Source organism: Streptomyces sp. NBC_00442, from assembly GCF_036014195.1.
Lineage (GTDB): Bacteria > Actinomycetota > Actinomycetes > Streptomycetales > Streptomycetaceae > Streptomyces.
In genome coordinates, this window is record NZ_CP107918.1 from 4,562,455 (window position 1) to 4,677,797 (window position 115,343).

The 115,343-nt window shown below is 72.0% G+C and carries 93 protein-coding genes, 1 tRNA gene and 1 riboswitch (1 of these 95 running past the window's edge); of the genes, 55 read left to right on the forward strand and 39 right to left on the reverse strand.

The window, feature by feature from the left end; all coding sequences use genetic code 11:
• The 4 genes from OG432_RS20470 to OG432_RS20485 all read left to right on the forward strand — a co-directional run.
• On the forward strand, nt 1–2,638 hold the 3' portion of the coding sequence (locus OG432_RS20470) for an SUKH-4 family immunity protein (protein ID WP_328312406.1). Its footprint begins 71 nt before the window's first position; 2,638 of the gene's 2,709 nt are visible here — the last part of the coding sequence; its start codon lies off the left edge, out of view; the stop codon is at nt 2,636–2,638.
• Between the two features lie 253 nt (nt 2,639–2,891).
• Nucleotides 2,892–3,806, forward strand: a complete 915-nt coding sequence (locus OG432_RS20475; RefSeq protein ID WP_328312407.1) for a cellulose-binding protein — start codon at nt 2,892–2,894, stop codon at nt 3,804–3,806.
• 730 nt (nt 3,807–4,536) lie between these two features.
• A complete protein-coding gene (locus tag OG432_RS20480; protein WP_328312408.1) occupies nt 4,537–5,325 on the forward strand; it encodes an ABC transporter ATP-binding protein in 789 nt (262 codons plus the stop codon).
• Entirely contained in the window at nt 5,322–7,901 is a 2,580-nt protein-coding gene (locus OG432_RS20485; RefSeq protein WP_328312409.1) for an ABC transporter permease, read from the forward strand. Before OG432_RS20480 ends, OG432_RS20485 begins: the two co-directional genes overlap by 4 nt.
• A 20-nt stretch (nt 7,902–7,921) precedes the next feature.
• Here the strand turns inward: OG432_RS20485 and OG432_RS20490 are convergent, their stop codons facing one another.
• The 3 genes from OG432_RS20490 to OG432_RS20500 all read right to left on the reverse strand — a co-directional run bounded on the left by OG432_RS20490 (nt 7,922) and on the right by OG432_RS20500 (nt 10,413).
• Nucleotides 7,922–9,193, reverse strand: coding sequence for a DUF2079 domain-containing protein (locus OG432_RS20490; protein WP_443058592.1), 1,272 nt, complete (start codon nt 9,191–9,193; stop codon nt 7,922–7,924).
• A 202-nt stretch (nt 9,194–9,395) separates the two neighbouring features.
• Entirely contained in the window at nt 9,396–9,929 is a 534-nt protein-coding gene (locus tag OG432_RS20495) for a hypothetical protein (protein ID WP_328312410.1), read from the reverse strand.
• A complete protein-coding gene (locus OG432_RS20500; RefSeq protein ID WP_328312411.1) occupies nt 9,922–10,413 on the reverse strand; it encodes a SigE family RNA polymerase sigma factor in 492 nt (163 codons plus the stop codon). The genes OG432_RS20495 and OG432_RS20500 overlap by 8 nt, the downstream gene beginning before the upstream one ends.
• A gap of 573 nt (nt 10,414–10,986) precedes the next feature.
• Between OG432_RS20500 and mfd the strand changes: the two genes are divergently transcribed.
• Both mfd and OG432_RS20510 read left to right on the forward strand, forming a co-directional pair.
• Complete coding sequence (mfd, locus tag OG432_RS20505; protein ID WP_328312412.1) at nt 10,987–14,520, forward strand: transcription-repair coupling factor; 3,534 nt, start codon at nt 10,987–10,989, stop codon at nt 14,518–14,520.
• 147 nt (nt 14,521–14,667) lie between these two features.
• Nucleotides 14,668–15,363, forward strand: coding sequence for an HNH endonuclease family protein (locus tag OG432_RS20510; RefSeq protein WP_328312413.1), 696 nt, complete (start codon nt 14,668–14,670; stop codon nt 15,361–15,363).
• A 31-nt stretch (nt 15,364–15,394) separates the two neighbouring features.
• Here the strand turns inward: OG432_RS20510 and OG432_RS20515 are convergent, their stop codons facing one another.
• A complete protein-coding gene (locus tag OG432_RS20515; protein ID WP_328312414.1) occupies nt 15,395–16,129 on the reverse strand; it encodes a hypothetical protein in 735 nt (244 codons plus the stop codon).
• A 224-nt stretch (nt 16,130–16,353) separates the two neighbouring features.
• On the opposite strand from OG432_RS20515, the gene OG432_RS20520 reads away from it, so the two are divergent.
• From OG432_RS20520 to OG432_RS20530, 3 genes are all read left to right on the forward strand, one after another.
• Complete coding sequence (locus OG432_RS20520; protein ID WP_328312415.1) at nt 16,354–18,474, forward strand: N-6 DNA methylase; 2,121 nt, start codon at nt 16,354–16,356, stop codon at nt 18,472–18,474.
• A gap of 137 nt (nt 18,475–18,611) precedes the next feature.
• Nucleotides 18,612–19,277 (forward strand): hypothetical protein, encoded by a 666-nt coding sequence (locus tag OG432_RS20525; protein ID WP_328312416.1) that lies wholly within the window; start codon nt 18,612–18,614, stop codon nt 19,275–19,277.
• Nucleotides 19,274–20,824, forward strand: coding sequence for a serine/threonine-protein kinase (locus OG432_RS20530; RefSeq protein WP_328312417.1), 1,551 nt, complete (start codon nt 19,274–19,276; stop codon nt 20,822–20,824). Before OG432_RS20525 ends, OG432_RS20530 begins: the two co-directional genes overlap by 4 nt.
• A 78-nt stretch (nt 20,825–20,902) precedes the next feature.
• Here OG432_RS20530 and OG432_RS20535 read toward each other — a convergent pair whose 3' ends face one another.
• On the reverse strand, nt 20,903–21,526 hold the full coding sequence (locus tag OG432_RS20535; protein WP_328312418.1) for an ArsR/SmtB family transcription factor: 624 nt from the start codon (nt 21,524–21,526) through the stop codon (nt 20,903–20,905).
• 122 nt (nt 21,527–21,648) lie between these two features.
• On the opposite strand from OG432_RS20535, the gene def reads away from it, so the two are divergent.
• Nucleotides 21,649–22,311 carry a peptide deformylase gene (def, locus tag OG432_RS20540; protein ID WP_328312419.1) on the forward strand — a complete coding sequence of 221 codons (663 nt, stop codon included), beginning with the start codon at nt 21,649–21,651 and terminating at the stop codon, nt 22,309–22,311.
• A 187-nt stretch (nt 22,312–22,498) separates the two neighbouring features.
• Here the strand turns inward: def and OG432_RS20545 are convergent, their stop codons facing one another.
• Nucleotides 22,499–25,063, reverse strand: coding sequence for a YfhO family protein (locus tag OG432_RS20545; RefSeq protein ID WP_443058423.1), 2,565 nt, complete (start codon nt 25,061–25,063; stop codon nt 22,499–22,501).
• A 249-nt stretch (nt 25,064–25,312) separates the two neighbouring features.
• On the opposite strand from OG432_RS20545, the gene OG432_RS20550 reads away from it, so the two are divergent.
• The 9 genes from OG432_RS20550 to OG432_RS20590 all read left to right on the forward strand — a co-directional run bounded on the left by OG432_RS20550 (nt 25,313) and on the right by OG432_RS20590 (nt 34,492).
• Nucleotides 25,313–26,032, forward strand: a complete 720-nt coding sequence (locus OG432_RS20550) for a SurA N-terminal domain-containing protein (protein WP_328312420.1) — start codon at nt 25,313–25,315, stop codon at nt 26,030–26,032.
• Between the two features lie 34 nt (nt 26,033–26,066).
• Nucleotides 26,067–27,023: a nucleoside triphosphate pyrophosphohydrolase gene (locus OG432_RS20555; RefSeq protein WP_328312421.1), complete on the forward strand. Its 957-nt coding sequence runs from the start codon at nt 26,067–26,069 to the stop codon at nt 27,021–27,023.
• Nucleotides 27,024–27,232: 209 nt separating this feature from the next.
• Nucleotides 27,233–28,507 (forward strand): cytochrome P450 family protein, encoded by a 1,275-nt coding sequence (locus tag OG432_RS20560; RefSeq protein WP_328312422.1) that lies wholly within the window; start codon nt 27,233–27,235, stop codon nt 28,505–28,507.
• 118 nt (nt 28,508–28,625) lie between these two features.
• A complete protein-coding gene (locus OG432_RS20565) occupies nt 28,626–29,675 on the forward strand; it encodes a transglycosylase family protein (protein ID WP_443058424.1) in 1,050 nt (349 codons plus the stop codon).
• A 269-nt stretch (nt 29,676–29,944) separates the two neighbouring features.
• Nucleotides 29,945–30,114, forward strand: a riboswitch (cyclic di-AMP (ydaO/yuaA leader).
• 2 nt (nt 30,115–30,116) lie between these two features.
• Nucleotides 30,117–30,812 carry a transglycosylase family protein gene (locus OG432_RS20570; protein WP_328312424.1) on the forward strand — a complete coding sequence of 232 codons (696 nt, stop codon included), beginning with the start codon at nt 30,117–30,119 and terminating at the stop codon, nt 30,810–30,812.
• Nucleotides 30,813–31,071: 259 nt separating this feature from the next.
• Nucleotides 31,072–32,358 (forward strand): phosphopyruvate hydratase, encoded by a 1,287-nt coding sequence (gene eno / locus OG432_RS20575; protein ID WP_053725044.1) that lies wholly within the window; start codon nt 31,072–31,074, stop codon nt 32,356–32,358.
• A gap of 140 nt (nt 32,359–32,498) precedes the next feature.
• Nucleotides 32,499–32,987, forward strand: coding sequence for an FtsB family cell division protein (locus tag OG432_RS20580; protein WP_328312425.1), 489 nt, complete (start codon nt 32,499–32,501; stop codon nt 32,985–32,987).
• Nucleotides 32,988–33,017: 30 nt separating this feature from the next.
• Nucleotides 33,018–33,551, forward strand: a complete 534-nt coding sequence (locus OG432_RS20585; RefSeq protein WP_328312426.1) for a DUF501 domain-containing protein — start codon at nt 33,018–33,020, stop codon at nt 33,549–33,551.
• A complete protein-coding gene (locus OG432_RS20590) occupies nt 33,548–34,492 on the forward strand; it encodes a Ppx/GppA phosphatase family protein (protein ID WP_328312427.1) in 945 nt (314 codons plus the stop codon). The genes OG432_RS20585 and OG432_RS20590 overlap by 4 nt, the downstream gene beginning before the upstream one ends.
• A 66-nt stretch (nt 34,493–34,558) precedes the next feature.
• Here OG432_RS20590 and OG432_RS20595 read toward each other — a convergent pair whose 3' ends face one another.
• Entirely contained in the window at nt 34,559–34,828 is a 270-nt protein-coding gene (locus OG432_RS20595) for a type II toxin-antitoxin system RelE family toxin (protein ID WP_328312428.1), read from the reverse strand.
• Nucleotides 34,825–35,097 carry a type II toxin-antitoxin system Phd/YefM family antitoxin gene (locus OG432_RS20600; protein WP_328312429.1) on the reverse strand — a complete coding sequence of 91 codons (273 nt, stop codon included), beginning with the start codon at nt 35,095–35,097 and terminating at the stop codon, nt 34,825–34,827. The genes OG432_RS20595 and OG432_RS20600 overlap by 4 nt, the downstream gene beginning before the upstream one ends.
• A gap of 489 nt (nt 35,098–35,586) precedes the next feature.
• On the opposite strand from OG432_RS20600, the gene OG432_RS20605 reads away from it, so the two are divergent.
• Both OG432_RS20605 and OG432_RS20610 read left to right on the forward strand, forming a co-directional pair.
• Complete coding sequence (locus OG432_RS20605; protein WP_328312430.1) at nt 35,587–36,978, forward strand: NAD(P)/FAD-dependent oxidoreductase; 1,392 nt, start codon at nt 35,587–35,589, stop codon at nt 36,976–36,978.
• 253 nt (nt 36,979–37,231) lie between these two features.
• On the forward strand, nt 37,232–38,524 hold the full coding sequence (locus OG432_RS20610) for a class I SAM-dependent methyltransferase (protein WP_328312431.1): 1,293 nt from the start codon (nt 37,232–37,234) through the stop codon (nt 38,522–38,524).
• Nucleotides 38,525–38,612: 88 nt separating this feature from the next.
• Here OG432_RS20610 and OG432_RS20615 read toward each other — a convergent pair whose 3' ends face one another.
• Nucleotides 38,613–41,144, reverse strand: coding sequence for an ABC transporter permease (locus OG432_RS20615; protein WP_328312432.1), 2,532 nt, complete (start codon nt 41,142–41,144; stop codon nt 38,613–38,615).
• Between the two features lie 245 nt (nt 41,145–41,389).
• Complete coding sequence (locus OG432_RS20620; protein WP_328312433.1) at nt 41,390–42,160, reverse strand: ABC transporter ATP-binding protein; 771 nt, start codon at nt 42,158–42,160, stop codon at nt 41,390–41,392.
• Between the two features lie 456 nt (nt 42,161–42,616).
• Between OG432_RS20620 and OG432_RS20625 the strand changes: the two genes are divergently transcribed.
• Both OG432_RS20625 and OG432_RS20630 read left to right on the forward strand, forming a co-directional pair.
• A tRNA-Leu gene (locus OG432_RS20625) sits at nt 42,617–42,698 on the forward strand.
• 154 nt (nt 42,699–42,852) lie between these two features.
• Nucleotides 42,853–43,728: a Bax inhibitor-1/YccA family protein gene (locus tag OG432_RS20630; RefSeq protein WP_328312434.1), complete on the forward strand. Its 876-nt coding sequence runs from the start codon at nt 42,853–42,855 to the stop codon at nt 43,726–43,728.
• Between the two features lie 102 nt (nt 43,729–43,830).
• Here the strand turns inward: OG432_RS20630 and OG432_RS20635 are convergent, their stop codons facing one another.
• From OG432_RS20635 to OG432_RS20645, 3 genes are all read right to left on the reverse strand, one after another.
• Nucleotides 43,831–45,036, reverse strand: coding sequence for a glycoside hydrolase family 64 protein (locus tag OG432_RS20635; RefSeq protein WP_328312435.1), 1,206 nt, complete (start codon nt 45,034–45,036; stop codon nt 43,831–43,833).
• A gap of 14 nt (nt 45,037–45,050) precedes the next feature.
• Nucleotides 45,051–46,451: a glycoside hydrolase family 16 protein gene (locus OG432_RS20640; protein ID WP_328312436.1), complete on the reverse strand. Its 1,401-nt coding sequence runs from the start codon at nt 46,449–46,451 to the stop codon at nt 45,051–45,053.
• A gap of 421 nt (nt 46,452–46,872) precedes the next feature.
• Complete coding sequence (locus tag OG432_RS20645) at nt 46,873–47,103, reverse strand: DUF4287 domain-containing protein (protein ID WP_328312437.1); 231 nt, start codon at nt 47,101–47,103, stop codon at nt 46,873–46,875.
• A 100-nt stretch (nt 47,104–47,203) separates the two neighbouring features.
• Here OG432_RS20645 and OG432_RS20650 point away from each other — a divergent pair, with 100 nt between their 5' ends.
• The gene (locus OG432_RS20650; protein WP_328312438.1) at nt 47,204–47,530 is read left to right on the forward strand and encodes a hypothetical protein; all 327 of its coding nucleotides are present in this window, start codon (nt 47,204–47,206) and stop codon (nt 47,528–47,530) included.
• 632 nt (nt 47,531–48,162) lie between these two features.
• Here the strand turns inward: OG432_RS20650 and OG432_RS20655 are convergent.
• The 3 genes from OG432_RS20655 to OG432_RS20665 all read right to left on the reverse strand — a co-directional run bounded on the left by OG432_RS20655 (nt 48,163) and on the right by OG432_RS20665 (nt 51,652).
• Complete coding sequence (locus tag OG432_RS20655; RefSeq protein ID WP_328315175.1) at nt 48,163–48,963, reverse strand: hypothetical protein; 801 nt, start codon at nt 48,961–48,963, stop codon at nt 48,163–48,165.
• 364 nt (nt 48,964–49,327) lie between these two features.
• Nucleotides 49,328–50,548: an acetyl-CoA C-acetyltransferase gene (locus OG432_RS20660; RefSeq protein ID WP_328312439.1), complete on the reverse strand. Its 1,221-nt coding sequence runs from the start codon at nt 50,546–50,548 to the stop codon at nt 49,328–49,330.
• A gap of 117 nt (nt 50,549–50,665) precedes the next feature.
• A complete protein-coding gene (locus OG432_RS20665; RefSeq protein ID WP_328315176.1) occupies nt 50,666–51,652 on the reverse strand; it encodes an SGNH/GDSL hydrolase family protein in 987 nt (328 codons plus the stop codon).
• 164 nt (nt 51,653–51,816) lie between these two features.
• Between OG432_RS20665 and OG432_RS20670 the strand changes: the two genes are divergently transcribed.
• Nucleotides 51,817–53,205 carry a cystathionine beta-synthase gene (locus OG432_RS20670; protein WP_328312440.1) on the forward strand — a complete coding sequence of 463 codons (1,389 nt, stop codon included), beginning with the start codon at nt 51,817–51,819 and terminating at the stop codon, nt 53,203–53,205.
• A gap of 619 nt (nt 53,206–53,824) precedes the next feature.
• On the opposite strand, the gene OG432_RS20675 is transcribed toward OG432_RS20670, so the two are convergent.
• Together OG432_RS20675 and OG432_RS20680 are read right to left on the reverse strand one after the other, a co-directional pair.
• Complete coding sequence (locus tag OG432_RS20675; protein WP_328312441.1) at nt 53,825–54,271, reverse strand: hypothetical protein; 447 nt, start codon at nt 54,269–54,271, stop codon at nt 53,825–53,827.
• Nucleotides 54,258–55,757 (reverse strand): purine-cytosine permease family protein, encoded by a 1,500-nt coding sequence (locus tag OG432_RS20680; protein ID WP_328312442.1) that lies wholly within the window; start codon nt 55,755–55,757, stop codon nt 54,258–54,260. Before OG432_RS20680 ends, OG432_RS20675 begins: the two co-directional genes overlap by 14 nt.
• A gap of 146 nt (nt 55,758–55,903) precedes the next feature.
• On the opposite strand from OG432_RS20680, the gene OG432_RS20685 reads away from it, so the two are divergent.
• The 3 genes from OG432_RS20685 (at nt 55,904) to OG432_RS20695 (ending at nt 59,020) form a co-directional block, all read left to right on the forward strand.
• Nucleotides 55,904–57,448: an aromatic amino acid ammonia-lyase gene (locus OG432_RS20685; RefSeq protein ID WP_328312443.1), complete on the forward strand. Its 1,545-nt coding sequence runs from the start codon at nt 55,904–55,906 to the stop codon at nt 57,446–57,448.
• An 11-nt stretch (nt 57,449–57,459) separates the two neighbouring features.
• Nucleotides 57,460–58,299 (forward strand): MurR/RpiR family transcriptional regulator, encoded by an 840-nt coding sequence (locus OG432_RS20690; RefSeq protein WP_328312444.1) that lies wholly within the window; start codon nt 57,460–57,462, stop codon nt 58,297–58,299.
• Nucleotides 58,300–58,453: 154 nt separating this feature from the next.
• The gene (locus OG432_RS20695; RefSeq protein WP_328312445.1) at nt 58,454–59,020 is read left to right on the forward strand and encodes a hypothetical protein; all 567 of its coding nucleotides are present in this window, start codon (nt 58,454–58,456) and stop codon (nt 59,018–59,020) included.
• A 21-nt stretch (nt 59,021–59,041) separates the two neighbouring features.
• Here OG432_RS20695 and OG432_RS20700 read toward each other — a convergent pair whose 3' ends face one another.
• Nucleotides 59,042–60,388 (reverse strand): diaminopimelate decarboxylase, encoded by a 1,347-nt coding sequence (locus OG432_RS20700; RefSeq protein ID WP_328312446.1) that lies wholly within the window; start codon nt 60,386–60,388, stop codon nt 59,042–59,044.
• A gap of 115 nt (nt 60,389–60,503) precedes the next feature.
• On the opposite strand from OG432_RS20700, the gene hutU reads away from it, so the two are divergent.
• The 4 genes from hutU (at nt 60,504) to hutI (ending at nt 66,303) form a co-directional block, all read left to right on the forward strand.
• Nucleotides 60,504–62,168 (forward strand): urocanate hydratase, encoded by a 1,665-nt coding sequence (gene hutU, locus OG432_RS20705; protein ID WP_328312447.1) that lies wholly within the window; start codon nt 60,504–60,506, stop codon nt 62,166–62,168.
• A gap of 332 nt (nt 62,169–62,500) precedes the next feature.
• Nucleotides 62,501–63,691, forward strand: a complete 1,191-nt coding sequence (locus OG432_RS20710; protein WP_328312448.1) for an allantoate amidohydrolase — start codon at nt 62,501–62,503, stop codon at nt 63,689–63,691.
• A complete protein-coding gene (locus tag OG432_RS20715; RefSeq protein WP_328312449.1) occupies nt 63,682–65,019 on the forward strand; it encodes a formimidoylglutamate deiminase in 1,338 nt (445 codons plus the stop codon). The genes OG432_RS20710 and OG432_RS20715 overlap by 10 nt, the downstream gene beginning before the upstream one ends.
• 117 nt (nt 65,020–65,136) lie before the next feature.
• Nucleotides 65,137–66,303, forward strand: coding sequence for an imidazolonepropionase (gene hutI / locus OG432_RS20720; protein ID WP_328312450.1), 1,167 nt, complete (start codon nt 65,137–65,139; stop codon nt 66,301–66,303).
• Between the two features lie 115 nt (nt 66,304–66,418).
• On the opposite strand, the gene OG432_RS20725 is transcribed toward hutI, so the two are convergent.
• Nucleotides 66,419–66,718: a hypothetical protein gene (locus tag OG432_RS20725; RefSeq protein WP_328312451.1), complete on the reverse strand. Its 300-nt coding sequence runs from the start codon at nt 66,716–66,718 to the stop codon at nt 66,419–66,421.
• A 242-nt stretch (nt 66,719–66,960) separates the two neighbouring features.
• Here OG432_RS20725 and OG432_RS20730 point away from each other — a divergent pair, with 242 nt between their 5' ends.
• From OG432_RS20730 to OG432_RS20750, 5 genes are all read left to right on the forward strand, one after another.
• Nucleotides 66,961–68,097, forward strand: a complete 1,137-nt coding sequence (locus tag OG432_RS20730) for a GNAT family N-acetyltransferase (protein ID WP_328312452.1) — start codon at nt 66,961–66,963, stop codon at nt 68,095–68,097.
• A 184-nt stretch (nt 68,098–68,281) separates the two neighbouring features.
• Complete coding sequence (locus OG432_RS20735) at nt 68,282–69,679, forward strand: glycosyltransferase (protein ID WP_443058425.1); 1,398 nt, start codon at nt 68,282–68,284, stop codon at nt 69,677–69,679.
• Complete coding sequence (locus tag OG432_RS20740; RefSeq protein WP_328312453.1) at nt 69,676–70,479, forward strand: polysaccharide deacetylase family protein; 804 nt, start codon at nt 69,676–69,678, stop codon at nt 70,477–70,479. The genes OG432_RS20735 and OG432_RS20740 overlap by 4 nt, the downstream gene beginning before the upstream one ends.
• A 144-nt stretch (nt 70,480–70,623) precedes the next feature.
• Nucleotides 70,624–72,594, forward strand: a complete 1,971-nt coding sequence (locus tag OG432_RS20745; RefSeq protein ID WP_328312454.1) for a hypothetical protein — start codon at nt 70,624–70,626, stop codon at nt 72,592–72,594.
• Between the two features lie 508 nt (nt 72,595–73,102).
• Nucleotides 73,103–73,486: a hypothetical protein gene (locus OG432_RS20750; RefSeq protein ID WP_328312455.1), complete on the forward strand. Its 384-nt coding sequence runs from the start codon at nt 73,103–73,105 to the stop codon at nt 73,484–73,486.
• Between the two features lie 54 nt (nt 73,487–73,540).
• Here the strand turns inward: OG432_RS20750 and OG432_RS20755 are convergent, their stop codons facing one another.
• Entirely contained in the window at nt 73,541–74,686 is a 1,146-nt protein-coding gene (locus OG432_RS20755) for a DegT/DnrJ/EryC1/StrS family aminotransferase (protein ID WP_328315178.1), read from the reverse strand.
• Between the two features lie 140 nt (nt 74,687–74,826).
• Complete coding sequence (locus tag OG432_RS20760; RefSeq protein WP_328312456.1) at nt 74,827–75,729, reverse strand: RNA polymerase sigma factor SigF; 903 nt, start codon at nt 75,727–75,729, stop codon at nt 74,827–74,829.
• A 245-nt stretch (nt 75,730–75,974) separates the two neighbouring features.
• Here OG432_RS20760 and OG432_RS20765 point away from each other — a divergent pair, with 245 nt between their 5' ends.
• From OG432_RS20765 to OG432_RS20790, 6 genes are all read left to right on the forward strand, one after another.
• Nucleotides 75,975–76,343 (forward strand): STAS domain-containing protein, encoded by a 369-nt coding sequence (locus OG432_RS20765; protein ID WP_328312457.1) that lies wholly within the window; start codon nt 75,975–75,977, stop codon nt 76,341–76,343.
• Between the two features lie 64 nt (nt 76,344–76,407).
• Nucleotides 76,408–76,917, forward strand: a complete 510-nt coding sequence (locus OG432_RS20770; protein ID WP_328312458.1) for an ATP-binding protein — start codon at nt 76,408–76,410, stop codon at nt 76,915–76,917.
• Between the two features lie 177 nt (nt 76,918–77,094).
• Nucleotides 77,095–77,760: a peptidase gene (locus OG432_RS20775; protein ID WP_328312459.1), complete on the forward strand. Its 666-nt coding sequence runs from the start codon at nt 77,095–77,097 to the stop codon at nt 77,758–77,760.
• A 53-nt stretch (nt 77,761–77,813) separates the two neighbouring features.
• On the forward strand, nt 77,814–78,758 hold the full coding sequence (locus OG432_RS20780) for a hypothetical protein (protein ID WP_328312460.1): 945 nt from the start codon (nt 77,814–77,816) through the stop codon (nt 78,756–78,758).
• Complete coding sequence (locus OG432_RS20785) at nt 78,755–79,933, forward strand: hypothetical protein (protein WP_443058426.1); 1,179 nt, start codon at nt 78,755–78,757, stop codon at nt 79,931–79,933. Before OG432_RS20780 ends, OG432_RS20785 begins: the two co-directional genes overlap by 4 nt.
• Nucleotides 79,934–79,947: 14 nt before the next feature.
• A complete protein-coding gene (locus OG432_RS20790; protein WP_328315180.1) occupies nt 79,948–81,345 on the forward strand; it encodes a hypothetical protein in 1,398 nt (465 codons plus the stop codon).
• A gap of 70 nt (nt 81,346–81,415) precedes the next feature.
• Here OG432_RS20790 and OG432_RS20795 read toward each other — a convergent pair whose 3' ends face one another.
• Entirely contained in the window at nt 81,416–82,912 is a 1,497-nt protein-coding gene (locus OG432_RS20795; RefSeq protein ID WP_328312461.1) for a peptide MFS transporter, read from the reverse strand.
• 469 nt (nt 82,913–83,381) lie between these two features.
• Here OG432_RS20795 and OG432_RS20800 point away from each other — a divergent pair, with 469 nt between their 5' ends.
• Both OG432_RS20800 and OG432_RS20805 read left to right on the forward strand, forming a co-directional pair.
• On the forward strand, nt 83,382–84,059 hold the full coding sequence (locus OG432_RS20800) for a response regulator transcription factor (RefSeq protein ID WP_328312462.1): 678 nt from the start codon (nt 83,382–83,384) through the stop codon (nt 84,057–84,059).
• 13 nt (nt 84,060–84,072) lie between these two features.
• Entirely contained in the window at nt 84,073–85,344 is a 1,272-nt protein-coding gene (locus tag OG432_RS20805) for an ATP-binding protein (protein ID WP_328312463.1), read from the forward strand.
• Between the two features lie 56 nt (nt 85,345–85,400).
• Here the strand turns inward: OG432_RS20805 and OG432_RS20810 are convergent, their stop codons facing one another.
• Entirely contained in the window at nt 85,401–85,904 is a 504-nt protein-coding gene (locus OG432_RS20810) for a GtrA family protein (protein WP_328312464.1), read from the reverse strand.
• Nucleotides 85,905–86,061: 157 nt separating this feature from the next.
• Here OG432_RS20810 and OG432_RS20815 point away from each other — a divergent pair, with 157 nt between their 5' ends.
• From OG432_RS20815 to OG432_RS20830, 4 genes are all read left to right on the forward strand, one after another.
• The gene (locus tag OG432_RS20815) at nt 86,062–87,201 is read left to right on the forward strand and encodes a 5-(carboxyamino)imidazole ribonucleotide synthase (protein ID WP_328312465.1); all 1,140 of its coding nucleotides are present in this window, start codon (nt 86,062–86,064) and stop codon (nt 87,199–87,201) included.
• Entirely contained in the window at nt 87,198–87,731 is a 534-nt protein-coding gene (gene purE, locus OG432_RS20820) for a 5-(carboxyamino)imidazole ribonucleotide mutase (RefSeq protein ID WP_328312466.1), read from the forward strand. The genes OG432_RS20815 and purE overlap by 4 nt, the downstream gene beginning before the upstream one ends.
• 5 nt (nt 87,732–87,736) lie before the next feature.
• Complete coding sequence (locus tag OG432_RS20825; protein ID WP_328312467.1) at nt 87,737–88,933, forward strand: dipeptidase; 1,197 nt, start codon at nt 87,737–87,739, stop codon at nt 88,931–88,933.
• 360 nt (nt 88,934–89,293) lie between these two features.
• Nucleotides 89,294–90,430: a dipeptidase gene (locus OG432_RS20830; protein ID WP_328312468.1), complete on the forward strand. Its 1,137-nt coding sequence runs from the start codon at nt 89,294–89,296 to the stop codon at nt 90,428–90,430.
• Nucleotides 90,431–90,467: 37 nt separating this feature from the next.
• On the opposite strand, the gene OG432_RS20835 is transcribed toward OG432_RS20830, so the two are convergent.
• Nucleotides 90,468–91,793: a UDP-glucose dehydrogenase family protein gene (locus OG432_RS20835; RefSeq protein ID WP_328312469.1), complete on the reverse strand. Its 1,326-nt coding sequence runs from the start codon at nt 91,791–91,793 to the stop codon at nt 90,468–90,470.
• 203 nt (nt 91,794–91,996) lie between these two features.
• On the opposite strand from OG432_RS20835, the gene OG432_RS20840 reads away from it, so the two are divergent.
• The gene (locus OG432_RS20840; protein ID WP_328312470.1) at nt 91,997–93,163 is read left to right on the forward strand and encodes an acyl-CoA dehydrogenase family protein; all 1,167 of its coding nucleotides are present in this window, start codon (nt 91,997–91,999) and stop codon (nt 93,161–93,163) included.
• A gap of 72 nt (nt 93,164–93,235) precedes the next feature.
• On the opposite strand, the gene OG432_RS20845 is transcribed toward OG432_RS20840, so the two are convergent.
• The 6 genes from OG432_RS20845 to OG432_RS20870 form a co-directional block, all read right to left on the reverse strand.
• Nucleotides 93,236–93,475 carry a hypothetical protein gene (locus tag OG432_RS20845; RefSeq protein ID WP_328312471.1) on the reverse strand — a complete coding sequence of 80 codons (240 nt, stop codon included), beginning with the start codon at nt 93,473–93,475 and terminating at the stop codon, nt 93,236–93,238.
• A 281-nt stretch (nt 93,476–93,756) separates the two neighbouring features.
• The gene (locus OG432_RS20850) at nt 93,757–94,614 is read right to left on the reverse strand and encodes a helix-turn-helix domain-containing protein (RefSeq protein ID WP_328312472.1); all 858 of its coding nucleotides are present in this window, start codon (nt 94,612–94,614) and stop codon (nt 93,757–93,759) included.
• The gene (locus OG432_RS20855; protein WP_328312473.1) at nt 94,598–95,128 is read right to left on the reverse strand and encodes a DUF6879 family protein; all 531 of its coding nucleotides are present in this window, start codon (nt 95,126–95,128) and stop codon (nt 94,598–94,600) included. Before OG432_RS20855 ends, OG432_RS20850 begins: the two co-directional genes overlap by 17 nt.
• Entirely contained in the window at nt 95,112–95,321 is a 210-nt protein-coding gene (locus OG432_RS20860; RefSeq protein ID WP_328312474.1) for a hypothetical protein, read from the reverse strand. The genes OG432_RS20855 and OG432_RS20860 overlap by 17 nt, the downstream gene beginning before the upstream one ends.
• 218 nt (nt 95,322–95,539) lie before the next feature.
• Nucleotides 95,540–96,805, reverse strand: a complete 1,266-nt coding sequence (locus OG432_RS20865; protein ID WP_328312475.1) for an LPXTG cell wall anchor domain-containing protein — start codon at nt 96,803–96,805, stop codon at nt 95,540–95,542.
• Nucleotides 96,806–97,113: 308 nt separating this feature from the next.
• Nucleotides 97,114–98,415, reverse strand: a complete 1,302-nt coding sequence (locus OG432_RS20870) for an LCP family protein (protein WP_328312476.1) — start codon at nt 98,413–98,415, stop codon at nt 97,114–97,116.
• A 118-nt stretch (nt 98,416–98,533) separates the two neighbouring features.
• On the opposite strand from OG432_RS20870, the gene OG432_RS20875 reads away from it, so the two are divergent.
• Complete coding sequence (locus tag OG432_RS20875; RefSeq protein WP_328312477.1) at nt 98,534–99,058, forward strand: acyl-CoA thioesterase; 525 nt, start codon at nt 98,534–98,536, stop codon at nt 99,056–99,058.
• An 18-nt stretch (nt 99,059–99,076) separates the two neighbouring features.
• Here the strand turns inward: OG432_RS20875 and OG432_RS20880 are convergent, their stop codons facing one another.
• Complete coding sequence (locus tag OG432_RS20880; RefSeq protein ID WP_443058593.1) at nt 99,077–100,621, reverse strand: LCP family protein; 1,545 nt, start codon at nt 100,619–100,621, stop codon at nt 99,077–99,079.
• A gap of 98 nt (nt 100,622–100,719) precedes the next feature.
• On the opposite strand from OG432_RS20880, the gene OG432_RS20885 reads away from it, so the two are divergent.
• A complete protein-coding gene (locus tag OG432_RS20885) occupies nt 100,720–101,736 on the forward strand; it encodes a glycosyltransferase family 2 protein (protein ID WP_328312478.1) in 1,017 nt (338 codons plus the stop codon).
• 98 nt (nt 101,737–101,834) lie between these two features.
• Here OG432_RS20885 and OG432_RS20890 read toward each other — a convergent pair whose 3' ends face one another.
• The 4 genes from OG432_RS20890 to OG432_RS20905 all read right to left on the reverse strand — a co-directional run bounded on the left by OG432_RS20890 (nt 101,835) and on the right by OG432_RS20905 (nt 108,084).
• Complete coding sequence (locus OG432_RS20890; RefSeq protein WP_328312479.1) at nt 101,835–103,604, reverse strand: LCP family protein; 1,770 nt, start codon at nt 103,602–103,604, stop codon at nt 101,835–101,837.
• 97 nt (nt 103,605–103,701) lie between these two features.
• On the reverse strand, nt 103,702–105,468 hold the full coding sequence (locus tag OG432_RS20895) for an LCP family protein (protein WP_328312480.1): 1,767 nt from the start codon (nt 105,466–105,468) through the stop codon (nt 103,702–103,704).
• Nucleotides 105,469–105,698: 230 nt separating this feature from the next.
• Entirely contained in the window at nt 105,699–107,138 is a 1,440-nt protein-coding gene (locus tag OG432_RS20900) for an LCP family glycopolymer transferase (protein ID WP_328312481.1), read from the reverse strand.
• A gap of 193 nt (nt 107,139–107,331) precedes the next feature.
• Complete coding sequence (locus OG432_RS20905) at nt 107,332–108,084, reverse strand: TIGR03089 family protein (protein WP_328312482.1); 753 nt, start codon at nt 108,082–108,084, stop codon at nt 107,332–107,334.
• A gap of 128 nt (nt 108,085–108,212) precedes the next feature.
• Between OG432_RS20905 and OG432_RS20910 the strand changes: the two genes are divergently transcribed.
• The 3 genes from OG432_RS20910 (at nt 108,213) to OG432_RS20920 (ending at nt 112,308) form a co-directional block, all read left to right on the forward strand.
• Nucleotides 108,213–109,502: a peptidoglycan recognition protein family protein gene (locus OG432_RS20910; protein ID WP_328312483.1), complete on the forward strand. Its 1,290-nt coding sequence runs from the start codon at nt 108,213–108,215 to the stop codon at nt 109,500–109,502.
• A gap of 108 nt (nt 109,503–109,610) precedes the next feature.
• Entirely contained in the window at nt 109,611–110,693 is a 1,083-nt protein-coding gene (locus OG432_RS20915; protein WP_328312484.1) for an NDP-sugar synthase, read from the forward strand.
• A 628-nt stretch (nt 110,694–111,321) separates the two neighbouring features.
• Entirely contained in the window at nt 111,322–112,308 is a 987-nt protein-coding gene (locus OG432_RS20920; RefSeq protein WP_328312485.1) for a DNA-3-methyladenine glycosylase family protein, read from the forward strand.
• A gap of 21 nt (nt 112,309–112,329) precedes the next feature.
• Here the strand turns inward: OG432_RS20920 and OG432_RS20925 are convergent, their stop codons facing one another.
• From OG432_RS20925 to OG432_RS20935, 3 genes are all read right to left on the reverse strand, one after another.
• Nucleotides 112,330–113,622, reverse strand: a complete 1,293-nt coding sequence (locus OG432_RS20925) for a coenzyme F420-0:L-glutamate ligase (protein ID WP_328312486.1) — start codon at nt 113,620–113,622, stop codon at nt 112,330–112,332.
• Nucleotides 113,619–114,575 carry a 2-phospho-L-lactate transferase gene (cofD, locus tag OG432_RS20930; protein WP_328312487.1) on the reverse strand — a complete coding sequence of 319 codons (957 nt, stop codon included), beginning with the start codon at nt 114,573–114,575 and terminating at the stop codon, nt 113,619–113,621. Before cofD ends, OG432_RS20925 begins: the two co-directional genes overlap by 4 nt.
• Before the next feature lie 157 nt (nt 114,576–114,732).
• Nucleotides 114,733–115,236, reverse strand: coding sequence for a cysteine dioxygenase (locus OG432_RS20935; protein WP_328312488.1), 504 nt, complete (start codon nt 115,234–115,236; stop codon nt 114,733–114,735).
• Nucleotides 115,237–115,343 lie beyond the last annotated feature (107 nt).

The window sequence follows — 115,343 nt, forward strand, 5'->3', positions numbered from 1 at the left end:
CCGTGAGGTGCGGGTGCGGGAGTTCGAGCTGGGCTTCGTGGTGTGGGCGGAGGACCGCGAGAACGGGCCTTCGGTCGATGGCGGCGCGCAGCGCCTGGTGATCGCCCGGGACAGCGGCGACGCCTCGCTGTGGCCGGCGTTGCCGGTGGGTGAGGTGATCCGCCGGTACGAGGAGGAGTACGGGCTGCCCGAGGCCGCCCCCGCGGCGCCGGAGCCTCCGGCTCGGATCGATCTCAACCAGACGTCGTTCCTGCTGAGCCCGCCGGAGTGGTTGCAGGAGGCGGCCGACCGGTTGGGGATCCCGGACCGGCGTGGTGACGCTGACCGTGGCGGTGGCAGTGCCACTTCGGGTGCGTCGCACGGGTCCGGCGGGTTTGCCGCCGACGAGCCCGCGCCGGCCTCGTCGCAGGGACAGGGACAGGGACAGGGACAGGGACAGGGACAGGGTTCAGGTACGGGCGTTCCCGCAGGGGCGACGCCCTGGGCGGGGACGGACACCAACGCGGGGTCGGACGACGGTTCCGTGCCGCTGCCCGCGACCGTGTTCGCGCCGGCCCTGTCCGGCTCGGACGGTGACGACGCCGCGCCGCCGAAGGTGCTGCCCGAGGCGAAGACGGCGTTGATGGCGGGAGGCAGCCAGCTGCCCCCGACCGCGCTCGCCCCTGCCTACGACCCGGACCGCGGGTCGCAGCGGAGTGCGCCGGGTGCGACGCCGCCGCCCGGTGTTCCCGCGCCGCCGACCGCGCACGCCGCCCCCTCGACTCCCGCTCCTTCCGGCGTCGCCGGGCCGGGCCGCTCCGTGCCTCCGGGCGCGGGAGACATCGCGGACGCCGCGACCAGCAAGGCGGTCGGCCCGCCTCCGGGTGCGCGGGCCTCGCGCGGCGGGGGTTCGACGACTCCGCCGCCGCCCGGTGCGCCGGGCACTCCGGGTGCCAGGCCGGGCCTTCCCACGGCGGGCCCGGTGCCGGGTTCGACTCCGCCGCCGGGTGCGCCGGCCGGTGGCTACCTGCCCACGCAGTACGTGTCACAGCTCGGGCCGGAGGGCCGGATGCCGGGTGCGCCCCAGCCGCCCCGGCCGCCCGGCGCGCCGACCCCGCCGCCCGCACGGGGCGATGTGCACCACGCCGCGACGATGTTCGCGGACCCGAGCCTCGGCGGCCAGTCGGGCCTGGCCGCGCCGATGCCGCCGGGCCCGCCTGGCGCGCCCGGTACCCCCGGCGCGCCTGTGCCTCCTGGTCCTCCGGGGGCCCCCGGTCAGCCGGGTGCCCCTGTGCCGCCCGGACCTCCCGGTGCGCAGGGGACGCCACCCGGGGGTGTGCACCACGCCGCCACGATGCTGGCCGACCCGAGCCGCATGGGCCCCGCCGGTTCCGGTGGCCCGGGTGCGCCGATGCCTCCCGGGCCGCCCGGCGTGCCGGGGGCTCCGGCCGGCCCCGGCGCGCCGATGCCGCCCGCAGCCCCTGGCGTTCCCGCCGCTCCCGGTGCTCCCGGTGCACCCGGCGGCGGTGTGCATCACGCGGCGACGATGCTTGCGGGGCCCGCGCAGATGGGCCCCGGTGGCGGTGCGCCGATGCCTCCCGGGCCGCCCGGCATGCCGCAGGGCGGCGCCGTGCCGCAGCCCCCGCCCGCGTACGGCTATCCGCAGCAGCCCCCCGCGGGGCTGCCGACGGTGGGCCCCGGTTACCAGGCGGTGCTGCGCTACCGCGCGCCCGACGGGTCCGAGCAGCAGCTCATCCGCCGTTCGGCGCCGGGCATTCCGCACCCGGAGTGGCAGATCTTCCACGAGCTGCGGACGATGAACGTGCCCGCGGACCACGTGCTGGAACTGCACACGGAGCTGGAGTCGTGCGAGCTGCCGGGCGGCTACTGCGCACGCATGATCCGCGAGCAGTGGCCGCAGGTGCGGATCACGCATGTCGCCCCGTACGGCAAGGAGCACGGCTCGCGTCGTCAGGGCGTGCAGCATCTGCTCACCCACCAGGGCGAGTTGGCGCAGGTGGCGGACGGTCCGGCGCGGCCGCAGCCGGTGCGGGCGCCGATTCCGGCGGTGCAGCCTGCGCCGCCGCTGCCGCCGGAGGGTGTCGCGCACGAGCTGGCGGGCGCGTTCGGTCCCCAGGGTGTGTTCCGCTTCGACCAGCGCGCGGTGTCGCGTCAGGGCGTGCCGGAGGTCGTCGCGGTCACGCTGGTGTGGGCGGGGCTTCCGGTGGACCTGGGGCCGTTCTTCTGGGCGCAGGCCGTGCCGGGCCAGCCGGTGCCGACGCTGGCGGAGCTCGCGCAGCAGCGCGGGGTGCAGCCGGCCGCGGACGCGGGCTCGTACCTGGTGATGGGTTCCGACTTCGGGCGGGCGATCTGCGTCCAGTACGGGACCGCGCACATCGTGGCCGTGCCGGTGGAGGCGGGGCCCGGCGGCCAGTCGGTGCCGCCGCAGTTCGTGAACTCGGGGCTGCCCGAGTTCGTACGCTCCCTCGCGCTGCTCGGCCGGATGTGGCGGCTGCGGTTCGGGCTCAACCCGGAGCAGGCGGGCCGCTGGACGGTCGACTTCCAGGCCCAGCTCGCGGCGCTCGACCCGGCGGCGCTGGCGTCGCCTGAGAGCTGGTGGTCGGTGCTTCTCGAGCAGATGTGGGACGGGTTGCTCTGACCGTTACCGGGCTCGCGGCGCCGACTGCTTCGGGGCCGTGTCGAGGCGCTCACCGCGGGATCCGCGGTGGGCGCCTCGTTCGTTCCGACCGTGGCTGGTCGTGCGGTTCTCGGCGTTCTCGCCGCTCGGGGCCCGCGCGATGTCCCTTTTTGGCGCCGGTTGACGCATCCTTGGGCGTGTCATGTGGGCGGAGTGTCGTCATATCGGCCACTTCGTTTCGATCGGCCGGGGTGCGGGAGAGAGGGCTTTGGGGATGAGCGCAGCATCGGTGCCGCCGTCGGCGCGGCCGTTCGGGACCGGCCGGGGCCGTGGCTACCGTCCCGACCAGGTCGATCCCGCCGTGGCCCGCCTCGTACGGGAGGCGGAGGCCGCGCGGGAGAAGGAGGCGCGGCTCGCGGCCCTCGCCGACGAGCTGAGCGAGCGTGCGGTGCGGCTGCGCGAGCGGGTCGCCGGGCTCGCGCCGCAGACGTACGAGGCGCTCGGCGGGCAGGCCCGTGAGCTGTTCGCGCTCTGTGCGGAAGAAGCCGGCGAGGTGCGGTCGGCCGCCGAGGAGGCGGCGGCGGAGGAAGCGCGCGCCGCGCAGGAGGCGGGACGGGCGGCGAGGGACGCGGCGCGGGGGCACAGCGAGTCGGTGCTCGCCGATGCGCAGGAGTGGGCGGAGCAGAGGCTGCTCGCGGCCGCCACCGAGGCGGAGGAACTGCGTTCCGCGGCGCGCGCGGCGGCGGAGGAGTGGCGCACGGAGGCGGCCGACGAGCTGGCCGGTGCGGTTCGGCGCTGCGAGGCGGAGCTGGCCGGGCAGGAGCGGGACCATGCGGAGACGCTCGCCGCGGACGGGCGTGAACAGGCCGCGCGCGAGGCGCAGTTGGAGTCCCGGGTCGGGGAGTTGACGCGCGCGGCGGAGGCCGCGCTCGACGCGGCGCGGCGCGGGTTCGCCGAGGCGGAGGCGGGTGCGCGGCACGCGGAGGAGGAGGCGGAGGCGCGGGCGGCGGAGCTTGTCGCGGATGCGCGGGGTTGTGAGCGGCGGGTTGTGGGGGAGGCGGAGCGGGTGGTGGGTGAGCATGATGGGGCGCGCGAGGAGATGCGGGCGCACATGGCTCATGTCCGCGATGCCCTGTCCGCGCTGACGGGCCGCCGCCCCTCGCCGGCCCCGGAGGCCCCGGGCCCCTGACCCCATTTCGTCTGCGGACCGTGCCCGCGTCTCGCGCCGTTCCCCGCGCCCCTTAAAACCCCGGTCCGCTTTCGGGCGCGGGCCCGTGCGTGGCTGGTCGCGCAGTTCCCCGCGCCCCTTAACCCCGCTTTCGTGTGCGGACCGTGCCCGCGTCTCGCGCAGTTCCCCGCGCCCCTAGTAGGGCACCGGCGCCGAGCGGTCGCGCCCACCGCGGCGGAGCCGCGCGATGTCACAGCCCCGCGCCCCTAGTAGGGCACCGGCGCCGAGCGGTCGCGCCCACCGCGGCGGAGCCGCGCAATGTCACAGCCCCGCGCCTCTTAACTGCTCGGTGCCGGCCAGCATGGACATCCTCAGCCTGTCCGGCGTTTGAGGACGAGCGCCCTTAAGGCGCGAACGGGGTCTGGGGCGGAGCCCCAGGGAGCCGCACCCTTCAGAGTTGCCGCACGGGCGGGAGGGTGGGAAAACGCGCGAACGGGGCCGGGCGGAGCCGTAGGGGTGGGGACCCCTAGGGGGTGGGCCCTACTTGGGGGCGGGGGGCTTTCGTCCCGGCGGAGGAGGTCGCACCCACCACCCCCTCCCTACCGTGGACCTACGTCGCGACGCGACAGCCGCAGGGTGGGGAAAACCCCACCCCGAAGACTGCGCCGGGCCCCAGGGCGCCAAGCCCCCCCTTGCCCGAGACTCAAGACGTACGTCAGCGACTGGCTGAAAATGACCTAGGAGAATCACCGTGACAACGGCTGTGACCATTCCCCAGCACGGGGACACCGGAAGGCGTACGGCGGTCGCGGCTCGGGCGCGCCACGTCGTGAAGGCGTACGGGTCGGGGGAGACCCGCGTGGTGGCCCTCGACCGGGTCGATGTGGACATAGCCCGGGGGCAGTTCACCGCGATCATGGGACCGTCGGGTTCCGGCAAGTCCACCCTGATGCACTGCCTGGCGGGCCTCGACACCGTGACGAGCGGCCAGATCTACCTGGACGAGACCGAGATCACCGGCCTGAAGGACAAGAAGCTCACGCAGCTGCGCCGGGACCGGATCGGGTTCATCTTCCAGGCGTTCAACCTGCTGCCGACGCTGAACGCCCTGGAGAACATCACGCTGCCGATGGACATCGCGGGCCGCAGGCCCGACGCGCAGTGGCTGGAGCGCGTGGTGGAGACGGTGGGCCTGGCGGGGCGGCTCAAGCACCGGCCGACCCAGCTCTCCGGCGGCCAGCAGCAACGGGTCGCCGTGGCACGGGCGTTGGCGGCCCGGCCGGAGATCATCTTCGGTGACGAGCCGACCGGAAACCTGGACTCGCGGGCCGGCGCCGAAGTGCTCGGCTTCCTGCGCCAGTCCGTCGACGAGCTCGGCCAGACCATCGTGATGGTCACCCACGACCCGGTGGCCGCCTCCTACGCGGACCGCGTGCTCTACCTCGCCGACGGACGCATCGTGGACGAAATGCTCCGCCCCACCGCCGAAGCGGTCCTGGACCGGATGAAGGCCTTCGACACGCGGGGGCGTACCTCATGAGCGTGCTCAAGACCTCGATGCGCAACTTCCTCGCGCACAAGGGACGGATGGCGCTGTCGGCCGTCGCGGTCCTGCTGTCGGTGGCGTTCGTGTGCGGCACGCTCGTCTTCACCGACACCATGAACACCACCTTCGACAAGCTGTTCGCGGCGACCGCGGCCGACGTCACCGTCAGCCCCAAGTCGGCCACCGCGGACGGCGCTCCCTCCCAGACCGGCAAGCCCGACGCGCTGCCCGCCTCGCTCGTCGCGAAGGTCGCCAAGGCGCCCGGCGTGCGCAAGGCCGAGGGCGCCGTCGGCAGCACCAACGTCACGGTCGTCAACGCCAAGAACGAGAACATGGGCTCCACCACCGGCGCCCCGACCATCGCCGGCAACTGGACCGACAACGACCTCAAGGCGATGGAGATCACCTCCGGCCGGGCCCCGCGCGGGCCGACCGAGACGATGGTCGACGCCGACACCGCCGACAAGCACCACCTCACGATCGGCGACGAGCTGCGCACCATCGCCGTCACCGGCGACTTCACCGCCAAGATCACGGGTATCGCCACGTTCAAGGTGACCAACCCCGGCGCGGCCATCGTCTACTTCGACACCGCGACCGCGCAGCGTGAACTGCTCGGTGGCGCCGGCCAGTTCACGCAGATCAACGTCGCCGCCGCGGACGGCGTCAGCGATCAGCGGCTCAAGCAGGACGTGGCGGCCGCGCTCGGCGGCTCGGGCCCGTACAAGCTGCAGACCGCGAAGGAAGCGGCGGACGACAGCCGCGCCAGCGTCGGCTCGTTCCTCGACGTGATGAAGTACGCGATGCTCGGCTTCGCCGGGATCGCCTTCCTCGTCGGCATCTTCCTCATCATCAACACGTTCTCGATGCTGGTCGCCCAGCGCACCCGCGAGATCGGTCTGATGCGCGCCATCGGCTCCAGCCGCAAGCAGGTCAACCGGTCCGTGCTCGTGGAGGCGCTGCTGCTCGGCGTGTTCGGCTCGATCCTCGGCGTCGGCGCGGGCGTCGGTCTCGCGGTCGGCCTGATGAAGCTGATGGGCTCCATCGGTATGGAACTGTCGACCGGTGACCTCACCGTCCGGTGGACGACGCCCGTGACCGGCCTGATCCTCGGTGTCGTGGTGACGGTCGTCGCCGCCTACACCCCGGCCCGCCGCGCAGGGAAGATCTCCCCCATGGCCGCGCTGCGCGACGCGGGCACCCCGGCCGACGGCAAGGCAGGCCGGATCCGGGCCGCCATCGGCCTGGTTTTGACCGGCGCGGGCACCGCCGCCCTGTTCGCCTCCGGCAACTCCACGCAGGCGTCGGCCGGTTCGAGCCTGCTCGGGCTCGGCGTCGTCCTCACCCTGATCGGCTTCGTCGTCATCGGGCCGCTGCTCGCGGGTGTCGTCGTGCGGGTGATCAGCGCGCTGGTGCTGCGGATGTTCGGCCCCGTGGGACGGATGGCCGAGCGCAACGCGCTGCGCAACCCGCGGCGTACGGGGGCGACCGGCGCGGCCCTGATGATCGGGCTCGCCCTCGTGGCGTGCCTGTCGGTGGTCGGCTCCTCGATGGTCGCCTCGGCCACCGACGAGCTCGACAAGTCGGTCGGCGCGGACTTCATCGTCTCCTCCGGCACCGGCCAGCCCATCGTGCCGCAGGCCGCCGACGCCCTGAGGAAGACCCCGGGCATCGCCCACGTCACCGACTACAAGGCGGTGGACGCCAAGCTGACCGCACCCGACGGCAAGGCGATCGACGACCAGGTCACCGCCGCCGACCCCACCTACCAGGAGGATCTGCGGCGCAAGACCGTCGCGGGCGACCTGGCGGCGGCGTACGGCAAGGGCGCCATGTCGGTCGGCGACACCTACGCCAAGGAACACGGTGTCACGGTCGGCGACACGATGACCGTCGCCTTCAAGGGCGGCGCCACCGCGACGCTGAAGGTCGCGGCGATCACCTCGGACGACACCAACGTCGACAAGGGCGCGATGTACACCAACATCACGACCGTCGCGCGGTACCTGCCGGCCGACAGGATGCCCAAGAACATGCTGATGTTCGCCAAGGCCGACGACGGGAGGGCCAAGGAGGCGTACGCCTCGCTGAAGCAGTCCCTGAAGGCGTATCCGCAGTACAAGGTGCAGAACCAGGCCGACTTCAAGCAGGACCTGAAGGACCAGATCGGCCAGCTCCTGAACATCGTGTACGGGCTGCTCGCCCTCGCGATCATCGTGGCGGTGCTCGGCGTGGTGAACACCCTCGCCCTGTCGGTCGTCGAGCGCACCAGGGAGATCGGCCTGATGCGGGCGATCGGCCTCTCGCGCCGCCAGCTGCGCCGGATGATCCGCCTGGAGTCGGTGGTGATCGCCCTGTTCGGCGCGCTGCTCGGCCTCGGGCTCGGCATGGGCTGGGGCACCACGGCGCAGAAGCTGCTCGCGCTGGAGGGCATGGGCGTCCTGGAGATCCCCTGGCCCACCATCGCCACCGTGTTCGTGGCCTCGGCGTTCGTGGGTCTGTTCGCCGCGCTGATCCCGGCGTTCCGGGCGGGCAGGATGAACGTCCTGAACGCGATCGCGACGGACTGACGGACCGGCGGAGCGGCCCGCTAGGACTGGAGCCGCAGCAGCACGTAACCCCCTGCCACCCCGGCGACCGTGTAACGGGCGTCGGGGTGCAGCGTCGTCGCGTACTCGACGGGGTCGCCCGCCCACCCGTCGGAGTTGTCGATCGCGATGTAGCGGGGGGTGACCGGGCGGGCGGAGCCCACCCAGAAGACGCGGCAGCGGGAGGTGAGCCGGGCGATCGGCCCGATGTCCGCCTCCACCGTCGCCCCGTCCGGAATCCGTGCCAACAGGCCTTCCGCGGCGGCCACTTGGGGACTCTTTCGATACGTTCCCGGCTCGGTCAGCGCCGCGAGGGGCAGCGAGGGGGTGAGCGCGAGGGCCGCGACCGCCGCGCACAGCGGCAGCTTGGGGGCATGGGTGCGCAGCCAGGCGTACGGGCTGTGGCGTGCGGTGGCCACCGCGTCGGTGAGCGCGAGCGCGACGACCGGCATCAGGACCGCGCTGTAGTGCCAGGCCGTGGACCAGTAGTGGTCGTCCGACGACAGGAAGCGCCAGCCCAGGGTGGGCAGCGCGGCGAGCAGCAGCGGGGAGCGCAGGGCGATCAGACCGGTGGTGGGGAGCAGGAGCCAGGCCAGGGTACGCAGCTTGAGGTGCCAGGCGGCGAACGGGCCCGCCGCGTCGGCCCCGTCCACCTTGCTCCAGTAGTCGTAGCCGCCGGTGGAGTTGAAGGCGGGGATGACGACGGTGAGGGTGACCAGCGTGGCCACCGCCCCGATGAGGGCCACGGCGAGGGCCCACCGGGCGGCGCGGGGCGAGAGGCGCCGGGCCCGCACGGCGACGACGAGGGCGAGCGCGGCCGTCGTCAGGCCCAGGTCCTCCTTCACGAGGATCAGCGGCAGCGCGTACAGGAGCGCCGCGCGCCACCGTTCGCGCAGGATCGCCTCCAGGCCGAAGGCGATCAGCGGCACGGCGAAGCAGATCTCGTGGAAGTCGAAGTCGGCGGCGCGCTGGATTCCCCAGGACAGGCCGTACGCGACACCCACCGCGAGGCCGGGGCCGCGTCCGAGCAGCCGGGCCGAGACGCGGGTCACCGCGACGGCGGCCAGCGCGAACAGGGCGGCTTGGGCGACGAGCAGGGTGACCGGGGTGGGGAAGAGCCGGTAGACGGGGGCGAGCAGGGCGGTCACCGGGCTGAAGTGGTCGCCGAGAATGTTGGTGCCGGGTCCCTTCAGGTCGGCGACGGGCGCCTGGAGGTGGGCGTAGGCGCGGACCACCTGCTCGAAGATCCCGAGGTCCCAGGAGAGGGTGTCCATGCGCCGGTAGCGCTCCACCCCGAGCACGGTGTACGCGGCGAACAGTGCGGCGGCGAGCAGGTAGGGGTCGGCTGCCCGCCGCGGGAGTATTCGCCCCCACGCGCGGCCTTGTCGCCGGTGTTCGCCGGACCCGGGCGAGCCGGCGGCGGTCCCTCGCTCGGGCAGGGTGAGCAGGACTCCGGACACGGTGGTGCTCCTTGGGTCAGCGGGCGGGGGTGGTCGGGGTGGCGGTGCCGGAGTCGTTCCGGCCGGCCCGGTCCGCGAACATCGGGGACGGCGAGCCGGAGAGCGTGCCGCGTGCGGGGAGGCCGGGGCGGGTGCCGGTCGGGGTGACGGGCGGGGTGGACGCGGACGGTGTGCCGTACGGCGGGACGGGCTGCGAGGCGTCGCCCCCCTGGGACGGTGTTCCCGTGCCCGGCACCGCGGACGGTGTTCCCCGGTCCCGCACGGGGGAGGGCGGGCCGGAGCCCTGCCCGGTGGAGGGCGTGCCGTCGGTCGGGGTGGCGGCGGGCGGCACCGGCGCGCCCTCCTGGAGCCGTGCGCCGAGCGCGGCGCCGGACCCGGCGAGCAGGCACACCGCGCAGGCGGCGAGCGCGGCGAGGTTGCGCCGGCGGCGGCGCAGTCCGCGGGCCGCGACGTGCGCGCCCGGCTCGGGGATCGTGTGCCGGGCCGCCGCGTCGGCCGCCCGCTTCAGGGCGCGAGCCAGGAACTCCTCGTCCCGGTGGACGTCAGACACCGTGTTCCTCCTCCAGGAGACGGGGCGCGAGGGCGGCCCTGGCGCGTGACAGGTGGGTCTTGACGGTCCCGGCGGAGATGCCGGTCTCGTGGGCGACCTGCTCCACGCTCAGGTCGCACACGTAGTGCAGTACGGCGACGCGGCGCTGGCGGTCGGAGAGGCCGCGCAGGGCGGCGACGAGGGCGACGGTGCCGGGGTCCGGTTCGGGGGCGGGGCCGGTGTGGGCGCGGTTGTGGCGGCGCCAGGCCTCGGCGGATCTGCGGGTGCGGCGCCAGCGGCTCACGGCCAGGCGCCAGGCCACGGTCCGCACCCAGGCGTCCGGGCCGGCGCCCGCGTCCAGCCCGTTCCGGCGGCCCCAGGCCCTGACGAAGGCCTCCTGGACCACGTCCTGGGCCTCGTGGAGGTCGCCCGTCATCAGGTACACCTGGCCCACCAGCGGTTTCACGGCGTGCGCGTAGAAGTCCTCGAACTCCTCGTCGGTCAATGCGGCTCCCGTGGCTGGATGGGTCTCACGGGGTATACGCCCCCCACCCCCTCCGCGGTTGACACCCCACCCCAACTTTCCCCCACCTCCTCCCTGGGGCTCCGCCCCGGACCCCGTATCGCGCCTCAAGGGCGCTCGTCCTCAAACTCCCCCAAGGCCTCAAGGGCCAGGGGGGACCCCCATGACGGGCTGAGGATGCCCATGCCGCCCGGCACCGGATGGCTGAGGGGCGCGGGGAACTGCGCGAGACGCGGGCACGGTCCGCACACGAAAACCGGCCTTTTAAGGGGCGTGGGGAACTGCGCGAGAAGCGGGCACGGTCCGCAGATGGCAGCGGGGTTAGGGGCGCGGGGAACTGCGCGGGACGCGGGCACGGTCCGCACACGAAAACCGGCCTTTTAAGGGGCGCGGGGAACTGCGCGGGAGGTCGTGGGGGTCCGGGGTGCGGGGGGCGCCCGGGGGTGGGGTGGGTGCGGCGGCGTGGGGGGCCGGGGCGTCGTACGCTGGAGACCCCGGCCCGTACGACGTGTCGGGCAGTTCGCGTTGCCCACCCCCCCGGGACGGATGCCCTCCATGAGCCTGCACGGTCTGCTGGACGCAGTTGTACGAGACCCCGCGCTCGCCGACGCGGTGAAGGCCGCCACCGACGGCCACCGGACGCACATTGACCTGGTCGGCCCCCCCGCCGCCCGCCCCTTCGCCGTCGCGGGCCTCGCGCGCGAGGCGGGCCGCACGGTGCTCGCCGTGACCGCCACCGGCCGCGAGGCCGAGGACCTGGCGGAGGCGCTGCGCGCGATGCTGCCCGCCGACGAGGTCGTCGAGTACCCGTCCTGGGAGACGCTGCCGCACGAACGCCTCTCGCCGCGCAGCGACACCGTGGGCCGCCGCCTCGCCGTGCTGCGCCGCCTCACCCACCCCAGCAAGGACGACCCGTCCGCGGGCCCGGTCTCCGTCGTCGTCGCACCCATCCGCTCCGTACTGCAACCGCAGGTCAAGGGGCTCGGAGACCTCGTCCCGGTCTCCCTGCGCACCGGGCAGAGCGCGGATCTCGGCGAGATCGTCGAAGGGCTCGCCGCGGCCGCGTACGCCCGGGTCGAACTCGTCGAGAAGCGCGGGGAGTTCGCGGTCCGCGGCGGCATCCTCGATGTGTTCCCGCCCACCGAGGAGCACCCGCTGCGCGTGGAGTTCTGGGGCGACGACGTCGAGGAGATCCGCTACTTCAAGGTCGCCGACCAGCGCTCCCTCGAAGTCGCCGAGCACGGCCTGTGGGCGCCGCCCTGCCGCGAGCTGCTGCTCACCGCCGATGTGCGCAGCCGCGCCGCCGTCCTTGCCGAGGAGCACCCCGAGCTCGGCGAGCTGCTCGGGAAGATCGCCGAGGGGATCGCGGTGGAGGGGATGGAGTCCCTCGCCCCGGTCCTCGTCGACGAGATGGAGCTGCTCATCGACGTGCTGCCCAAGGGTGCGATGGCCGTGGTGTGCGACCCGGAGCGGGTGCGGACCAGGGCCGCGGACCTGGTCGCGACCAGCCAGGAGTTCCTCCAGGCGTCCTGGGCGGCCAGCGCCGGCGGGGGAGAGGCACCCATCGACGTGGACGCCGCGTCGCTGTGGGGCATCGCCGACGTCCGCGACCGGGCCCGTGAGCTCGGCATGATGTGGTGGTCGGTGTCCCCGTTCGCCGCCGACGACGCGGACGTGGACGAGGAAACCCTCAAGCTGGGCATGCACGCCCCCGAGACGTACCGCGGCGACACCCAGCGCGCGCTCGCCGACACCAAGCAGTGGCTCGCCGACGGCTGGCGCACGGTGTACGTGACGGCGGGCCACGGCCCCGCGTCGCGCACCGTCGAAGTCCTCGGCGGTGAGGGCATCGCGGCCCGACTCGACGCGGAACTCGGCGAGTTGACGCCCTCCGTCGTCCAGGTGACGTGCGGCGCCATCGACTACGGGTTCATCGACCCCGCGCTCAAGCTCGCCGTTCTGACCGAGACCGACCTCACCGGCCAGCGCAGCGCCACCAAGGACCTCGGCCGGATGCCGGCCCGCCGCCGCAAGACCATCGACCCGCTCACCCTTGAGGTGGGCGACTACATCGTGCACGAGCAGCATGGCGTGGGCCGCTACATCGAGATGGTCCAGCGCACGGTGCAGAACGCGACGCGCGAGTACCTGCTCGTCGAGTACGCGCCCGCCAAGCGCGGCCAGCCCGGCGACCGGCTCTACATTCCCACCGACCAGCTGGAGCAGGTGACCAAGTACGTCGGCGGCGAGGCCCCGACGCTGCACCGGCTCGGCGGCGCCGACTGGACCAAGACCAAGGCGCGCGCCAAGAAGGCCGTCAAGGAGATCGCCGCCGACCTGATCCGGCTGTACTCGGCCCGCATGGCCGCGCCCGGTCACGCCTTCGGCCCGGACACGCCGTGGCAGCGCGAGCTGGAGGACGCGTTCCCGTACGCGGAGACCCCCGACCAGCTCTCCACGATCGCCGAGGTCAAGGAGGACATGGAGAAGACGGTCCCGATGGACCGGCTCATCTGCGGTGACGTCGGCTACGGCAAGACGGAGATCGCGGTGCGCGCCGCGTTCAAGGCCGTGCAGGACGGCAAGCAGGTCGCCGTTCTGGTCCCCACCACGCTTCTGGTGCAGCAGCACTTCGGTACGTTCAGCGAGCGGTACGCCCAATTCCCCGTCAACGTAAGGGCGTTGAGCCGGTTCCAGAGCGACACCGAGGCGAAGGCGACGCTTGAGGGGCTGAAGGACGGCTCGGTCGACCTCGTCATCGGCACGCACCGCCTGTTCTCCTCGGAGACCAAGTTCAAGGACCTGGGCCTGGTCATCGTCGACGAGGAGCAGCGTTTCGGCGTCGAGCACAAGGAGCAGCTGAAGAAGCTCCGCGCCAACGTGGACGTCCTGACGATGTCCGCCACCCCCATTCCCCGTACGCTCGAAATGGCCGTCACCGGCATCCGCGAGATGTCCACGATCACGACCCCGCCGGAGGAGCGCCACCCGGTCCTCACGTTCGTCGGGCCGTACGAGGAGAAGCAGATCGGCGCGGCCGTGCGGCGCGAGCTGCTGCGCGAGGGCCAGGTCTTCTACATCCACAACCGGGTCGAGTCCATCGACCGGGCGGCGGCCAGGCTCCGCGAGATCGTGCCGGAGGCGCGCATCCAGACCGCGCACGGGCAGATGGGCGAGAGCCAGCTGGAGCAGGTCGTGGTCGACTTCTGGGAGAAGAAGTTCGACGTGCTCGTCTCGACGACGATCGTCGAGTCCGGCATCGACATCTCCAACGCCAACACCCTCATCGTCGAGCGCGGCGACAACTTCGGCCTCTCCCAGCTGCACCAGCTGCGCGGCCGCGTCGGCCGTGGCCGCGACCGGGGCTACGCCTACTTCCTGTACCCGCCGGAGAAGCCGCTGACGGAGACCGCGCACGAGCGGCTCGCCACCATCGCCCAGCACACCGAGATGGGCGCGGGCATGTACGTGGCGATGAAGGACCTGGAGATCCGCGGCGCGGGCAACCTGCTGGGCGGCGAGCAGTCCGGGCACATCGCGGGCGTCGGCTTCGACCTGTACGTCCGCATGGTCGGCGAGGCCGTCGCCGACTACCGGGCGCAGATGGACGGCGGCGAGCTGGAGGAGGCTCCCCTCGAAGTCAAGATCGAGCTGCCGGTCGACGCGCACGTCCCGCACGACTACGCGCCGGGTGAGCGGCTGCGCCTCCAGGCGTACCGGGCGATCGCCTCGGCCAACTCCGAGGAGGACGTCAAGGCGGTGCGCGAGGAGCTCACCGACCGTTACGGCAAGCTGCCCGAGCCGGTCGAGAACCTGCTCCTGGTGGCCGGCCTGCGCATGCTGGCCCGCGCCTGCGGGGTCGGCGAGATCGTGCTCCAGGGTCCCAACATCCGCTTCGCGCCGGTGGAGTTGAGGGAGTCGCAGGAGCTGCGCCTCAAGCGGCTCTACCCGCGCACGATCATCAAGGCGCCCACCCGGCAGATCCTGGTGCCGCGCCCGACCGCCGGCAAGATCGGCGGCAAGCCGGTGGTGGGCCGGGAGCTGCTCGCGTGGACCGGCGAGTTCCTCACGACGATCCTGGGGTCGTGAGACGGCTGAGGTGAAGGGGAGCGAGGGGTGGACCGCGTGGTGCGGCCACCCCTCATTCGCGTCCGGGACCGTTGACGGGCGGGCGGCCGGGTAGGAGTACCTACGATTGCGAGGTTCCGCCAACTGCTGCCAGGATGGCCCGCTTTGATGCGTATCAACCGAATCAACCGAATCAGCCGAAACGCGCTGCCCGCGACCGCCCTCGCCGCCGCCCTCGTCGTCACCGGCTGCGGGCCCGGCACCACCGCGAAGGGCGGCGCCCCGGGTGCCAAGGGCGCCGCCGGGTCCGCGCTCGCCGCGGTCGACCAGCTCACCGTCAAGGGGCGGGCCCCGAAGACCGGTTACAGCCGCGACCAGTTCGGCAAGGGCTGGAGCGACACCGACCACAACGGCTGCGAGACCCGCGAGGACATACTGAAGCGGGACCTGAAGGACGTGAAGCTCAAGGACAAGTGCGACGTCTCGTCCGGCACGCTCGCGCACGACCCGTACACCGGGCAGTCCATCACCTTCAAGCGCGGCGCAAGCAAGATCGACATCGATCATGTTGTGGCGCTCTCGGACGCCTGGCAGAAGGGTGCGCAGCAGTGGGACAAGCAGAAGCGGACCGCGTTCGCCAATGACCCGCTCAACCTGATCGCCGTCGACGCGAGCGCGAACCGTCGCAAGAGCGACGGCGACGCGGCCACCTGGCTGCCGCCGTACAAGGCGTACCGCTGTACGTATGTGGCGGACCAGGTGGCCGTGAAGAAGAAGTACGGGGTGTGGCTGACCGATGCCGAGAGGACCGCGATGAAGTCGGTCCTGGACGGCTGCCGCGACCAGAAGCTCCCGGCGGGCTGAGGGTGCTCCCCGCCGGGGCCGGGGAGCGTCGTCAGCCCGCCGCGATCTGGGACTTCGGCGGGGCGACGGCGTGGACGGGCCGGCCGAAGTCCGAGAATTCGAGGGTTCCGGGGTCGTCGCCGCCCACGGAGACCAGCTTCAAGAGGTAGTGCTTGCCGGTGGTCGCCACGTAGGCGGTATCGCGCTCTTGGCCGTCCCGGCTGGTAAGGACGAGGGCGGGGTGCCCGTCGACCGTGGTGGTAGCGCCCTTCTTGGCGGAGGTGTCGACGGCGCGCCTGTCCGGGGTGTCGAGAAGGCCGTTCAGGTCGCAGACCTGAGCCATGCTCTTGCCGTCGGCGGTCGAGGTGGGCACCTTCGTCCAGGTGTGGGCTCCCGCGGGCCGCACATAGACGGTCTTGCCGGCCTTGATCATGGTGATGGTGTCCTTGCCCGACCGCAGGGTGCCCGTGCAGTCGCCCTTCACGTCCATGGCCGCATCCACCTGGGTCGGACCGTCCTTGGCGTCGGTGGTGTCCGCCTTGAGGCGCAGCGAAGGGGCTTTGAGGTTCTCCTCCATCGCGTCGTTGAATATCTGCCCGGCGCTACGGCCGGCGAACGGGTCCTTCGCCGTGGCCGGGGTTGCCGCGGCCGGGGTTGCCGAGGCCGGGGCCTTGGCGGCGGCCGAGTCCTTGGCCGAGCCGGAGCCCGTGCCCGACGAACAGGCCGTCAGGGCCGAGGTGGTGCAGAGGAACAGCGCGGTGGTGGTGACGATCGTGCGGCGGCGCATGGTGTGAACTCCCCCTGGGGGCGCGGTGATGCGGAGTGGTGGTGCGTGGCGTTGGCGCGGGCCGGGGCGGACTGGCAGGTGCGGCGGCCGCGGCACATCAGAGCAGAATTCCGTGAACCGAGTCAACAGCGCTACATTGATCGTTATCGTTCACGGCGTGTATGGAGTGCTGCGGCGGGCGTTCGGTAGGCTCGGCGCACAACGGCGACGAGGGGAGCGGCCAAGTGCCGGAGCACGCAGCGGAGGTGACCGCGGCCTCCATCGCCCGGCTCGCGGGGGTGGGCCGGGCGGCGGTCAGCAACTGGCGTCGCCGGCACGCCGACTTCCCCAAGCCGGTCGGCGGCACCGACACCAGCCCCTCCTTCGCGCTCGACGAAGTCGAGCAATGGCTGCGCGAGCAGGGCAAGCTCGTCGAAGTCCCGCTGCGGGAACGCATCTGGCAGCAGCTCTCGGGCCACCCGGCGGGCGCCGTCACCGCCCTCGTCCACACCGGCTGCGTCCTGCTTCTGCTGCGTCAACGGCCTGATGGATGGCGCGAGTTGGCGGATCTCCGTGACGCGGCCGTGGCCGAGCCGCTGGCAGGTCTGCTCGGCGAGGTGCTGGACGAACGGTTCGGCCGGGGCGACGCCGACGCCCCTGTTCCCGCCCGCTCTGTGAACACCCCCAGCGCCGACGAACTCGCCCCCTCCGTGCCGCTGCTGCGCGGGGCCGTCGAGCTCGCCGCCGAGACCGGGGCCCGGGACGCCTTCGAGTTCCTGCTGGGCCGCCACCTCGACGCCAACCCCCGCCAGTACACGCTCACCCCGCAGGGCCCCGCCGAGCTGATGGCCGCCCTCGCGGGCCCCGCCGCCACCGTTCTCGACCCGGCCTGCGGCACCGGTACCCTGCTGGGCGCGCTGCCCGGGGCCACCGTCCTGCACGGCCAGGACGCCGACCCCGACCTCGCCGCGCTCACCGCACTCCGGCTCGCCCTCGCGGGACCCGCCGGCATCCGTACCGCGGCCGCCGACTCGCTGCGCGCGGACGCCTTCCCCGAGTCGGCCGCCGACGCCGTGCTGTGCCACCCACCGTTCAACGAGCGGGCCTGGGGCCACGACGAACTCGCCTACGACCCGCGCTGGGAGTACGGCCTGCCGGCCCGCACCGAGTCCGAACTCGCCTGGGTGCAGCACGCGTTGGCCCGGCTGCGCGAGGGCGGCACCGCCGTGCTCCTCATGCCGCCCGCCGCCGCGTCGCGCCGCTCGGGCCGCCGCGTCCGCGCGGACCTGCTGCGACGCGGCGCCCTGCGCGCGGTCGTCGCGCTGCCCCCCGGGGCCGCGCCCCCGTACGGCATCCCGCTGCACGTGTGGGTGCTGCGCAGGCCCGGTGCCGCCACCCGCCCCGCCGCCGAACTCCTCCTCGTCGACACCGCGGGCGTCGAGGGCGCCGCCGCCGACGGCGGCCGCGACCGGCTGCCCTGGGCCGCCCTGCGCTCGGCGGTGCTCGACGCGTGGACCCCGTTCGACCGTGACGGCACGGCCGCCGAGCAGCCCGGGGTGAGCCGGTCGGTGCCCGTCATCGAACTCCTCGACGACGACGTCGACCTGGCCCCGGCCCGCCATCTGCCGCCCCCCGCAGCCAAAGGCGGCACCGCCGCGCTCGACGCCGTGCGTGAACGTCTCGACGCCACCCTGCGGCGCGCCGCCGAGCTGGCCCCGCCGCCCGCGGTGCCCGCCCCCGGCGCCCGCTGGTCCCTCACCACCGTCGGCGAACTCGCCCGAGCCGGAGCGCTGTTGCTGCGTCCCGGCGGCGCCGGAACGGTGAGCGGCGCCGGAACCGGAGGCGCCCCGCCCGCGGTCCTCACCGAGCACGACGTACTGGCCGGCGCCGAGCCCTCGGGCACCCTGCCCGAAGGCCCCGCCGAGGAGCCGGTGCTCACCCGGGCCGGCGACGTCGTGGTGCCGGTGCTCGGCGGCGGCGCGATCGCCCGGGTCGTGGACGACGCCCACGCGGGCGCCGCGCTCGGCCGCAACCTCCAGCTCCTGCGGCCCGAACCCGGCGCCCTCGACCCGTGGTTCCTCGCCGGGTTCCTGCGCGGCACGGCCAACAACCGCCGGGCCAGCAGCCACGCCACCACCGCCACCCGGCTCGACGTGCGCAGACTGCACCTGCCCCGGCTGCCCCTGGCCGACCAGCGGCGCTACGGCGAACGCTTCCGCGCGCTCGCCGCCTTCGAGGACGCGCTGCGCCTCGCGGGACGGCTCGGCGACCAGCTCGTGCGAGGGCTGCACGACGGCCTGACGGACGGCACGTTCGACCCGGCGACGGGCACCGTGCGGGAGGCCCGGCCGCCCCGTCCCCGATGACGGTTGGATACCGGCCAGGGGATCGGCGGGGCCGGTGTCGGTGACGGTGTATACGCTCTTGATACGGGCCGCGGCACGGTCCGTATCAAGAGCGCATACACCGACCAGTCCCGACCCGTCACAGTTCAGGAGCAGCGATGCACGGCCCCGGCTATGGACCGCCGCAGCCCCGCCCTTCCGGGGCGACGGCGATGGTGCTGCGCGTGCTGTTCGCGGTGGTGCCGCTGGCCAGTTGCGGCCTGCTGTCGTGGACGGCGCTGCTGCGCCTGGCGATCGTGACCCGGCGCCGGGCGCACTGGACGCTGTTCTGGGCCCAACTGGTCCTGTACATCGTGTTCTTCTCCTTCGTCGTGGCGTCGACCCGCGACGGCGACTGGCAGCAGAACGTCGGCATGAGCGGCCTGCTCTCCCTCGCCGCCGTCACCACGGCCTACTTCCTGTACGCGGACATACGCCACGCCGCGCGGCCCCCGTTCGCGCCGAGCACGTACGGCCCGGCCGTCGGGTACGGGCCGCCGCACATACCCGGGGCCACGGCCCCGCAGTTCGGTCCGTACGCCAACCCCTACGCCGAGACCCCCGTGCCGGGCGCGCCTCCCGTTCCGGCCCGCCCCGCGCCCGTGCCTCCCGCGCCCGTGCCTCCCGCGCCCGTGCCTCCCGCGCCTATGCCTCACGCTTCGGTGCCCGCGCCCGTGCCGCCGCAGCCGCGCACCCCGGCCGCGCCCAGGATCGACCAGGTCAGGGCCGAACTCGACGAACTGTCGCAGTACCTGCGCAAGGGGACCGAGGGCGAGGCCCGGTGACCGTGGGGCGCGTCATCGCCGGACGGTACGAACTGGCGGCGCTGCTCGGCCAGGGCGGCATGGGGCAGGTGTGGACGGCGTACGACCGGCGCCTGGACCGGCGGGTCGCGGTGAAGCTCCTGCGTCCCGACCGGGTCGCTGGCTCCGGCAGGGCCGACGAGGCGGAGGAGTTGCGGCGCCGCTTCGTGCGCGAATGCCGGGTGACCGCGCAGGTCGACCATCCCGGGCTCGTCACCGTCCACGACGCGGGCAGCGACGGCGACGACCTGTACCTCGTGATGCAGCACGTCGCGGGCGCCGACCTCGCCGACCACCTCGCCGAACACGGGCCCTACCCGTGGCCGTGGGCGGTGGCCGTAGCGGCCCAGCTGTGCGCGGTGCTCTCCGCCGTGCACGCGGTGCCGATCGTCCACCGCGACCTCAAGCCGCGCAACGTGATGGTGAAGCCGGACGGCACGGTGACCGTCCTCGACCTGGGCGTCGCCTCGGTCCTCGACTCCGACACCACGCGCCTCACCCACACCGGCTCACCCATCGGCTCGCCCGCCTACATGGCGCCCGAGCAGGCGATGGGCGGCGCGGTCGGCCCGTACACCGATCTGTACGCACTGGGCGTGCTGCTGCACGAACTGCTCAGCGGCGACGTCCCGTTCGCGGGATCCACCGTGCTCGGCGTACTGCACCGCCACCTGTACGAGGCGCCCGTCGCGGTACGCGGGCTGCGCCCCGAGGTGCCCGAGCCGCTCGAAGCGCTCGTGCTGCGCCTGCTCGCCAAGGACCCGCAGGACAGGCCGAGTTGCGCTCAGGAGGTGTACGAGGCGCTGGCGCCGCTGCTGCCGGAGCGGGGCGGTGCCGGTCCCGTGGGCCCGCTCGACCCCACTCGCCCCTTCCTGCGGCCGCACGCGCCCTGGCCGGACCGGGTCGCCACGCCCGCGCCGGGACCGATCACCGTGACGCCGCCCGTGCCGACGGTGCCGCCGCGGCCCGATGTGGCGGGCGCGGTCGACGAGGTCAAGCGGCTGCTCGGCGAGGGCCGCATCACCCAGGCCGTCGACATTCTCGGCTCGATCCTGCCCGCCGCGGCGGCCGAGCACGGTGAACGGTCGCCCGTGGTACGGATCCTGCGCAAGCAGTACGCGGCGACGCTGATGGACGACGGCCAGTACCGGCGGGCCCTGCCCGAGCTGCGCCGGCTCGCCGCGGACCGGGCGGCGGAGGCCGGCCCCGCCGACCCGCAGGCCCTGGACTTCCGCCACGACGTGGCGCAGTGCCTCGAACAACTCGGGGAGGCGGTGGGGGCGCTCGCCGAGTACCGGGCGGTGCTGCCGGGTCTTGAGGCGCTGTACGCCGGGGCCGACCCGTCCCGCCCCTTCGCCGTCCGGCACCGGATCGGGGACCTGTTGCTGGCGGTGGGTGAGCACGGGGCGGGGCATCGGCAGCTCCAGTCCCTCCTGTGGGACGCGGAGCGGGTGTACGGGGTGCAGCACGCCTACCCCGCCGAACTGCGCCGGGCCCTGGCCCGCCAACGAGAGGTCCGCGGGGCGTAGTCCCGCCCCCGCTGTCGTATGCGGCCCGGTGATCCGTACGGCCGTGTCCATGTGCCGAGTGGTTCGTCCGCGCCGGTCTCAGGCACGGTCCTGGCCTCCGTCGCCGGGTCCGGCGCTCTCGCCTCCCTGTGTGGGAAGCAACGGGAACAGACGACTGATGAGGGCGACCGGCCGAGCCTGAGCGGGCCGGGCGGAGGGATTTGTCTCCCTGTCCTGGTACCTCTCGAGTGTCAGGCGCAGGGCTGTGGCGAGGGTGCTCATCTCGTCGGGCGTCAGGTAGACCACGGCGCTGAACGCCTCGTCCTTGCGCCATGCGTGCGGGGCCTGGTCCCGCTGGGCCAGCCAGCGCTGGTAACTCTCGTCCTCCAAGCCGCGGGCCAGATCGCCGAACCCCTCTTGCACGGATGAAGCGTCCCCCGGATGCGCCGGCGCTTGGCGCAGGCGCCAGGGCCGCGCGCGGCCACCGGCATGCGGGACTTCTTCGATGTGCCCGTAGCGGGCGAGTTGACGCAGATGGAAGGAGCACAGCCCGGAGCTCAAGCCGAGGCGGCCGGCCGCCTGCGTTGCAGTGACCGTCCCCACCTCTGCCAGCAGGTCCAGCAATGCGCGACGCACCGCGTGCTCGGGCGGTTCTCCCTCCGTGCCGCGGGAGTTGGCGGGTGCTGTCCGCGGTCGTGGGGCGTCGGCTTCCTCTTTGGTCACTTTGCAAAGTCTGCTACTTTGCAAAGCAGTTGGTCAAGCTGCTCGGCCCAACCACTCGGCACACAGGCCCTGTTGTGGCGAACTCCCCGTCTTCCAGGATTCAGAAAAAGGTGATCTGCGCCGTGTCCGTACTTCATGACCACGCCGGCGTCCTCGACCGGCGGGTCCGCGTGCAGGGCCGGCCCATCGACTCCTACCCGGCACTGCCCCCGGAAGCTGTGCGCGGCTCGGTGCGGCGGGTCACGGTGGTCGGCGAAGAGGTCCTGCATCAGCCCTGCCAGGAGGTGACCGAGTTCCGCACTCCCGCACTGCACCGACTCATCGACGACATGTTCTTGACCATGCACGTCGCCGACGGCGCGGGACTGGCCGCCAACCAGGTCGGCATCGACCTGCGGTTGTTCGTCTACGACTGCCGGGACGAAGACGGCGTTCGGCACGTCGGCCACCTCATCAATCCGGTCCTCGACGAGCCCGATCCCGCCCGCCGCAGGCTCATCGAGGACACCGAGGGCTGCCTCTCCGTACCCGGAGCCCGCATGGACCTGCCACGTACCGACCACGCCGTGGCCCGCGGGTTCGACAAGGACGGAAACGCTCTCGTCATCCAAGGCACCGGCTACTTCGCCCGCTGCCTGCAACACGAGACCGACCACCTGAACGGCCACCTCTACCTCGACCGGCTCTCCACACGCGACCGCAAGGACGCACTGCGCCAGATGGCAGCCCGCCGCGAGCAGGTCTTCGCCGAACGCGCAGCTAAAGCAGCACAACTCGGCCACTGACCCACGGCAGCGGTCCACCACCAGGATGGTGATCGCCCCGCACGCCCCGGACTCCAGCGTCAACCCCCGAAGGATTGCGAAGCGGACCGCTCAGCTACTCGGTGCCGGGCCACAGGGGCCACCTCGGCCTGCCATGGGGGTCCCCCTGGCCCTTAAGGCCTTGGGGGAGTTTGAGGACGAGCGCCCTTCAGGAGCGATACGGGTCTGGGGCGGAGCCCCAGGGGCCCCGGCTTTCGGCGTGCGGGCCGTGGATGGCTGATCGCGCAGTTCCCCGCGCCCCTGACGGGCTCGATCGGCGGCGCAGGCGGGACCACAGCGGGATCGTCAGGAGGGCCAGGGCGGACAGACCGCCCACCGCTGCGCCCGAGCGCAGCCCCGGCGGCCGGAAGCCGCACTCCACCACCCTCGCCCCGGCGGGCAGGGGCACGGCGACCAGGCCCAGGTGGTCGGCCGCGGGGACCGCCGCCGCGCCGTTCACCCCGCAGGTCCACCCCGAGATCCGCGGCATCGCGAACACGGCCGTACCCGCCGCCCCCGCCGGCAGCTCCGCACGGACCGAGCTGTCCGAGACCGAGACCCGCGTCGCCCCCGTCGTGCGCAGCCGATCGACCGCGCGGGCCAGCGCCGCCCGGTCCAGGCACCCCAGCTCCACGGACCGGTCCGCGGAGCGCCCCGCGGGCGACAGCGTCACGTGCGAGGCGCGCCCCGGACCCGCCGACGTGCCGAACGGGATCAGCGGGGCCCGCCGGCTGGGCGCGCCGCCGCGCATCTCCACGGCCGGCCCGTCGCCGAGCCGCGCCGTGCCGAAGTGCTCCGGCGCCCACAGGAAGATGCCGGTCCCGGCGGGGCAGCCCTGCGCGAGGGTGCGGGTGGTGTAGACGCGGGCGCCCAGCAGGAGTTCCTGGTTGCGGAACGGGTCGGTGCCGTACGACGGGGCCGGCCCGGACGGGCGGAGCGTGACCAGGGGCGGGGTCGCGCCGGCCCGCACCAGGCTCGGCGCGCCGTCCTTGCCGGGCACCCGCACCCGCGCCCCCACGGAGAAGATCGCGTCGGTCACCGGATTGTCCAGGCTCTGCAACGCCCGCCCCCGCGAGGTCCAGCCGCCGCCGAGCGCGGTCATCGTACGGTTCAGGACCTCCGGGGTGAGGCTGGAGTAGTAGGCGCCGCCCTCGCCGCCCAGCAGCAGGGGGTCGTTGTTGGTGATCTGCCGCTGCCCGGGGTCGGTGCGGTACCGCGGCCAGTCGGCGGCGCCCGCTTCGAGGGCGGCCCGCTCGGTGTGGGCGGCGTCCCAGGCGGGGTAGCCGTCCATGCGGGCCGCCCGCTCCCGGTCCCCGTACGCCTGGGTGACGCCCGCCTGCGCGATCTGCGCCCCGGCGAGCAGGGTGAGCGCGGCGAGGGTGAGTCCGCGCCGGCCCCGGCGGGCCAGGAGCAGGGCGCCGGCCGCGGCGGCGACGCCCAGGGCGAGCAGGGGATACGTCCACGCGGAGATCAGTTCGCTGAAGGCCGCGCCCGCCGCGATCAGTGCGAGGACGGCGCCCCCGCCGAGCAGCGCGCGGCGTCCGGGAACGCCGTACGACAGACAGGTCCAGGCGGCGATCACGAGGATGCCGCACAGCACGAACGTCTGGCGGTAGGGGCTGCCGTTGGGGGTGACGAAGGCGTGCCAGGCCAGATGGGTGGGCTTCCACTGGAAGGAGAGCGCGACGGCGACGGCGAGGCCGGACCAGGCGTACCGCTCGCGGCGCGGCACCGCCCGGTGGAAGGCGAGGGCGCAGGCGAGGAGCAGCGCGCCGGTGCCGAGGAAGACGGCGGGGGAGGAGAAGGAGTAGGTACCGGGCAGGGTGCGGGCCAGGTAGTCGGGCCAGGACACCGGCGCGAACTCCCGTACCCAGCCCGGGTGGGCGTGTTTGGTGCCGAGGTAGACGGTGAACAGGACGGGCGCCGAGAGCCCGATGCCGATCGCGACCGAACGGGCCGCCACCAGCACCGCCCGTATGCGTTCTCGCGCGTCCGCGTCGCGGTCCACGGTCAGCAGGAGGAGCAGGACCAGCCCGGCGCCGAGGGTCGCCATGTAGGCGGTGTAGAAGTTGGCGGTCCAGGCGAGCGCCACGACCAGCGGTCCGAGCACCGGCCGCCGCCGGGCCCTCGCCCAGTGGCCGACCAGGCACAGCAGCGGGAAGGCGATCAGACCGTCGAGCCACATCGGGTTGTACGTGGACTCCAGGACCGACCAGCCGCACAGCGCGTACGAGGCGCCGAGCACCCCGGCCGCCCAGCGGTGGCGGACGGCGGGGCGCAGGGCGAGCAGCAGCACCGTCATCGCGACGGCCGCGGCGGCCGTCTTCAGGACGGTGATGACGTACACCGCGAGGTCGATCCGGTCGCGCGGGAACACGCCGACGAGGAGCGCGAACGGGCTGCTGAGATAGGTGCCGAGGTCGGGCAGGAACGAAGTGCCGTACCCGGACTGCCAGTTGAGGAGCAGCCCGCCTTCGGCGCGGCCGTGCAGCAGGTCCCACAGGTGGGCGTGGAAGGGGACGAACTGGTTGCCGAGGTCGTTGATGCTGCGGGTGTGCCGTTGCAGCGGACCCAGCGGGATCACCCCGGCGACGGCGTCCGCGCCGCAGACCGCGATCAGGGTGATCAGTGCGGACAGGGCGGCGGCCCGGGTGCGGGGGCGGCGGGCGGCCGGTGTGGGTGCCGGGGCCGCGGGCGGGGCGGGGGCGGCTTCGAGGATCGGCATGGTCGGCATCGGGGGTCCTTTGCTGTGCGCTGCCGACGAATATGCCGGACCGCGGGGCGCAACACGGCGGGCGCGGACGTCAGTTCACGCGATGGACGGCGCGGCTTCATCCCGCGTCACCCCCGCGACCGATGGGGGTCGCGAATCGTTGGGCGAATCAGTGGCCCCGGCCACGCCGACTGCCTACCATCGATCACCGCAAGGTCTTAGCAAGGTTCGTCGCCACACCGCACGTATCTGCTCCGCCGGGAGGCCCCTTTGCACCGCCGTCGTCGTACCGCGCTCTCCGTCTCCGTCGTCCTGCTCGCCGCGGGTCCGTTCCTGGCCGCGTGCGGCAGCACGGCCCATCCGGGGGCCGCGGCCGTCGTCGGGGGCGACCGGATCGAGGTCTCCGCGCTCCAGACCGAGGTCAAGGACGTACGGACGGCTCAGCGGCAGTCCCCGCAGTCCGCCCAGCTGATCAAGGACTCGGGTCAGCTCGGCAAGGTGAAGCTCAGCAACATGATCTTCGACCGGGTGCTCGCGCGCGCGGCCGAGCAGGCCGGGGTGAGCGTCAGCCGCAAGGAGACGCAGGACGCGCGGGCCGCGATGGTCCAGCAGGCCGGCGGCGAGGACCAGCTGCGCGAGCAGGCCCTCACCAACGGCGGGCTCGCCCCGGACCAGATCGACACCTACGTCCAGCGGCAGGTCACCGAGCAGAAGCTGGCCCAGGCCATCGGCGCGCGGACACAGCAGGACCTGCTGCCCGTCCTGGTCAAGGCGTCCAAGGAACTGCATGTGGACGTGAACCCCCGCTACGGCAGCTGGAACGCGAGCCAGATCCAGCTCGCCGACTACCAGGCACCGTGGATCGCCAGGGCCAAGCAGCCGGCCGCGCCCCAGGCCGCCCCCGAGGACCAGCAGGGTGCGCCGCAGGACCAGCAGGGCGCCGCCCAGGACCAGCAGGACGACCCGGGGGACTCCGCCGCGACCGGCTGAGCCGGCGGGTGGGCACGACGGGTAGGTTCGACGGGTGAACGCTGTCGAAGAAACCGGCCGAATCGTTTTGCTCACGGCGAGCCACCGGGTCGCCCCCGGGCTCCTGTCGTGGCCCGCGTGGCAGACCCTGCGCGGCGCCGACCTGGTCCTGTGCCCCGATGCCGCGCATCCGCAGCTGCCGTATCTGCGCGAGGCGGGCATCGAGGTCGAGCTCTCCGAGCCGGACGCGCAGGAACTGGTGGAGACGTGCGCCGGGGGCCGCACCGTGGTGGTGCTCCCCTCCGGGGAGGGCGACCGGCGCCTGACCGACGGACTCGCCCGCCTCGCCGGGTCCGGCCGCGTGAGCATGCCGGACCTGGAGCTGCTGCCCGGCTCCTACGACCTGCCGGGCGCGCGCCTGCTCGACCTCGTCCAGGTCATGGACCAGATCCGGCGCACATGCCCGTGGTCCTCGCGGCAGACGCACCAGGGCTTGGCCAAGTACGCCCTTGAGGAGGCGTACGAACTCGTCGAGGCGGTGGAGGCCGGCGACCGGGACGAGCTCCGCGAGGAGCTGGGGGACGTCCTGCTCCAGGTCGTCTTCCACGCGCGGATCGCCGAGGAGGACGAGGAGGAGCCGTTCTCCGTCGACGACGTGGCGGGCGGCATCGTCGAGAAACTGATCCACCGCCATCCGCACGTGTTCGGCTCGGAGACGGCCGAGACGCCGGAGGAGGTCAAGGAGCACTGGCTGCGGATGAAGGCGGTCGAGAAGCAGCGGGCGTCCGTGACGGACGGGGTGCCGCTGGGCCAGCCCGCCCTCGTCCTCGCGGCCAAGCTGTCCTCGCGGGCGCGCACGGCCGGGCTGTCCGTCCCGCTCCCCGCCGGGGAGGGAGTGGGCTACCGGCTGCTCGCCCTCGCGGTGGAGGCGGAGGCGGGCGGGGCGGATCCGGAGGCGGCGCTGCGGGCGGCGGCCCGCACCTACCGCGAGGCGATCCGCTCCGCGGAATAACCCCGCCCCGCCCCACCACTCGCGCAGTTCCCCGCGCCCCTGAACTACTCGGTGCCGGCCAGCATGGGCCACCTCAGCCCGTCCGGCGTTTGAGGACGAGCGCCTTTAAGGCGCGAAACGGGGTCTGGGGCGGAGCCCCAGGGGGCTGGGCCACGGCAATCCGCCAACCCGCGCCGGAGGCGGACGCTCACCCGGGATACCGTCAAGACGTGCCGGACAACCCCCCACCCCCCACCGCCCCGGAACTCTTCACCTGGGAGTTCGCCACCGACCCCTACCCCGCCTACGCCTGGCTCAGGTCGCACGCCCCCGTGCACCGCACCCGGCTCCCCAGCGGCGTGGAGGCCTGGCTCGTGACGCGGTACGGGGACGCCAAGCAGGCCCTCGCCGACCAGCGGCTCTCCAAGAACCCCGCCCACCACGCCGAGCCCGCCCACGCCAAGGGCAAGACGGGCATCCCCGGCGAGCGCAAGGCCGAGCTGATGACGCATCTGCTCAACATCGACCCGCCGGACCACACCCGGCTGCGCCGCCTCGTGTCGAAGGCGTTCACACCCCGTACGGTCGCCCAATTCGCGCCCCGGGTGCAGGAGTTGACCGACCAGCTCATCGACCGGTTCGTGGCGAAGGGCGAGGCGGACCTCATTCACGAGTTCGCCTTCCCGCTCCCCATCTACGCGATCTGCGACCTGCTCGGCGTCCCGCGCGAGGACCAGGACGACTTCCGGGACTGGGCCGGCATGATGATCCGGCACGGCGGCGGCCCCCGCGGCGGCGTCGCGCGCTCGGTGAAGAAGATGCGCAACTACCTCGCCGAACTCATCCACAAGAAGCGCGAGAACCCCGGTGACGACCTCATCTCGCGGCTCATCGAGGCCAGCGACCACGGCGAGCACCTGACGGAGAACGAGGCCGCCGCCATGGCCTTCATCCTGCTCTTCGCCGGGTTCGAGACGACCGTCAACCTCATCGGGAACGGGGTGTACGCGCTGTTGCGCAACCCCGAGCAGCGCGAGCGCCTCCAAGCTTCGCTCGACGCCGGGGAGGCCGCGCTCCTCGAAACCGGCGTCGAGGAACTCCTCCGCTACGACGGGCCCGTGGAGCTCGCCACCTGGCGGTTCGCCACCGAATCCCTGACGCTCGGCGGGCAGGACATCGCGGCGGGCGACCCCGTGCTCGTCGTGCTCGCCGCCGCCGACCGCGACCCGGCGCGCTTCGCCGACCCGGACACCCTCGACCTCGGCCGCCGCGACAACCAGCACCTGGGGTACGGGCACGGCATCCATTACTGCCTCGGTGCGCCGCTGGCGAGACTGGAGGGGCAGGCCGCGCTCGCGACTCTGTTGCGGCGCCTTCCTGACCTGCGTCTCGCGGTGGAACCTGACGATTTGCGCTGGCGAGGCGGGCTCATCATGCGTGGACTGCGCACCCTGCCGGTCGAGTTCACGCCGTCGGGCGACAACCGGAATCCCGGCGTCATCTGACGGACCGTCAAGACTGTGACTTTTACGTGATCGCGGTGCCATCGACTTGTGACAGGCGTTCGAGTACGGCTACGTTCACCGTTCATTCGGCTCAGCAGTCACACGGAAGGCCTTATACATGCGCTCCGGGAATGGACGGCATCGTCGACCCCGTCAGGCACCCGCCCTCGTCGTCGCGGCAGGAGTGACCGGATCCGCCCTCGCGCTTCCGCTGCTCGCCGCGACCGGCGCGAGCGCCGCGGACGCCGGCACCTGGAACCAGGTCGCCTCCTGTGAGTCCGGTGGGATGTGGAGCGCCGACTTCGGCAACGGCCTGTACGGCGGGCTGCAGATGTCCCAGGCCACCTGGGAGGCGTACGGCGGCAACGAGTACGCGCAGCGCCCCGACCTCGCCAGCCGGGCCCAGCAGATAGCCGTCGCCGAGAAGGTGCTCGCGGCCAAGGGCCCGAACGCCTTCGCCGACTGCGGCACGGGTGCCGGACTCAACAAGGGCGGCGGCTCGGCCGACGTCGACCCGGGTGTACCCGACACGGCGGACGGGACGCCGTCGTCCGCGCCGTCGGCCCCTGCCGCCCCCGCCACCGGGACGCCCGACGCGACCGCGACGCCGGGCGCCACCGCCCCGGCCGCGCCGGCTCCGGGCGCCACCGAGCCGGGCGGGTCCGCCAAGTCCCCGACGCCGTCCGCCTCCACCCCGGCCAACCCGGGCAAGCACCGCGGGACCCCCGCTCCGGAGGACGGCACGGGCGCCGCCCCCGGATCCGCCACGCCGTCGGCCCCGGCCGAAGGGACCGCGTCGAGCCCGGCCGGTGACGCGGGCACCTCCGCCGGCGACCGCGACGCGGGGCGGCACGCCTCACGGGGTGACGGAGCCTCACGTGAGGCCGGCAACGCCCCTGCCGCGAACGGCGCCTACACCGTCCGCCCCGGCGACAACCTGACCGTCATCGCCGACGCGAACAAGGTCAAGGGCGGCTGGCCCGCGCTCTACCACGCCAACGAGCGCCTGATCGGCACCGACCCCGACCTCATCCTTCCTGGCCAGAGCCTGGACCTGAAGGATGTGACGGCCGCCCCCGCCGCCCCGGCGACCCCGTCCTCGGCCCCCTCCTCGACCCCGGCCCCGACCGCGGACGCCACCGCGAACTCCACCCCGCAGCAGGGCTAGTTCACGGGTTGGTTCGCGGGTTTATGTCCGTTCTGTGCAAGTGAGACATGGGTCTCTTCGCCTCAACTGGCGTGTCCTGTCTGCCCGGTCCGTCCGCCCCGCCCCTCACCTGCGGAAACATCCCTTCTGTGGCCGCAAGTAAGGGGGATTTCTCCCCGATGTACGTCTTTGAACATTGGCGGGGCGTGTGTTTTCGTCGGACTCGCTCGTCACCACGAGCCCCGTCGACCGAGCACGCCGAATCCTGCCGTCGGCCGATGGGAACAGTCGACGCTTATGCGCCGTAGGCAGGAGCGGGGGACCCAAGGTAAGTGCCGGGCCCGACAGTTCGCAGAGCTGCCGGAACCGGCTTGGGGTGAAGACGGGCGCATCGACGCTCGGCCGGGCAGCTCACGCCCGAACCCGACAGCTCACCTCGCAGGCGTCGGTGAGGAGAACTCCATGCTGCTTTCCGGCAAGGGCAAGCACCGTCGCCCGTCCAAGGCCGTCCGTGTCGCCACGCTGGCCGGTGTCACCGGTGCCGCCGTCGCCGCTCCGCTGATGGCGGCCGGCTCCGCTTCCGCCGCCTCCGTGCAGACCTGGGACGCCGTCGCCCAGTGCGAGTCCGGCGGCAACTGGTCCATCAACACCGGCAACGGTTACTACGGTGGCCTTCAGTTCTCGAACTCCTCCTGGGCCGCCGCCGGTGGTACCCAGTACGCCTCGCGCGCCGACCTGGCCACCAAGGGCCAGCAGATAGCCGCCGCCGAGAAGCTGCTCGCCATCCAGGGTCCGGGTGCCTGGTCCTGCGCCGGCGCCGGCAACCTGACCTCCGGCGGCGCCAAGGCCGACGTGGACACCTCCGGTTCGTCCGCGAAGTCCGCCAAGCCCGCCAAGCCGAAGCAGCAGGCGCAGCCGCAGCAGAAGTCGCAGAAGTCCGAGCGCACCGAGTCCGCGCCGGCCAGCCGCGGCGCCCAGCGCAGCGAGCCGGTCAAGCAGGGCGACGGCGAGTACACCGTCAAGTCCGGCGACACCCTCGGCACCATCGCCACCGCCAACGGAGTCAAGGGCGGCTGGCAGAAGGTGTTCGACCTGAACAAGAACATCGTCAAGGACGCGAACCTGATCTTCCCGGGCCAGAAGCTGCACCTCGGCTGAGACTGACCCACCCCCAGGTCGCCCCGGCCCGGCGCGCATTCCCCCGTACGCGCCGGGCCGGGGTTTTCGCTGTTACCGGACAGTAGTCTTGTGGTCCTTTGCCCGGCAATCGGGGCCCTTGGGCCCTTTTTCGTCCCAGGAGGCGGGCACTCGGCTGGTGCGACCCCCGGAGCCGGTTAGGCTCTTGTCGCAAGGCCAACGCGACCCCGCATGTCCCTGCACCGCTTGCGTCACATCTAGCTTCACATCCCAGAAGGAGATGCTCGTGCCGTCCATCGACGTCGTCGTAGCCCGGGAAATCCTGGACTCCCGAGGCAACCCCACGGTCGAGGTCGAGGTCGGCCTCGACGACGGCAGCACCGGCCGTGCTGCAGTTCCGTCCGGCGCCTCCACCGGTGCCTTCGAGGCCATCGAGCTTCGCGACGGCGACCCCAACCGCTACGGCGGCAAGGGTGTCGAGAAGGCCGTCCTCGCCGTCATCGAGCAGATCGGCCCGGAGCTCGTCGGCTACGACGCCACCGAGCAGCGCCTGATCGACCAGGCCATGTTCGACCTGGACGCCACGGACAACAAGGGCTCGCTCGGCGCCAACGCCATCCTCGGCGTCTCGCTCGCCGTCGCGCACGCCGCCTCCGAGGCCAGCGACCTGCCGCTGTTCCGCTACCTGGGCGGCCCCAACGCGCACCTGCTGCCCGTCCCGATGATGAACATCCTCAACGGTGGGTCGCACGCCGACTCCAACGTCGACATCCAGGAGTTCATGATCGCCCCGATCGGCGCGGAGTCCTTCTCCGAGGCCCTTCGCTGGGGCGCCGAGGTCTACCACACGCTCAAGGGCGTCCTGAAGCGCAAGGGCCTCTCCACCGGCCTCGGCGACGAAGGCGGCTTCGCGCCGAACCTGGAGTCCAACCGCGCCGCCCTCGACCTCATCGTCGAGGCCATCAAGGAAGCCGGCTACGCCCCGGGCAAGGACATCGCGCTCGCGCTCGACGTCGCCGCGTCCGAGTTCTACAAGGACGGCAAGTACGAGTTCGAGGGCAAGTCCCGCTCGGCCGCCGAGATGACCGAGTACTACGAGGAGCTCGTCTCCGCGTACCCGCTGGTCTCCATCGAGGACCCGCTGTTCGAGGACGACTGGGCCGGCTGGAACACCATCACCTCGCGCCTGGGCTCCAAGGTCCAGATCGTCGGTGACGACCTGTTCGTGACCAACCCCGAGCGCCTCGCCCGCGGCATCGAGGAGGGCTCCGCCAACGCCCTGCTCGTCAAGGTCAACCAGATCGGTTCGCTGACCGAGACCCTGGACGCCGTCGAGATGGCCCAGCGCAACGGCTTCAAGTGCATGATGTCCCACCGCTCCGGCGAGACCGAGGACGTCACCATCGCCGACCTCGCCGTCGCGGTGAACTGCGGTCAGATCAAGACCGGCGCCCCGGCCCGCTCGGACCGCGTCGCCAAGTACAACCAGCTGCTGCGCATCGAGGAGATCCTCGACGACGCCGCGGTCTACGCCGGCCGCAGCGCCTTCCCGCGCTTCAAGGGCTGAGCAGGCCCATCGGCTGAGCAGGCCCCTTCGACTGAGCGGGGTGAAGGGCTGACACCCCTAGCCAGTCGTACGTACGTCCCCGGCCGCGGTCCCGTACCGTGTCCGGGGACGTACGTGTGTAACGGGGAGGCGCGAGAGCGATGGGCAACGACGCCAAGGTCAAGGACCGCGACCGGTTCTCCACCGCGGCCCGGCTCAAGGTGCTCGGCGAGCAGACCGCGGCCCGCGTCTACCGCTCGCAGAACAAGCGCCAGGCCCGCCGCTCCCGGCTCACCGGCCGAGCGGCGCTGCTCGCCCTCGTGCTGTGCTCGCTGATCGTCGCGCTCGCCTATCCGATGCGGCAGTACGTGTCGCAGCGCGCCGACATCTCCGACCAGCAGCGCAAGGCCGCCGACGCCCGGACCGCGGTCGAGCGGCTGCGCGACGAGAAGGCGCGGCTCCAGGACGACGCGTACATCGAGAAGCTGGCCCGCGAGCACCTGCACATGCAGTTCCCGGGCGAGACCGGCTTCACCGTCGTGGACCCGGACGCGGCGAACAAGCACCGCGAGGACAAGGGCGCCACCGGCCGGGCCTGGCACTCCAACCTCTGGGACGGCGTCGACAAGGCCGACCGTTCTTCCAACTGACCACCGCTAGCGATAGAGACTGACCCAGGCATGGAAACGCCCCCGCCCCAGACCGACCGCACCGAGCCCACCGACGCGGACATCGCCGCCTTCAAGCAGCAGTTGGGCCGGCCGCCGCGCGGTCTGCGCGCGATCGCGCACCGCTGCCCCTGCGGCAACCCGGACGTCGTCGAGACGGCCCCGCGCCTGGAGGACGGCACGCCGTTCCCGACGACGTACTACCTGACGTGCCCGCGGGCCGCGTCCGCCATCGGCACCCTTGAGGCCAACGGCGTCATGAAGGAGATGACGGAGCGTCTGGCCGGCGACCCCGAGCTCGCCGCGGCCTACCGCGCCGCGCACGAGGACTACATCGCGCGGCGCGACGCCATCGAGGTCCTGGAGGGCTTCCCGAGCGCCGGCGGCATGCCGGACCGGGTCAAGTGCCTGCACGTCCTGGTCGGCCACTCGCTCGCGGCCGGCCCGGGAGTCAACCCGCTGGGCGACGAGGCGATCGCTCTGTTGCCCGAGTGGTGGGCGAAGGGCCCGTGCGTGACGCCGTGCACCGAGGAGGCCGCCAAGTGACGCGCGTCGCCGCCATCGACTGCGGTACGAACTCGATCCGTCTGCTCGTCGCCGACGCGGACCCTGCCACGGGTGAGATCACCGACCTGGACCGGCGCATGACGATCGTGCGGCTCGGGCAGGACGTGGACCGCACCGGACGGCTCGCCCCCGAGGCCCTGGAGCGGACGTTCGCCGCCTGCCGCGCATACGCCGCGGTCATCAAGGAGCTCGGCGCGGAACGCATCCGCTTCGTGGCGACCTCCGCGTCGCGCGACGCCGAGAACCGGGACGACTTCGTGCGCGGGGTCCTCGACATCCTCGGCGTCGAGCCCGAGGTGATCTCCGGCGACCAGGAGGCCGCCTTCTCCTTCACCGGCGCCACCAAGGAACTGAACGGCGACGGCGACTACCTGGTCGTCGACATCGGCGGCGGCTCCACCGAGTTCGTGGTCGGTTCCACGAGCGTCGAGGCGGCCCGCTCGGTCGACATCGGCTGTGTGCGGATGACGGAGCGTCACCACCCGGGCGATCCGGCGACGCCCGGTCAGATCGACGCGATCCGCGCCGACATCGAGGCGGCCCTCGACCTCGCCGAGCGGAGCGTGCCGCTGCGCGAGCCGCGCACCCTCGTCGGCCTCGCGGGCTCGGTCACCACCGTCGCCGCGATCGCACTCGGCCTCACCCAGTACGACTCGGCCGCCATCCATCATTCACGGATCCCTTACGAGGACGTCGCCGCGGTCACCGAGCGGCTGCTCGCCTCCACGCACGAGGAGCGCACCCGCATCTCGGTCATCCACCCCGGGCGGGTGGACGTGATCGTCGCGGGAGCACTGGTCCTGCGTGCCGTCATGGAGCGCACCGGCGCCCGCGAGGTCGTGGTCAGCGAGCACGACATTCTGGACGGAATCGCGTTCGCCACCGCAGCAGAGGCCGAGACGGAGAAGCGGCAATCCTGACCCGGTGAAACGCACGACAGCGGCGTTGCGGTGAGCTCACCGCAACGCCGCTGTCGTGTTCGCTTCTCAGATGTTGCGGTAGACGTCGCGGCGGTCCCCGACCTTGACGACGAGGATGACGAGTTCGCCATCCAGGACTTGGTAGGCGACCCGGTAGTTGCCGACCCTGAGTCGGTAGAGGCCCGACGGGCCGGTGAGCTTCTTGACGTCGGCGGCCTCGCGGTACGGATCGTCGCCGAGTGAGGTCAGTGCGGCCAGGATGCGCATCGCCGCAGGGCGGTCGATGGCCCGCAGCTGCCGTTGCGCTGCGGCGGTAAACCGGAAGGCGTACTTCACGCCGAGCCTTCGCTACGCTCGGTGAACAGGTCCGCCAGCAGTTCGGCCATCGTCACGGTCGGGCCGCCCTCGGCCAGGACAGCTTCTGCCTCACGTGCCAGCAGGACATCGGCGGCTTCTTCCAGCGCGTCGAAGTCGGCGATCGGCACCACGGCTGCCACCGGCACCCCGTTGCGGGTGATCACTGTGGGCGTGCCCTGCTCGGCGCGATTGATGTGGTCCGCGAGATGCGCACGGGCTTCGCGTACGGTCACACCGCTCTCAGTCATGCATGCAGTGTACGCCGTACCGTGTACACGCGGGGGCCGTCGGCGCCCCCTTTCAGCCCTTCGTGCGCGAGCGTGACTTTGGGGCAAATGCCGGACGGAATCGCCTGGTCGATCGCGTGATCGCGGTCCGCGGGCGGCGCTCGGCGCGCGCCGCCGAAGAAAGTTCGTGAAGTTCTTCACAAGGAAAAGGGGCCTTCGGGTCGAGGAATGTGGTCCCAGGACCGCTTTCCGAGGCCCAAGGGCCCTCCGCGCAGGCATTCCAGACGGTCTCGTCCGTGTTGCGCCTGCGTTTCCTACGGCCGTGGTCCACCGCCGCAGGGACGGGGGAGGCCAGTTCAGGAGGGGTGGACAACGTGCGCACCGGCCCGGTGGTTCCCTCGTGCGGCCATGACCTCGCTCACGTGGGCCGCGCAGTGTAGCAGAGCCCCCCGCGAACCTTGTGAAGGGGCGCACGAGCAGGGGTCTCCGGGCAGGGGGATACTCGATGGCATGAGCACCACGGAGCGTCCCAGGATCCTCGTAGTAGGTGGCGGGTACGTAGGCTTGTACGCAGCGCGGCGCATTCTCAAGAAGATGCGTTACGCGGAAGCGACCGTCACGGTCGTCGACCCGCGCTCGTACATGACGTACCAGCCCTTCCTCCCCGAAGCCGCCGCAGGCAGCATCTCGCCGCGTCACGTCGTCGTCCCGCTGCGACGCGTCGTGCGTGGAGCCGAGGTGCTCACCGGCCGGGTCACCAGCATCGACCAGGACCGCAAGGTCGCCACGGTCGCGCCGCTCGTCGGCGAGGCCTACGAGCTGCCCTTCGACTACCTGGTCATCGCGATGGGTGCGGTCTCCCGCACCTTCCCGATCCCCGGTCTCGCCGAGCAGGGCATCGGCATGAAGGGCGTGGAAGAGGCCATCGGCCTGCGCAACCACGTGCTGGAGCAGCTCGACAAGGCCGACTCCACCACCGACGAGGACGTCCGCCGCAAGGCGCTCACCTTCGTCTTCGTGGGTGGCGGCTTCGCCGGCGCCGAGACCATCGGCGAGGTGGAGGACATGGCCCGCGACGCGGCCAAGTACTACACCAACGTCAAGCGCGAGGACATGCGCTTCATCCTGGTCGACGCCGCCGACAAGATCCTTCCCGAGGTCGGCCCGGAGCTCGGCCGCTGGGGCAAGGAGCACCTCGAGGGCCGCGGCGTCGAGATCTACCTCTCGACCTCCATGGACTCCTGCGTCGACGGCCACGTCGTGCTGAAGAACGGCCTGGAGGTCGACTCCAACACGATCGTGTGGACGGCCGGCGTCAAGCCCAACCCGGCGCTCTCCCGCTTCGGCCTCCCGCTCGGCCCGCGCGGCCACGTGGACGCCCAGCCGACCCTCCAGGTCACCGGCACCGACTACATCTGGGCCGCCGGCGACAACGCCCAGGTTCCCGACCTCGCCTCGCGCAAGGCCGGCGTGGAGAACGCCTGGTGCCCGCCGAACGCCCAGCACGCGCTGCGCCAGGCCAAGGTGCTCGGCGACAACGTGGTCTCCGGCATGCGGGGCTTCCCGCAGAAGGAGTACGCGCACGCCAACAAGGGTGCGGTGGCCGGTCTCGGCCTCCACAAGGGCGTCGCGATGATCGTCATGGGCAAGATGAAGATCAAGCTCAAGGGCCGTCTCGCCTGGTACATGCACCGTGGCTACCACGGTCTGGCCGTGCCGACCTGGAACCGCAAGATCCGCGTCATCGCCGACTGGACGCTCGCGATGTTCCTCAAGCGCGAGGTCGTCTCCCTGGGCGCCATGGAGACCCCGCGCGAGGAGTTCTACGAGGCGGCCAAGCCCGCTCCGGCCCCCGCGGTCAAGTCCGAGGACAAGACCGAGGCGAAGGCCAAGGCCTCCTAGCAGCACCCGCTTCATCCCCGAAGGGGCCGTCCGCCATCCGTGGTGCGGGCGGCCCCTTCGGTGTACCCGGCCGGGCGTGGGGCATGGGGGCGCGCGTGGCCGGGAACGCATGCGGAAAGGGCGATTTCCGGCCAGGAAGATGGTGTATACAGACACCCTCGTGCTCCGATGCGCGGTAGCGGGATTGCTCCGGACCCGGACACTGTTGTGCGGGGTGCTGGGAACATTTCTGCGAGGCACGGAGGTGTGCACCATGGCCGACGCGGCGCTGCGGCTGACCGCTCTAGCCGAGGAATTGCTGGGGGAGGCTTTCCCGGTTCGGATCCGCGCCTGGGACGGCAGCGAGGCGGGGCCGCCCGGCGCACCGGTCCTCGTCGTACGCCACCGCCGCGCGCTGCGCCGGCTGCTGTGGAAGCCGGGCGAACTGGGGCTCGCCCGCGCCTGGGTCGCCGGGGAGATCGACGTCGAGGGCGACCTGTACACGGTGCTCGACCGGCTGGCCGGGCTGATCTGGGAGCGCGGCGGCGAACCCAAGGACGCCGTCCACCCGGTGCGCGACCCGAGACTGCGCGCCGCGGCCAAGGCGCTGGTGAAGCTGGGCGGCGCCCTGCCCCCGCCGGCTCCGCCCGCCGAGGAGGTGCGGCGCCGCAGCGGACGCCTGCACACCAAGCGCCGCGACAAGGAGGCGATCAGCCACCACTACGACGTCGGCAACGACTTCTACGAGCTGGTGCTCGGGTCGTCGATGGTCTACTCGTGCGCGTACTGGGAGAGCCCCGGATCGACCCTGGCCGAGGCCCAGCGGGACAAACTCGACCTGGTCTGCCGCAAGTTGGCCCTCACGGAGGGCGACCGGCTGCTCGACGTCGGCTGCGGCTGGGGCTCGATGGCCATCCACGCCGCCCGCGAGTACGGCGCCCGCGTCGTCGGCATCACCCTCTCGCGCGAACAGGCCGCTTACGCCCGCAAGCGGATCGCCGAAGAGGGGCTCACCGACCGCATAGAGATCCGCGTGCAGGACTATCGGGACGTCAAGGACGGCCCGTTCGACGCGATCTCGTCGATCGGCATGGCCGAACACGTCGGCTCCGTACGGTACGCGGAGTACGCGGACATCCTGTACGGGCTGCTCAGAGACGGCGGCCGGCTGCTCAACCACCAGATCGCCCGGCGCCCCGAGCGCGACGAATCGGCGTACCGCATCGATGAGTTCATCGACGCGTACGTCTTCCCCGACGGCGAACTCGCGCCGCTCGGCCGCACTCTGGCCACCTTGGAGGAGGCCGGGTTCGAGGCCCGCGACGTCGAACCGATCAGGGAGCACTACGCCCTGACGCTGCGTCATTGGGTGGCGAACCTGGAGTCCGACTGGGCGCGCGCCGTGCGGCACACCAGCCCCGGACGGGCCCGGATCTGGCGGCTCTACATGGCGGCCTCCGCGCTCTCCTTCGAGCGCAACCGGATCGGCGTCAACCAGATCCTCGCGGTGAAGACGCCGGAGGGCGGAGCCTCGGGGATGCCGCTGCGGGCCCGCACCTGGAACTGAGGCCGGCCTGCCGACGCGGAAGGGGCCCGGGAGAAACCTCCCGGGCCCCTTCGACTTACCCTCGGCGAAGCTGAGTTGACGATCCGGCCTATTCGGTCTTGATGGCGGTCAGCATGTTGAGCCTCGCGGCGCTGCGCGCCGGCCACATCGCCGCCAGCACGCCGACCAGGCCGGCGAGGAGCAGGAAGATGCCGATCCGGCCCCACGGCATGACCAGGGCGTAGTGCGGGATCGAGCCCTTGATGGTCTGGCCGATGGCCCAGGCGAGGAAGGAGCCGAGGCCGACGCCGATCACCGCGCCGAACAGCGAGATGACGACGGCCTCCAGACGGATCATGGACTTGACGCGGCGCCGGTCCAGACCGATCGCCCGCAGCATACCGATCTCCTGCTGGCGCTCGAACACCGACATCGCGAGGGTGTTGATGACACCGAGCACCGCGATGATCAGGGCCATCGCGAGCAGGCCGTACATGATGTTGAGCAGCGTGTTGATCATGCCGCCGAACTCGTTGCGGATGTCCTGCTGGTCCATGAAGCTGATCGCCGGGTTGTCGCCGAGCGCACTGACCAGGGCCTTCTCGTTGGCGCTCGTGGCGCCGCCGTCCGTCTTGACGAAGATCTGCGAGATGTAGGGATCGGTCTCGTGCTGGTCGAGCAGGGTGGTCGGCGCGAGAACGGTGTCCAGGAACTCGTTCTCCTTGAAGATCGCGCCGATCGTCAGCTGCCCCTTCTTCTTGTCGCTGAACTCGACCGGGAGCGTGGAGCCCGGCTTCCAGCCGTGCTTGGCGGCGGTCGAGTCGTCGACGGCTATCTGGCCCTTGCCGAGGGTGGCGAGGGAGCCGGACACCGGCTCGACGTTGATGACCTTCTCGATGTCGCCCGGTGTCACACCGGCCACCGACTCGCCGACGCCGTCGAGCTGGAGGAACGAGGACTGCTTGGGGGAGACCGCCGAGACGCCGGGCGCCTTGCGCAGCGCGGTCAGGACGTCCTTGTCGAGCCCGGAACCGCCGGCCGCCATCTGGACCATGTAATCGGCCTTGATGTTGTCCGTGGTCAGCCTGTCCATGGCCGCGCCCAGCGTGACGCCGAGCACCGAGAGACCGGTGACCAGGGTGAGGCCGATGGCGAGCGCGGAGGCGGTGGCGCCGGTGCGGCGCGGGTTGCGCACCGCGTTCTGGCTGGCGAGCTTGCCGGACACGCCGAACACCTTGCTCAGGGCGGGGCGTACCAGGGCGATGACCGGGCGGGACAGGAGCGGGATCAGGATGATGATGCCGACCAGGGCCAGGAAGGCGCCGAGGGCGATGGTGTACTTGCCGTCCTTGCCGGCGGCGGCGCCGGCCACGATGGCGGCCGCGCCGCCGAGGGTGATGACGCCGCCGATGGAGTTCCGTACGACCAGGGACTTGGTGGTGGCCACGCCGTGCACGCTGTTCATCGCGGCGACCGGCGGGATCTTGGCGGCACGCCAGGCCGGCAGCAGCGCGGCGATCACGGTGACGAAGATGCCCACGGCGAGCGCGGCGATCACCGGCGTGGCCGAGATGATCAGCGGGCCCGCGGGCACCTTGGCGCCGAACATGCCGATGGCGGACTGCAGCCCGCTCGCCAGGCCCACGCCGAGCACGAACCCGACGGCGGAGGCGACGGTGCCCACCACCAGCGCCTCGGCCAGCACCGAGCGGCGGACCTGGCCGCGGGAGGCGCCGACGGCGCGCATCAGGGCGAGCTCACGGGTGCGCTGGGCGACCAGCATGGTGAACGTGTTGGAGATCAGGAAGATGCCGACGAAGAGGGCGATGCCGGCGAAGACGAGCAGCATCTGGTTCAGGCCGCTCAGCCCCTTCTCGATGTCCTTGGCCTCCTGGTCGGCGAGCGCCTTGCCGGTCTTGGCCTCGGCGTCCTTCGGCAGCAGCGGCTTGACCTCGTCGAGGATCTTCCCGGCGTCGGCGCCGGGGGCGGCGGCCACGCTCACGTTCTGGAAATAGCCCGGCTTGAGGTAGAGCTCCTGGGCGACGGCGGTGTCGAACAGGACCAGGCTGCCGCCCGCGTTGACCTGGCCGTCCTCGGTGGTGAAGATGCCGGTGAGCTTGTAGGCCCTGACCGGCCCGTTGGTGGCGACGCGCACGCTGTCGCCCACCGTGTACTCGCCCTTGTCGGCGGTGTCCTTGTCGAGGGCGATCTGGTCGTCCTTCACCGGGCCCGCGCCCTGCGCGAAGGTGTACGACGGATCCTTGCCGTCCTTGCCGGGGGCGAAGTTGCCGCCCTTGTTGGCCCAGCCCTGCCCGATCAGCTTGCCGTCGGTGCCGGCCACGCCGGCGAACCCGTCGACCCGGCCGGTGACGGAGGCGACCCCGTCGAGCTTCTCCATCTTCTGGAGCGTCTGCTTGCTGACGCCGGGCTCGCGCTCGGTGTCGTCACGGCTGCCGTACGTGCTGACGGCGACGGCCACCTTGTCGTAGCTCTTGGCCGACTGGTTGCGGAAGGCGTTGCCGAGGGTGTCGGTGAACACGAGCGTGCCGGACACGAAGGCGACGCCGAGCATGACGGCGAGCACCGTCATCAACAGCCGGGCCTTGTGCGCGAGCACGTTGCGCAGGGCGGTCTTGAACATGGGTTTTCTCAGTCCTGGTGAGGTACGACGACTTCGGCGCGGCGCCGTGAGGGCGGCGCGGTGAGGGCGGGGCGGTGAGGGCGGGGCCGGGGTGAGGGCGGGGCCGGGGTGTGGGCTCGCGCAGTTCCCCGCGCCCCTTGAAGGGGCGGAGAAGGGTCGGATTTCGGCTGCGTGCCGTGCGTGGCCGGTCGCGCAGCTCCCCGCGCCCCTGTGGGGCGCCCGGCATGGGCATACCCAGCTCGGGGTCAGCTGGTGCGGCCCTTTGCCTCGAACGCCTTCATCCGGTCGAGCACCCCGTCCGCGCTGGGCCGCAGCATCTCGTCCACGATCCGCCCGTCGGCCAGAAATATGACCCGGTCCGCGTACGAGGCGGCTACCGGGTCGTGGGTGACCATCACCACGGTCTGCCCGAGCTCGCGCACCGAGTTGCGCAGGAAGCCGAGGACCTCCGCGCCGGAGCGCGAGTCCAGGTTTCCGGTCGGCTCGTCGCCGAAGATGATCTCCGGCTGGGAGGCGAGCGCGCGGGCCACGGCGACGCGCTGCTGCTGGCCGCCGGAGAGCTGGGTGGGCCGGTGACCGAGCCGGTCGGCGAGGCCCACCATGGAGATGACCTGGTCGAGCCACTCCTTGTTGGGCTTGCGGCCCGCGATGTCCATGGGGAGCGTGATGTTCTCCAGGGCGGTGAGCGTGGGCAGCAGGTTGAACGCCTGGAAGATGAAGCCGATCTTGTCGCGGCGCAGCTGCGTGAGCTGCTTGTCCTTGAGGGAGCCCAGCTCGGTGTCGCCGATGCGGACCGCGCCGGAGCTGAAGGAGTCCAGACCCGCGACGCAGTGCATCAGCGTGGACTTGCCGGAACCCGAGGGGCCCATGATCGCGGTGAACTCGCCCTGCCGGAAGTCGACCGTGACCTGGTCGAGGGCGACCACCTGGGTCTCGCCCGTGCCGTAGACCTTCGACAGCTCGATGGCGCGGGCGGCCACCGCGGTCGCGCGGTGTGCGGTGGGGATGGTGGTCACGGAGGTACTCCTGTCGAGCGGCTTTCGGGGACGTCTCCATCCTTCCGGCCGCCGGCCGCCACATCGTCAGCCCCTGTACCCGTTCCCTGGCCCTCTTGAGTCGGACGGCGAAGACCCCTCCGTCCTCCTGAGGTATGACAGCACCCCTGAGACCCCGCCCGGAGCCGGGCCGGAGTCCAGCCGGAACCGAGCATCGCTCGACCCGGACTCCGGCGGGCCGTGCCAGCGTCTCTCACTGGGCGGAACGGGGCATCGACTTTCCGTCATTCCATCGCCGCATATCGGGGTACCCCGGACGCCCTGCCAACCGCCTCCGGCATGTGCCAACACCGCTCCGAGCTGTGCTGACGCGCCCTCAGGCGTCAATAAAATAAGACAACATCGGATGGTTGTTCCGCTGTTCGGGGGATGCGTCGGGCTAGGCTCGTCCCGCGAAACGCGGAGCCGCGCGCCCTGGCCCGGATGGTGGAACGCAGACACGGCGAGCTTAAACCTCGCTGGCCTTCGGGCCGTGCCGGTTCAAGTCCGGCTCCGGGCACTCCAGCAGGATCCGGCTTCCCGCGCGTCGGGGTGCCGGGCCCTTGCACCACCCTCCTCCCCGCGTGAAGATCCTCCCTAGGCAGTACGTGGTTTCTTTGCATGCCCATTACCCTTGACGGCAAGGCCGCGCAGGGCGGCCATGGAGGAGTGAGATGAGGAGCAGCAACCCGGTCTTCTCGCGACGGGGCTTCAGCCGCGACAATGGCTACGCCGGTTTCAACACCGCGCAGCAGCCGCAGGCCGGGGGCAACCCGTACGCGCAGGCGCCCGCCAACCCGTACGCGACGAATCCGTACGCACAGCAGGACACGCAGCTGGGCGCCCCGCAGGCGCCGGCCCGTTCCGGTGTGATGACGATCGACGACGTGGTCACGCGCACCGCGATCACGCTCGGCACCGTCGTCGCCGGCGCGGTCGTCGCCTGGCTGGCGCTGCCGGTCGACGCGGCGAACATCGGCAAGTCGTACGGCATCGCCATCGGCGCCGCGCTGATCGCGTTCGTCCTCGCGATGGTCCAGTCGTTCAAGCGCAAGCCGGTTCCGGCGCTGATCATCGGGTACGCCGCCTTCGAGGGCGTCTTCCTCGGTGTGATCAGCTCGGCCGTCACGACTCACGTGTCGGCGGGCGCGGTGCCGCAGGCGGTGCTCGGCACGATGGCGGTCTTCGCCGGGGTGCTGATCGCCTACAAGACCCGGCTGATCCGGGTCAACCGCCGCTTCACCGGCTTCGTCATGGCCGCGGCCATCGGCTTCATGATCCTCATGCTGGTCAACCTGCTGTTCGCGGCGATCGGCGGCGGCGACGGCCTCGGCTTCCGCAGCGGCGGCCTCGGCATCGTCTTCGGGATCATCGGCATCGTCCTCGGCGCCTGCTTCCTGGCGATGGACTTCAAGCAGGTCGAGGACGGCATCACCTACGGCGCTCCGCGCGAGGAGTCCTGGCTGGCCGCCTTCGGCCTCACCATGACGCTGGTGTGGATCTACCTGGAGGCGCTGCGGCTGATCTCCATCCTCCAGGGCAACGACTGACACGACGACGGACACGACGACCGACACCGCGGGCGGTGGACGTCACGAGGGGCCCCGCCCGGCACTGCTGCCGGACGGGGCCCCTCGCCGTGTGCCGGTGTCTCACCAGCCGATCGAGAGCGTCAGTTCCGTCGGCGGGTTCGCGTTGCCCAGGATCTGCACCGACGACTGGTCGTTGATGTCGTCGTAGGGGAAGCCGTACGCGCGCCCCGCGAGGCCCACGGTGTGGAAGAAGGCCGCGTAGTCGTTCTTCGGGGTCGCGCCCTGGTAGTAGGCGGACGGGGTGTGCCACAGGGAGGTGTTCTGGGCCACGCCCCGGTTGAACGCGGCGCAGAACTCCGCGCCGAGCCGCTTCTCCACGTCGCCGCCCGAGGCGAGCGCCCCCGAGCAGGCCATGACCTCGCGCGAGGTCGGCTTGTTCAGGGTGAAGGGGCCGGCTCCGTTCCTGGTGAAGGTCAGCGTGGAACCCGCGACGTGCCCGGAGAAGGTCTCGCCCGGCGCGCTCAGCGTGAAGGGATGGGAGGCGTAATAGCTCCAGGTCTGGTCGATGGTGGAGGTCAGGTAGTCGCCGGGGAAGGCGGCGGCCGAGCGCGGGGCCACGATCCGGTAGGCGGACCGGAGCGGCTTGAAGGCCGCCCCGACGCCTGCCGCGTACGCCGACATGACCTCGGCGCGGGACTTGGCGATGCCCCGGGTGGTGTCGTAGCCGCTGGAGGTCTGGCGCAGCCGGGCGGTCATCGGGAAGCCGAACTGGTCGACCTGGGTGGTGTTCCCGCCGTACGCGGCCTGCCCGTTGACGAAGGTGTACTCGTACCAGTCGTAGTAGACGTCGTTGTTGGGATCGGACGGGTTGTTGGGGTCGGGGCCGCCCCAGCCCTGGTCGTCGGGCGAGACCGGGACGTAGAGCGGCGAGCCGAGCGAGAGGTAGATGCGGCCGCCGCGGATGGAGGCGGGGGAGGGCACGCGGCCGCCCGCCTGCGTCAGGGTGAACGACATGTTCGGGTAGTTCACGCCGTGCTTGGTGAGGTGGCCCGGCGCGTTCGCGTCGAGGTGGTTGATGTGGGCGGTCGTGCCGTCGGGCTTCAGGTACGACCACTGGCCCGGGGTGATCTGGCCGAGCACGGTGACGTAGATCTGTGCGTCGGCGTACGCGCCGTGGGTGTTGTTCTGGAACACGATCGGGAAGCCGGCCGAGGCGGCGGCCCGCGGGGTTCCGATGGTCGGGCCGGCGGCCGTGGCGCCGCCCGCGCCGAGGAGCAGGAGCGCGCTGGCGGCCGCGGCCGCCAGGAGGAGCCGTACGGTCTTCATGCCCGCGCCCCTCATCAGTGGCCGAATCCGAACCAGTTGACGTTGACGAAGTCGGCGCCCTGGCCACTGGTGAAGGTCAGGTAGACGTCGTGGGTGCCGGTGACGCCGCTGATGTTCGCCGGGACGGTACGCCAGCTCTGCCAGCCGCCCGTGTTGGCCACGGCGAAGCTGCCGACGGGCGCGTTGCTCCGGCTGTCCAGGCGGACCTCCACCAGGCCGCTGACCCCGCCGGCCGCGCCGCTCGCCACCCTGGCGGAGAACTGCCTGGCCGCGGTCGTACCGAAGTTCACGCCCTTGTAGAGAGCCCAGTCGCCACTGGCGAGGGAACCGATGTCCTGGCCGCCGCCGCTGTCGGTGGTGGCCTCGTTGGACACGCCGGACTGCTGGTCGTACGACTCGGCCTGGACGGTGCCGTACGCGTCGCGGCTGCCCGACGGCGGCGGCGTGGTGGGCGGGGTGGTGCCGGAACCGCCGGCCTGCCGCACGGTGACGTAGTCGACGACCAGGGGATGGCCCGGCTGGGTGCCGGCGTCGGGGCCGCCGCCGAACGCGTCGGGGAAGCCGCCGCCCATCGCGACGTTCAGGATGACGAAGTAGCCGTGGTTGGTGGCGTTGGTCCAGGTCGCCGCGTCGACCTGGTTCTGGCTCACCGTATGGAAGTTGACGCCGTCGAGGTAGAAGCGCATCTGCTCGGTGGCGCCCGAGCGGTCCCACTCGACGGCGTACGTGTGGAAGCCGCCCTGGCAGGTGGCGCCGTCGCAGGCCTTCTGGCCGCCGATCCCGGTGGTCTCGTTGCAGGGGCCGCCGGGGCTGGTGCCGCAGTGCATCGTCGACCAGTTGTTGTTCAGGCCCTGCACGTTCTCCATGATGTCGAGCTCGCCGATGCCGGGCCAGTTCCAGTAGTTGCCGCGGAAGGGCGCGCCGAGCGCCCAGAACGCCGGCCAGTAGCCCTTGGCGGCGGCGCCCGTCACATCGGGCATCTGGAGCCGCGCCTCGATGCGGAGCTTGCCGCCGGCCGGGGGCTGGAAGTCGGTGCGCTTCGTCTCGACGCGGCCCGACGTCCAGTGGCCCGAGGCGTCGCGCTGCGGGGTGATGCGCAGGTTCCCCGCGCCGTCGAGGGCGACGTTGCTGGTGGACGAGGTCATCGTCTCGACCTCGCCGGTCCCGAAGCCCGCCGGGCCGCCGGGGTAGCTGGTGCCGGTCGTGTACTGCCAGTTGGCGGTGTTGATGCCCGAGCCGGCCGGCCCGTCGAAGTCGTCGGTGAAGACGGTGGTCCAGCCGGCGGGGGGCGGCGGGGCGGAGGCGCTCGCGGGCAGCGCGACGACGGCGGCGCTCGCCGCGGCGAGGCCGAGGGTGGCGAGCACGGCGGTCAGGGCTCGCCGCGCGGGGTTTCGTCTGTGGGGTGACGGGCGCATGGGGGGTGCCTCTCTCGGAAAGAGAGCGCTCTGAGAGCGCTCTCAGCGATGGGCTGCGCGGTCACTGTGCTCCCCGGCGTCCGGAGCGTCAAGAGGTAAAACAGTGAAAGCCCTTGTGGGGATGGGGAGTTCACCTACTGAAGGCGGGTTGTGCGGCGCGGATGCGCGGATGCGCGGGGGCGGCGCGGGGTGCGGGGTGCGACGGGTCTGGCTTGCGCGGCGGGTGCGGGCGGCGCGGCGGGTGTGGCTTGCGCGGCGGGTTTGGCTCGCGCGGCGGGTTTGGCCTGTGTGGCGGGTGCGGCTTGCGCCGGGCGGCGCGGCGCGGGCAGCACGTCGCCCCGCCGGCCGGGGCCGACGGGGCGAAGGGGCGGTGCACTTCCCGCGGAGGTGCGGAAAGCCGGACAGAACGATCCTCCCGGAACTAGAGCAGGCGTCGCGCGGCTCGCCTCAGGTCGTACTCATGGATGATCGCCTTGGCGTGCCCATAGGCGAGATCGTGCTCGCTCCGGAGCCAGCTGACCTTCTCCTCGAAACGGAAGAGGGAGGGGCCTTCCTCGACGGTGCGGAGCCAGTCGGTCACTTCACGACCGGTGCAGTGGGGGATGCGGGAGAGCAGGTTGCGGTGGGTCTCTTCGGAGAAGACTTGGGACATCGGCGCCTCCGGAGGCATTGCGCTGCGTGGTCCTTCACTGCACCGTGCCTCAGGGTTCGCGTATTGGCAACAGTGCGGGACGGGCGCGTAGGGTCGCGGCGTGCTCGATGTGAACCCCTTGATCCTGGCCGTGGACCGTTTCGCCGACCGGCTGCGCGCCGCGCCCGAGAGCCGTCTGCGCCGCGGCGCGGCGGCCGAAGCGCTCGCTCTGGCGCGGGAGTTGGCGCTCAGGGCGCAGCGCGTCGAGGATCCGGAGCGCGAGCCCCTGCGCATGCCGGACGCCGGGATGTTCAGCGTCGCCGACCAAGTCATGGTCGCCGGAAGGGATTTGGCCCAGGCCCTGCACACGACGAAGACCCCGCCGGGCGGGGAGCCGGAGGGGGCGGTGGGGCTGGTGGAGGCGGCGGAGGGGCGTGCCTTTGGCTAGCCGCCGGGGGGTGGGGGCTGGGGGTTGGGGGCTGGGCAGGGTTTTCGTGCGCGGGCCGTGCGTGGCTGGTCGCGCAGTTCCCCGCGCCCCTGAAACCCGCTTTCGTCCGCGGGCCGTGGACGGCTGGCCGCGCAGTTCCCCGCGCCCCTTGAACGGCCGGTTGTCGTGTGCGGGCCGTGCTCACGTCTCGCGCGGTTCCCTGCGCCCCTGGAGGGGCTCGGTAGAGGCGTCCTCAGCCTGTCCGGCGTTTGAGGACGAGCGCCCTTTAGGCGCGAACGGGGGTGCAGGGGGCGGAGCCCCCGCCGGGGTTGGAGGGGCGGAGCCCCTCGGGGGGTCCGGGGCGCAGCCCCGGGGAGCTGAGGCCTTCAAGTAGTCGCACGGGCGGGAGGGTGGGAAAACCCCCCGGGGTCCGGGGCGCAGACCCGGGGAGCTGAGGCCTTCAAGTAGCCGCACGGGCGGGAGGGTGGGAAAACCCCCCGGGGTCCGGGGCGCAGCCCCGGGGAGCCGCGCCTTCGGAGTTGCCGCACGGGAGGTGGGTGGGAAAACCCCCCGGGGAGCCGCGCCTTCGGAGTTGCCGCACGGGCGGGAGGGTGCGAAGACCCGTGGGGGCTGGGGCACAGCCCCGGGTGCGGTCAGAGGGAGGCGATGACCCGGTCCGCGAGGATGTACACGCTTTCCTCGCCGCACGAGAACGTCAGCGCATACGCCCCGGAGACACCGGACCCGCCGAGCAGCACCGGGGTCTGACCGTCGCGCAGGGCGGCAGCGAGGCGCTCCGAGGTCTCCCGGTGACCCGGGGTCATACAGAGCGTGGTGCCGTCGGTGAAGACGTACACGTCGAGCGTGCCGAGCGGCCCCGGCCGCACGTCCGCGAGGGCGGTACGGGACTCGGCGAGCTCCTCCAGGCGCGACACCGTCGCCTCGTGGTCGGCGACGACGGGCGTCTGGACCGGCACGAAGTCGGGGTGCGAGGGGTGGCGGCGGCGGGCCGCGGCCAGCTCGGGGGAGTCCTCGGGGAACTCCTCGACCATCTCCAGGGCTTCGGCCTCAAGGCCGGCGAAGTCCGCCTGGCGGGGCAGGAAGAGCGCGGCGTCGTCGCCGAGGCCCGCGAGCCCGCCCAGCATCGGGGAGGGCGCGTCCGCGGCGTCCCTGGCCTCCTGGGCGGCCCAGAAGGCGCGCGCCTCGGCCAGCTCGCGCTCGCGCTCCTCGGCGAGGGCCTCCGCGACGGCGGCCCGTATGTCGGCGGCCGGTGTCGCGGCGGAGCGGACCTGATGCGGCAGGCTCACGCCGTGCTCGGCACGGTTCTCGAAACGGGTGGCTGCCAGGTCTTCGCGCAGAGCCACGACCTGCTTGCGCAGCCCGTGGGCAGCGTGCAGGGCAGCGGCGCCCACGGCCGTGGCAGCGGCCGTGGTCAGCAGCAGGGCAAGAGGCATGGCGCTCACTGACGTACTCCCGGATTCAAACGATTCCCCGACTTCCTACATCAGCTTGTCGTGAGCCCGCCCCCGGTGTCAGTGCATTACGTCACGAAATGGACAGGTCTTTGGGCCTCGGGTTTACCGGCATACCGGGCCTGACCTGGGAAAATGGTCTCCGGGCAGGAGATACGTCACATCCTGGGGGAGATTCGGTCACGGTTAGGACGCGGAAGGATTGGCTGTGAGAGGCCTGTGGGACGCGAGAGCCCTGGTCAGGGGGGCAGGCGTCGCGTTCCGCGTACGACCGGTGGCGGCCGGGACGTCAACGCTGCGTCGACGAAGGGTCAACGCAGCGCTCCCGGCCGCCCGATGGCGTTTTTCAGCTGAGGCGCTCGATGACCATCGCCATGCCCTGGCCGCCGCCCACGCACATGGTCTCCAGGCCGAACTGCTTGTCGTGGAACTGGAGGCTGTTGATCAGAGTGCCGGTGATGCGGGCGCCGGTCATGCCGAAGGGGTGACCGACGGCGATGGCGCCGCCGTTGACGTTCAGCTTGTCCAGCGGGATGCCGAGGTCCTGGTAGGACGGGATCACCTGGGCGGCGAAGGCCTCGTTGATCTCGAAGAGGTCGATGTCGTCCACGGTGAGCCCGGCGCGCTTGAGCGCCTGACGGGACGCCTCGACGGGCCCGAGGCCCATGATCTCGGGCGACAGGCCCGTCACGCCGGTCGAGACGATGCGGGCCAGCGGGGTCAGGCCCAGCTCGCGCGCCTTGGTGTCGCTCATGATCACAAGGGCGGCGGCGCCGTCGTTGAGCGGACAGCAGTTGCCGGCCGTGACGAGGCCGTCGGGGCGGAAGACCGGCTTGAGGCCCGCCACGCCCTCCACGGTGACGCCGGCGCGGGGGCCGTCGTCCTTGCTGACCACGGTGCCGTCCGGGGTCGTGACGGGGGTGATCTCACGCTCCCAGAAGCCGTTCTTGATGGCTTCCTCGGCGAGGTTCTGCGAGCGCACGCCGAACTCGTCCATCTCCTGGCGCGAGATGCCCTTGAGGCGGGCGAGGTTCTCGGCGGTCTGGCCCATCGCGATGTACGCGTCCGGGACGAGGCCGTCCTCGCGCGGGTCGTGCCAGCTCGCGCCCTCGGACTGCGCGACGGAGGCGGTGCGCGCCTCGGCGTCGGCGAACAGCGGGTTGTGGGTGTCGGGCAGGCCGTCGCTGCTGCCCTTGACCGAGCGGGAGACCATCTCGACACCGGCCGAGACGAACACGTCGCCCTCCCCGGCCTTGATGGCGTGCAGGGCCATGCGGGAGGTCTGGAGCGAGGAGGAGCAGTACCGGGTGATGGTGCAGCCCGGCAGGTGGTCCATGCCCATCTGCACGGCCACGATGCGGCCGAGGTTGTGGCCCTGCTCGCCGCCGGGGAGGCCGCAGCCGAGCATCAGGTCGTCGATGTCGCGCGGGTCGAGGCCGGGCACCTTGGCGAGGGCGGCCTCGATGATCGTGGCCGTGAGGTCGTCGGGGCGGAGATCCTTGAGCGACCCCTTGAAGGCGCGGCCGATGGGGGAGCGGGCGGTCGAGACGATCACGGCTTCGGGCATCACGGCTCCAAGGGATGGGAAGGCAGGACTCCCTGGGAAGTTACCCGCACGTAGTGGATTGGTCATCCGGGGTGGCGTGTGATGCGGGACTCTTTTCTAAGCGATCGCTCAGGACCGTCACGGCCGTGTGTGCGAGCCGTCGGGGGTCGGCTCCACGGGGGCGGACAGCCGCCGTCGGCGGCGGTACTTGAGCAGCGCCCAGGGCGCCCGCACCCCCGTGACCTCCGTGCCCGCCTGCGCCGCCGCGGCCGAGGCCGCCTTCGCCACCGGCAGGATGTCCTCGTTGCGCGAGGCGTCGGGGTGGTCGGACTCGGGCCACAGGCCGAGCGAGGCGCACAGCGTGGGCAGTACCGCCATCGCCGCGGTCGCGTAGCCCTCGGCCGAGGGGTGGTAGTTGTCGGGTCCGAACAGTTCGCGCGGATTGGCCTCGAACTCGGGGCCGAGCAGATGGCCCAGCGACACCGTGCGCCCGCCCTGCTCCACCACCACGATCGTCTGCGCCGCCGCGAGCTGGCGCGAGACGCGGCGGGCCAGCCAGCGCAACGGCTGGTAGACGGGCTCGATGGTGCCGAGGTCGGGGCAGGTGCCGACGACCACTTCGGCCCCCGCGGTACGCAGCCGGCGCACCGCGGTCGAGAGGTAGCGCACCGACGAGGTGGCTGCCATCCGGGTCGTGACGTCGTTCGCGCCGATCATGATCACGCAGACGTCGGGGGTGCGGCCAGGGTCGGCGAGCAGCAGGGACACCTGGCGTTCCAGGTCGTCCGAGCGGGCGCCCGGCAGCGCCACGTTCCGCAGCGTGACCATGCGCTCGGCGACCGCCGCGAGCCCGGAGGCGAGCAGCGCGGCCGGGGTCTGGCCCGCCCGCCGCACGCCCTGGCCGGCCGCCGTGGAGTCGCCCAGCATGCCGAGCCTGAGCGGCGGCGTACCGTCGGCGAAGGCCGTCCCGTACAGTCCGTCCGCGTTCGGGGCCTGCGGGGAGCCGCCGCCCACCGTGCGTTTCGCGAGGGCGAGCTCGGCCAGCACGACACCGACCGCGGCTCCGGCCAGCAGCCCGATGCCGCCGCCGCCGAACGCCGCGCCCGTCGCGATCCGCCGTGCCACCCTCGCCCTCGACAGAGTCCCCGTCACCGCCACCTCCCAGGAGCTTGCAGTCGTACACCAGCTAACTGCCCGGTAGCGGGTGTCGCTCAATCCAGTGCAAAGGTGAACACCCCCTCGCGGTCCGCATACGCTGGCGGTACCTAATCGGAGACCCGGAGACAACGGTGCGATTCCACGACTCGATGATCAGCCTCGTAGGCAACACCCCGCTGCTGAGGCTCAACAGTGTGACCCAGGGCATTCAGGCGACCGTCCTGGCCAAGGTCGAGTACTTCAACCCGGGCGGCTCGGTGAAGGACCGGATCGCCGTCCGCATGATCGAGGCGGCCGAGCAGTCCGGCGCGCTCAAGCCCGGTGGCACCATCGTCGAGCCGACCAGCGGCAACACGGGTGTCGGCCTGGCCATCGTGGCCCAGCAGAAGGGCTACAAGTGCATTTTCGTCTGCCCTGACAAGGTCTCCACGGACAAGATCAACGTGCTGCGCGCCTACGGCGCCGAGGTCGTGGTCTGCCCGACCGCCGTCGACCCCGAGCACCCGGACTCGTACTACAACGTCTCCGACCGCCTGGTGCGCGAGACGCCGGGCGCCTGGAAGCCGGACCAGTACAGCAACCCGAACAACCCCCGTTCGCACTACGAGACCACCGGTCCCGAGCTGTGGGACCAGACGGAGGGGAAGATCACCCACTTCGTCGCGGGCGTCGGCACCGGCGGCACCATCACCGGCACCGGGCGCTACCTCAAGGAGGCCAGCGACGGGAAGGTGCGCGTGGTCGGCGCGGACCCGGAGGGCTCCGTCTACAGCGGCGGCTCCGGCCGGCCGTACCTGGTGGAGGGCGTCGGCGAGGACTTCTGGCCGACCGCCTACGACCGGACGGTCACCGACGAGATCGTCGCCGTGTCCGACAAGGACTCCTTCCAGATGACCCGCCGCCTGGCCAAGGAGGAGGGCCTCCTGGTCGGCGGTTCCTGCGGCATGGCCGTCGTGGCCGCGCTCAAGGTCGCCGAGGGCCTCGGCCCCGACGACGTCGTCGTCGTGCTGCTCCCGGACTCCGGCCGCGGCTACCTCTCGAAGATCTTCAACGACGAGTGGATGGCGGACTACGGCTTCCTGGAGGAGGGCAGCCACTCGGCGCGCGTCTCCGACGTGCTCGGCTTCAAGGAGGCCGGCCACCTGCCCTCGCTGGTGCACATGCACCCCGAGGAGACGGTCGGCCAGGCCATCGAGGTGCTGCGCGAGTACGGCGTCTCGCAGATGCCCATCGTGAAGCCGGGTGCGGGCCACCCCGACGTGATGGCCGCCGAGGTCATCGGCTCGGTCGTCGAACGCGAGCTGCTCGACGCCCTGTTCGCGCAGCGCGCCCTGCTCGACGACCCGCTGGAGAAGCACATGAGCGCGCCGCTGCCGCAGGTCGGTTCGGGCGAGCCGGTGAGCGACCTGATGTCCGTGCTGGGCAAGGCGGACGCGGCGATCGTCCTGGTCGAGGGCAAGCCGACGGGTGTGGTCAGCCGCCAGGACCTGCTGGCCTTCCTGGCCCGTACGCCGCAGTAGCCGCGCGGCGCCGTCGCGCAACCGGTACGCGCGCGACATGTGCGCGCAGCACCCGCTTAACACGGCCCGTGCACAGTGGGGGTGTCGGCGGGGGGACCCGGGCAGGGGCACTCGGCCGATGCCACCAGTGGCGTCAGGTAGGTCCGGAGCGGCTCCCGGGCTTTCCTTGCAGGCGCCCAGGACGCGGGGTTCCGGCGCAAGCCGGGCCCGTGTCCCTCGCGGGGACCGTCGTCGTCCCGGCCCCCGGGCGACCGGGGGTGCGACGGCCCCCGCGCTCGGCCCACCCCACCCCGCTTTCGTGTGCGGACCGTGCCCACTTCCCGCGCAGTTCCCCGCGCCCCTGAACCCCGTCTTCGTGTGCGGACCGTGCCCACTTCCCGCGCAGTTCCCCGCGCCCCTTAACTGCTCGGTGCCGGGCAGCATGGGCCACCTCAGCCTGTCCGGCGTTTGAGGACGAGCGCCCTTTAGGCGCGAACGGGGTCTGGGGCGGAGCCCCAGGGAGCCGCACCCTTCAGAGTTGCCGCACGGGATGGGGGTCCCCCCTGCTCATTAAGAGCTTGGGGGAGGGTGGGAAAACTCCCCGGGGTCCGGGGCGGAGCCCCAGGGGGTCGGGGGCCGCTCAGTCGGACTCGGTGCGGCGCCGCCCCATCCGCTCCCACGGCCACCGATGCGCCGCATGCACCGCGTTGACCGCGACAATCCCGCACCACGTCACCACCAGCCCCTTGAGCCCCCCATTGACCCCGCCGATCGCGGAGAGCGGGATCGCGAGGATCAGCGAGATCATGGCGAAGCCGAAGCGCTCGCCGAAGTTGCTGTCCGAGCCGCCGCGGGCCGGACGGCCGCCCCGGGCCACGACCATCTGCTGCTCGGCCAGCTGACGGCGCACCCGGCGGTCCACGGAGCCGTCGACGCGCTGCTCGACCTTCTCCAGGAAGGAGTCGACGAGCGCCGACTCGTAGTCGGGGCCGAGCTCCCTGCGGGCGTGGAGCGTGGCGTCCAGTTCCTTCTTGAGCTCGGTGTCCTTCACGAGACTGGACCGGGGCTCGGTGTCACGGGCATCCATGCGGTTCACGGTACGGAGCGGCGGCCCCGTCCACAGTGGGGGTACCCCCCGTATTCCGGTTCCGGTTCCGGCGTGCCAGCACGAAGTAGAGCGCCGCCGGCACGGCGAGCCCCACGATCCACGAGATGTCGGCGCCGCCGAGGGGGGCGACCAGCGGACCGGTGTAGAAGCTCGTCGCGAGGAACGGGAGCTGGGCGAGCACACCGGCCGCGTAGACGCACAGCGCGTCCCAGCGCCAGGCCCCGTAGCGGCCCGCAGTGTCGAAGAGGGCGGGGACGTCGTAGCGTTCGCGGGAGATCAGGTAGTAGTCGACCAGGTTGATCGCCGACCACGGCGTGAAGAAGGTCAGCAGGAACAGCAGGAAGTCCTTGAACGAGGTGAGGAACGAGTCCTTGCCCGCGAGCGCCACCGCCGTGCCGGCCAGCATGATGGCGCCGATGTAGAGGGCGCGGGCCCGCTGCCCGACCGTCCGGTGGCCCCGGAATCCGCCGATGCCGGTCACCATCGACATGAACCCGCCATAGGTGTTCAGGACGTTGATGGTGAGCTTGCCCAGCGCGATCGTGAAGTACAGGAACGAGGCGATCAGGCCGGTGCCGCCGAGCCCGACGACGTACCCCACCTGGTCGTCGAGGAACGCGCCGCCCGCGGTCGCGGCCACCAGCACGCCGAACGTCATCGACCACTGCGACCCGAGCGCCGACCCGCCCAGCGTCCACCAGAACGTGGCGCCGGCGCTGGTCGTACGGGGCAGATAGCGCGAGTAGTCCGCGACGTACGGGCCGAACGCGAGCTGCCAGGACGCGGAGAGCGACATCGCGAGCAGGAACATCGGCAGGTGGAACGCCCGGTCGTGCAGGACCGCCGTCAGGTCGATCCGGCCCAGCAGGCGGATGCCGAGGTAGACGAAGGCGAGCGCGCAGACCACGCTCGCCACCCGGCCGAGCGTGTGGATGACCCGGTAGCCGACCGCCGCGGTCACCGCGGTGACCAGGGCGAAGATCACGATGCCCGGGGTCTCGCCGAGGTGGGTGAGTTCGCCGACCGCCTGGCCGGCGAGCACCGTACCGCTGGCGAAGAACCCGACGTACATCACGATCACCAGGAGCAGCGGGACCACGGCGCCCTTCACGCCGAACTGGGCCCGCGAGGAGATCATCTGCGGCAGTCCGAGGCGCGGGCCCTGCGCCGAGTGCAGCGCCATGACGGCGCCGCCGACGAGGTTGCCGGCGACGAGGCCGATCAGCGACCAGAACGCGCCGCCGCCGAAGACCACCGCGAGGGCGCCCGTCACGACGGCGGTGATCTGGAGATTGGCGCCGAGCCACAGGGTGAACTGGCTGAAGGCGGTGCCGTGGCGCTCGGCGTCCGGGACGAAGTCGATGGAGCGGCGCTCGACGAGAAGCGCGGCTCGGCCCGCCGGTTCGGCGCGGTCGGTTCGGCCTGTTGGTTGGGCTGGTTCGGCTGGTTCGGCTGGTGCGGCCATGGGGAGGATGTGCTCCTTCGCGACGAGGAGGCGTGCGGGCTTGCCCGGCTGTATATGGTCATGCAGAGTTCTGGGTGGCTGAATAATTTGTCAATGGCTCAAGGCCGAGCCATGTGTTCCGCGTCCGGAAATGGTGGTGTTCGCGCATGTTGTCGTCCCACGTCGTGGACGCCTCGCAGGATCAGCAGTCCTCCCACACCTCCCACGCCTCGCACGCCTCGCGGGATCCGTCGGCCGATGTCGTCGTGTTCGACGGCGCGACCCTGCCCGTCGCCGACGTCGTACGTCTCGCCGACGGCGCGGCACGTCCCGAGCCCGCCGCCGAGGCGATGCTGCGGGTCGAGCGCGCCTGGCACACCGCGCGCGAACTCGCCGCGTCCGGGCGGGTGTACGGCCGCTCGACCGGCGTCGGCGCCAACCGCAACGAGGCCGTGCCGACCGAGGCCGCAGCCGGGCACGGCCTGCGGTTGCTGCGCAGTCACGCAGGCGCGATCGGCGATCCGCTGCCCGACCGCGAGGTCCGCGCGATGCTCGCGGTGCGGGCCAACCAGCTGCTCGCGGGCGGCGCGGGACTTCGCCCCAGCGTCGTCACCGCGCTGTGCGAGGCGCTGGGGGCCGGGGCGCAGCCGGTGGTCAACGAGTTCGGCTCGGTCGGCACCGGCGACATCGCCGCCCTCGCCCAGGTCGGCCTCGCGCTCGCCGGTGAGCACCCCTGGCAGGGCGGCCCCGAGCCCGAGGCGCAGCCCCTCGACAACAACGACGCCCTCGCGCTGATCAGCTCCAACGCGCTCACGCTCGGCCAGGCCACGCTCGCCCTTGACGAGCTGCGCCGCCTGATCGCGGCCACCGAGATCGTCGGCGCCTTCTCGCTGCTCGCGGTCGACGGCTCCTACGAGGCGTACGCGGAGCCGGTGCACGTGGCCCGCCCGCACCCCGGGTCTCGCGCGACGGCCGCCCGCATGCGCGCGCTGCTCGGCGCCCCCGCCCGGCCCACCCCGCCGCTCGGCCGCATCCAGGACCCGTACGGCTTCCGCTGTCTGCCGCAGATCCACGGGCCCGCGCGCGACGCGGCCGATGCCCTGGAGCGCGTCCTCGCGATCGAGATCAACGCGGCCGCGGAGAACCCGCTGATCTCCCCCGACGACCTCGCCGCCTACCACCACGGCGGCTTCTACATGGCCCAACTCGCCCTGGCCCTGGACCACTTCAGGCTGTCCGTCACCCAGGTCGCCCGGCTCTCCACCTCCCGGCTCTCCGCGCTCAACGAACCCGCCTACACCCGCCTCAAGCCCTTCCTCGCCGACGCCGAGGCCGCCTCGTCGGGCGTGATGATCCTGGAGTACGCGGCCGGCGCCGCCCTGGGTGATCTGCGGGCCTTCGCCGCCCCGGCCTCGCTCGGCCACGCTGTACTCTCTCGGGGCGTCGAGGAGCAGGCCAGCTTCGCCTCGCTCGCGGCCCGCCAGACACTGCGGCTCGGCGGGGCGCTGCGGCTGGTGGTGGGGTGCGAACTCGTCGCGGCGGTACGGGCGTTGCGCCAGCGCGGGCTGCGCCCCGACCCGGAACTCCCGGTCGGGCGGGCGTACGCGCTCGCCGAGTCGGTGCTCGACGAGGATGTCACCGACCGGCCGCTGACCGACGACGTCGACCGGGCGGCCGCACTGCTCGACCGGTTCAAGGACGTGGACGTATGAAGGGGGACGGCATGAGCGAAGGCCCTGCCGCACGGCTGCAACAGCTCTTCGAGGGGCGCCGGCTGACCCCGACCCAGCGGCGCATCGCCCACTGCATGGTGCGCCAGGCCGCCGACGTGCCGTTCCTGTCCAGCGTCGAACTCGCCGAACTCGCGGGTGTCAGCCAGCCGTCGGTGACCCGGTTCGCGGTCGCCCTCGGCTTCGACGGCTACCCGGCGCTCCGCCGCCACCTGCGCGAGGTGGCTCCGGCGCCGGCCGACTCGGTGGCCGAGACCTCGTACAACGAGTACCAGCAGGCGGTGCGGGCCGAGATCGAGAACCTCCAGCACCTGGCCGGGCTGCTCGCCGACCCCGCCCCGGTCGAGAACGCGGGCCGGCTGCTCGCGGCGTCCCGGCCGCTGCCCGTGCTGGGTCTGCGGGCCGCCTCCTCGCAGGCCCGCGGCTTCGCCTACTTCGCGGCCAAGGTCCACCCCGATGTGCGCCTCCTCGACGAGGGCGGCACGATGCTGGCCGACCGGATCGACGCGGCGGTGCGGGCCGGGGCCTCTGCGCTGCTGTGCTTCGCGCTGCCGCGCCATCCCAGGGAGGTCGTGGAGACGCTCGCGTACGCGCGCTCCGCCGGGCTCACCGTGGTCACCGTCGCCGACTCGGCGTTCGCGCCGGTCGCCAAGCACAGCGACCTCCTGATCCCGGCGGCCGTCGGGACCGGGCTCGCCTTCGACACGGCGTGCGCGCCGATGCTGCTGGGGCGGGTTCTGCTGGAGGCGATGTGCGACGGCCTGCCGGATGCGCAGGCCCGCCTGGAGGAGTTCGACGCGAAGGCCGCGGCGCGAAACCTGTTCGTCGACTGACCCGCTGACCAACCCGCCGGGGATGTCCATGCCGCCCGGCATCAGTACCGCCAGAGCGCGGGGAACTGCGCGATCGGACCGTGCGGGCTCTCACGAACCGCTCAGATTGCCCCGCTAACCTCCGCGCCAGTATGCGAACGCATGGAGGTGGGACGTGAGTCGCGGAGGGCATGCGCTGGCGCGCGTGGCGGTGGTCGTACGGGCCGGGGCGGCCCCGATGTGGTGGCTTGGCCTGCTGGCCGCGGGCCTCGGGGCGATGCTCCCCGTGAGCCTCACCGGACGCCGGATCGGGCTGCTCGCGGGCGCCGCGCTGTTCGTCGTGGCGGCGGCCGTGACGTCCCTGGCCCGGAGCCGCCGCTACACCCACTTCGCCGAGGCCGCGTCGCGCGCCGCCAAGGCGGACTTCCTCCAGGACCGCGCCGTCACCGTACGCACCTGGCGGCGGGCGTGGCGCTGGTGGCTGCTGCTCGCCTTCCTCGCCGCGGCCGGCTCCTCCTTCGCGCTGCCCGGCGCCGCCGGACTCCTGATGGCGGGCGCGGGTGCCGGTCTCCGGCTCAAGGCCGGCCGGCTCGGGCGTCTCGAGCGTGCGGCCGACGCGCTGATCTGGGTCCGTACGGACTGGGTGCCCAAGGGCGCGCCGGCCGGCAAGCGCGTACGGGGCTTCCGGACGACCGGGCTCGGCGCCGGGGACGCGACGCCGGGCGGGGGCCGCCGCCGCTGAGCGCGGCGGCTCGCACAGCGCTCAGAGCAGTGCGTCCGCGTGCGCGCCGCCCGACTCCGCGACCAGGTCCTCGACGGGCTGCGGGCTGCGCACCGTGGCGAACCGCACGCCGTCCGGGGCTGCGGTGAAGCCGTAAATGCCGGGCCGGGCAAGGGAGTTGTAGGAGTAGTGGTGGGCGAAGTAGTACGCCCCGGTGTCGAGCACCGCCGTGTAGTCGCCCTGTTCGAGCAGCGGCAGCGGACGGTTCTCGGCGAGCAGGTCACCGGCGAAGCAGGCGGGCCCGGCGATGTCCTGCGCGACGGCCGGCCCCGGCTTGGGGCGGCCCTTCGCGTCGTACGCCTCGATCCGCAGCGGCCAGGAGGCCGGCGCGTACACGGTGCGGGCGGCGATCTGCACGCCCGCGTGGGTGACCGCGATGGGCCGGCCCCCCGAGCTCTTCGCGTACTCGACCCGGGCGAGCACCGTGCCGTGCTTGGCCAGTAGTGAGCGGCCGAACTCCGTCACCAGCGCGTACCGCCCGTCGAACAGGCCGGGCACCGTCTCCTTGAGGACGCGCGCGTAGGTCGCGTACGTCGGTGTCTCCTCGTCCGAGCCGAAGTTGACCGGGAGTCCGCCGCCGATGTCGAGGGTGTCGACCTGCTGGCGGCCCACCGCCGCGTTGATCTCCTCGGCGAGCTCGTAGGCGGCCCGGACCCCTTGCGCCATGAGGGGGAGCGCCACCCCCTGCGAGCCGGTGTGCGTGTGCAGCCGGGTCAGCCAGGGGCGCTCCGCGTATGCCCTGACGACCCAGTCCCGGGCGCCGTCGTCCAGGAGCGCCACCCCGAACTTCGATGTCGCCGTCGCCGTGGACAGGGCGTCGATGGACCCCGCGCCCACCTGCGGGTTGACGCGGAGCCCGAGCGGCGACGCGGTCCCCGCCGACTCCACGAGCGCGTCCAGGCGGGCCAGCTCCTGGGGGTTGTCCGCGTTGACGGCGATGCCCAGGGCGAGGGCCTCGCGCAGCTCGGCCGGGGTCTTGGCGGGGGAGTCGAGCACCGTGTCGGCGGGCGCGAGCCCGGCGGCCCGCGCGAGGGCCAGCTCGCCGGGGCTCGCGACCTCGGCGCCCAGGCCCGCGTCCCGCAGCAGCCGCAGGACCGGCACCAGGGGGCACGCCTTCACGGCGAAGGCGTGCAGCACGGGCGCGTCGGTGACGTCGGCGAAGGCGGCGCGCAGGGCGGCCGCGCTCGCACGGATGCCGGTGGTGTCGAGGAGGGCCACGATGGGGGCGTCGGGCCCGGCGATGCCCTGTTCCACCGCGGCCCGCACGGCCTGTTCGCGCCGTTCGGCCGCCGCGGCCCCGGCCGTGGGGGACGTTGCCTGGGAAGTCATGCGATCAAGCCAATCACCGGGCGGGCCGGAGCGCAGGGGCGCGTTACGTATTGACTAGTTCTATTCAGTGACCCAGGATGTGAATATCTGGATCAGGTCACGAGGAGGCATCGCCATGTCAGGACCCCGCCCCGTACGGGCACCGCGCGGTACGGAACTGAGCGCCCTGGGATGGCAGCAGGAAGCCGCGCTGCGCATGCTCCAGAACAACCTCGACCCCGAGGTCGCCGAACACCCCGACCAGCTCGTCGTCTACGGCGGCACCGGCAAGGCCGCCCGCGACTGGCGCTCCTTCGACGCCATGGTGCGTACGCTGCGCACCCTCAAGCAGGACGAGACGATGCTGGTCCAGTCCGGCCGTCCCGTCGGCGTCATGCAGACGCACGAGTGGGCGCCGCGCGTCCTGATCGCCAACTCCAACCTGGTCGGCGACTGGGCGAACTGGGAGGAGTTCCGCCGCCTGGAGGCCCTCGGCCTCACCATGTACGGGCAGATGACGGCCGGCTCGTGGATCTACATCGGCACGCAGGGCATCCTCCAGGGCACGTACGAGACGTTCGCCGCGGTCGCCGCCAAGAAGTTCAACGGCACGCTCGCCGGGACGATCACCCTGACCGCCGGGCTCGGCGGCATGGGCGGCGCCCAGCCCCTCGCCGTGACGATGAACGACGGCGTCGCGATCTGTATCGACGTCGACCCGCGCGCCATCGAGCGCCGCATCGAGCACCGCTACCTGGACGTGAAGGCCGACTCCCTGGAGCACGCGCTCCAGCTGGCCGTCGAGGCGCGCGACGCCCGCCGTCCGCTCTCCATCGGCCTGCTCGGCAACGCGGCGGAACTCCTTCCGCGGATGCTCGCCGAAGGCGCCCCGATCGACATCGTGACCGACCAGACGTCGGCCCACGACCCCCTCGCCTACCTTCCCGTCGGCGTCGCCTTCGACGACATGGCGGCGTACGCGGCGAAGGACCCGGCGGGGTTCACCACCCGCGCCCGTGAGTCCATGGCGAAGCACGTCGAGGCGATGGTCGGCTTCATGGACGCGGGCGCCGAGGTCTTCGACTACGGCAACTCCATCCGCGGTGAGGCCCAACTGGCGGGCTACGAGCGGGCGTTCGCCTTCCCCGGCTTCGTGCCGGCCTACATCCGTCCGCTCTTCTGCGAGGGCAAGGGGCCCTTCCGCTGGGCGGCGCTCTCGGGCGAGGCGTCCGACATCCACAAGACGGACAAGGCGCTGCTGGAGCTGTTCCCGGAGAACGAATCGCTGCACCGCTGGATCAAGATGGCCGGCGAGCGGGTCCACTTCCAGGGTCTTCCCGCGCGGATCTGCTGGCTCGGCCAGGGCGAGCGGGACAAGGCCGGCGACATGTTCAACGACATGGTCGGCAACGGCACGCTGGCCGCGCCCCTCGCGATCGGCCGCGACCACCTGGACTGCGGGTCGGTCGCCTCCCCGTACCGCGAGACCGAGGCGATGCTCGACGGCTCGGACGCGATCGCCGACTGGCCGCTCCTGAACGCCATGGTCAACGTGGCGTCCGGCGCGTCCTGGGTCTCCATCCACCACGGCGGCGGGGTCGGCATGGGCCGCTCCATCCACGCGGGTCAGGTGTCCGTGGCGGACGGCACGAAGCTGGCCGGCGAGAAGATCCGCCGGGTCCTCACCAATGACCCCGGGATGGGTGTCATCCGACACGTCGACGCGGGGTACGACATCGCGGAGCGGGTGGCCGCGGAGAAGGGCGTCCGCGTCCCCATGCGGGAGGGTGAGAGCGAGTGACCTCTCCCTCCGAAACCCCGCCCACGCCTGAACGGCGCTCGTCCTCAAGCGCCGGACGGGCTAAGGATGCCGCCGCACCCGGCCCGGTAAGGGGCGCGGGGAACTGCGCGAGCAACCAGCCACGGTCCGCGGCCGAATCCGAGGCCCCTGGGGCTCCGCCCCAGACCCCGTTCGCGCCTGAAGGGCGCTCGTCCTCAAACGCCGGACGGGCTGAAAACGCCGCCGCACTCGACCCCGTCAGGGGCGCGGGGAACTGCGCGAGCAACCCCGTACGGTCCGCAGACGAATCCAAGGCCCCCGAGGACTCGAAGCGCGGAGCCGGCTTTCAGGAGATGTGGCGCGAGCTCGCCCCCATCGGCCGCGACAGCCAAACCCGCGGGTACCGCCGGCACGCCTGGACCGCGGCCGACGCCGACTGCCGGGAGTGGTTCCGGTCGCAGGCCGAGGCCCGCGGGCTCACCTATGAGCTCGACCGCAACGGCAACCAGTGGGCCTGGGCCGGTGACCCGGAGGCCGGCGATGCCGTCGTCACGGGCTCGCACCTGGACTCCGTCCCGGACGGCGGTGCCTTCGACGGCCCCCTCGGCGTCGTCTCGTCCTTCGCCGCGCTCGATGAACTGCGCAGGAGGGGCTCGGAGTTGATCCGGCCCCTCGCCATCACCAACTTCGGTGACGAGGAAGGGGCCCGGTTCGGCCTCGCCTGCGTCGGCTCCCGGCTGACCGCCGGACAGCTCACCGTCGAGGCCGCGCACCGCCTGCGCGACCAGGACGGGGTGAGCCTCCCGCAGGCCATGGAGCGGGCCGGGTACGACCCGGACACCATCGGCCCCGACCCCGAACGCCTGGCCCGCATCGGCGCGTTCGTGGAGCTGCACGTCGAACAGGGCCGCGCCCTCGACCTCAGCGGCGACGCCGTCGGCATCGCCTCCGCCATCTGGCCGCACGGCCGCTGGCGGTTCGACTTCGCGGGCGAGGCGAACCACGCCGGCACCACCCGGCTCGTCGACCGTCGCGACCCGATGCTGACGTACGCCGAGACCGTCCTGGCCGCCCGTCGCGAGGCCGAACTCGCGGGCGCGGTCGCCACGTTCGGCAAGATCTCCTGCGAGCCCAACGGCGTCAACGCCATCCCGTCGATGGTGCGCGGCTGGCTCGACTCGCGCGCCGCCGACCAGTCCACCCTGGACACGGTCGTCGCCGCGATCGAGCGGGCCGCCAAGGAGCGCGCCGACCGCGACGGCGTGGACCTCACCGTCGTACGGGAGTCGTTCACGCCCGTGGTGGAGTTCGAGCACGCGCTGCGGGACGAGATCGCCAAGATTCTCGGCGGCGGCGCCCCGGTCCTGGGAACGGGCGCCGGACACGACGCGGGGATCCTGTCCGGCTCGGTCCCGACCGCCATGCTGTTCGTACGCAACCCGACCGGCGTCTCGCACTCGCCGGCCGAGCACGCCGGCGAGGACGACTGCGTCGCCGGGGTGCTCGCACTCGCCGACGTACTGGAGGGCCTCGCGTGCAGGTGACGTACTGGCTGGAACACGCCTGGCTCGACCCCGGGGTCGAACCGGGCGTGGTCGTGGAGGTCGCCGACGACGGGCGGATCTCCGCGGTCCGCAGGGGAGTCGAGGTCTCCCCGCCCGGCGCCGTCGTGCTGCGCGGCTTCACCGTGCCCGGCCTCGCGAACGCCCACTCGCACGCCTTCCACCGCGCGCTGCGCTCCACCGTGCAGGTCGGCTCGGGCACGTTCTGGACCTGGCGCGAGACCATGTACCAGGTCGCGTCCCGGCTCACCCCGGACTCCTACCATGCGCTCGCCCGCGCGGTGTACGCGGAGATGGCGCTCGCCGGGATCACCGCCGTCGGCGAGTTCCACTATCTGCACCACGCGCCGGGCGGCACACCGTACGACGACCCCAACGCGATGGGCGAGGCGCTGATCGCCGCGGCCGCCGACGCGGGCATCCGCATCACCCTGCTCGACACCGCCTACCTCTCCTCCGGCTTCGGGGCCGCCCCCAACCGGCACCAGCTGCGGTTCAGCGACGGCACCGCCGACGCGTGGGCCGAGCGCTGCTCGGCGCTCAAGGAGCGGACCCACGCGCGGATCGGCGCGGCCATCCACTCCGTGCGGGCCGTCCCCGCAGGGGAGTTGGGCACGGTCGCCCAGTGGGCTGGTGAGCGTCGCGCCCCGCTCCACGTCCACCTCTCCGAGCAGACCGCGGAGAACGACGCCTGCCTCGACGCGTACGGGATGACGCCCACGCGGCTGCTCTCCGAGCACGGGGTCCTCGGCGCGCGGACCACGGGCGTGCACAACACCCACCTCACCGACGGGGACATCGCGCTCCTCGGCTCCACCGCCACCGGCACCTGCATGTGCCCCACCACGGAACGCGACCTCGCCGACGGCATCGGTCCCGCGCTCGCCCTCCAGCGGGCCGGATCCCCGCTCTCGCTCGGCAGCGACAGCCACGCCGTGATCGACCTCCTCGAAGAGGCGCGGGCGATGGAGCTCGACGAGCGCCTCCGTACGCGGACGCGTGGCCACTGGACGGCGGCGGCGCTGCTGCGGGCGGCGACGGTCGACGGGCATGCGGCGCTCGGCTGGAGCGAAGCGGGCCGGATCGAGCCGGGCGCGCTCGCCGACTTCGCCACGATCGCGCTGGACTCCGTCCGTACGGCGGGGGCGGTGCCGCGGCTCGCCGCGGAGACGGCGGTGTTCGCGGCGACGGCGTCCGACGTGCGGCACGTCGTGGTCGGCGGCCGCGCGGTCGTACGGGACGGCGTCCACGCCCTGCTCCCCGACGTCCCGGCAGCCCTGTCCGCGGCCGTCGCCGCCCTGAGGACGTAGCCCCGCCCCCAACCCCCAGCACCACCGGACGGGCTGCGATGCCCCGCACTCGCCGCTGTCAAGGGGCGCGGGGAACCGCGCGACCAGCCATCCACGGCCCGCAGCCGAAAGGAACCCATGCGTACCACCCTCGTGCGGAACATCGCCACCCTCGTCACCAACGACCCCGAGAGGGGGGACGGACCCCTCGGGCTCGTCGAGGACGCCGCCCTCGTCATCGAGGGCGAGCGCATCGCCTGGGCCGGCCGCACCGCCGACGCCCCCGCCGCCGACGACGCGGTCGACGCACAGCGCCGAGCCGTCATCCCCGGCTTCGTCGACTCCCACTCCCACCTCGTCTTCGCGGGCGACCGGACGCAGGAGTTCAACGCCCGCATGAGCGGACAGCCGTACAAGGCGGGCGGCATCCGCACCACCGTCGCCGCCACCCGCGCCGCGAGCGACGAGGAGCTGGGCGCCAACGTCGCCCGCTATCTCGCCGAGGCGCTGCGGCAGGGCACCACCACCCAGGAGACCAAGTCCGGATACGGCCTCACCGCCGACGACGAGGCCCGCGCGCTGCGCATCGCCGCCGAGCACACCGACGAGGTCACCTACCTCGGCGCGCACATCGTGGCCCCGGAGTACGCCGACGACCCCGCCGGATACGTAGCCCTGGTGACCGGCGCGATGCTGGACGCCTGCGCCCCGTACGCCCGTTGGGTCGACGTGTTCTGCGAGAAGGGCGCCTTCGACGGGGACCAGGCGCGGGCGATCCTCACCGCGGGCAAGGCCAGGGGGCTGCTGCCGCGCGTGCACGCCAACCAGCTCACCTACGGGCCCGGCGTACAGCTCGCCGTGGAGCTGGAGGCCGCGTCCGCCGACCACTGCACCCACCTCACCGACGCCGACGTCGACGCGCTCGCCAACAGCGCCACCGTCGCGACCCTGCTGCCCGGCGCCGAGTTCTCCACCCGGGCTCAATGGCCGGACGCACGACGGCTGTTGGACGCGGGGGCGACCGTGGCGCTGTCCACGGACTGCAACCCGGGCTCGTCGTTCACGTCCTCGATGCCGTTCTGTATCGCGCTCGCCGTGCGCGACATGAAGATGACCCCGGACGAGGCGCTCTGGTCGGCGACCGCCGGTGGCGCCGCCGCGCTGCGCCGCACCGACATCGGGCGCCTGGCCCCCGGCGCCCGCGCCGACCTGGCGTTCCTCGACGCGCCCTCGCACGTCCACCTCGCCTACCGGCCCGGTGTGCCGCTGGTGAGCGAGGTCTGGCGGGCGGGCCGCAGGGTCTGAGCGGGCCCCGGTCCGCGTTCGGTGGCGCGTCCGGTCGGCGAGGGGCCCGGCCGGTGCCGTGGAAGGGCCGGGCCCCGGCACGGGCGAGGCCCGGGAGGCCGAGGAGGGCCAGGGTTCAGGAGCCGGCGAGGCGCTCGATCTCCGCGGTGTCACCGGCCGCGAGCAGCTTGAGCAGGCGCAGCACCTCGTCCTTGGAGACACCGGAGATCTGGCGCGGGGGCGCGTCCGGGTCGTCCAGGTTCTCCCACAGGAGCCAGATCAGCTCGCCGCTGGGGAAGGCGCTGAGGGACCAGCCGCTCGCGTGGGTGAGGGAGACGTCCGGGTGCTCGTCGTCGGCGTCGGCGAGGCCGTCGAGGATCGTGCGCATCGTCGCGTCGTCCGGCGCCTCGACGGAGGTGCCCGACAGGTCGGTCATGAAGTAGCTCATACCGTGCATTAGCTCACGCGCGTTCCCCCGGCGCGCCTCCGGCCCCGCCCGCCCCGCCGGTTCCGCCGGGTCCGGCCGGTCGGCTGGCCCCAGGAAGGGGCCGAACGACCGGCGGCGTACCCGGCATCACCATGTGGTCACGAACCGCGGGAGGGCACCTACCGTCGGACCACATCGACCGGTACGGTCCGGGGGCATCGGGTGCTCGGCGGGAGACCGGAGGGTCAGGGGTGGGCGGTCCGCGCGGGAGCGGCGGCGGCGCGGGCGCGCCGGGCCGGATACGAGTGGTGCGGCCCGGTGACCTGAGCTCCGGCGACCTCCGGATCTGGCGGGCGCTGCGGGCGGCGTCGCGTGCGCCGGAGAACCCCTTCATGGAGCCGGAGTTCACGCTGGCCGTCGGCCGCGTGCGCTCGTCGGCGCGGGTGGCCGTGGTGCGCGGGGAAGAGGAGGGGAGTGCGCCGGTGGCGTTCTTCCCTTATCAGAAGGGCAGGTTGGGGCAGGGGCGTGCCATCGGGTTCGGGGTCTCGGACTGTCAGGGCCTGGTCGCCGCCCCCGAACCTGCCCTGGACCGCGTGGAGTTGCTGCGCGCGTGCGGAGTGTCGTCCTGGGAGTTCGACAACCTGGAGGCGGGCCAGTCGCTGTTCGTCCCGGACGCGTCCGCCGCGTACACCTCCTTCGTGATCGACGTGGGGGCCGGTTACGAGGCGTACGAGGCCACCCTGCGCCGACGGTCGCCGAAGTTCTTCAAGACCACCACCGCCAAGGAGCGCAGGCTGGGGCGGCGGGCGGGAGAGGTCCGGTTCGTCTTCGACGAACGGGACCCGGCGATGCTCGCCCGGCTCATGGAGTGGAAGTCCGCGCAGTACCGCCGCACCGGGCGGCGCGACCGGTTCGCCCGGGAGTGGATCGGCGCCCTGGTCCGTCAGCTCGCCCACACCCGCGCGCCCGGCTGCTCGGGGGTGCTCTCCGTCCTGTACGCGGGCGACGAGCCGGTCGCCGCGCACTTCGGGCTGCGCTCGCGCACCATGCTGGCCTGCTGGTTCCCCGCGTACGACCCGGAGTTCGCGACGTACTCGCCGGGCCTCGTGCTGCACCTGCGCATGGCGGAGGCCGCGGCGGCCGCGGGCATCGGGACGCTGGACCTCGGGCGGGGCGCGGCCGAGTACAAGGACGCCCTGAAAACCGGCGGGATACCGGTCTACGAGGGGGCCGCCACCCGGTTCGGCGCGGGCGCGGCGCTGCACTGGATCGGCCGCGAGCCCTCGCGCCGGGCGCACGGATTCGTCCGGAGCAGGCCGCGACTGGCGGAGGTGGCACGGCGCGGACTCCGGCAGGCCGGGCGGACGCGCGGCGGCGCCGGACAGTAGCCCCGAGGGAAGACCCGGAGCACGGGAGAACGCAATGTCGGACAGGTCGGCACGCGCATCGCGCACATCGGGAGCGACACGCGTATCGAGCGTATCGGGCGCATCGGGCGCATCGGGCGCACCCAGCACGTCGGACCCGTCGCGCGGTCCGCGGACGGCGGATCTGACGGGTTCGGTGGGTCCGGTGGGTCCGGTGGGTCCGGTGGGTCCGGTGGGGCGGGACGGTGTCGCGTCCGGCATCGGCGTGGGGGAGCTGGACCTCGACGGCCTCGGCGGGGACGTCCTGTCCCTGACCCCCGCGCCGGGCGGGCCGCCGCTCCGCCCCGGCGAGGTGTACGTCCTGGTCAGGCTGCGGGGCCGGCCCGTCGGCACCGTGCTGGGACGGGTCGGCGAGGACGCGGACATGGCGCAGGCCCTCGCGGCGGCGGCCCGCGAACAGCTCGCCGGATTCCTGTCCGGCGCACCACCCGGGCCCGTCCGGGCGCGGGCGGACAAGGAGGCGGCGGGCGGCGGCGCGGTGCGGCCCGGGGCGGACACGGAGGGGCCGGCGTGCGGCGGCGGGAGCGGAGCCGGGGTGCCGCGGGTCAGCGTCGTGGTCGCCACGCGCGAGCGGACCGGCCAACTCGCCCGCGCGCTCGACTCGTTGCTCGGTCAGGACCACCCCGGCCACGAGATCCTCGTCGTCGACAACAACCCCGCCACCGACCGGACCCGCGCCCTCGTCGAACGGCGCTACGCCTCGCACGGCGTGCGCTACGTCGTCGAACCCGTCCCTGGCCTCGCCGCCGCCCGCAACCGGGGCGTGGCCGCCGCGCGCGGCGAGATCCTCGCGTTCACCGACGACGACGTGATCGCCGACCGGCGCTGGCTGACCTCGCTGGTCGCGCCCTTCGCCGACGACCCCCGGCTCGGCTGCGTCACCGGCCTGATCCTGCCCGCCCGCCTCGCCACCCCCGCCCAGATCCTCCTGGAGAGCCACGGCGGCTTCACCAAGGGCTTCGCGCCCCGCCACTTCGACCCGCACCGGCCCCCGCCCGGCGAGCCGCTGTTCCCGTTCACCGCGGGCCGCTTCGGCTCCGGCGCCAACATGGCCTTCCGGGCCGACGCCCTGCGCGCGGTCGGCGGCTTCGACCCGGCCACCGGCACCGGGACCCCGGCGCGGGGCGGCGACGACCTGTACGCCTTCGCCCGCGTCGTCGTCGCCGGCCACCGCCTCCGCTACACCCCCGAGGCCCTGGTGTGGCACCACCACCGCGAAAGCTGGCGGGACCTGGAGGAGCAGGCGTACGGATACGGTGCCGGGCTCACCGCCTACCTCGCCGCGCTCATCGGCCGTCGCCCGGCGCTGGTGCCCGCGCTGCTCGCCCGGGTGCCGCACGGCCTCGCGCACGCGCTCGCCATCAGCGCACACCGCACCGCCGGGGAGCAGGCCGTGCCGGGCGAACACGGCGCCCGCACCCACCCGTGGCCGCGCTCCCTGTCCCGTCTGGAGCGCCGGGGCATGCTGTACGGGCCGCTGGGCTATCTCCGCGCCCGGCGCCTGGTGCGCGGGCACCGGCCGCCGTGGGAGGCGGCCCGATGAGCGCCGACGCGCACCCCGTCCCGGTGCTGCTCTACCACGCGGTGATGGACGACCCGCCCGCCTGGATCGCCGAATTCACCGTCACGCCGCGGCAGTTCGAGGCGCAGCTCGACGCGGTCCGCGACAGCGGACGGACACCCGTGACCATCGGCACGCTCGCCGCCCATTTCGCCGGGCGGGCCCCGCTGCCGCCGAGGCCCGTCGCGCTCACCTTCGACGACGGCTTCGCCGACCTGCCGGGCCCCACCGCCGAGGCCCTGGCGCGACGATCCCTGCCCGCCACCGCCTACCTCACCACCGGCGCGATCGTGCCCGGCGGCGCCAGCCTGCTGCCGCCCGCTCCGATGATGACCCTCGCCCAGGCGAGGGTCCTTGAGGAGTACGGGATGGAGGTCGGCGGCCACACCGTCTCGCACCCCCAGCTCGACACCCTCACGCGGCCCGCGCTGCATCGCGAACTTGCCCTGTCCAAAGCGGTGTTGGAGGACGCCCTCGGTCACCGGGTCGTCCACCTCGCCTATCCCCACGGATACAACAGCCGTGCCGTGCGCCGGGCCGCGCGGGCCGAGGGATACGAGACGGCCGTCGCGGTACGGCACGCGTTCAGTTCGGAGCGCGACGAGGCGTACCGCGTCGCCCGGCTCGTCGTGCGCCGCGGCCACACGGCCGCCGACGTCGAGACGTGGATGCGCGGCGAGGGTGCACGCGTCGCGCCGTACAACGACGCTCCCAGGACGATGGGTTGGCGGTTCTTCCGCCGGGCCGTGGCGGCCGTGAAGGGGCCCGTTTTCGCCGGGTGACGGGAGCGGGGGAGGTGTGCGTGGTAGCCACACGGACGCGAAGGGTGTTCCTATACTTCTGTTTCGCTCAACGGGACAGCCTCGAACAACAGCCAGGGGACGGCGGCGTGACGGCCGCGACCACACTGTGGGGGGAGTCGTACTGTGCGCCAACGTGTGCCCACGCCGGTCCAGGGGAGTGCGCGGCAGCCCCCACGGGACGCGGTGGACGACCGGGCGGCGGACGAGCGGGTGAAGGGCGCCCGTCCGGCGAAGGGCAGACGTCGACGGCTGCCCCCGTCGTGGCCCTCGTCGTCGCGTTCCTCGTCATCGGTGCGCGACATGATGGTCCCTCAAGTGCTGTTCAGCTGGCTGCCGTTGCTCGTCGCCACCGCGCTGTGGGTGTACGCGCTGCCCGGCATCGACTACCGGCACATGGGCGACTGGGGCCTGATCGACAAGCTGCCCGCCGCGTTCTACCTCTCCCTCGCCGTCCTCACCGGCGGATTCGTGGTCAGCCTGCGGCGGGCGGGCACCGCACCCTGGTGGCCCGGCCTCTACAGCGTCGCCCTGCTCTTCGCCCTGAAGGCGCCCACCGCGATCCTCTACAACGCGGTGCGCTACCCCTGGGCGTCCAAGCACGACGCGGTCGTCAACCACCTGCTCGCCAACCAGGAGTTGCGGCCCGGCGTGCCCCTGTCCGGCAACATGGCGGCGTACGACCAGTGGCCGGGTTTCTTCACGCTCAACGCCGGGCTCGTGCGGGCCTTCGGCGTGGACACCGCGGCCTCGTACCTCAACTGGGCGCCGCTCTTCTACGGCGTCGTCCTCATCCCCGTCCTCGTCCTGATCTACCGCACCTTCGCCGAGGACTGGCGGCTGGTGTGGACCGGCGTGTGGATCTTCGAGGTCGCCAACTGGGTCGGGCAGGACTACTTCTCGCCCCAGGGCATGGCACTGATCCTGCACCTGGCCGTGCTCGCCGTGGTGTTCCGGCACTTCGTGCGCCCCGGAGCCGCGGGGGCGCTGCGCTCGCGGGCCAACCTCGACCCGGCGGCGGCCGGTGTACCGCCGCCGACCACCGGGCGTCAGCGCGCCGTGTGCGTGGCGATCCTGGCCCCGCTGATCGCCGCCATCAACTTCACCCACCAGCTGACCCCGGTGATGCTGTGCGTCGCCCTCGTCGCCCTCAACCTGACCCGGCGCCACCGCAACCCCGGGCTGCTCGCCGTGACCGCCCTGATCATGCTGATCTGGGACCTCACCATGGGGCGGCCGCTCTTCATGGAGACGCTGGGCTCCCTCAAGGAGTCCGTGGGCAACCTCCTCAACAACTCGCGCGCCGGGTACGCGGGTGAACTCACCGGTCCCGGGCCGGTGTTGCAGGGCCGCGCCGACATCGTCATGGTCCTGGTGGTGGCCGGGCTCGCGGCGACCGCCGTCGTCCTGCGGCGCAAACTGGTCAAGAGCGCGCTGCCGCTCCTTCTGGTGTCCGTGGCGCCGGTTCCGCTGTTCGCCGTCAACGACTACGGCGGCGAAATGCTCTTCCGGGTCTATCTGTTCGGGCTGCCCGGTGCGGCGTTCTTCGCGGCGGCGGCGCTGGTGCCCGCGGCGGCGGGGCAGGGAGAGGGGCGGATCCGCCCCGAGGTGCGCCGACGGGTCGCGGCCGTCGCGCTGCCGGCCGTCCTGGTGCTGCTCGTGGCGGGGTTCGTCCCCGCGTACTACGGCAAGGAGCGGATGTACTACACGCCGCCCGCCGAGACGGCGCTGGTGACCAGGGTGCTCGACGCCGCACCCAAGGGCTCGCTGATCCTCGCCGTCTCCGGGTCCTTCCCGCAGGCGCTGCGCCGCTACGACCAGCTGGAGCACTGGTTCGTGGCCGAGCAGGAGGAGCCGCAGAACGCGATCATGCTGCGGGATCCGGTGGGGTATCTGGATCCGCAGCTTCCGAAGGACGGGCGGCCGGTGTTCTTCATCCTCACGCGGACGCAGGACATCTACTCGGCGGGGGAGGGGCTGCTTCCCGCGGGGGGCTTTCAGGAGCTGAAGAGCAAGCTTGAGGGGTCGGGGAGGTTTCGGGTGATCGATGCGAATGCCTACGGCACGGTGCTCCAATACGCCCCACCCCGCCCATAACCGTGCGGCCCCCTGGGGCTCCGCCCCAGCCCCCGACGCGTTTTCCCACCCACCCGCCCGTGCGGCGAGTTGAGAGGCTCGGCTCCCTGGGGGCTCCGCCCCCAGACCCCCGTTCGCGCCTTAAGGGCGCTCGTCCTCAATCGCCGGACGGGCTGAGGATGCCCATGCTGCCCGGCACCGAGTAGTTAAGGGGCGCGGGGAACTGCGCGAGAAGCGGGCACGGTCCGCACACGAAGGCGGTTTTAGGGGCGCGGGGAACTGCGCGAGAGGCGGGCACGGTCCGCACACGAAAGCGGGTTTCAGGGGCGCGGGGAACTGCGCGGGAAGCGGGCACGGTCCGCACACGAAGGCGGGTTTTGGGGGCGCGGGGAACTGCGCGGGACGGGGGCACGGTCGGCACACGAAAGGGGGTTGAGGGGCGCGGGGAACTGCGTGAGCGGGTCGGTGTGATCCGTGGACGAAATCCGTGGACGAAGAGGACAGCAAGACCCACCCGAGAGGAACCCCCGTGCGCGTCACCCACCCCCACATCCGCCTCACCACCGCCCTCTCCGGCTGGCTGGCCCTCGCCGCCACCCAGCTCCCCGCAGGGACCCCGCTGCGATGGATCCCGGTGTTGCTCTTCGTCTCGTTCGGCCCCGGCTTCGCGTTGCTCCATCCGCAGCCGGCCCCCCTGCGCCCCGGAGCCCGCATGGAGGCGCTCGCGCTCGCCGCGCCGCTCAGCCTGTCGTTCGGGGCGCTCGTGTCGACCTGTCTGTTTCTCGTGCACGGGTTCTCGGCGACCGCCCTCCTCGTCTGTCTGGCCGGCTTCTCGACCCTCGCCTGCGCCTTCCCCGGACTGCCCCTGCCCGCGGCCACCCCGGGCGCCGCCGAACGGGCGAGGCGGGACTGAGGCCGGGTGAGGGTCTTCTCGGGCGGACGCCGGTCCGCCCCGGATCCGGCCGTGTCAGACACCGGCGGGGCCGCCCCTCGCGGGCCGGATGCCCGCCGCGCGCAGCACCTCGATGGTGCGTCCGGCCTTCAACGGGTCGGCGGGCAGGGCGTGTCGGGCGAACCAGCGGGCGGCCTCGGGTGCGGGCGACGGATCGGTGAAGGCCGCGCCCGCGTAGTCGTCGAGCGGCGGGGCGTACAGATGGCCGACCGTGATCCGCTCCCGTGCGAGCGCCGCGCGGGCCGCGTCGCGGTCCTCGACGAGCAGCGGCACCCGGAACAGTGGCTGGACGGGGCCCGGTTTCGGCCGGGCCCACTCGGTGGCGAGCAGCGTGCGGGTGCCCGCGCGGTGGGCGTCCAGGACGGCGTCGAGGCCGCCCAGCTTCCGTTCGATGCGGGCGAGCCGGCCGCGGCCGGGGGTCGCCCGGTAGTCGTGCAGGTCGACCCGGGCCCAGGAGTGGAAGGCCGACAGGGCGGGCGCGGCCGCGAGGGCGCGGCTCAGCTCGTCGGGGCGCAGCGGCATCCGGATGTCGTCGCGTTCCTGGCGTCCGAGCAGGCGCAGGGCCGCCCGCGCGGCGGGGGCCAGGCGCAGACCGCGTACGGCGGCCTCCGCGTACGGGCGCGCCCGGTAGGCGAGTTCGGCGCGGGTGCGGCGGGGGGCCAGGAGTTCGTCCCTGGTCTTGGCGAGGGCCTCGCGCAGACCGGGGTCGGCGATCGTGAGGAAGCCGCCCGCCTTGGCCGCGGTGTGTTTGGAGAGGCTGAAGACGGAGGCCTGGCCGAAGGTGCCGACGGCGCGCCCGGCGCTCTCGCTGCCGATGGCGTGGGCCGCGTCCTCGATGAGAGGGATGGCCAACCGGGCGCACCGCGCGGCCAGTTCGGGTGCGGGGTCGGGGTTGCCGTACAGGTTGGTGGTGAGGACGGCGCTCAGCCGCGGCCAGAGCGCGTCCGGCACGGCGGACACGTCGAGAGTGCCGTCGTGCGGATCGAGCGGCGCCTGCACCGGGCGCAGGCCTGCCGCGAGGACCACGAAGAAGATGACGTCGTCGTTGACGGGCGACATCAGGATGCGGCCGCCGGGCGGGCACCAGTGCCGGAGCGCCACGTACAGGCCGAGCCGGCACGACGGCACGTAGAGGCACGCGCGCCCGAGCCGTCGGCGCATCGGTCCTTCGAGCTCTTCGTACGCCATGAAGTCCCCCCGGCCCTCGCCGTCGCGGCCCAATGTGGCCCGGTGCGGCCGCCGCGTCAACAACGCGGAAGAGCCCGTTCCTCGACGGAACGGGCCCTTCGGACGGCTGTACGTCACTCTTCGACGGTCAGCCCCTTGCGGAGCTTGCGCAGGGTGCGCGAGAGCAGCCGGGAGACGTGCATCTGCGAGATGCCGAGCTCCTCGCCGATCTCGGACTGCGTCATGTTGGCGACGAAGCGCAGCGAAAGGATCTTCCGGTCCCGCGCGGGAAGCGAGGCGATCATCGGCTTCAGCGACTCGACGTACTCGACGCCTTCGAGGTCGTGGTCCTCGTAGCCGATGCGGTCGCTCAGGGCGCCTTCGGAGTCGTCCTCCTCGGGCTGTGCGTCCAGCGAGCTCGCGGTGTACGCGTTGCTCGCCGCCATGCCTTCGACGACTTCTTCCTTGGTGATGCCCAGGCGTTCGGCGAGCTCGCCCACCGTGGCCGAGCGGTCAAGCTGCTGGGCGAGTTCGTCGCCCGCCTTGGCGAGGTCCAGACGGAGTTCCTGGAGCCGGCGCGGAACCCGCACGGACCAGGAGGTGTCGCGGAAGAAGCGCTTGATCTCACCGACGATGGTCGGCATGGCGAAGGTGGGGAACTCGACGCCGCGGTCGAACTCGAAGCGGTCGATCGCCTTGATCAGGCCGATGGTGCCGACCTGGATGATGTCTTCCATCGGTTCGCTGCGGGAGCGGAAGCGCGATGCGGCGAACTTGACCAGGGCAAGGTTCAGTTCGACCAGGGTGTTGCGTACGTACGCGTGCTCCTGCGTGCCCTCTTCGAGCGCGTCGAGGCGGGCGAAGAGCGTCTTGGACAGGGCCCGCGCGTCGACGGGGCCGACGTCGGCGAAGGACGGGATCTCGGGAAGTCCCTCAAGTCCCTCCGGTGCGTACGGTCGTGCCTGTGGGGGGCGGATGTCCTGCGGTTCCTGCTTGATCGACGTATCCGCTTGCGATTCGTCGAGCCGGGGTGACATGGGTCTCCTCCATCGTTCTCGGCATATGGCTGCCGATGCCCATACGTGTTGTCCGCGGTGTGCGGCGCCTCCGTGGCCGGTCGTGTTGAATAACTGTCGCTACTACCCCTACCCGCTTTGAGTGGGCTCTCGCAAGGCTTCTTTATCCTCATATGTCCGCTTTGCGGGGTTGTTTGGCTTTCAGATGTCGCAGGGAAGGCGTAGTGTTCTTGAGAAGTTACGACGAATCGGCGAAGAGGGACGGCATGGACCGCGGCACGGTCGGCAGCACGAATCGGGGCCGGCTCCGGGTCGGAGTCCGTACCGAAGGCGGCACTGAGGTCCTGACTCCGGCGGGTGAGCTGGATCACCACACGGCGGAGCTGCTCAGGGAACCCCTGGAGGCGGCCATCGCCCAGGGGCGCATCAGGCTGGTCGTCGATTGCTCACAACTGGAGTTCTGCGACTCCACCGGACTGAACGTGCTGCTCGGCGCCCGCCTCAAGGCGGAGGAGCTGGGGGGTGCGGTTCACCTGGTGGCGATGCAGCCGGTGGTTGCGAGAGTTTTTGAGATCACAGGGGCGGAGGCGGTCTTCACCGTGCATGATTCGCTCGATACCGCTCTGCGTGACTGACCCCGATTCGTCCGGGCAGGAGAGCAAATCCAAGACATTGGCGAATCGGTGAGGTGAAGCGCTGATGAGCACCACCCGGGAGCAAGCTCCGGGCGACCGTGGGCCAGAGCCCCATGGGGCCCGGCCCGGCGCCGTGCCGTCGGAATCCGACGGTGCGGACTCCGTTACGTCCGCGCGCGTGCTCGCGCTCACTGGGGCGAGCGGAATCGTCCCCATGGCACGGGACTTCACCAGGCAGGCCCTCTACGACTGGGGCTGGCTTCCGGCGGCGACGGCCGAGGGCCGCGCCGCCGCCGAAGACGTCCTGCTCGTGGTCTCCGAGCTCGTGACCAACGCGTGCCTGCACGCGGAGGGGCCCGAGGGGCTGAAGGTGTCGCGCACCGGGAAGGTCCTGCGTCTTGAGGTCAGTGACCTCGGCTCGGGCCAGCCGGCGCCCCGCACCCCGCACCGCGCGGGCCGGCCGGGAGGACACGGCATGTTCATCGTGGAGCGGCTGTGCCTGGACTGGGGCGTGGTGCGCACGCCCGGCGTCACCGGCAAGACGGTCTGGGCGGAACTCGCGGCACCCGCGTAACTCCCGTTGACGGTTACCGGCGGTTCGGCCCCGCCGGTGCACTGGCATGTCCACACCTCGATCCGCTCTGTTCTTTGTCTTCCCTCGACAAGGCCCCCGGCGTACCTTGACGCCCTATCTGATGCGCCGTCAGGAACGTGGCGCCCTCCGGCAGGACCGGCATAAGGGGAATTCGAGGTGTCGTACCCGAAGCGAACAGCTCTCGCGCTGGCGACGGCGGCAGCGGGCTCGGTGGTGCTGATCGCCGCCCCGGCGGCCCAGGCATCCGTCATCGACGTCAACTACAACTGCAAGACGCCGATCGGTGCCAAGAGCGCCGTGTCGCCCATCGACATCAAGGCGGTGCCGAGCGGCACTTCCTACAAAGTCACCATGTCCTTCCAGAAAGGCGTCTCGTCGAGCCCGGTCGCCCTGGGCGCCGGCGCGATGAACCCGAGCGCCACGATCACGCTCGGCGGCGCCGACAAGGGCACGGTCGCCGTCACGGGACCCGCCAACTCCGCGGAGATCCCCGCCAACTCGCCCATCAAAATAAGCGACTTGTCGGGCACCTACGTCCCGAAGGCCAACGGCAAGGTCACGCTCACCGCGGGCGTCCTCACCATCAAGGCGCTCGGCACCGTCACGACCTGCACCGCGAGCAACAGCCCCGGCCCCTCCCTCGAACTCGACGTCACCGGGGCGAGTGGCTCGACCGGCGGCTCGACCGGCGCGGCCCCCGCGGCGCTGCCCAAGACCGGCCCCCTCGACTCGGCCGTCGCGCTCGGCACCCTCGGCGGCACGGTCGTCCTGGTCGGCGCCGGCGGAGTGCTCTGGCTGACCCGGCGCGACCAGCGGGCCTGACCCCTCGATCCAGCGCCCCGCAAGGGGACCCCCTCGCACCCGAGGAGCCGCCGATGCGTCCGATCCGCCCGGCCCTGCCGGCCCTGGTCCTGCTGCTGTGCGCGTGCGCCGCGCCCACCGCGCAGGCCGCACCGCCGGCGAGCGGGGAGTGGACCGCCGCGCCCGCATCCGGCGGCGGGACCCGACCGAGCGCCGACGGGAGGCCCTACTTCTACCTGGAGGGCGCCCCCGGCACCGTCCTGGAGGACACGGTCTCGCTGAGCAACCCGTCCGGCGCCCCGCTCACCCTGAGCCTGCGCGGCGCCGCCGCCTACAACACCGCCGACGGATCGATCGCCGTGCGCGCGACCCCCGATCCGTGGATCACGCCCGCCGCGCCCGACGTGAGCATCCCGCCGCACACCCGCGCCGACGTGCCGTTCTCGGTCACCGTCCCGGCGGGCGCGCAGCCGGGCGACCACCCCGCGGCGCTCGTCGCCGCGGCGGGCGGACGCGCTGTGGGGATCCGCCTCCACGTGCGGGTGGCGGGACCGACGCTGAGCGCGCTCACCGTCGAGTCCGTACGCGTCGACAAGGACCGCCGCCTCATCCGGTACGCCCTGGTCAACCGGGGCAACATCGCCCTCACCCCGAGCCTCGCGGTGCGCGCCGACGGCATGTTCGGCCGCGCGCTGCGCCGCGCCGCCCGGCCGTTGCCGGTCGAACTCCTGCCGGGCCGGCGCGTCGAGCTGACCGAACCCTGGCCGCATCCGCCCGCCCTCGACCACGTCGACGTCCGCCTCGACGTCACCGCCGAAGGAGGCGCCCACGCGAGCGCCGCGGCCGACGTCTCCTTCGTGCCGTGGGGCGCCGTCGCCGGAGCGGGCCTCGTGCTGCTCGGTGGCGCGGCCACCGCCGCGCGGCTCGCCGTGCGCCGACGCCGGGCGGTCGGAGCTGCCGGGACGGAAGAACCACCCGTGGAGGAACGCGAGTTGGCGCAGACAGGAGCTCTTCAGTGAAGCCACGCCCGAGGGACGGAGCTCTCGTTCCGCCGTTCTCCCTCCTCGCCCTCCGCGCCCTCCTCGGTCTCTGCGCCCTCTTCGGCCTGGCGATCCTGCCGGCGGCCGCACCCTCGTACGCCGACGACGCCAAGCCGGCGGTCACGCTGTCCACGGCCGAGGCCGCCAAGGGCGCCGACGTCACCGTCACCGGCAGCGGCTGGCGGCCCGGCGCGCTGCTCATGCTCCTCGTCTGCGGGCAGTCCGACCCTGCCCGGGGCGTCATCGGCGGCACCAACTCCTGCTCCAACGCGGACGGTCAGGCCGTCACCACCGACGCCAAGGGCTCCTTCACCAAGGCGCTCCCGGCGGCCCCGCCGCCCAAGCCGTGCCCCTGCGTCGTCCATGTCGCCACCGTTCAGGGCGAACCCGCCCTGGTGGACACCGAGTTGAAGATCACGGGGCATCCGGTGGCGCCGCTGCCCGACCAAAGCGGCGACGGCAGGCTCGCGGTGCTCGCCGAGCCGCGCCTCGACGGCAGCAGCTCCCTGCTGACCTGGTTCGGCGCGCCGCCCGCGCGCACCCTGGTCTTCACCGTCGGCAACCTGGGCTCGGCGCCCGTCAAGGACCCCGTATTCCAACTCGGCACCTCCCACGGCGTGTTCGCGCCGCAGTGGGAGGACCGCCAGTGGAAGGGCACCATCGCGCCCGGCCGGAAAGCCGAGATCAAGCTGGACTTCGAGCTGTCTGCGGGCGCCCACGGCGACTACCAGGTCTCGCTCCGGTACGCGAAGAAGCTGCTCGCCACGGAGCCCTGGGGGGTGGACCGTCCCTGGGGCGTCACCGTCTTCTGGATCCTGCTCTGTCTGGTGGTGCCCGCCGCCGTCTTCCGTATCGGCATGGCCGTCGTCGACCGGCTGCGCCCGCGCGACCCGCGGCGGGCGCACACGCCCCGGCACCGCGGCATGCGCCTGACCGACGTGACCGTACGCCTGCCCGGGGCCGGCCGGGGGCGCGGCGAACGCATGGCGCCGCCCGCCGGTCCGGATCCGGATGCGGACCCCGGCCGGCGCCCCGGACCGGACGGCGCCGCGCACGGCACCACGGCCCCGCTGCCGTGGTTCACCCCCGACTCCGCACCGTCAGAGAACCCCCCGGGCCGTGCGAACGGCCCCACGACGAAGGGAAATCCGTGACCACGCAACGGAGGATGAGCGCGGCCGGTATCGCGCTGATGCTCGGCGGCGCGGGGATCATGCTCGCCGCAGGTCCCGCACAAGCAGCCGAGGTCTCGTACTCCACCGAGTGCATACCGCCGTCCATCTCCGGCCTGCCGCCGGTCGAGGGGACGACGAAGGTGCAGATCACCGCGCCCGCCACGGCCAAGGTGGGCGACGAGGTGGACGTCGTCTGGAAGTTCACCCAGGCCGCGTCGAACAATCCCAACGTCCTCGACCTCAACAAGGACGTCGTCCAGCCCACCGGCACCCTGAAGGCGGCGGGTGCGCAGACCGCGGACATCGCCATGAAGGGCCCCCGGCAGAACCCGCCCATCCCCAAGAACAGCCCGATGGTCCTCTCGGACATGACAGCCAAGCTGAAGCTGACCAAGGCCGGCGACGTCACCCTGACGCCCGACGCGTACAACATCAACGTCAACCAGATCATGTCGACGGACACCAAGTGCACACCGAAGGAGGCGGTCGGCGTCGGCGCGACGATCAAGGTCACCGACGCGGGCGGCACGAGCGGAGGCACCACCACGGGCGGCTCGACCGGCGCCACGACCTCCGGCGGCACTACCGGGGCGACGACATCGGGCGGCACCACCGGGTCCACGACCTCCGGCGGCACGACCGCTTCGGGCGGCACCACGGGGGCCACCACCTCCGGCGGCACCACGACGTCCGGCGGCAGCAGCGGGGCGACCACCGGCGGCAGCGGAGGCCAGAGCGACTTCCCCGGCAAGGAAGTCGCCGTCACCTTCGCCTGCACCGCGCCGGGCCCGGCCAGCATCCAGGGCAAGGCGACCATCAACGCCAAGAAGAACGGCGGTAGTTACGGCCTCACCGTCACCATGGCCAAGGGCGTCATGAACAGCCCCGCCGACCTTCCGGCGGGCGCGCTCAAGCCGACCATGCAGGTCACCGTCGGCGGCGCCGACAAGGGCTCGGTGACCGTCACGGGCCCCGCCAACCCCGACCCCATCAAGTCGGGCGCCCCGGTGAACCTCACCGACATGACCGGCACCTACAAGCCGGGCGCCTCCGGCAAGTCCACGCTGAGTCCGGGCGACCTGTCCATCGACGTGACCCTGGGCGGCTCCCCGATCCACATCCCGTGCAAGGTGTCCGGCTCGGCACCGGTCTCCCTCGAACTGGACACCGCCGCCCAGCCCGGCGGGGCGGCCGGCGGCAGCGGCTCGGCGGGCGGTGCGGCGGCGGGCGGCTCCAGTGCCTCCGCCGCGGGCTCCGGCGGCCTGGCCCAGACCGGCGCGAGCGGCACCGGCGCCCTGCGCGCGCTCGGCCTGGTCGCGGGCACGGTGATCCTGCTCGGCGGCGCGATCTTCACCTTCACCCCCTGGCGGCGGCTGCGCGGCACGCGCTGACGTCCTGGCAAACGTGAAGGGCCGCCGCACCTCTTCGGTGCGGCGGCCCTTCACAGGCGTACGAAGCGCGTCAGTTGACGCTGCCCATCAGCCGCTTGACCTTGTTGCGGTACATCCAGATGCCGATGCCCGCCACGACCGCCACGATCGCCTCGACGGTGACCGCGCCGACCGTGTTCAGGTTGACGTTGAGCTGCGGCGAGGTGAGCAGACCGGCCAGCGAGTCACCGGCGGTGACCGCGAGGAACCAGACGCCCATCATCTGCGAGCTGTACTTCGCCGGAGCCATCTTCGTGGTGACGGAGAGGCCGACCGGGGACAGGCACAGCTCGCCGACGGTCTGGACGAAGTAGATGGCCACCAGCCACATCGGGCTGACCCGGCCGCCGTTGTTGGCGGTGTCGACCAGCGGGATGAGGAAGACGACGAAGGAGATGCCGATCAGCGCGAGGCTGGAGGCGAACTTCACCGCCGTGCTCGGCTCCTTGCCGCGCTTGTTCAGCCACAGCCAGCCCGAGGCCACGAGCGGGGCCAGCGCCATGATGAACACCGGGTTCAGCGACTGGTACCAGGACGTCGGGAAGTGGAAGCCGAGCAGGTCGTTGGTGGTCGAGTTCTCGCCGAAGATCGACAGCGTCGAGCCGTTCTGGTCGTAGATCATCCAGAAGACGGCGGCGACCACGAAGAACCAGACGTAACCCGAGAGCTTGGACTGCTCGACCTCGCTGAGGTCCTTGTCGCGCTTCATGCGGGCCAGCACGGCGATCGGGATGATCAGACCGGCGATGGTGATCGGCATCATCGCCCAGTCGGCGAAGTTCCCCGTCACGGCGAGACCGATGTAGAGGGCCGCGGCGATGATCAGCCAGATCAGACCCTTGCGGAGCACGGACCGCTTCTCCTGCTGCGTCACGGGCTGCGACACGATGTCGCTCTCCGCGCTCAGGTGGCGGGAGCCGAGCATGAACTGGGCCAGGCCCAGTGCCATGCCGATCGCGGCGAGGGTGAAGCCGAAGTGCCAGTTGACCTTCTCGCCGACGGTGCCGATGCTCAGCGGGGCGAGGAAGGCACCCATGTTGATGCCGATGTAGAAGAGCGTGAAGCCACCGTCACGGCGCGGGTCCTCGGGACCCTTGTAGAGGTGCCCGACCATCGTCGAGATGTTGGCCTTCAGGAGGCCGGAGCCGAGCGCGACGAGCACGAGACCCGCGAAGAACGAGGGCGTGGAGGGCACCGCCAGCGTGATGTGGCCGAGGATGACGATGCCGGCGCCGATCGCGACCGTCTTGCGCGGACCCCAGAAGCGGTCCGCGATCCAGCCGCCGGGCATGGCGAGGAGGTAGACCATCGCCATGTAGACGGAGTAGATCGCGGTGGCGGTGGTGGGGTTCATGTGAAGGCCACCGGGCGCGATCAAGTACAGCGGGAGCAGGGCCTTCATGCCGTAGAAGCTGTACCGCTCCCACATCTCGGTCATGAACAGAGTGGCCAGGCCGCGGGGGTGGCCGAAGAAGGTCTTCTCGGTGCCAGTGGTACTGGCGGAGTCCTTCGTCAGGCTGGACGCCATGGTCGATCCTTGCTTGCTCGGGACGCGCGCTTCGTGAGCGTTGAATCGCGCCCGGTGGGGGAAGGCCGGCACCGGCATGGCGGCTGTCCCCCCGACGCCTTCGGGGTCCGGCTCCGTGGGGGAGGCCGGTAAGGACAGACCACACCGGGATCCACGCCCCGTGCGCTGGTTCGCGCTGGGGCCCGGCCCGTAGGTCATTCACTGAACTCAAGACTGGCAAAGCCGGCCCTGTGCAGAAAAGAGAACCTTGGCGCGCCAAGCAGGCCAAAGGTTCACGAGTAGTGCTATAGGCGTCGGGACACCATACGTCACGAGACTGCGGCATATGGAAGGACTTGAGAGATGGATCACAGGCTCTCCTGGAACCGCTCACCCTAATTCGAAGGTGTTAAACAAGATCGCGCCACAGACCCGCAGGGCGGGTGGATCACCTGACGGATTGCCGTCGCCGCGGACTACCATCACCCCCATGACCCGTGTACTGCTCGCCGAGGACGACGCGTCCATCTCGGAGCCACTGGCCCGCGCCCTGCGCAGGGAGGGTTACGAGGTCGAAGTCCGCGAGGACGGCCCGACCGCCCTCGACGCCGGACTGCAGGGGGGCGCCGACCTGGTCGTGCTCGACCTGGGGCTTCCCGGCATGGACGGCCTCGAAGTCGCCCGGAGGCTGCGCTCCGAAGGCCACACCGTGCCCATCCTTGTGCTCACCGCCCGCGCCGACGAGGTCGACACCGTGGTCGGCCTCGACGCCGGCGCCGACGACTACGTGACCAAGCCCTTCCGCCTCGCCGAACTCCTCGCGCGGGTCCGGGCCCTGCTGCGGCGCGGGGCCAGCGAGCCGGTGCCCCAGCCCGCCACGCACGGTGTGCGGATCGACGTCGAGTCGCACCGCGCCTGGATGGGCGACGAGGAGCTCCAGCTCACCGCCAAGGAGTTCGACCTGCTCCGGGTCCTGGTGCGGGACGCCGGCCGGGTCGTCACCCGCGACCAGCTGATGCGCGAGGTCTGGGACACCACCTGGTGGTCCTCGACCAAGACGCTCGACATGCACATCTCGTGGCTGCGCAAGAAGCTCGGCGACGACGCGGCCAACCCGCGCTACATCGCGACCGTCCGCGGAGTCGGCTTCCGCTTCGAGAAGAGCTAGAGCACCCGGGCCCATGCGCCGTCGACTGATCAACTCCACACTCGCGGTCGTACTCGTGGTGATCGCGGTCTTCGGCGTCTCCCTCGTCATCGTCGAGACACGGACCATCAGCAGCAGCGCCCAGGAGAGCGTCAACTCCGAGGCGGTGCGGCTGGTCTCCGTCGTCGACAGCCGCACCCTGGCGAAGGAGTCGGTCAACGCGCAGGTGCTGGCCGAACAGATCGACCCCAAGCGGTACGCCCGCATCGCGATCCCGGGCCGCCCGGTGATCGAGCTCGGCAAGAAGCCCGAGGGCACCGTCATCAAGGGCACCGCCACCGGGGAGCGCGGCGAGTCCGTCCTGGTCGAGGAGCCCCGCTCCACGGTCACCAAGGAGGTCGGGCGCACCCTGCTGATCATCGGCGCGGTGGCCCTGCTCGCCATCGTCTCCGCGGTGCTCCTCGCCGTGCGCCAGGCCAACAAGCTGGCATCCCCGCTCACCGACCTCGCCGAGACCGCCGAACGGCTCGGCTCGGGCGACCCGCGCCCGCGGCACAAGCGGTACGGGGTGCCCGAGCTCGACCGGGTCGCCGATGTGCTCGACTCGTCGGCCGACCGGATCGGCCGGATGCTCACCGCGGAGCGCCGGCTCGCGGCGGACGCCTCGCACCAGCTGCGGACGCCGCTGACCGCGCTCTCCATGCGCCTGGAGGAGATCGCCCTCACCGACGACCTCGACACGGTCAAGGAAGAGGCCATGATCGCGCTCACCCAGGTCGAGCGGCTCACCGACGTGGTGGAGCGCCTGCTCACCAACAGCCGTGATCCGCGCACCGGTTCGGCCGTGGTCTTCTCGCTCGACGAGGTCGTCAAGCAGCAGTTGGAGGAGTGGCGCTCGGCCTATCGCAGCGCGGGCCGCGCCATCGTGCGCTCCGGCAAGACCGGTCTCAAGGCGGTCGGCACCCCGGGTGCGGTCGCCCAGGTGCTCGCCGCGCTGATCGAGAACTCCCTGATGCACGGCGGCGGCACGGTCGCGGTGCGCACCCGCGTCACCGGCAACCAGGCCGTGGTCGAGGTCACCGACGAGGGTCCCGGGGTGCCGCCCGACCTCGGCGCGCGGATCTTCGAGCGGACCATCAGCGGCCGCAACTCCACGGGGATCGGGCTCGCCGTGGCCCGCGACCTCGCGGAGGCCGACGGCGGGCGGCTCGAAATGCTCCAGCAGCAGCCGGCGGTGTTCGCGCTCTTCCTGAGCCGGGAGGCGCGGGGGCGGCGGGAGCCGCAGGACACCACGACGATCCGCTGAGGGCCGAAGGGCCCCGCTCGGCGCACGCGGTCAGCGGAGCCGGTCAGCGGAGCCGGTCAGCGCTCGGCGGGGACGGCGGGCCTGGGGGCGTCGAGAAACGATTCGGCCGTCTGTACTGCCTCCCGGGCCGGGAGTGCGCGGAACACCCAGGTGCGGTAGGACCAGAAACGGAACAGGGTGCCGAGCCCGATGCCGAGGAACTTGAAGAAGTTGTTCTGCCACGGGCTGTTCCAGCCGAACCCGTACGTCGCCGCGTACAGGATGCCGTTCTCGATCACCGCGCCGACCAGGCTGAACAGCAGGAACAGCGTGAGCTCACGGGCCCGGCCGCTCTTCTCGCGGTCGCGGTAGGCGAAGTAGCGGAAGCCCACGTAGTTGAACGCGATCGCGATCGCGGTGGCCAGCAGGCTGGCCCGCACCACCTGGAGGTCGGTCGCGTGCCGCAGCAGGTTGAAGGCGCCCATGTTCACGAGCACCCCGAGACCGCCCACGGCGCCGAATTTGGCGACCTCGCGGACGAGCAGTCGCAGTCGCGATGGCGACGCGCCCTGTGCACTCATGGTGATCGCCCAGCCCCGTCCGAGTAGGTGTGCTTTTCGTGCCAGTCAACCCGCCCATGCTAACCACCCCCTCGCCGCGGTGCCCCGTGCGAGCCCCCGAAGACCCCCGGAACCCGGCCCTGGCGGGGCGCGCGCGGGCGGCGGATACCCTGGAGGCGTGACGTTCCCGGTAGTCGGCATGGTCGGCGGCGGTCAGCTCGCCCGCATGACCCACGAGGCGGGCATCCCCCTCGGCATCAGATTCAAGCTCCTCAGTGACACCCCGCAGGACTCGGCGGCCCAGGTGGTGAGCGAGGTCGTCGTCGGCGACTATCGCGACCTGGACACGCTGCGTGACTTCGCGCGCGGCTGTGACGTGATCACTTTCGATCACGAACACGTGCCGACCGAGCATCTGCGGGCCCTGGAAGCGGACGGCATCGTCGTCCGGCCGGGGCCCGACGCGTTGGTGCACGCCCACGACAAGGGGGTGATGCGCGCCCGGCTCAGTGCCATCGGCGCGCCCTGCCCCCGCCACCGCATCGTCGCCGATCCGGCCGACGTGACGCGGTTCGCCGAGGAGGGCGAGGGCTACCCCGTCATCCTCAAGACGGTGGTGGGCGGCTACGACGGCAAGGGCGTGTGGTTCGTGCGCTCCGAGGCCGACGCGGCGGACGCCTTCAAGGCGGGCGTCGACGTGCTCGCCGAGGAGAAGGTGGACTTCGTGCGGGAGCTGGCGGCCAACGTCGTCCGCTCGCCGCACGGCCAGGCGGTGGCCTACCCCGTCGTGGAGTCCGTCCAGGTCGACGGCGTGTGTGACACGGTGATCGCCCCCGCGCCCGACCTCGACGACGCGCTGTCGGGCGAGGCGCAGGAGCTCGCCCTGCGCATCGCCTCCGAGCTGGGCGTCGTCGGCCACCTCGCGGTCGAGCTCTTCGAGACGCGTGACGGACGCGTCCTCGTCAACGAGCTGGCCATGCGCCCGCACAACTCGGGCCACTGGACCCAGGACGGCGCGATCACCTCGCAGTTCGCCAACCACGTCCGTGCCGTCCTCGACCTCCCCCTGGGCGACCCGCGCCCGCGGTCGAAGTGGACCGTGATGTGCAACGTCCTCGGCGGCGACTACCCGGACATGTACTACGCGTACCTGCACTGCATGGCACGCGACCCGCAGCTCAAGATCCACATGTACGGCAAGGAAGTGAAGCCCGGCCGCAAGGTGGGCCACGTGAACACCTACGGCGACGATCTCGCACAGGTCCGCGAGCGGGCCCGTCACGCAGCCGACTACCTCAGGGGAACGATCACCGAATGACCACCACCAGCAGCCCCCTCGTCGGAATCGTCATGGGCTCGGACTCCGACTGGCCCGTGATGGAGGCCGCCGCCAAGGCGCTCGACGAGTTCGAGATCCGCTACGAGGTCGACGTCGTCTCGGCGCACCGGATGCCGCGCGAGATGATCGCGTACGGCGAGGAGGCCGCTGGACGCGGCCTCAAGGCGATCGTCGCGGGCGCCGGGGGAGCCGCCCACCTGCCGGGCATGCTCGCCAGCGTCACCCCGCTCCCGGTGATCGGCGTGCCCGTCCCGCTCAAGTACCTCGACGGCATGGACTCGCTGCTCTCCATCGTGCAGATGCCGGCCGGCGTGCCCGTGGCCACCGTCTCGGTCGGCGGCGCGCGCAACGCGGGCCTCCTCGCGGCCCGCATCCTGGCCACGCACGACGCCGAACTCCTCACCCGCATGCGGGAGTTCCAGCAGGAGCTCAACGACCAGGCCACCGAGAAGGGCAAGCGGCTGCGTACGAAGGTCGAGGGTTCGGGCGCCTTCGGGTTCGGAAAGTGAGTGCCATGACCAAAGCCACGACGCATCTCGACGAAGCCCGCGCCCTGCTCGCCCGCCACCCCGTGGTCGACGGCCACAACGACCTGCCCTGGGCGCTGCGCGCGAAGGTCCGCTACGACCTGGACCGCTGCGACATCGCGACCGACCTGACCGGCCGCACCCACACCGACATCCCCCGGCTGCGGTCGGGCGGCGTCGGCGCGCAGTTCTGGTCCGTGTACGTACGCACCGACTTGGCCGGCGACGAGGCGGTCAGCGCGACCCTGGAACAGATCGACTGCGTCGACCAGATGCTCGCGCGCTATCCGTGCGACCTGGCGCCCGCGCTCACCGCCGACGACATGGAGGCGGCGCGCGCCGAGGGTCGCATCGCCTCCCTGAAGGGCGCCGAGGGCGGCCACTCGATCAACGAATCCCTGGCCACGCTACGGGCGTTGTACGCGCTCGGCGTGCGCTACATGACGCTCACCCACAACGACAACCTGGCGTGGGCGGACTCGGCGACGGACGTGCCGAACGTGGGCGGGCTCTCGCCGTTCGGCCATGCGGTGGTCCGCGAGATGAACCGCATCGGCATGCTGGTCGACCTCTCGCACGTGGCGGCGACGACGATGCGCGACGCGCTGTCGACGTCCGTCGCGCCCGTGATCTTCTCCCACTCCTCCGCGCGGGCGATCTGCGACCACCCGCGCAACGTCCCCGACGACGTGCTGGCGCAGCTGCCCGCCAACGGGGGAGTGGCCATGGCCACCTTCGTCCCGAAGTTCATCCTGCCGGCGGCGGTGGCGTGGACGCAGGCGGCGGACGAGAACCTGCGGGCGCACGGGCTGCACCACCTCGACACGTCGCCGGAGGCGATGAAGCTCCACGAGGCGTTCGAGGCGGCGAATCCGCGGCCGGTCGCGACGGCGGCGACGGTCGCGGACCACCTCGACCACATGCGGGAGGTCGCGGGCGTCGACCACATCGGCATCGGCGGCGACTTCGACGGCACGGCCTTCACCCCGTCCGGCCTCGACGACGTATCCGGCTACCCGAACCTGGTGGCCGAGCTGCTCTCCCGGGGCTGGTCCTCCGCGGACCTGGCGAAGCTGACGTGGTCGAACGCGGTGCGGGTGCTGCGGGACGCGGAATCGGTATCGAGGGAGCTCCGCCCCCTGCGGGGTCCGTCGAACGCGACGCGGGCGTCCCTGGACGCGTAGCCCCGCGGGGCGCGGCGAGCTGTTATGCGCAGTTCCCCGCGCCCCTAAAACCCGCTTTCGTGTGCGGGCCGTGCCCGCTTCTCGCGCAGTTCCCCGCGCCCCTCAGCCATCCGGTGCCGGGCAGCATGGGCACCCTCAGCCCGTCATGGGGGTCCCCCCTGGCCCCTAAGGCCTTGGGGGAGTTCGAGGACGAGCGCCCTTAAGGCGCGAACCGGGGTCTGGGGCGGAGCCCCAGGGGGCTGGGGGCCGCGGGGTGCCTCGGGCGGGCGGGTCCCCCGAACGCTTCGTTCGTCGCGACCCCACCGGCGCCCCGTGAAACGGTGTCGATACTGCCGTCACCGCCGATACCGGGAGCCCGTCATGGCAGATCTGCAGGACGACCCCCAGGACACCTCGGCGATCGGCGAGCTCGATCAGCCGACCTCCACCCCGCCCGTCCCGATACCCGGACCGGAACCCGTACCGGACCACGACGAGGGTCTGGACCGAGCCCGTGCGCTGCTCGCCGCGCACCCCGTGGCCGACGGGCACAACACCCTGGCGAAGGCACTCGCGCTGACCCCCTGGCACGACCTGGAGGTCGGCGAGAGCGCGCTCGACACGGACATCCCGCGACTGCGGGCCGGCGGCGTCGGTGCGCAGTTCTGGGCGCTGACCGCCGAGGCCGACGGCACCGACCCGGCCGGCGCCACCCTGGAGCGCCTCGACCGGATCCGCTCGCTGGTCGCCTCCTGCCCCCAGTGGCTGCGCCTCGCGCTGACCGCGGGCGACCTCGCCGACGCCCGTAACTGCGGCCGCATCGCCTCGTTCCTCGGGCCGGTGGCCGCACACGCACTCGGCGATTCGCTGGGCACGCTGCGGTCGTACCACGTCCTCGGGGTACGGGCCCTCGCACTGGGCCCGGGTACCCGCTGGACCGAGCCGGGCCTGAGCCGCTTCGGCCTCGAAGTGGTGCGCGAGGCGAACAGGCTGGGGATACTGCTCGACCTGTCCGGCTCCACCGAAGGCACCTGGCGCCGCACCCTCGACGCGTCCACGGCGCCGGCGCTGCTCTCGCGTTCGGCGGCGTCCTCGCTGACCCGGCATCCGCTGAACGCCAGTGACGAGCTGCTCGCCGCGCTCGGTGCGCACGGCGGGGTGTGCCTGGTGAGCTTCGCCCCCGAGCAGATCGAGCGGAGCGGTTCGGCCGTCTCCGTGCGGGACGTCGCCGATCACATCGAGCGGGTGCGGGACGTGGCGGGCGCGAGCCACGTGGGTCTCTCGGGAACGTACGGTCTGACCACCGGCGCCCCGCGCACCACGGGCCTCGAAGATGCCTCGTGCTACCCGAACCTGATCGCGGAGCTGCTCGACCGGGGCTGGAGCGAGTCCGAGATCGCGGCGCTGACCTGGGACAACCTCGTGCGTGTGGTGCGGGACGCGGAGTTCGGCGCCCGTGCGACGGCGGCCCGCAGGGCCCCGTCGAGCGCCACCATCGAGGAGCTCGACGGCCCGTGACCGCGCCGCGGAGCCGGCACGATCCGGACGAGGGGACCTAGGCGCGCGGGCGACCCATCGCGCGGTAGGTCCATCCGGCGTCCCGCCACTTGACCGGGTCGAGCGCGTTGCGCCCGTCCAGGATGATCCGGGACGCCGTGGCCGCGGCCAGCTCGGCGGGGTCGAGGTCGCGGAACTCGCGCCACTCGGTCAGGTGCAGCACGACATCGGCGCCGCGCACCGCGTCGAGCGCGGTCGGTGCGTAGCCGAGCGTCGGGAAGAGCCGGCGGGCGTTGTCCATGCCCTTGGGGTCGTACACGGTGACCTGGCCGCCCTGGAGGTGGATCTGCCCGGCGACGTTCAGCGCGGGGGAGTCCCGTACGTCGTCGGAGTCCGGCTTGAACGTGGCGCCGAGGACCGCGACGCGCTTGCCGAGGAACGTCTCGCCGCCCACCGCCTCGCGGGCCAGCTCCACCATGTGGCCGCGCCGGCGCATGTTGACCGAGTCGACCTCGCGCAGGAACGTCAGTGCCTGGTCGGCCCCGAGCTCGCCGGCCCGCGCCATGAACGCCCGGATGTCCTTGGGCAGGCAGCCCCCGCCGAAGCCGATGCCGGCCCGCAGGAACTTCTTTCCGATGCGCTCGTCGTGGCCGAGCGCCTCCGCGAGCTTCACCACGTCGCCGTCGGCGGCCTCGCACACCTCGGCCATGGCGTTGATGAACGAGATCTTGGTGGCGAGGAAGGAGTTGGCGGCGGTCTTGACCAGCTCGGCGGTCGGGAAGTCGGTCACCACGAAGGGCGAGCCCTCGCCGATCGGTCCCGCGTACACCTCGCGCAGCAGCTTCTCGGCGCGCTCGCTCTCGACGCCGACGACGAGCCGGTCCGGGTGCAGGGTGTCGTCGACGGCGAAGCCCTCGCGCAGGAACTCCGGGTTCCAGGCCAGCTCCACGCCCTCGCCGAGCACGGCCGCGAGCCGGGCGGCCGAGCCGACCGGCACCGTGGACTTGCCCACGACGAGTGCGCCCGGCGCGAGGTGCGGGGCGAGCGAGCCGAAGGCGGAGTCGACGTAGCTCATGTCACAGGCGTACTCGCCGTGCTTCTGCGGGGTGTTCACGCAGACGAAGTGCACGTCGCCGAACGCGCCGACCTCCTCCCACGAGGTCGTGAAGCGCAGCCGGCCCGTCGATCCCTCGATGCCGGCCACGTGCTTGCGCAGCAGCTCTTCGAGACCGGGCTCGTACATGGGGACGCGCCCCTGCGCGAGCATCTCGATCTTCTCGGGCACCACGTCGAGACCGAGCACCTCGAACCCGAGCTCCGCCATGGCCGCGGCATGGGTGGCCCCGAGGTATCCGGTGCCGATCACAGTGATCTTGAGGGCCATGCGGTGCTCCTGGAAGTACGGGCTCGGGAGGCGGGCTCGAAGGGCGGGCTCGGGCGGCGTCAAACGCGCTGCCCGAGCATAGTCGGGCCCGGCCGGAGCGCTTTTTCCGGGCTGTCACCAAGCTCACGTATGCCTGGGGGCCACCTGCCCCCTAAAATTAGGTTACTTAACGGTAGTTAGCGTCCCTTGGGGAGTGAGAAACCTTGGCCGGAACGGCTGGCAACTCGGATTTCGACCTGTACCGCCCGTCCGAGGAGCACGACATGCTCCGCGACGCCATCCGCTCGCTCGCCGAGGCCAAGATCGGCCCGTTCGCGGCCGAGGTCGACGAGCAGGCGCGCTTCCCCCGGGAGGCGCACGACGCGCTGGTCGCCAACGACCTGCACGCCGTGCACGTGCCGGAGGAGTACGGCGGCGCGGGCGCCGACGCCCTCGCGACGGTCATCGTGATCGAAGAGGTCGCGCGGGTCTGCGCCTCCTCCTCCCTCATCCCGGCCGTCAACAAGCTCGGCTCGCTCCCGGTGATCCTGTCCGGCTCCGAGGAGCTGAAGAAGAAGTACCTGGGCCCGCTCGCCAAGGGCGAGGGCATGTTCTCGTACTGCCTCTCCGAGCCCGACGCGGGTTCCGACGCGGCCGGCATGAAGACCAAGGCCGTCCGCGACGGCGACTTCTGGGTCCTCAACGGCGTGAAGCGCTGGATCACCAACGCCGGCGAGAGCGAGTACTACACGGTCATGGCCGTGACCGACCCCGAGAAGCGGTCGAAGGGCATCAGCGCCTTCGTCGTGGAGAAGTCGGACGAGGGCGTCTCCTTCGGCGCCCCCGAGAAGAAGCTCGGCATCAAGGGCTCGCCGACCCGCGAGGTCTACCTCGACAACGTCCGCATCCCCCTCGACCGCATGATCGGCGAGGAGGGCACGGGCTTCGCGACCGCCATGAAGACCCTGGACCACACCCGCATCACCATCGCGGCCCAGGCCCTCGGCATCGCGCAGGGCGCCCTCGACTACGCCAAGGGCTACGTCCAGGAGCGCAAGCAGTTCGGCAAGCCGATCGCCGACTTCCAGGGCATCCAGTTCATGCTGGCCGACATGGCCATGAAGCTGGAGGCCGCCCGTCAGCTCACCTACGCGGCCGCCGCCAAGTCCGAACGCCTCGACTCGGACCTGACGTTCTTCGGCGCCGCGGCGAAGTGCTTCGCCTCCGACGTCGCCATGGAGGTCACCACCGACGCCGTCCAGCTCCTCGGCGGCTACGGCTACACCCGCGACTACCCGGTCGAGCGGATGATGCGCGACGCCAAGATCACGCAGATCTACGAGGGCACGAACCAGGTCCAGCGCATCGTGATGTCGCGCAACCTGCCGTAGCGTTCCGCCCCGACGCAACGGCCCCCGGCCCCGCGCCGGGGGCCGTTCGCGTCCCCGGGCCCGGCGGTCGCTTCACGGGCCAGGACGGCCGGCGCGGTCGCGGGTCCCGGCCCGGATCACCTCGGCGACCCGTTCGGCCAGGTGCGCGGGGAGCTGTCCCACGTCGACCCAGGCGGTCCCCTTCCGGCTCACCAGGGGCCGCGGACGCGCGGTCTGCGCGGCCCCCGCGCCCATGCCGTCGAGAGCTTCCCCGAGCGTGTCCGCAGCACACTCCGCCCGCACCCAGGCGTCGCGCCACTCCTGCGTCCCCATCACTTCCCCCGCCTCCCGTGGGGGTGGTTCCGGATTTCCGCCGCCGCGTCGTACGCCGCGCTCCACTTACTGGCCGCCCTGGCCGCACGCAATTCCCCCGCCAGGGCCACGCACACCCCGCAGGTGCGGTCGGGAGCGCAGTCGTACACGTACGCCTCGACCGCGCCGGGAAGTTCTACCGGAGGTTGCGGGTACGGGATCGGATCGGTCATGGCATCCCCTCATCGATGGCATCTTCACTGCCCGACCATTCTCGGCCTGGAAATGGTTTCACCCAGCGATTATTCGTGTTGCGGGGTAAACGATCCTGATCGGCAGGTGGCTGCCCATTCCCCGAGGGTCGACCTTGCTTCATCGTCGAAGAGGGCGTGACTCTCGAACAGGGCGAAGAGTTCACGGTGTTCGGCGATGTCCCGGGCGTCTTGGAAAACGATTCGGCCCGTGAAAGTCTCGACGGTCACGATTCGCCGGTCATAGACCGTGAAGGTGTTCATGGGGCCGCGCGTGGCAGTGGTCCCCAGGGGAATGGCGCCGATATGGACATTCGGCAGACGGGACAGCGAGACCAGGTGGTCGAGCTGAGCGGCCATCCCTGCGGGCGGCAGTATTGGCCATTTCGCGGCCTGTTCCGTCAGCAGGAAGGTGAATCGCTTGGAGCCCTCGTACAGGACTGCTTGACGCTCCAGCTTCCTTGCCACCGTTTTGGACGTGTCCACGGGCGAGTGCCCCAGGCTCGCCCTGATGTACTCAGGCGTGGCGAGGAGCCCGGTCACCATCGCGGGCAGGAAGTAGCGGAGTGTTGTCGCCTCTGCCTCCAGGCCGGCCAGCTCGGCCTGCCGCTTCTCCAGCCCTCTGCGCCACGACGCCCGCTTGCCCTGCCATTCCGTGTGGGCGAGGCGTGCGAGGGCGGTTGCCTGCGATACGAGCTCCGGGGGCGCGTCGAGGGCTCGAAGGATCAACTCGACGTCGACAAGGCCCGGTGTGATCCGGCCGGTCTCCACGTTGCTGAGCTTGGTTTGGGACATGTTGCAGCGCCGAGCGAGCCAGACCTGTGTGCGGCCGGCTCGCTTGCGCAGGGCGCGGAGTGTCTCAGCCAAGTCGGCCTTGGACCGGCCCAGCTGTTCAGGGTCGAACGTCAAGGCCCTTCACGTACTCCTCGAAGGACATGGCGTGCTCCAACGCGATCCGCTGCCACTCCCTGTAGGGGGCGGGGTCGCCCTCGTAGGTCTCGCGATTGATCTGGGTGCCGTCCGGCCGGAAATTCAAATGGGCGATACGGGTCGCGTCGAACATCCACCAGTCACGGCCGGAGAGCGGGAGGCCGTGCGTTCCCCGCGTCACGTCCAGGACTCGGATTTCTTCTCCCGCCGCGATGTTGCCGGGGATGCCCCAAGCGAATTGGTACCGCTGATATTCGGTGAGCGGCTGGCGTACGACGCGGACTCGGCCGATGCGCCGGCCGGATCGGACATATCCGCGTACCCGCTCATGCCAACGGGCATTGTGCCCGGTGGGCATGTCCTCTCCGCGGAGGAAGCGGGCCACGTTCTCTTGCTCTCTGGGCATGGTGTAGGTGGGCTGCGCCTCGAATCGCCACGCTTCCTGCTCGAAGGCGTCGAAGAACCTACGCCAGTCTTCACCATCCAAGAGCACGGACCGCCTCCCTCAGAATGTGTTCCGGGATTTCCACCAAGGCCTCGCCGTCAGGGGGTGAGAACGCGGCGGACACATCCCCCTGGACAACGAATGAGCCGTTCTTCGTCCGGTACACATTCGGGCAGTCGTCGTCGTCACAGTCGGGTCCACCGACCTTGCCGGTGAGGCGGGTCAATTCCTCGCGCGCCATGGTTCCCCTCCTCGGCCGCAGGGCCGTTGCCTGCCGCTACGAGGACGGTAGGGCGGCCGGAGGCGACCGGTCCATGGTGCATCGCCCGTATTCGCGTTGTCGGGTAGAAACCCTGCCCACCGCGACACGCGTCAACGTGCCCCAACCACACTGGAGTTGAAGAAGGGCCCGCACCCGGTGCATGACACGGGTGCGGGCCCTTCGGCTGGGGTGGGGCGTCAGGTGCGGTCGGCGGACTTGCGGCGGCGGGTGAACAGGACCGCGCCGGCGCCGAGGACCAGGGCCGCGCCGCCCGCGAGGGCGAGCTGGGGCATCGCGGAGGACGAGCCGGTGTTGGCCAGCGCCCCGCTGGTGGCCAGCGGGGTCGCTGCCGCGCCGCCCTGGGCGGTCGGCGTCGAGCCGCCGCCCGCGGGCTTCGCGGCGGCCGGCTTCGGACGGTCCTTGTCCTTGTCCTTGTCCTCGACCGGCTGCGGCTTCGCGGCGTCGCTGTCCGGCTTGCTGCCGGCGGGCAGCACCTTGAACTTGTACAGCTTCATCGGGCCGAGCACACACGGGTTGTACGCGTCGGAGGCGTCGCCCGCGATCTGGGAGAACCCCTCGCCCGCCTTGGCCTTGGCGTCGACCGTCAGGCGGACCTTCACCTCGATCGCGGAGCCCGGCTTCACGCCCTTCTGGGACGCGACGTGGGCCGGCTCGTCGTCGAGCTCCTTCCACACCGAACCGTCCAGCCACTGCGCCTTGGCCTGCGCGGTGTGGACGAAGAACAGCGGGTTCAGGTCCAGCGTGCGGTCGGTGCCGTTGGACACCTGGAACGAGAAGTCGACCGCGGAGCCCGCGACGACCTGCGCCGGCAGCCCCTTCAGCTGGGAGGACAGCTTGGGCAGCCAGACGCACTCCCCGGCGGCCTTGAGCGCCGCGTCGGCGTCCTTCTTGGCCTTCTCGGCGTCCTTCTTGGCCTTGGTCGCCGCGTTGCCCTTGCGCAGGGCCTCCACCCGGAGGTCCTCGAGGGCGCGCTGCTCGGTCTTCTTCTTCGCGTCGGCCGTCGTCAGAGCCGCCGCGGCGTCCTTGGCGGTGGCCTCGGCGTCGGTGACGGCCTTCTGCGCGGCCGCCTTCTCCTCCGCGGTCGCGGTGTCGGGGAGCCCGTCGAGCTTGGCCTTCGCGCCGGTCACCGCCTTGTCGGCGGTGTCCTTCGCGGTCTTGGCCTTGTCGGCGGCGGCGTCGGCGTCACGGAACGGCTTGGCCTCGGGGGCGTCGATGCGCATCAGCTTGTCGAGGACGGCCTGCTGGGCGTTGTCGGCCTGGAGAGCGGTGTCGTAGGCCTTCGCCGCGTCGGCGGCGGCCTTCGTCAGTTCGGCGTACGTGGACTTCTGCGACTGCGCCGCGGGCTTCGCCTCGGCGGCGGACGCGGGAGACACCGAGAGCAGCACGGCCGGGGCGGTCACGGCGGCGGCGACGGTGGTGGCGAGAATGCGACGGATATTCAAGTGAGCCCTTTTTCTGGGTCCGAAAGGCTGTGTCGTCGGCGCGGCGGTCGATTTCACGCAGCGCCGACGGCAGTGATCGTATGGCTGCTCTTGGGGCGAGGAAAGGCAGTTGGTCCGGGGTGTGAAAGCGGTACGTAGCGCTCCGTGGGAATTAATCGGGACGAAAAGGGACAGTTGCCCTCGGACCCTGTGGTTTCCCTGTGAGGCATGTCATGTGTGCGCACCGCAGGGCGTTCCACGTGCAGGAAAAGGCCCGGCCCGCCGCATCGGAATGCGGCGGGCCGGGCCCAAATACCGTGCGGATCGGCTTACTTGACCGTCACCGCGTCGTCGTTCTTCAGCTCGTTCACCAGTTGCGTGACCTTCGGCTTGTCCCAGAGCAACGAGGTCTGCGGTCCGTCGCCCGCCACCGGCATGTTCATCGAGATGCCGTCGCCGCCGGTGATGCCCTTCATCGCCCAGAACATCGAGCCGAGGTCGAACAGGCTCATGTCCTTGTCGACGATCAGGGTGTCGAGGCCCGCGCCCATCACCGGATACAGCTTGAAGGGATTCAGCAGGGTCGTCGGCGTCGCCGTCTGACTGGCCAGCGCGGAGAGGAACTTCTGCTGGTTCTTCGTGCGCTCCAGGTCGCCCGCGGCATATCCGTGGCGGTTGCGTACGAACGCGAGCGCCTGCTGACCGTCGAGGGTCTGCTTGCCCTTCTTGAAGTCCGCGCCGGAGTCCTTGTCCTTGATGTCCTGCGGAATGTCGATGTCCACGCCGCCGACCGCGTCCACGATGTTCGCGAATCCCGCGAAGCCGATTTCCGCGTAGTGGTCGATGTGCAGACCGGTATTGGCCTCGATGGTGCGGACGAGGAGTTCCGGGCCGTCGATGGAGAATGCCGCGTTCAGCTTGTCCTTGCCCTTGGACGGGAACGTCTTTCCGGAGTCCGAGCCCTTGAAGCTCGGAATCGTCACCCACGAGTCGCGCGGCAGCGACACCATCGTGTTCCCGTTGTCGCCGGTGTGCAGAAGGATCATCGAGTCCGTGCGCTTGCCCTCTGCCGAGCCGGTGTGCAGCTTCTTCTTCTCGTCGGCGGACATGCCGTCGCGGGAGTCGGAGCCGACGATCAGGTAATTGGTGCCCTTGCCCCCGTCGGGCCGGTCTATGACCTTGGACAGGTCGACCTCGCGGCGCACCTTGCCGTCCGCCCAGAAGTACGTGGCGACCGACGTGACCAGGAGCACGACGACCAGGGACAGGACGCCGACCGTGATGCGCTTGCGCCAGTTCGGCGGCGCGGCGCCCTGCCTGCGGCCGCTCCCGCCGCCACCGGGCCCGCCGGGACCGCCGGGGCCCGCCGGACCCCGGCCCGCGGGGTTGCCGTAGACGTGGCCCTCGCTGTAGCCACTGTCGTACGAACCCTGTCCGGGCACGCCGCCCTGGCCGTACTGGGGCTGTCCGTAGCCGTCGTCGTAGGCGGGCTGCTGCTGGGGGACGGGTCGCTGGACGTGCCGCATCCGGCGCGCGCCCTCGGGCTGCGCGGCGGAGCTGCCGCGGCCGTAGGCGTCGCGGTCACCGGTTCCGCGGGCATTGCCACTGCCGGCGTCGGGCCAATCGTTCATGCCGTCCAGCATGCACGGAGGTACCCCGTCGCTGACAGGGCAGGGTGGATTTCGGAGCAGGGCTGTTGCAAGGCTGATGCAATGAGCCGGAAATCGTACGACGCCTAAAGTGGTACGCATGACTGATCTTCCGGGCAAGCCGACCTCGGCCTCCCGAACCACCCTGAGCCACATCATGACCAGCCACGACACCAACCTCCTCGGCACGGTCCACGGTGGCGTGATCATGAAACTGGTGGACGACGCCGCGGGCGCGGTCGCGGGCCGCCACTCGGGCGGGCCGGCCGTCACCGCCTCCATGGACGAGATGGCGTTCCTCATGCCGGTCAGGGTCGGCGACCTGGTGCATGTGAAGGCGCAGGTCAACTGGACGGGCCGGTCCTCCATGGAGGTCGGCGTACGGGTCCTCGCCGAGCGCTGGAACGAGTCGACCCCGGCCCAGCAGGTGGGCTCCGCCTACCTCGTCTTCGCGGCCGTCGACGCCGACGGCAAGCCCCGCCCGGTGCCGCCGGTGCTCCCCGAGACCGAGCGCGACGAGCGCCGCTACCAGGAGGCCCAGATCCGCCGCACCCACCGGCTCGCCCGGCGCCGCGCGATCATGGACCTGCGGGAGAAGCGCGCCGCTGAGGGCCTGGACGACTGAGCATCCCGGGGCCGCGGCTCAGGGGCAGACCACCCGGTCGCCGGTCACCGTGCCGAAGTCGCCCTGGGGCTGCTCCTCGGCGCGCACCGGCACGACGTCCTTGAAATCGGCGCCCGCCGTCACCTTCATCGTGGCGCCGAGCCCCTTGACCGGGCGCAGCTCGCTGCCCGGAAGGGCGAGCGCGAGGGACTTCGCCGAGCGGTCCCAGCGCGGGTCGTACTCGATCAGCGTGCGGTGCATGTCGAGATTGGCGCTGGCCCGCGGGGCCCGGCTGGTCCTGAACCCGGTGGCGTACAGCGCGTCGTCGACCCGGCGCCCGAGCCCGTCGGTGCGGGTCCCGTTGTAGACCTGCACCCTGATCTGCTCGGGGGCGACCTCGACCACCGCGCCCGGCTCCTTCTGCGGCGGCTTGGCGTCCTTCGCGGCCCCGGGGGCCGCGGGCTTCGGCGCCGCGGGCTTCGGCGCCTCCGGCTTCGGCGGGGCGTGCGGGGCCAGCGGCTTGTCGTCGCGCAGCAGCTCGAACAGCTTCTTCGCCTTCGCGTCGTCCCACTTCACGGTCGACCCGACGCCCTTGACCTGGAGGCCGAGCTGTCCGAGCGGCACCGTCGTGAAGTCCGACGAGGAGGGCGAGAACCCCTTCATCGCGGCGGTGAAGCTCAGCATCTCCTCCATCCCGAAGCCCTCGTCGGCCCGTACCGAGGAGAGCAGGGAGGAGGCGACCTCGCGGAACTTCACCGGGTTCAGGAGCACCCCGTTGCTGGTCGCCTTCTCGATGAGCGCGGCGAGGAAGCGCTGCTGGCGCTGCATCCGGCCGAGGTCGGCGGAGCCGTCGGTGTGCCGGGAGCGCACGTACTGGAGCGCCTCGCCACCGCCCAGCTGGTGGGTGCCGGCCGCGAGGTCGAGCCCGGTGTAGGAGTCCTTCATGGGGCGGGCCGTGCAGATCTGCACGCCGCCGACCACGTCGACGGTCTTCATGAAGCTGGTGAAGTCGACCTCCAGGTAGTGGTCGATCTTCAGGCCCGTCATGTCCTCGACGGTACGCACGGTGAGCGAGGGCCCGCCCTCGGCGTAGGCCGCGTTCAGCTTCACCGGGTGCCGGGCGTGCTTCTCGCCGGTCGCCTCGTCGGTGTGCTCGGGGACCTCGGCGTAGGAGTCGCGCGGCAGGCTCACCACGCTGACCCGGTCCCGCTCCGCCGACACGTGCACCATCATGATCGTGTCCGTGCAGTGGCAGGGCGCCCCGCCGAGCCGGTACTTCTGCTTCTCCTCGGGCGTGATCCTGTCCCGCCCGTCGGTGCCCACGAGGAGGATGTTGGTGCCCCGGCTGCCCTGCGGCCGGTTCTTCATGTCGCGGAACGGGTCCACCCGGCCGATTCCGCCGTCCAGGCTGGTCACCACCGCATGCCCGACCCCGCCCGCACCGAGCACCAGGACGGACAAGGTGGTCGCGAGCCGCATGCCCCAGCGGGGGCGCTCGTCCTGCTGTCTGCTGCGGGGCTTTCCGGGTCGTACGGGGCGCGGGCGGGGCGGCGTGGGCACGGGGGACCTCCGCGGGTGCGACAGGGGGATCGTGAGCACCGTAGGCCCATACGATCAGCTACCCCGCGCACCGCCCGGCCGCCGCGCGACCTTGTCCCCCGTTCGCGGTAACGTGACCACCGATGAACGCCACGCCTGCTGTTTCCGTGATCATGCCGGTTCTCAATGAGGAGCGGCATCTGCGCAACTCGGTCCGTCACATCCTGGAACAGGAGTACGCGGGCGAGATGGAGGTGGTGATCGCGCTCGGGCCGTCCACGGACCGCACCGACGAGATCGCCGCCGAGCTGGTGCGCGAAGACCCCCGCGTCCACACCGTGCCCAACCCCACCGGCCGCACGCCCGCGGCCCTGAACGCCGCCATCAAGGCCTCACGCCACCCGATCGTGGTACGCGTCGACGGCCACGGCATGCTCTCGCAGAACTACATCGCCACCGCCGTGCGCCTCCTGGAGGAGACCGGCGCGATGAACGTCGGCGGCATCATGCACGCCGAGGGCGAGAACGCCTGGGAGGACGCGGTGGCCGCCGCGATGACCTCGAAGATCGGCGTCGGCAACGCGGCCTTCCACACCGGCGGTCAGGCCGGCCCCGCCGAAACCGTGTATCTGGGTGTCTTCCGCCGCGAGGCCCTCGAACAACAGGGCGGTTACAACGAGGAGTTCATCCGCGCCCAGGACTGGGAGCTGAACTTCCGGATCAGGGAGGCCGGCGGTCTCATCTGGTTCTCGCCCGAGCTCAAGGTCCAGTACCGGCCCCGCCCTTCGGTGAAGGCGCTCGCCAAGCAGTACAAGGACTACGGGCGTTGGCGCCATGTGGTGGCCCGCTACCACGAGGGCTCCATCAATCTGCGCTACCTCGCACCGCCGACCGCCGTCTGCGCGATCGCCGCGGGCGTCGTGGTGGGCGCGCTGGTCACGCCGTGGGGCTTCGTGGTCCCGGCCGGCTACCTGGCCGCGATCGCCGCGGGTTCGCTGCCGGCGGGCAAGGGGCTCTCGCTCAAGGCCCGCGCGCAGATCCCGGTGGCGCTCGCCACCATGCACATGTCGTGGGGCTTCGGCTTCCTCACCAGCCCGAAGGCGCTGGCGCGCAAGGTCATCGCGAGCCGCCGCCCGGCCGTGCGGACCACGTCCGTGTAATCCGTGTAACGCGTACGGAACGAACGACAGGGGGCGCCCGGTGCCGTGCAGCACCGGGCGCCCCCTGTCGCGTACGCCCCGTCTCGTCCGTCCGCGAGCTAGAAGCGGTAGGGCGCGTACACCTCCATGCAGACGCCCTTGTCGGCTCCGTTGACCGTCTCGGTGTCCTTGAGCGGGTCGGAGGCCTTGGGGTCCTTCTTGGGGTAGCTCGCGCCGGTGCGCCAGTCGCCGCCGACCACCAGGGTCAGGGCCTTGACGTCGGACGCCTTGACCGCGCTGATGGGCAGACCGAGGGCGGTGGCGACCGACTCGGCGTCCGCCTTGCCCTGCGCGCCCGCGCCCTTGGGGTAGTCGACCTCGCTGGCGGCGGCCGGGTCGCTGGAGCCCGTCACGGCCTGGGCGAAGCCCTTCGCCTTGAGGGCGGTGACCACTTCGGTGGCCCGGCCCTTGGCCGCGATACGGCCGCCGGTGCCGGTGCCGTTGACCACGGTCACCGCGAGCGAGGCGGGGGCGCCGGCGGCCGGGCCGGGGCTGCTGGAGGGCGACGCCGCGGGCTTGCCGTCGTCCTTGCCGTCCAGCGGCTTGTCGTCGCGCAGCATCGCCCACAGCGCGTCCGCCCTGGCGGTGTCCGGCACCACGTGGGCGTCCGGGTCCTTGGGGTCGGGCAGCCGCGGCATGGTCAGCATGTTGATGCGGTCCATGGGGATGTCCTTGAGCTCCATGCCCAGGTCGAACAGCTTCTTGACGGTGCCGAGCTCCGAGGACACCTGGAGCGACTTGGTGGCCGTCTCGGCGATGTCCATGAGACGGCCCGTGTCGGTGAACGCGTTCTGGTCCTTGAGGTTGCGGATCACCGAGTTCATGTACATGTGCTGTGCCTCGGAGCGGGCGATGTCGCTGCCGAAGGCGTGCCGGGTGCGCAGCCACTGGAGGGCCTGCTCGCCCTTGACGGTGTGTTTGCCCGCGGTCATGTGGAGGTGCGAGCCGCCCGGCTGGAGCGTGGTCGGATGGTCGTCGATGTTCTGCTTCACGCAGACGTCGGCGCCGCCCACCGCGTCCGATATCGCGACGACACCGGCGAAGTCGACCATCATCCAGTGGTCGATGTAGATGCCGGTGAGCTTCTCCCAGGTGTCCAGGACACAGCCCGCGCCGCCGCGCCCGAGCGCCTCGTTGATGAGGTTGTTGGTGGGCGCGTTGACCTTGTTCGTGTCGGGGTCCTTGCACTCGGGGATGTTCACCCGGGTGTCGCGCGGGATGCTCACGACCGAGGCGTTCTTGCGGTCGGCGGAGACGTGGAGCAGCATCTGCACGTCCGCGTGCGGAGCGCTGCCGCGGTTCTCCCTGGCGCCGCCGAGCGCGACGTTGGCGTCGGTGTTCCGGCTGTCGGAGCCGATCAGGAGGATGTTCAGCGGGGTCTGGCCCGCGGCGTTCGGCGCGGCCTTCTTGGCGTCGCTGCCGCCGGCGCTGCGATCGCCCTTGCGGATGTTGTTGTTGAGGTGCTGGTAGTACAGGTAGCCGGCGCCGGCCGTGCCGACCATGAGGACCGCGAGCGTGATCGCGGTCCATTTCAGTATGCGGTACGTGCGTGTACCCCGTCTGCGCCGCCCGCCCCTGCCCCGGCGCCCCCGGCCGGATTCCCCCGGTCCGCCGGTTCCCCCCGCACCGCCGGACTTCCCGGGCGCGCCGGACAGGCCGGGCACGCCCGGATTCTCGTCCGTCGCGGTACTGCCGGACGCGTTGGACGCGTTGGACGCGTTGGACGTGCCGGACGCGTCGTTCTCGTACAGGCTCTCGTCCCAGCCGAGTTCGCCCGCGTGCTCGACACGGCCGTGCGTCCCCTCCCCGCGCACGCTGTTCTTCCCCACCCCGATACCCCCCTGTTGTTCAGACTCCCCCTGAGGCCCGGACGGGCCATGAGTCTGCTACTTCGCTACTTCGCTACTTCGCTACTTCGCCAGTTCGCTATTTCGCGCACACCGACTTGTCGGCTTCGACCTTCTGGATGCCCTCCGGTGCCTTGGCCGGGGGGCCGATGGGTGTTCCCGCCTCCTTGAAGTCGGGCCCGAGGGTCAGCACCATCGGCTCCTTCCCCACGGCGTCCTTCGTGCCCGGCTTCAGGGCCGCGGCGGGCAGGCCGAGCAGATCCGCGAGCTTGCGGGCCTGGTCGGCCTGGTTCGGCGCGTACGCGAGGACGGTGGCGGGCACCTTCTGCGGTGCGTTCGCGCCGTTGCTCGACTTGAGTACGCCCTGCTGGTTCTGGAGCCAGGTGAGCATCGAGCTGGCGGAGCCCGCCAGCGCGCCGCCGTTGAGCACGGTGACCCGTACGTCGGAGTTCTTGGCGCGCGGGCCGTTGAGCCGGGCGGCCTCCTCGGCGGCGGCCGCGCTCTTGGACTGCGCCTCCTTCTTCTTCACCTCGGTGAGCGAGGTGTCGGCGCGCATCATCGCGAACAGCGGCTCGGCCTTCGACGGATCCGGCACCACCGTGATGTGGTTCTTGCCCTCGGCCGGGTTGTCCATGACGGGCAGCGTGGTGAAGGTGATGTTCTTGGCGTCGATCTTGCCGAGGACCTGGGCGAGGTCGGTCAGCTTCTTGATACTTCCTATCCCCGAGTCGACGGTGAGCGCCTTGGTCGCCGCGTCCGCGAGCCCGTAGAGCTTGGTCGGGCTGCCCAGGGTGTCGTCCGACTTCATCTGCCGGATCATCGAGCCGATGAACTGCTGCTGCTGCTTGATCCGGTCGAGGTCGCTCTCGTTGCCGAAGCTGTGCCGGGTGCGTACGAACGCGAGGGCCTGCTCGCCCTTGACGACGCTCTCACCGGCCGGGAGCTTCAGATGGGACTTGGGGTCGTTGACCGCCTTGGCGAGACAGATCTTGACGCCGCCGACGGCCGTGGAGAGCTCCTTGACGGCGTTGAAGTCGGCCATCATGAAGTGGTCGACGGTGAGCCCGGTGAGCTTCTTGACCGTACGCATGGTGCAGCCCGGGTCGCGGCCCTCCTGACCGAGGCTCGTGTTGAACCGTACGCGGCTCTCGCCCGGCACCGTCTTGGTGGTGCCGTCCTTCTGCTTGGTCGGGCAGGCGGGGATGTCGGTGATCATGTCGCGCGGGATGGACAGCGCGGTCGCGTTGGTCCGGTCCGCCGAGACGTGGAAGAGGATGTTGGTGTCGGCGTGGCCCTCGCTGCCCGCGTCGCCGTACCCCTCGTTGCCCTTGCCGGTCCGCTTGTCGGTGCCGATGACGAGGATGTTGAACGCCCCGTCGGGCACCGAGCTCTTGCTGCCCGCGTCGCCCACGTCGACGGTGCTGATGTTGCCGTTGAAGTGCTGGTAGAGCCAGTAGGCGCCGCCCGAGCCGACGACGAGGACGAATCCCATCACGCCGCCGGTCCACAGCAGGACCTTCTTCTTGCGGGTCGCCTTCGGCTTGCGCTTGCGACGGCCCTGCGCGTCGGGGGACTCCCCGGAAGGGGCCTTGTCGGACGGGGTCTTGCCCGAAGGGGCCTTGCCGGCCCGGCGATTGCGCTGACCTGGCACTTCGCGACGGCCGGACCGCCCCGACGGCTCGGCATCGGAATCCGTCGCGCGGCGTGTGGAGGACCGGCCGGGGCCGGGGGGCGACTGCGGTCCGGAGGGGCTCAGTCGCAGTTCGTAAGTGCCGGTATCCGGGTTGAGGACCCACTGGTCTGCGGGGTCGACATCATCGGCCCGTCCACGGCTCTGCGCATCCACGGTTGCTTCTGTCCTCCGTCGGTGCCGAGTCGCTTCCCCCAAAGCGCTCAATCATTCGATCCTGCGGTGCGCGGCCCGCGGCCGGTCGCACCGGATCGCGTCACACTATCTGGCCAGTTCGGCCAAGAGCGACGGCCGTGACACATTCCACGCCCTTTACAACCGGGCATTTGACACCAATTCGCCGACGGTCACGCGGAATTCACAGGTCGCTCACCCCTCGGTGGCGCCTAGGCGCACACGCCCGAGGCCGCGTTCGTCCCCGGGTAGACGGGGGTCGACGACGCGCTGGGCGAAGGGTCCGGATCGTCGGGCTTGTCATCCCCGCCGGTCCCGTCCTTGCCGCCCTCCTTGGACTTCGCCACGTCCGCGGCCGGCGCCACCTTGATCGGCTGGTCCTGCCGCAGCCGGGTGAAGAGCCGGTCCGCGTCCGGCTGGACCAGTTCGTCCCGGTTGCGGTCGTATGCGTACGGCTGGCGCGGGACCGTAAGGAAACGGATGTTCTCGGTGGGAATGTCGCGCATCGAACTCACCAGGTCGTACAGCTCCTTGAGGCTGTCCAGGCCGGCGTCCGTGGTGAGGGACCGGGTCGCCGCGTCCAGGACCGGCACCAGGCGGGCCGGATTGAGCAGCACCCCGTTGCTCTGCACCTTCTTCATCAGCGAGCCGAGGAACTGCTGCTGGCGGTCCATGCGTTGGGTGTCGCTGCCGTCCCCGAAGCCGTGCCGGGACCGTACGAAGCCGAGGGCCTGCTCCCCGCGCAGGAGGTGACGGCCCGCGGGGAGCTTGAGGTGCGCCTGCCGGTCCTCGACCGGTTCCTTGAGGCAGACCTCGACGCCGTCCACCGCGTCGACCATGTCCTTGAACCCGCTGAAGTCGACGACCATGTGGTGGTCGATCCGCACCCCGGTCATCTTCTCGACCGTACGGATCGTGCAGGCCGCGCCGCCGATCTCGAACGCCGAGTTGAACTGGGCGAACTGGGCCTTGGACGTGGTGCCGTCCTGCTCCCCGCACGCCGGGAGGTCCGCCATCAGGTCGCGCGGCAGCGAGACGGCGGTGGCGCTGAGCCGGTCGGCGGCCAGGTGCAGCAGGATCGTGGTGTCGGAGCGCTGACTGCCGCCGTCGTCCCTGCCGTACGAGGAGTTGCTGCCCGCACGCGAGTCCGAGCCGATGAGCAGCACGTTCTCGGCGCCGCGCACGATCGGGTCCGGCCGGTCGCGCGCGTACTTGTCGAGCTCCTGCGCGGCGGAGGTGTCGGTGCGGATGTTGCCGTCGAGCTTGCGGTAGAACCACCAGCCGGTCCCGGCCGCCGCGAGCACGACGACGGACACCCCGAGCGCGGTCCAACGCAGCCAATGCCGCCTGCGGTTGGGGGTGGCGGCCTCGTCCGCCTCTTCGACGCCGATGCCGGCCGGGTCGTCGGCGCCGCCCGTACTGTCGGTTTCGGTCGCGCTGTCCGCGTCGGTCGCGTCGGTCGCTCGGGCCGGGGAGTCGGGCTCCGCGGGCGGGGTCTCATCGCCCTCGGCCTTGGGCTCGGCCTTGGGCTTCGCCTCGGTCGCCTCGGTCGCGTTGGTCTCGTCGGCCGCGTCGGTCTCGCCGGTGTCGTCCCCGGCCGGGCGCTCCGGTTCGGGAGGCGTGCCAGCACTGTCGGTCACGTCGGCGTCCATCCTCACGGGCCTCGCGGGCCATCACGGGGTCGGCGGCACGCTGCGCCGCCGGGGCACCCCGGTAGACGGCCGAATCGCGCGCATGGTTGTGCGTACGGTCGATCATGTACCGGGGGCGCCGCCGGAGCCCGGGAGCCGGGCCCCCGCGTGGGCCACAAGGGTGGAGATCAATGCCGGGTGACCGGCGGGACGGTCACAGCGAGCGGTGTGTGACCCGCTCGCTCTCGGCCCGCTTCTCCAGCCCGCCGTCGGCCAGTTGGTCCAGGTTGCGGCACAGGACGACCGAGCCGCCGGCGGCGAGCGGGGCGTAGAGGCCGCTCGCCAGGCCGTGCCAGCTGTCGTACGCGAGGCCCGAGAGCAGGCGTGCGCCCGGCGCGAGGCCGAGCGTCGTCGCCTCCGCGCGGGCGCGGGCGACGAGTTCGGCCGCGCTCACGTCGAGGCCGCCGACCGCGAGCGCGGGGGCGTCGGGGTCGACGGGTGCGTAGGGCGCGAACCGGTCGCCCTGGCTCGGCACCTCGACGGCGTAGTCCGCGAAGCCGGCCGGGGGCTGCGGGAAGCGACCGCCGAGCGGACGCAGTGCGAGAGCCACTCGCTCGCCGGTGCAGGCGAGAGCCTCCTCCAGGGTGTCGGGGCCGCTGACCACGAGGTCGGCGGCGGCCGGATCGCCGCCGATCTCCACGGCCACGCCCACCGAGTGGCAGGCCATCAGCCACACGGCGCTCTGCCAGTGCGCGGGGAGCAGCAGTGCGAGCCGGTCGCCGGGCTCGGCGTTTAGATCGCCCTGGAGCAGATTGGCGGTCTTGGCCACCCAATTGGCGAAGGTGGCGACGGAGAGTTCGACGCGTTCGCCGGTGGCGTCGTCGTAGAAGGTGATGAGGGGGCGGCCCGGGTCCGCGGCGAGCGCGGATCGCAGCAGGTCGGCAGGGGTGCGGTCGCTGGCGTTCACGCGGGCAAGGCTACGGGGCGCGCCCGGGTGGCACCGGCACCGGTGGGCCGGGTGCGTACACCGGTTGGCCGACGGACCGTCAGTTCAGCGTTGGACAGATATGAACCGCTATGTCCACGATCGTCACCATGCGTAGCTTCCTTGCGTCTTCGATCGGCGTCGCCGCTGTCGCGGCCCTCGCCCTGCCCCTCGCGGCCACCGTGCCCGCCGCGGTCCCGGCCGCCGCCGCGGAACCCGCCGGATCCACCCAGTCGCTGCCGCTCGCGCCGCTGCCCGGCGCGACCCGGTCGGCGGGCGGCGCCTCCCAAGAGGGCCTGGCGGTGCGGGAGGTACGGCCGTTCTCGCTGGTCGGCGTCGTCTGGGACAACGCCGACGACGAACTGCGCGGCAGCGTCCAGGTCCGCTCCAGGGCCCGCGCCACCGGCACCTGGTCCGCCTGGCAGGACCTGGAGACCCACAACCACGATCACGGAGCCGACCCGGGAACCCCCGAGGCGGCGCGCCCCCTGCACGGTTCCACCGCACCCCTGTGGGTCGGCGACTCCGACGCCGTCGAGGCGCGGGTGGACGCCGAGCCGGCCGGGGAGGGCCAGGAGGCCGCACCGCTCCCCGAGGGGCTGCGCCTGGACCTCGTCGACCCGGGCGCGGGACCCGCCGAGCGGGACGCGGGCGAGAGCACCCGAGCCGCGGAGACCCCCGACGTGCTGCCCGCCCTCGACGAGGCCGCCACCCAGGCCGAGGCGGCCGACGTGGCCGGCGCGTCCGAGTCCGACTCCTCCATGTCCGGCTCCGCCGGCATGGCCCGCCCCTACGTCGGACCGAGGCCTCGCATCATCACCCGCAAGGGGTGGGGCGCCGACGAGCGACTGCGCGAGCGCGGTTTCGTCTACACCAAGAAGGTCAAAGTCGCCTTCGTCCACCACACCGCGTCCGGCAACGGATACAGCTGCGCGCAGTCGGCCTCCGTCCTGCGCAGCATCTACCGCTTCCACGTCAAGAGCAGCGGCTGGCGTGACATCGGCTACAACTTCGCGGTCGACAAGTGCGGAAACATCTACGAGGGCCGGGCCGGGGGCGTGACCAAGGCGGTGCTCGGGGCGCACACCCTCGGGTTCAACACGGACAGCACGGGCATCGCGGTCCTCGGCACCTACAACAAGACGAACCCGTCGGCCGCCGCCCTCAAGGCCGTCGAGCAGCTCGCGGCCTGGAAGCTCGGTCTGTACGGACTGAACCCGGCCGGCAAGAGCACGCTCGTCTCCGGCGGCGGCAACCGCTACAAGAAGGGGCGCAGCGTCAGGTTCAACGCCATCGCCGGTCACCGCGACGGGTTCGCCACCGATTGCCCGGGGGCGCGCCTGTACAGCAGGCTCGGCACCGCCCGGGTCACCGCGGCCCACTACCAGGGCCGGCGCTGACCGGCGGCGGAGGCGCTCGGGGGGTCTGCATAAACTGGCCGGCCGGGAGATCCGTCGAACACGCGACGGAATCCGAAGGCCGGCCCCAGCAGGAAGCAGAGACGACAGGTGACTGAAGCGATCCTCCTGGTCGGTGGCAAGGGCACGAGACTGCGCCCGCTCACGGTGCACACGCCCAAGCCGATGGTGCCGGCGGCGGGCGTCCCCTTCCTCACCCACCAGCTGGCCCGTGCCCAGGCGGCCGGCGTCGACCACATCGTGCTCGCCACGTCCTACCTGGCCGAGGTGTTCGAGCCGTACTTCGGGGACGGCTCCGCGCTCGGTCTCAGCATCGAGTACGTCACCGAGGACGAGCCGCTCGGCACGGGCGGCGCGATCCGCAACGTGGCGTCGCGGCTCCGCTCGGGGCCCGACGACCCGGTCCTGATCTTCAACGGGGACATCCTGACGGGCCTGGACATCAGGGCGCTGGTGGACACCCACCGCTCGTCCGGCGCGGACGTCTCCCTGCACCTCACCCGGGTCGACGACCCGAGGGCGTTCGGGCTCGTGCCGACGGACGCGACGGGGCGGGTCACGGCGTTCCTGGAGAAGCCCCAGACGCCGGAGGAGATCGTCACCGACCAGATCAACGCGGGCGCGTACGTGTTCCGGCGCTCGGTCATCGACGGCATCCCCGCGGGCCGGCCGGTGTCGGTGGAACGCGAGACCTTCCCCGGCCTGCTGGCGCGCGGCGCCCACCTCCAGGGCATGGTCGACTCGACGTACTGGCTCGACCTCGGCACCCCGGCGGCCTTCGTCCGCGGCTCGGCCGACCTGGTCCTGGGCCGGGCCCCTTCCCCCGCGGTCCCCGGCCGCTGCGGCGACCGCCTGGTCCTGCCGACGGCGACGGTCGCACCCGACGCGAAGCTGACGGGCGGCACGGTGGTGGGGGACGGTGCGGTGGTGGGCGCGGGCGCGCGCGTCGTGGGCAGCGCGATTCTGGCCGGTGCGGTCGTCGAGGCGGGGGCGGTGGTCACGGATTCGCTGGTGGGGGCGGGTGCGCGAATCGGCGCGCGGACGATCCTGGACGGCGCGGTGGTGGGTGACGGGGCCCACGTGGGCCCGGACAACGAGCTCCGCTCGGGGGTACGGGTGTGGTGCGGCGCCGCCCTGCCGGCGGGGGCGGTCCGCTTCTCCTCGGACCAGTAGGGGCTGCCTTTCGACCCCGGGCGGGTGGGTCGTTCCTTCGCACCTGCCTGCGGACCGTGCGTGGTTGCCCGCGCCGTTCCCCGCGCCCCTTAACGGGGCTCGGCACCGATGGTTCGTGTCCGCCGCGGCGGAGCCGTGCAATGTCACAGTCCCGCGCCCCTTTACGGGGCTCGGCACCGATGGTTCGTGTCCGCCGCGGCGGAGCCGCGCAATGTCACAGCCCCGCGCCCCTGACCCGCTTTCGTGTGCGGACCGTGCGTGGTTGCTCGCGCAGTTCCCCGCGCCCCCAAAAACCCGCTTTCGGGTGCGGGCCGTGGACGGCTGGTCGCGCAGTTCCCCGCGCCCCTGTAGGGCACCCGGAGCCGCGCGATGTTGCAGCTCCGTGGCCCTTAGCTGCTCGGTGCGGGGCAGCATGGGCATCTTCAGCCCGTCATGGGGGTCCCCCCTGGCCCTTAAGGCCTTGGGGGAGTTTGAGGACGAGCGCCCTTTAGGCGCGAACGGGGTCTGGGGCGGAGCCCCAGGACACGGATCTCGGGCCACTCTCACCCCCGGAGGGTCTCGGGGAGGGGCGGGGCGGGGCGAGGAACCCGTACCCTCGAAGGACAGCCCACCCCCGAGGATCCCACCCGTGGCAGGACGATTCAGCCCCCGCACACCCACCCCCGGCCACCCCCGACGCGCGAGCGCCCCCGCACCCCGCCCGGCCGGGCGGACACGCGTGTGGGCCGCCACCAAGGGGCCGCTCGACCTCGCCCTCACTCTCGGCCCCCTCAGGCGCGGCCCCGGTGACCCCACCTACCGCACCACCCCCGACGGCGCGGTGTGGCGCACCTCCCGCACCCCCGCCGGCCCCGCCACCCTTCGCCTGACCGCCACCAAGGACACCGCGCACGCCGAGGCCTGGGGCGAGGGCGCGGAGTGGATGCTCGACCAACTCCCGGCGATGCTGGGGGAGTTGGACGATCCGGAGGCGTTCGAGCCCCGCCACCGCCTCGTTGCCGAGACCCACCGCAGACACCCCGGCCTGCGCCTGACCCGTACCGGCCTGGTCCTGGAGTCCCTGATCCCGTCCGTCCTGGAGCAGAAGGTCACCGCGACGGAGGCGTACCGTGCCTGGCGGCTCCTGGTGCGCGGATTCGGCGAGCCCGCGCCGGGCGCCGCCCCCGAGGGCATGTACGTCATGCCCGACGCCAGGCGGTGGGCGATGATCCCGTCCTGGGAGTGGCACCGCGCGGGCGTCGACTCCAAGCGTTCGGACACCGTCATGCGCGCGGTGCGCGTGGCCCGCCGCATGGAGGAGGCCGCCGCGATGGAGCAGACGCAGGCCGCCGAGCGGCTTCGGCTCATCTCCGGCATCGGCCCCTGGACGGCCGCCGAAACCCTCCAACGGGCCATCGGCGCACCCGACTTGGTGACGGTCGGCGACCTTCACCTGCCCGGCATCATCGGCCATGCCCTCGCCGGCAACCGCCACGCCGACGACGCCGAGATGCTGGCCCTGCTCGAACCGTACGCGGGCCAGCGCCACCGGGCCGTCCGCCTGATCCTGCTCAGCGGACGCACCCCGCCGCGCCGGGCCCCGCGCTTCCAGCCGAACAACATCGCTGTGCTGTAAGGGAGTTGGGGCAAGTCCCGCTCAGCGCACCTCGATGAACGCCGACGCCTCGCGCCCCGGCCGCTCCCGCGGCGGCTGTGCCGCGTGCCCGACGGCCACCGCGCCCATCGGGTCCCAGCCGGCGGGCAGCCCGAGGACATCGCGTACGACATCGCGGCAGAACATCGTCGAGGACACCCACGCCGAGCCGAGCCGCTCGCCCGCGAGGGCCACCAGGAAGTTCTGTACGCCCGCGCCCATCGCGACGACGAACATCTCGCGCTCGGCACCGTCGCGGCGGGCGTCCCCATAGCTGTGCGAGCCGTCCATCACCAGGCAGGGCACCACCAAGTACGGTGCGGCGCGCAGGACTTCGCCCCGGGCGACCCGCTTGGCGATCGACTCCTCGGACTTGCCGTCGCGGCGCAGGTCCGCGATCCACGCGTCCCGCATCGCGTCGAGCAGCCGGGTGCGGGACTCCGCCGATTCGAGCAGCACGAACCGCCAGGGCGTCGTGTGGTGCGGGGCCGGCGCGGTCACCGCTGCCGCCACCGCGCGCCGCACCGCTCCGGGGTCGACCGGCTCGCCCGTGAAGGCCCGTACCGTACGCCGCTGGGTGACCGCCTCCCGTACCGCCTCGGAGGTGCCGAGACGGAACATGTCGTCGACGGCCGAGCGGACCATCTCGCGGGCCGAACCCTCGCCCGCGAGGTGCGCGAGGCCGCGGACCACGGCGACCGGAAGGCCGCCCGCCTTGCCCTTCACGAGGTCACCGGCGGCGGCCAGTTCGTCGGCGAGCGAGATCACCGTGGCGCTCAGCGGGTTGCCGTGCGCGTCGGTGCCGCCGCGCAGGTCGTCGAGGACGCGTACGCCACTGGCGCCGATCGCCACATCGGTGAGGCCGTTGCGCCACGGCCGCCCGAAGGTGTCCGTGACGATGACGCCGACCTCGACGCCGAGCGCGTCACGCAGCCCGGCGCGGATCGCGGCCGCCGAGGTGTCCGGATCCTCGGGCAGCAACAGGACGGTGCCGGCCGGGGTGTTGGAGGCGTCCACGCCGGCCGCCGCCATCACCAGGCCCTGCCGGTTCTCGACGATGCGCAGGGCGCCGCGCCGCGCGACCACCCGTACCGTCTCGGCGTCGATGGCCGCCTCGCGGTCGGTGGCCTCGGTGATCCGGCCCTCCGCCTTGGAGACGATCTTCGAGGTGACGAGCAGGATGTCGCCGTCGGCGAGGCCCGGCTCGGCGGCGGCGATCAGCTTGGCGAGGTCGTCGCCCGCCTGCACCTCGGGCAGGCCCGGCAGCGCCCACACCCGGAAGGAAGCGGGGCTCACGCGCGGACCTCCTCCGCGAGCGTGAGGGCCTCGCGGGCCATCGCGGCCGTCGTCTCCAGGTCGGTCATCATCAACGGCACCGCACGACAGCGGATGCCCGCCTCCTCGACGCGGGCCGTCGAGCCCGCGTCCACGGTGTCGACGAGCCAGCCGTCGAGCAGCCCCGAGCCGTAGTGCTCGGCGACCGCCGCCGCCGTGGACTCCACGCCGACCGCCGCGAGCACCTTGTCGGCCATGCCACGCACCGGGGCGTCGCCGACGATGGGGGAGAGGCCGACCACCGGCACGCCCGCCTCGGCGATCGCCTCGCGGATGCCGGGCACGGCCAGGATGGTGCCGACCGAGACGACCGGGTTGGACGGCGGGAAGAGGATGACGTCGGCCGTGGCGATGGCTTCGAGGACGCCCGGCGCGGGCTTGGCCTGCTCGGCGCCGACCGGGACCACGGCCTGCGCGTCCACGGAGGCGCGCAGCCTCACCCAGTACTCCTGGAAGTGGATCGCCTTGCGTTCGCCGTCCACGTCCACGGCCACGTGGGTCTCGATGCGGTCGTCGGACATCGGGATGAGGCGGACGCCGGGCTGCCAGCGAGCGCACAGCGCCTCGGTGACGGCGCTCAGCGGGTAGCCCGCGCCGAGCATCTGCGTACGGACGATGTGGGTGGCGAAGTCGCGGTCGCCGAGCCCGAACCACTCGGGCCCCACCCCGTACGCCGCGAGCTCCTCCTTGACCTTGAAGGTCTCGTCGGTGCGCCCCCAGCCCTGCTCCTCGTTGATCCCGCCGCCCAGGGTGTACATCACGGTGTCGAGGTCGGGGCAGACCTTGAGGCCGAACAGATGGATGTCGTCACCGGTGTTGCCGATGACGGTGATGTCCGCGTCGGGGGCGGCGGACTTGAGACCACGGAGGAAGCGGGCACCACCGATGCCGCCTGCCAGAACCACAATGCGCATGCAGACAGTCTGTCAGGCGAAGCCTGTCTGTTGAGGGGTGGTGGGGGGCGACGGGTGGGGCTGTCAGGCGAAGCCTGTCTGTTGAGGGGTGGTGGGGGGCGACGGGTGGGGCTGTCAGGCGAAGCCTGTCTGTTGAGGGGGTGGTGGTGGGGGGCCGTCAGGCGGGGACGGCATCCTGGGCCGCCGGGGCAGACTGGCTCGGGTGCATCGGCATGTCGGTGAGGCCCGGATAGTAGACGTGCAGGCTGACGGCCGGTTCGAGGGAGTCGTTGGCGACCTCGTGCACATAGCCCGGCGCGAAGACCCGCGTGGACCCGGCGGCCAGGGTGCGCGACCCGCGCTCGGTGCGCTCGGTCAACGCGCCGCTCAGGACGGTCAGTACGCCCGAGGACGCGCCGTGGTCGTGGACGCCGCTGCCCTGACCGGGGACCCAGGACAGCAGCCAGACCTCGTAGCCGGGCCCCGTGCGCAGCCGGTGGTACCAGCGGGAGGCCGCGTCGTACTGGACGAGAGGGGCCCACTGGGAGCGGTCGGCGGCGATGGAGCGGGCCAGGCCGGCGAATTCGGCGACGGTGACCGGGTGCTCGCGGGCGGGCTGCAGGAGGTGCTGGACCTCCAGGATGTCGCCGGCGATCTGCAGGTCGCTGTGGCTGCTGTTCATGGTGCGGGGGTTCCTCGGCGGGAGTGCTGGGGTGTCGCAGGTGGGGGGTCTCGCGGAGGCGGAGACGGCGGCCGCCCGGACGCGTGGCGTCTCAGGGGAGGCGGGGG

Excerpts from the sequence above, each read along its gene's own strand:
- OG432_RS20835 (WP_328312469.1), bottom strand. The coding sequence starts at position 91,793 with ATGGCCCTCAAGATCACTGTGATCGGCACCGGATACCTCGGGGCCACC.
- OG432_RS20490 (WP_443058592.1), bottom strand. The coding sequence starts at position 9,193 with ATGGACACCCTCTCCTGGGACCTCGGGATCTTCGAGCAGGTGGTCCGC.
- OG432_RS20725 (WP_328312451.1), bottom strand. The coding sequence starts at position 66,718 with ATGACCGACCTGTCGGGCACCTCCGTCGAGGCGCCGGACGACGCGACG.
- OG432_RS20570 (WP_328312424.1), top strand. The coding sequence starts at position 30,117 with ATGCTGCTTTCCGGCAAGGGCAAGCACCGTCGCCCGTCCAAGGCCGTC.
- OG432_RS20790 (WP_328315180.1), top strand. The coding sequence starts at position 79,948 with ATGAGCGCGGCCGGTATCGCGCTGATGCTCGGCGGCGCGGGGATCATG.
- OG432_RS20525 (WP_328312416.1), top strand. The coding sequence starts at position 18,612 with ATGCACGGCCCCGGCTATGGACCGCCGCAGCCCCGCCCTTCCGGGGCG.
- purE (WP_328312466.1), top strand. The coding sequence starts at position 87,198 with ATGACCACCACCAGCAGCCCCCTCGTCGGAATCGTCATGGGCTCGGAC.
- OG432_RS20510 (WP_328312413.1), top strand. The coding sequence starts at position 14,668 with ATGCGTATCAACCGAATCAACCGAATCAGCCGAAACGCGCTGCCCGCG.
- OG432_RS20795 (WP_328312461.1), bottom strand. The coding sequence starts at position 82,912 with ATGGCGTCCAGCCTGACGAAGGACTCCGCCAGTACCACTGGCACCGAG.
- OG432_RS20870 (WP_328312476.1), bottom strand. The coding sequence starts at position 98,415 with ATGAACGATTGGCCCGACGCCGGCAGTGGCAATGCCCGCGGAACCGGT.
- OG432_RS20600 (WP_328312429.1), bottom strand. The coding sequence starts at position 35,097 with ATGACTGAGAGCGGTGTGACCGTACGCGAAGCCCGTGCGCATCTCGCG.
- OG432_RS20645 (WP_328312437.1), bottom strand. The coding sequence starts at position 47,103 with ATGTCCCAAGTCTTCTCCGAAGAGACCCACCGCAACCTGCTCTCCCGC.
- OG432_RS20685 (WP_328312443.1), top strand. The coding sequence starts at position 55,904 with ATGTTGTCGTCCCACGTCGTGGACGCCTCGCAGGATCAGCAGTCCTCC.
- OG432_RS20475 (WP_328312407.1), top strand. The coding sequence starts at position 2,892 with ATGAGCGCAGCATCGGTGCCGCCGTCGGCGCGGCCGTTCGGGACCGGC.
- OG432_RS20630 (WP_328312434.1), top strand. The coding sequence starts at position 42,853 with ATGAGGAGCAGCAACCCGGTCTTCTCGCGACGGGGCTTCAGCCGCGAC.
- eno (WP_053725044.1), top strand. The coding sequence starts at position 31,072 with ATGCTCGTGCCGTCCATCGACGTCGTCGTAGCCCGGGAAATCCTGGAC.
- OG432_RS20885 (WP_328312478.1), top strand. The coding sequence starts at position 100,720 with ATGAACGCCACGCCTGCTGTTTCCGTGATCATGCCGGTTCTCAATGAG.
- OG432_RS20845 (WP_328312471.1), bottom strand. The coding sequence starts at position 93,475 with ATGGGGACGCAGGAGTGGCGCGACGCCTGGGTGCGGGCGGAGTGTGCT.
- OG432_RS20740 (WP_328312453.1), top strand. The coding sequence starts at position 69,676 with ATGAGCGCCGACGCGCACCCCGTCCCGGTGCTGCTCTACCACGCGGTG.
- OG432_RS20710 (WP_328312448.1), top strand. The coding sequence starts at position 62,501 with ATGTGGCGCGAGCTCGCCCCCATCGGCCGCGACAGCCAAACCCGCGGG.
- OG432_RS20585 (WP_328312426.1), top strand. The coding sequence starts at position 33,018 with ATGGAAACGCCCCCGCCCCAGACCGACCGCACCGAGCCCACCGACGCG.
- OG432_RS20770 (WP_328312458.1), top strand. The coding sequence starts at position 76,408 with ATGAGCACCACCCGGGAGCAAGCTCCGGGCGACCGTGGGCCAGAGCCC.
- OG432_RS20805 (WP_328312463.1), top strand. The coding sequence starts at position 84,073 with ATGCGCCGTCGACTGATCAACTCCACACTCGCGGTCGTACTCGTGGTG.
- OG432_RS20545 (WP_443058423.1), bottom strand. The coding sequence starts at position 25,063 with ATGCCGACCATGCCGATCCTCGAAGCCGCCCCCGCCCCGCCCGCGGCC.
- OG432_RS20900 (WP_328312481.1), bottom strand. The coding sequence starts at position 107,138 with ATGGACGCCGACGTGACCGACAGTGCTGGCACGCCTCCCGAACCGGAG.
- OG432_RS20485 (WP_328312409.1), top strand. The coding sequence starts at position 5,322 with ATGAGCGTGCTCAAGACCTCGATGCGCAACTTCCTCGCGCACAAGGGA.
- mfd (WP_328312412.1), top strand. The coding sequence starts at position 10,987 with ATGAGCCTGCACGGTCTGCTGGACGCAGTTGTACGAGACCCCGCGCTC.
- OG432_RS20825 (WP_328312467.1), top strand. The coding sequence starts at position 87,737 with ATGACCAAAGCCACGACGCATCTCGACGAAGCCCGCGCCCTGCTCGCC.
- OG432_RS20860 (WP_328312474.1), bottom strand. The coding sequence starts at position 95,321 with ATGGCGCGCGAGGAATTGACCCGCCTCACCGGCAAGGTCGGTGGACCC.
- OG432_RS20605 (WP_328312430.1), top strand. The coding sequence starts at position 35,587 with ATGAGCACCACGGAGCGTCCCAGGATCCTCGTAGTAGGTGGCGGGTAC.
- OG432_RS20615 (WP_328312432.1), bottom strand. The coding sequence starts at position 41,144 with ATGTTCAAGACCGCCCTGCGCAACGTGCTCGCGCACAAGGCCCGGCTG.
- OG432_RS20580 (WP_328312425.1), top strand. The coding sequence starts at position 32,499 with ATGGGCAACGACGCCAAGGTCAAGGACCGCGACCGGTTCTCCACCGCG.
- OG432_RS20565 (WP_443058424.1), top strand. The coding sequence starts at position 28,626 with ATGCGCTCCGGGAATGGACGGCATCGTCGACCCCGTCAGGCACCCGCC.
- OG432_RS20515 (WP_328312414.1), bottom strand. The coding sequence starts at position 16,129 with ATGCGCCGCCGCACGATCGTCACCACCACCGCGCTGTTCCTCTGCACC.
- OG432_RS20800 (WP_328312462.1), top strand. The coding sequence starts at position 83,382 with ATGACCCGTGTACTGCTCGCCGAGGACGACGCGTCCATCTCGGAGCCA.
- OG432_RS20935 (WP_328312488.1), bottom strand. The coding sequence starts at position 115,236 with ATGAACAGCAGCCACAGCGACCTGCAGATCGCCGGCGACATCCTGGAG.
- OG432_RS20910 (WP_328312483.1), top strand. The coding sequence starts at position 108,213 with ATGCGTAGCTTCCTTGCGTCTTCGATCGGCGTCGCCGCTGTCGCGGCC.
- hutU (WP_328312447.1), top strand. The coding sequence starts at position 60,504 with ATGTCAGGACCCCGCCCCGTACGGGCACCGCGCGGTACGGAACTGAGC.
- OG432_RS20610 (WP_328312431.1), top strand. The coding sequence starts at position 37,232 with ATGGCCGACGCGGCGCTGCGGCTGACCGCTCTAGCCGAGGAATTGCTG.
- OG432_RS20660 (WP_328312439.1), bottom strand. The coding sequence starts at position 50,548 with ATGCCCGAAGCCGTGATCGTCTCGACCGCCCGCTCCCCCATCGGCCGC.
- OG432_RS20875 (WP_328312477.1), top strand. The coding sequence starts at position 98,534 with ATGACTGATCTTCCGGGCAAGCCGACCTCGGCCTCCCGAACCACCCTG.
- cofD (WP_328312487.1), bottom strand. The coding sequence starts at position 114,575 with ATGCGCATTGTGGTTCTGGCAGGCGGCATCGGTGGTGCCCGCTTCCTC.
- OG432_RS20655 (WP_328315175.1), bottom strand. The coding sequence starts at position 48,963 with ATGCCTCTTGCCCTGCTGCTGACCACGGCCGCTGCCACGGCCGTGGGC.
- OG432_RS20765 (WP_328312457.1), top strand. The coding sequence starts at position 75,975 with ATGGACCGCGGCACGGTCGGCAGCACGAATCGGGGCCGGCTCCGGGTC.
- OG432_RS20760 (WP_328312456.1), bottom strand. The coding sequence starts at position 75,729 with ATGTCACCCCGGCTCGACGAATCGCAAGCGGATACGTCGATCAAGCAG.
- hutI (WP_328312450.1), top strand. The coding sequence starts at position 65,137 with ATGCGTACCACCCTCGTGCGGAACATCGCCACCCTCGTCACCAACGAC.
- OG432_RS20640 (WP_328312436.1), bottom strand. The coding sequence starts at position 46,451 with ATGCGCCCGTCACCCCACAGACGAAACCCCGCGCGGCGAGCCCTGACC.
- OG432_RS20690 (WP_328312444.1), top strand. The coding sequence starts at position 57,460 with ATGAGCGAAGGCCCTGCCGCACGGCTGCAACAGCTCTTCGAGGGGCGC.
- OG432_RS20810 (WP_328312464.1), bottom strand. The coding sequence starts at position 85,904 with ATGAGTGCACAGGGCGCGTCGCCATCGCGACTGCGACTGCTCGTCCGC.
- OG432_RS20780 (WP_328312460.1), top strand. The coding sequence starts at position 77,814 with ATGCGTCCGATCCGCCCGGCCCTGCCGGCCCTGGTCCTGCTGCTGTGC.
- OG432_RS20755 (WP_328315178.1), bottom strand. The coding sequence starts at position 74,686 with ATGCGCCGACGGCTCGGGCGCGCGTGCCTCTACGTGCCGTCGTGCCGG.
- OG432_RS20635 (WP_328312435.1), bottom strand. The coding sequence starts at position 45,036 with ATGAAGACCGTACGGCTCCTCCTGGCGGCCGCGGCCGCCAGCGCGCTC.
- OG432_RS20680 (WP_328312442.1), bottom strand. The coding sequence starts at position 55,757 with ATGGCCGCACCAGCCGAACCAGCCGAACCAGCCCAACCAACAGGCCGA.
- OG432_RS20700 (WP_328312446.1), bottom strand. The coding sequence starts at position 60,388 with ATGACTTCCCAGGCAACGTCCCCCACGGCCGGGGCCGCGGCGGCCGAA.
- OG432_RS20675 (WP_328312441.1), bottom strand. The coding sequence starts at position 54,271 with ATGGATGCCCGTGACACCGAGCCCCGGTCCAGTCTCGTGAAGGACACC.
- OG432_RS20830 (WP_328312468.1), top strand. The coding sequence starts at position 89,294 with ATGGCAGATCTGCAGGACGACCCCCAGGACACCTCGGCGATCGGCGAG.